The sequence below is a fragment of the Belliella buryatensis genome (assembly GCF_900188245.1).
GTDB lineage: Bacteria > Bacteroidota > Bacteroidia > Cytophagales > Cyclobacteriaceae > Belliella > Belliella buryatensis.
Window position 1 is genome coordinate 1 of the sequence record NZ_FZOK01000013.1, and the last position, 115,343, is coordinate 115,343.

Sequence of the window (115,343 nt, forward strand, 5' to 3'; positions counted from 1 at the left end):
CATCGTGGTATTGTAAGTTATCCCAAACTTCTTAGAAATTGAAATACTAACTATATTTGAATAATAAAAGTGTCAACCATTTTCAGGACGAGACAGGGACAGGCATTGACACATCCGCCTTTGCGGACTTTGGAGAAAAGTAACAACCCCGAGGCATCGGGGCAAGAATTTTGAATTCCCGATAGAAAGATCGGGACAGGCTCTATCCACAAGGCCACCGCTGGCCTCCCCTAAAAGTGAGGTAAACCCGGTTCCCCAACATTCCCTCCCGCATTAAACGCGTTATCTTAACTTTGAGGATTATTGGTCGGTCCTAGGATTCTGTGAAGGTCGGCATTGAGCCAAACTACACGGTCACCTCCGTCAGTGGTATTGTGACGATGGTCTGATTGACGGCTTTCTCGGAGGATTTCGAAGTTGGTTTCTTCTTCTTCGGCAGCATTCATTTCCATGGTAGCCATCAGCATGGTAGATTGAGCATCTCTGACTACTTGACGGATATTGCCAAGATGATCTTTGTCCTGCTATATTTCCTGCAAATTGCGGCGTGGTATAGTCAAAATCATAACTGTTTGTAGTGTAAGATGTGCCTCCATTGAATGGGTTGATTTGTTTGGTCTGGATGACCCTACTTTTATCATTGTAGAAATTGACTGTGGTGATGTATTTTTAAAAACTCATCTATTTCAAAATCAGGGATATGGAAAGTGAAAAACAATAATATAATAGTAAAAAAAGAGGCTTGTTTATAACGGGTATATTTTTTTATTTTATTATAAGCAAAATTTGCATAATTAAATTTTATAATTTAGCCTATTCACTACAATAATATAACGATTATTATTTTTTTTTGAATTGTAAACTATTTTTCCAATATTTGAAGGCTAAAAAAATAAATCAACTATTGTATGAGAAAAGTATTACTAATCATTTTGTCGCTTTTCGCTTTTTCCTTCCATGGGGAGGTCTGGGCGCAGCAGCGACAAGTAACAGGTACAGTAATCTCGGCAGAAGATAACCTTCCCTTGCCGGGAGTGAATATTCGTATCAAAGGCACCACTAGAGGTGCGATTACGGATATTGATGGAAGGTATTCCATTCAGGCTTCTGAGAACGAGACATTGGTCTATTCATTTGTAGGTTTTCTATCCCAAGAAGCAGCTGTAGGAAATAGGTCTTCTATAGATATTACGCTACAATTGGACTCCAAGACTTTGAGTGAAGTAGTTGTAGTAGGCTATGGTAGTGTAGAGAAAAAGGAATTGACTGGTTCTGTTGGGCAGTTAAACGCTGCTATCATCAAGGACGTGCCAGCACTCGGTGTTGATCAAGCTTTGCAAGGTCGTATTGCAGGTGTACAGATTACCCAAAATGCTGGTACTCCAGGTGCTGGTATTTCCGTGAGAGTGAGAGGCTCATCTTCTATTTCTGCTTCCAATCAGCCTTTATTTGTAATAGATGGCGTACCAATGACTACAGGTGATCCTTCTCAATTAGGTTTTGGTGGACAGTCTTCTAATGCATTGGCAGATTTGAATCCAAATGACATCGAGTCAATGGAAGTGTTAAAAGATGCTGCAGCTGCGGCTATTTATGGTTCCAGAGCTGCTAATGGTGTCGTGTTGATTACAACTAAAAGAGGAGCTGATCAAAAAACACAGGTGAATTTGAATGTTTACGGTGGTACGCAACAATTATGGAATGAGCCAAGATTCTTGGATAGAGATGGTTACTTAGACTTGTTCAAAGATGCCTTTGCAGAAGACTTCTTTGGTGTTCCTTCTTCTGAAATTTCTGATGAAGAGATCCTAGATTTCTATTATGGAGGCTTGCCTTATGGTGATGATGTCAACACGAATTGGGTAAGAGAGGTGACGCGGTCTGCTCCTATCCAAAATTATGAATTGAGCATCAGCGGAGGTAACGAAAAGACTAAATACTACATATCAGGAAATTATTTTGATCAGCAGGGTACAGTAATCAACTCTAGTTACTCGAGAATGTCGACTAGATTCAATCTAGATCACAAGATCAATGATAGATTTGAAATTTCATTCAATTCTGGTATCAGTAGAGCGGTTCAAAACAGGATCGTTTCTGACAACACTTTGAATGGACCTTTTGCAAACTCACTTGCGGCTTCACCATTGTGGCCGGTATTTGAAGAAGATGGTTCATATACAAGACCACAATTCTTCTATTCAAACCCAGTAGCTGAGGGGACAGAAAATGATGATGAAAACCAATCCATCAGAATTTTCACCAACGCTTTGGCAAAATATAAAGTTACCGAAGGTTTGAACTTCAATGTTAGAGTAGGAGCTGATGTTTTGAACTTCTCTGAAAGAAGGTATACACCTGACAACTATCCTGGATCTTCTTCTACAGCAGAGAGAGGTTCGGGTTCTTTCTCTACCAATAACCCTATCAAATGGGTTGCTGAAGCATTTATTGACTATTCAAAAGTATTTGAAGGTGGTCATAGCTTAAATCTTGTAGCAGGTCACAATAGAGAAGAAAACTTGATTTCATCTTCTTTTGTAAGAGGTATCCAATTCCCAGGTGATAGATTCAGATACATCGGAGCAGCCGCTTTGGTAAATGAAGGGTCTAACAACTTCGTTGGATGGGGCTTAGAGTCTTACTTTGGTAGAGTGAATTACAGTTTCAAAGAGAGATATTTGTTTAGCTCGTCATTTAGAGCAGATGCGTCTTCAAGATTTGGCCCAAATAATAGATGGGGTTACTTCCCGTCAGTTTCAGCTGGTTGGAGAATCAATGAAGAAGCTTTCATGAGCGATTTAGATATATTTTCTGATTTAAAAGTGCGAGGGTCATTTGGTCTTACGGGTAATCAGGAGATTGGTAATTTCTCTTGGAGAGGTTTAGTGGGCGCTGGAAATTATTTGGGTTCTCCATCCATCGTTCCAGTTCAATTAGGTAATCCTGATTTGAAATGGGAAAATACAGCTCAAACTGATATTGGACTTGACATGGGCTTGTTCAATGGTCGTCTCACATTAGTTGTGGATTATTATTACAAGAAGACTACTGACTTACTTTTTGCTAGACCAATTCCTACACAAAATGGATATGGTTCTTATCAATCAAATATTGGATCAGTTGAAAATAAGGGTTGGGAATTTACAGTGTCTACTGTAAACATTGACAGACCTAATGGACTTAATTGGAGAACTGACTTGAACTTGACCTTCAATAGAAACAAAATCCTTGAATTGTATGAAGGAGAAGATGTATTCTATGGTTTTGGTGGAAACTCTCTGGTATTGAGAGAAGGATTCCCAATAGGAACTTTCTATGGTCTAATTGCAGACGGTGTATTTGCAACTCAAGCAGATGTACCTGATTCTAGACAAGCTTTTGGAATTAGAGCTGGTGATATGAACTATAGAGATATCAATGGAGATGGAATTATCACAGATGATGATTTCACTGTAATTGGTAATGCTCAGCCAAAGTTCTTTGGTGGTTTTACCAACACCTTTAGCTACAAAGGTTTCGACGCTCAGATCTTCATGCAATTCTCTTATGGAAATGAAATCTGGAATGCAGCTGGTTCTTTCCAGGAAGGGATGTTTGCTAACTTCTTCGATGACAACAATAGAGCTACAGTAGAAAATAGATGGAGATCAGAAGACAATCCAGGTAATGGCCTAGTGCCAAGAGCTGCTTGGGATGTATCTGCTAATAGAAATAACCAATCAAACACCACTAGATTTATCGAAGATGGATCTTACTTAAGAGTGAAGAACTTGGTTATTGGATATAGATTGCCACAGCAAACACTCGAAAGGTTGAAATTGAGAAGTGTAAGATTCTACGCGCAAGCACAGAACTTATTGACATTCACAAACTATTCTGGTTTTGATCCTGAGGTGAACTTTGCAGGAACTTCTAATACCACAATTGGTGTAGATTTCTACACTTTCCCGCAGCCTAGAACTTATACATTTGGTGTTAACATAGGATTTTAATCAATATGAAAAGATTTAATATATATAACTACTTGGTTGTCCTGCTGCTGTTAGTCGGTGTGTCTTGTGATACACTAGAACAGGAGCCTGTAAACCAAATTGATGTTGATGGTGCAATCACCACCAATAGAAATGCGCAATTGGCTTTAGCAGGTATTTACAATGCCATGCAAAGTGGAAACTACTATGGTTTAAGATACTTGTATTATCAGGATGTATACACAGATAATCTTGCACATGCAGGTACATTCACCACCGATCAAGAAGTAAGTAATAGGAGAATTAACCCTTCAAACTTACAAATGAGAAGTACTTGGCAAACCATGTATGGTGCGATAAGAAATGCAAATTTTGTAATCTTCTCTGCACCGAATATTGAAAATATCACTGATGCACAAAGGTTAGCAATTATCGCTGAAGCAAGATTCTTAAGAGCTTTTGTTTACTTTGATATGCTTAGAGTATTCGGTGGTGTTCCTATCGTTGAGGATTTCATAGCAGATACAGAAAGCTTGAATTTTGCTCCAAGAGCTTCTTCTCAAGAAATGTATCAGTTTATTATTGATGATTTGACATTTGCAGAGCAGAATATAGGTAATACACCTAGTGCTCCATTTAGAGCAAGAAGATTCGCAGCTACAGCTTTGCTAGCAAGAGTATATTTACAGCAAGGCAACAATGCTTTGGCAGCTCAGAAGGCTTCTGAGGTTATCAATTCTGGTGTATACACGCTACAGTCTTCCTACGCAGATATCTTCAGAATCAAAGGAAATAATGAAATGATCCTTGAATTGAACTTCACCAATGTATCAGGAGATCAAAATACTTTAGCTATTTCTTCGGATCCGGCTACTGGTGGACAGAAGTTTTATCTAAGACCTGATTTCTTCAGCCTTTTCCAAGCTTCAGGTAATAATGGAGATGTGAGATTTGCAGCTTCTGTATTATCAGCTAGCAACAGATTGAGAGTTGTAAAATACTTCAGATCGGCTACCAATGATGACAATGTTCCTTTGATCAGACTTGCAGAGATGTTTATGATCAGAGCGGAAGCAAATGCTAGAGCTGCTGGTACTGGCTTGTTGACCAACACGCAGATCATAGACGATATTAATGTCATCAGAAATAGAGCAGGTCTATCCAGTCTATTACTTACTGATTTATTGACAAATGAAGCAGCTTTGACTGAGATTCTTCAGCAGAGAAGACTTGAGTTTGCTTTTGAAGGTCATAGATACACTGATATGCAAAGATTTGGCATCATAGGGAATCTTTTCCCTGCCAATGAACAATTTAGAGTGATTTGGCCAATACCACTTCAAGAGATTGAGGTGAATGATAACCTTATCCAAAATGATGGATACTAATCTTTGATTTTACACTTTAAAAAGGCGCCAATCGGCGCCTTTTTTATTTTTCATTCACACAAAGAGCTGTATCTCGCTAATCATTATAGTTACTCCTTTTCCTAATTTTAATTTGTTTTATCCTACCAATCCATAGAAAATTTTACTTAGCGGCATACTGTTTATTTGATTCTAGAGAAAATTCTGAATCATTTTTTGAATAGCTATTGATAAGATAATCAAATATATTTGTGTAAACGAATATACGGTTTTCAATAGCAAACATAACTAGGTACCTTTGTGTTGTTAGCAAAAACTCAATCATGGATAAATATTCCTATATCGCCAATGCACATGTAGCTTACATCGATGAGCTATATGCTGAATACAAAAATAATCCTGAATCCGTTGACCCAAGTTGGAAGACATTTTTTGATGGTTTTGAATTTGCCATCACTCAATATGGAGAAGATGAAAACGGTGGAGCGCAAGTTACCAATATCTTGAGCAGCCAGCCTGCAGCCAATGGCTCACTCGCTACACGCGGTACCATCATGGACATGGAGCAACTGCCTAAGGAAATCAAAGTAAGGGCCTTGATTCATGCACATAGATCAAGAGCGCACTTAAGATCTAAGACCAACCCTGTCAGAGAAAGAAGAGACAGGAAGGCACTGATCGACCTAGAAGATTTTGGGTTGGATCAAAATGACCTCAACACAGAGTTCCAAGCAGGAAATGAAATTGGCATTGGAGCTGCTAAGCTTTCAAAAATAGTTGAAGCGTTGAAGACCATCTACGAAGGCCCGATGGGTTTTGAGTATCTCTACATCAGAGACCCTGAGATGTTGGATTGGTTGAAAACCAAAATTGAAAAAGAAGCGCTGGCATTCAATCCTCCGACAGAGGAGAAAAAGAGGATCCTCTCCAAGTTAAATGAAGCAGTAGTTTTTGAAAACTTCCTACATACCAAATATCTTGGTCAGAAGCGTTTTTCATTGGAAGGTGGAGAGAGTACCATCCCTTTTCTAGATGCAGTAATCAACAAAGGAGCTGAACTAGGTGTAGAAGAAGTGATGATCGGCATGGCGCACAGGGGTAGACTCAATGTGCTTGCCAATATCATGGGGAAGACATATGAGCAGATTTTTTCTGAATTTGAAGGTACAGCTAAGCCAGATCTAACCATGGGTGATGGTGATGTGAAGTACCATATGGGTTATTCCAGTGATATTACCACCAAAGATGAAAAGAAAGTAAACTTAAAACTTGCTCCAAATCCTTCTCACTTAGAAGCGGTAAACCCGGTAGTGGAGGGTTTTATCAGAGCAAAGATCGATGCTCAGCACAAAGGAGATTCTAACAAAGCACTTCCTATCTTGATTCATGGAGATGCAGCCGTAGCGGGACAGGGCATCGTGTACGAAGTGACACAAATGGCAGGCTTGAAAGGCTACAATACCGGAGGAACCATCCACTTTGTGATCAATAATCAAGTAGGTTTTACTACCGATTTCGATGATGCGAGAACATCCATCTATTGTACAGATGTCGCGAAGATCATCGATGCACCTGTGATTCACGTGAATGGAGACAATGCTGAGGCAGTCGTATTTGCAGCTAAGCTTGCGGCAGAATTCCGTCAGAAGTTCAAGAAAGATATTTTTGTGGATATGGTATGCTACAGACGTCATGGTCACAATGAGTCTGACGAACCAAAGTTCACACAACCAGAATTATACAACATCATCTCTAAGCACCCTAATCCTAGAGAAATCTATGTCAAGAGATTGACAGAAAGAGGAGATTTGGATGCGAAGATTGCCAAGCAAATGGATGCTGAGTTCAGGCAATTGCTTCAGGATAGATTGAATATGGTCAAAGAAAAACCTTTGCCATATCAGTTCACCAAATTTGAGCAAGAATGGCAATCGATGAGAAGGTCTAAACCTGAGGATTTTGATCAATCTCCTGAAACGGCGATCACGCAAGACCAAATTGATAAAGTAGCGGAAGCTATTACCCAAGTTCCTAAGGGTTTCAAACCTATCAAACAAATTGATATACAGTTGAAGCAGAGAAAGGATATGTTCTTTAATGCCAAGTCATTGAATTGGGCCTCTGCGGAGCTTTTGGCATATGGATCATTGCTTTTGGAAGGAAAGACTGTTAGGCTTACAGGTCAAGATGTACAGAGAGGAACTTTCTCACATAGGCATGCAGTGGTGCATGATTCCACTACTAATAAGCCTTACAATTTCCTCAAGGAAATGAAGGATAGCAAAGGACTTTTCTCCATCTACAATTCACTTCTATCAGAATATGCTGTTTTAGGATTTGAATATGGTTATGCCATGGCCAATCCACAATCTCTGACAATATGGGAGGCACAGTTTGGTGATTTTGCCAATGGAGCACAGACCATGATTGATCAATTCATCTCTTCTGGAGAGTCTAAGTGGCAGAAAATGAATGGGCTAGTAATGCTTCTCCCTCATGGCTATGAAGGTCAAGGGCCAGAGCACTCCAATGCAAGACCAGAGCGATTCTTGCAACTTTCTGCTGAGTACAATATGGTGGTTGCGAACATCACCGAGCCATCTAACTTTTTCCACTTGCTTAGAAGACAAGTAGCTTGGGAATTTAGAAAGCCTTGTGTAGTGATGTCTCCAAAGTCTTTGCTTCGTCATCCAAAGGTAGTGTCTCCAATAGAAGAGTTTACTTCTGGTAGATTCAAGGAGATTATCTTAGACGAGACGGTAAAGGCCAAAGATGTAAAGCGAGTTGTCTTGTGTTCGGGGAAGATTTTCTATGACCTAGAAGAAGCTAGAGAAAAAGAAAAAGTAAAAAATGTAGCTATCATCAGAGTAGAGCAGCTGCATCCACTTCCTAAGAAGCAAATCATAGATGCTTTGAAAGCTTACAAAGGAGCAGAAGTAGTATGGGTGCAAGAAGAGCCTGAGAACATGGGTTATTGGAACTACATTTTAAGAATGATGTGGAAAGATCTTCCTATGGATGTGATTGCTCGTAAGATGAGTGCATCCCCAGCTACTGGTTACAACAAGGTACACGTAGAGGAACAAAATAATATTGTAAAAAAAGCATTAAAACTTTCATAAAACCCCTAGTTCCAGTTGATCTGGGATTTAGGTTTAATTTAAATTTATTCATGTTAAATTAACCTTAAGCAAATCATTCGCTTGGGGGTAAAAAAAGCAAAACAATGAGCCTAGAAATTAAAGTCCCTGCTGTCGGGGAATCTATCACGGAAGTGACTATTGGACAGTGGTTCAAAAAAGACGGTGACTATGTAGAAATGGACGAAGTCATCTGTGAACTTGAATCTGATAAAGCAACTTTTGAATTAACTGCTGAGGCAGCGGGTGTATTAAAAACCAAAGCGGGAGAGGGTGATACCCTAGAAATCGGCGCTGTGATCTGTGAGATCAATACCGATGGTCAAGCAGGTGCTACAATCGAAAAATCAGAGAAACCTTCTGAGAAATCTTCAGGATCGACAGGAGGAAAGACTGGAGAGGTAAAAGATATGATCGTCCCTACGGTAGGTGAGTCCATCACTGAGGTGACATTGGCCACTTGGCTCAAAGCTGATGGTGACTATGTAGAATTGGACGAGATCATCGCAGAAGTGGACTCTGATAAGGCAACTTTTGAATTGCCAGCCGAAGCCAATGGTATCTTGAGACATGTTGCTCAAGAAGGTGATACTTTGGAAATCGGTGGCTTGATCTGCAAGATCGAAGTGACCGAAGGTGGTGCACCAGCTGAGGAAGCGTCCGCTACTGAATCTTCATCTTCTGCTCCAAGCAGTGCTTCTACTTCTGACAAAGAAACTTATGCTACAGGCCATGCTTCACCGGCTGCTGCGAAGATTTTGGCAGAAAAAGGCATAGACGCCAAAGACATCAAAGGAACTGGTAAAGATGGCAGAATCACCAAAGAAGATGCTGAAAACGCTCAGAAAAAAGCTCCAGAAGCGCCTAAAACAGATTCTAAGCCTGCTGCAAGCAAGTCTGAGGCTAGTGTTGCTCCAGCACCTAAAGTATCAGGATCTAGAGATAGCAGAAGAGAGAAAATGACCTCCCTGAGAAAAACTGTTTCTAGAAGATTGGTTGCTGTGAAAAACGAAACAGCCATGTTGACCACGTTCAATGAAGTGAACATGGGGCCGATCATGGAGATGAGAAAGAAATTCAAAGATCAGTTCAAGGAGAAACATGGGGTGAACCTTGGCTTTATGTCTTTCTTCACCAAGGCTGTATGTGTAGCCCTACAAGAATGGCCTGCAGTGAATGCCCAAATCGATGGCAATGAAATCGTCTATAATGATTTCTGTGATATCTCAATTGCTGTATCTGCACCTAAAGGACTTGTGGTACCTGTAATCAGAAATGCAGAATCCATGTCTTTTGAAGAGATTGAAAAAGAAGTAGTAAGATTGGCTACCAAGGCCAGAGATAATAAATTGTCCATTGAGGAAATGACAGGAGGAACCTTCACATTGACCAATGGAGGTATCTTTGGTTCTATGATGTCTACACCGATCATCAATGCGCCACAATCCGCCATCTTGGGTATGCACAATATCGTAGAGAGACCGATGGCAGTCAACGGAGAAGTCAAAATCCTCCCAATGATGTATCTGGCACTTTCTTATGACCACAGAATCATCGACGGTAGAGAATCCGTAAGCTTCCTGGTAAGAGTGAAGCAGCTTCTCGAAGACCCGACGAGGTTGTTGTTTGGAGTCTAATGTCCTTAGTACAAAGTACATTAAACAGCAAGATTTTGAGTATTTAGAAAATGAATTAGAACATCTTCAGAATATGATAACCAAGCTGAAGATGAGTTTGAATCTTCAATAACCAACTAGGTGCTTTGTACATTGTACATGGTACTTGGTACAAAGAAAAAATCATGTACGACGTAATCGTAATCGGCTCCGGACCTGGAGGATATGTTGCGGCCATCAGAGCGGCACAACTGGGAATGAAAACAGCCATCGTTGAGAAATATTCAACATTGGGGGGTACTTGCCTCAATGTAGGTTGTATTCCTTCCAAAGCATTGCTGGACTCTTCTGAGCACTATCACAATGCGGCACATACTTTTAAAACCCACGGTATCAACCTCAGCAGCTTGAAGGTAGACTTGAAGCAGATGATCGGTAGAAAAGACGATGTGGTCAAGCAGAATGTCGATGGTATCCAATACCTAATGAAAAAGAATAAAATCGATGTACATCATGGTTTGGGATCATTTGTGGATAAAAACACCGTGAAAGTGACCAAGGAAGATGGCTCTTCTGAAAATATCGAAGGCAAAAATATCATCATCGCTACAGGATCTAAGCCATCTACACTTCCTTTTATCAAGTTGGACAAGAAAAGAGTCATCACTTCTACCGAAGCTTTGAACTTGAAAGAAATCCCTAAACACATGATCGTCATCGGCGGTGGTGTGATCGGAATGGAGTTAGGTTCTGTCTACGGAAGGATGGGTGCAAAAGTATCCGTTGTAGAATACATGGATTCTCTAATCCCAACGATGGACAAGACCATGGGCAAGGAATTACAGAAGTCTTTGAAGAAACTTGGCTTTGAATTCTACTTGAAACACAAAGTTGTGGAGGTGGAGAACAAAGGCAAAGAAGTCATCGTCAAAGCTGAGAATGCCAAAGGTGAGACCATAGAATTGAAAGGAGACTATGTGCTCGTATCTATCGGTAGAAGACCTTATACAGACGGGCTCAATGCAGAAGCTGCGGGAGTGAAAATCACTGATCGAGGTCAAGTGGAAGTTGATGAACATTTGAGAACCAATGTTCCGAATATCTATGCAATCGGTGATGTGGTCAAGGGTGTCATGCTTGCACACAAGGCTGAGGAAGAAGGTACTTTTGTAGCAGAAGTAATTGCAGGCCAAAAGCCACATATCAATTACCTATTGATTCCTGGAGTAGTGTATACTTGGCCAGAAGTGGCTGCTGTTGGCTATACCGAGGAGCAGTTGAAAGAAAAGGGTATCAAATACAAAGCAGGGAAGTTCCCATTCATGGCATCTGGTCGAGCTCGGGCTTCTATGGATACCGATGGCTTGGTCAAAGTACTTGCTGATGCAGAGACTGACGAAATCCTAGGCGTACACATGATCGGTCCAAGAACAGCTGATATGATTGCTGAGGCCGTTGTTGCCATGGAGTTCAGAGCGTCAGCAGAGGATATCGCAAGAATGTCGCATGCACATCCAACTTACACTGAAGCTTTCAAAGAAGCTTGTTTGGCAGCTACTGATAATAGAGCTCTGCATATTTAATGTATAAATCTAGCAAAGGCAGCAAAGGTGCAGAGGATGCTGGAGAAAAAATATACTTCTTCAACATGTTCTAAAAACTTTGCCGATATAGAGAATGAAATTAAAAAACCCTTCGAAATTGAAGGGTTTTTGTTTTCTTTCAGAGTAGAAGAGTTTATTGAAAAGACCATATTAGCCTTTAATTCCTTTTTTTCTAGATTTATTCACTTTCCAAAAATCTTCTAAATTCAGCATAATCATTTTTTAAAGCGGTGGTTTTTTTCTCGCCTTTCATAAATTGCTCAAGTCTTTCTGGAAGTTCAAGTTTAAGGTTTAAAACTTCTTCTACCACATTTTTAAATTTCCCTGGATGGGCAGTTTCCAAAAATACACCTACGTATTCATCTGGGTGCTGTTTTTTGAAGTTTCTTAATCCTAGGTACCCTATTGCACCATGAGGGTCTAAGATATAGCCGCTTTGTTGATAGGTTTGGATCATTGCTTTTGCGGTGTCCGCATCATCAAAGTAGAAGCCTTTTACTTTTTCTCTGAAAAGCCTCTCGTCATTGTCATAAAGGGCTAGTAACCTGTAGAAGTTACTCGGATTACCCACATCCATACTGTTGCTGATAGTAGGGATAGATGACCTGGACTGAAATTGATCGCCATGAAGAAAATCAGGAACAACCCTGTTTACATTGGTGGAGGCAATGAAGGTATCAATGGGAAGCCCCATCCTTTCGGCTAGGATGCCTGCACCTAAGTTACCAAAGTTACCACTTGGTACAGATATCGCGAGTTTTTTGCTGGTCTTTGGCAATCTAGAATAAGCATAGAAATAATACAGGCATTGGGGAATCCACCTGGCTACATTGATCGAGTTTGCGGATGTTAGAAGTAGTTTTTCATTGATTTCCTTATCCAAGAAGGCTTCTTTGACCATGCGTTGACAATCATCGAAAACCCCATCAACTTCCAAGGCTGTAATATTTTCTCCTAATGTGGTGAATTGTTTTTCTTGTAATTCGCTGACTTTTCCTTTGGGATAGAGAATGATGACTTCCACTCCTGGAGTTTTATAAAAACCGTTGGCCACTGCCGAACCAGTGTCCCCAGAGGTAGCGACCAATACTTTCACCTTCTGAGGTGTTCCTTCCATCAATAAAGACATCAGTTTGGAGCAAAATCTAGCTCCAAAATCTTTGAATGCCAAAGTAGGTCCATGAAAAAGCTCTAGGCTGTAAGTACCTTCTTCAATCTCAACTAAAGGAGCATCAAAAATCAAGGTATGGTCAACCAAAGCTTTGATTTGTGATGGGGCTAATTGGTCTTCAAACAAAGTCCCAATAACTTCATACCCAATTTCCTTGAAACTCAAGTCAGACAGTTTTTGAATAAATTCTGTGGATAACTTGGGGATTTTAATAGGCATATACAGCCCTTGATCAGGCGCTAAACCTTTGATGACAGCCTCTTTCAGGTTTACTTGATGATTGGGATTATTGGTGCTATAAAAATTCATGTCTGTTGTTTGATTAGATGACATAAGCGCCTTTGTCATTGATTTCGGAAATATAAATATCTACATCAAGGCCCACTTTTTGGTAAACTGTTTGCCCTACTTTTTCTACTTCTTCCGCAATTTTTCTTGATGGAGAAAGTACAAATATAGTAGGTCCAGAACCCGAAATACCTGAACCCAAAGCGCCAATCGATTGGATTGCATCCCTGAGTTCATAGAATCCTGGAATTAATAAAGCTCGGGTTGGCTCAGCGATGACATCTTTCAATGATCTACTGATCAAGCCAAAATCAGCTTGATAAAGCCCTGATATCAGACCTGCAATATTCCCTGATTGGATGGTAGCGTCTTTCAGAGAAATCTGTTTCCGGAGTACAGCCCTTGAGTCAGCTGTATTCAATTCTAGGTGTGGATGCAGCAATGTACAGCATAGGCCTTTTGGTACTGGAAGCTTGATCACATCAAGCGGATGATAGTCTCTGATCAAGACAAACCCTCCCAAGAGGGAAGGTGCCACATTATCTGCATGGGCAGCACCACAAGCGATTCTTTCTGCCTCTATAGCGAAGTTGACCAAGCTTTTTTTATCAAAAGGATAACCTAATAAGGCATTTGCAGCCACCAATGCTGCTGCTGCACTTGCGGCGGAAGAGCCCATCCCTGAACCCAGCGGAAGTCCTTTGTAGAGGGATATTTCCATTCCGCCCTTATAGTCCAGTTTTTGGAGCATGGCTTGTATGGCGACAGTACAAGTGTTCTTTTCTGATTCGTAAGGTAGCTTGCCACCATCTCCAGCGATTTGAATCACTTCCAATCCAGGTGTCTCTCTCAGGCTCACTTCCACCTGATCTCCCAGCTCGTCAATAGCAAAACCCAAAATATCAAAGCCACAAGAAACATTGGCAACAGTAGCAGGGGCAAAGGCTCTTATCGATTTTTTCATTTGTTCAACATTGTTTTTTAGTGGTCAAAAAGAACCTCTTAATTAGATTCTTTTCTTTTTCTACACTGAGCTCGAATTTATGACCTGGTATAGTTTCCGATTCGGATTACATCTGCAAATACACCAGCAGCTGTGACATCTGCACCCGCTCCTGGTCCTCTGATGATCATTGGGAAATCATGGTAGCGCTCTGTTGTAAATAGAATCATGTTGTCACTGCCTTTAAGCGTGGAAAATGGATGTGTAGCATCAAGTGATTGTAAGCCAACCTTGGCTTTACCATTTTCTAGTGTAGCCATGAAGCGTAATTTTTGTCCCTTTTCTTTGGCTTGTTCAAGGAGTCTTGCAAATTCTTCATCATGCCCTTTAAGCTTGTCGAAAAACTCTTCAACCGAAGCGGCAAGCACACAGTCTTCAGGCACCATACTCTGTATGCTGATATCTTCAAAATGCAAATCTTGCTCTGCTTCTCTACCAAGAATCAGGATCTTTCTGGCTACATCCATTCCACTGAGATCATCTCTTGGGTCAGGCTCTGTGTAGCCTAAGTCTTTAGCTTTTCTTACTACATTTGAAAAAGGTGCCCCGTTTTCCAATTCGCTGAATATATAATTCATCGAGCCACTTAATACTGCTTCAATTTTCAAGACTTTATCACCGCTGAGCATCAAATCTTGAAGGGTATTGATCACTGGAAGACCAGCTGCCACATTAGTTTCGTATAGGAACTTCACACTTCGTTTACCTGCTAATCTTTTGAGGTTTTTATACTTTTCCAAGGAGCTTGAATTTGCCTTTTTGTTTGGAGTGACGATGCCTACTTTCGCTTCTAGGATTCTTTCATAAAAATCAGCGACATCCTGACTTGCCGTACAATCCACAAATACCGAGTTGGAGAAGTTCATGGACTCCATTTGAGCAATAAACTGATCTAAGTCCATAACTTTTGCGTCAGAGGCTTCTTCTGGTAAAGGGCAATTTTTCAAGTCAAATCCATCTTCATGAAAGCCCATGTACCTAGAATTGGCAATGCCGTGAATTTGTATGTCTAATAGATTTTCTTTTTGAAGTTTTTGCTGTTGGTTGGCAATCATCTTGATCAAAGCCTGACCGATCAATCCCACCCCGACAAGGAACACGTGAAGCACTTTATTATCGGAGAGGAAAAATGCTTCATGGAGGGCATTCAGTGCTTTTTGTAAGTCAGCTTTAGAGACTACTGCTGAAATATTTAGCTCTGAGCTACCTTGAGCAATGGCATAGACATTGACATTATTTTGCCCTAGCGCTTGGAACATTCTCCCGCTGGCTCCTGGGTTTTGCTTCATGTTTTCTCCTACTACGGCTACTACTGCCAATTCAGAAATCACATGAACCACATCTATTTCTCCATTTCTAATTTCATGGAAAAACTCCTTTTCTATAGCTTCTTTTGCCACACTTACCTCTGAAGCCTTGATTGCTAAACATGTGATTTGCTCAGATGATGCTTGTGATATTAGGATCACATTGACATTGGCACTTGACAATGATCCAAAGATTCTTCTATTGACATCTATCACATCTAAGATTCCCGCACCTTGGATATTCAATAGTGCAATGTCTGACATTGAGGAAATACCTTTAATTAGTTTTCCAGCTGGTGCATCACCATTGATTAGGGTGCCAGGGTTAGAGGGTTCGAAAGTATTTTTGATGTAGATTGGGATCCCTTTTTTCATGGCAGGTTGCATGGTGGAAGGGAAGATCACTTTGGCTCCAAAATGAGACAACTCCATGGCTTCATGATAGCTCAGTTGTGGAATGGTGAAGGCTGTATAAACCAATCTAGGATCTGAAGTCAAAACACCAGAGACGTCTGTCCAGATTTCTAAACTATCAGCATGAAGTGCTGATGCAATGATTGCTGCAGTATAATCAGAGCCACTTCTTCCCAGCGTGGTAGTTTCTTTTTTAGCTGTGGCCGCTACAAAGCCAGTAATGATTTGTATACCATCATGTTGGTGAAAATAATCTTGGATGAGGTCATTGGTTGTGGGGAAATCCACTTTAGCATTTCCAAACCTATCGTTGGTTCGGATGATCTCTCGAGCATCGAGGTAATGGGAATCGAGTCTTTCAACTTTAAGGGCTTCTGCCAATATGAATGTGGAAAGTCTCTCTCCAAAGCTAGCTACATAGTCCAGAGTTCTTGGAGTGCATTCTTTGATCAAATAGATGCCATGAAAGAGGTCTTCCAGTTCATTGAATCTGACTTTGACATAGGTTAGTACTGGTGATTGGAGATGGATGGGGATCAATTGTCTCACTAACTCAATATGTCGATCTTCTAATTTTTTGACTGCTTCGATAAATGACTTATCTCCATGCTTTGCATTGGAGGCGCTGCGTAATAAAATCTCAGTTACGCCACCAAAAGCAGAGAAAACAACTGCGATTTGATCCTTCTTTTTGCTTTCTTTGATGATTTCAAAGACTTTTTTAATGTTTTCTTGATTGGCTATTGAGGAGCCTCCAAATTTTAAGATTTTCATAAAAATCGGGTTTATAAGACTGGATTTGATATGATGATGATAGGTGCCATTGCTGGACCGATAATAGATAGGTCAATATGTAAGAATACTACGGGATTACCCCGTGATGGTGGTAGCAAAAATCGTCGTCATGCCAGAAAAAGAAAGCATAGCCATGCCCTTTTTAGGGAATAAATGGTAGCCGATATGTGTGATAGCGAATTGCATGATGCTTTAAATACAATACAATTGTAATTACAATTATTCAAAAGTCAAAATAAATTTTTGCTGAATATTTAATTTACATACGTTTTATTTGATTAAATGGAAATTAATTAATTGTTTTTTTGAATAAAACACAAGGGGTATTCAAATCAAAATTTGGAATTTTTAATTTATACCTTGAATTAATTTCAAATAGGGGTAGATTCAATAGAGAAATTTGATTTTGAAATTATTTTAAGTTTTAAATTTTAAAAAGCTTTGTAAAAATATTAAAAATATAGCGTATTATAATTTTTATCAGAATTATATGTTATATTCCTACTTGTTTTAACCATTTTAATTCTAACATTATGAAAAAATTAAGTAATCTATTGCTCTTGATCGTGTTTTTGAGCTTTTCATCTTGTAGCTCTATCAGTAATCTCAATCCATTGAGCTTGCTTACAGGGAATAATTGGGTCTTATCATCACTCCTTGGTGGTGGTTTGGATGCAAGTAAGTTTACATCAGGACTTCCTTTTCTAAACTTTATGGATGGAGGTAAGCTGGCTGGTTTTACAGGTTGTAATAATTTCTCAGGAAGTTTTCAGATTGATGGAACATCTTTAAATTTAGATCCCGGAGCGATGACAAAGAAAGCTTGTGAAGGTGGAGGAGAAGATCAATTTATTTCTTTACTCATTCAGGCGAAAAATTTCAAAGTAGCCAAGGATAAGCTCACTTTGCTCGATGGAGCTAAAGAACTCATGAGTTTCATTCCTCAAGCGAAATGATCATCCGTAATGAAATTAAATTGTGAGATTGTCATAAATAATTGTTGTTGGTTTTGGGTGTTTAGTTGGCAATGCATCAATTGGTTTAAAACATGATATTTTGATCAGCTGTCAGTTTGGGTGTGTATAATTCTATCCTATTAGAAAAAGTATTTTTATATCGTTTAATTGGGAATCGTTAATTATGAGTATCCGCAATGTTCCATGTTGGGTAAGAAGAGACATATCAATTTGCGGAAACTCGTCAACTTTGGACAGCCCACGGTCAACCAAACTTGAAATCTTACATCCAACAATCTATTTTTTGGCAAGGTGCAAGAAAGCGGATTCACATCATCAATAAATAGAAAAAGGAGCTAAAAGCTCCTTTTTCTATATACATCCTTCTTTGTTTCGGGTGTCTATGACATAGGTGATTTTCCAGCCTTCTGGGGTTTTGATGAGTGAAAATGAATTAACACCACAGTGGCTGAAATTATCATTGACATAGAATTCATATGGTGTCCAAGCTGAGGCCATGGCACCATCTATTTTGATTTGGTAGTCGAGGATGCGTTCATCTAAAACTGTATTAGCGGGTGTGGTTGCTATCCTATTGATGAAATCCTTCACGCTATTACTTCCTAGTGTAGCGCCATTTTCCGTAGCTATGGTCGTGTGCATCATTGCATCTGGATGAAAAACCTTTTGTACCAAGCTTTGGTCTTTATTTTTCATCCCTTCAAAAAGCGTGGCGATGACTTTTTTAACTTCTTCCTCGTTAGTTTGTGCTTGGACAGATACTATTGTAAATAGTGTAATGCACAAGGTGATTAATAGGCTTTTTTTCAGTTTCATTTTCTTTTGATATCTCCTCCAGTGTTGGTTTTCACATCGACCATTCTCGGATCTCCTTTGTAGGTGACAATAGCTGCCGTTGCTGCGGAGCCTTTGATGGACTCTACTACGGTAAACTCTGCTTTTGCAGCAGTATTTGCAGTCACTTCTGCAGCATCGACAGTAAGTTTTCTACCATCTATATCTGCTTTCGTAAAGATCTTCAGGTCTAGGTTTTCAGCTTTCCCGTTGACAGCGATTTTGGCATTTGTGGATGCTTCAATGAATAGGTTTGTTGCATTCACATCTGCTTCAATATAAGCATTTGATGTTGCAAAAAGATAAACATTATCACTGGATAATTGGTCTGCCGCGAAAATCTTAGCATTGCTACTCGCTTGGATTTCATCTATGTCCACGTAAGTGATGGTCACTTTTACAGAACTAGAGCGGAAGTTTCCTCTTCCAAGTTTTAGCTCAAGGGAATTATCTGACACGTTGGTTTCTACTTTATCCAAATCAACGCCAGAGGCGACGATAGAGATGGAATTTTTATCTCCTTTGACTAATTCTGCTTCGATGGCATTTCCAACTTTGATGCTGGAGAAACTCCTGAGATCTCGGGTTTCTTTTTGAGTTTGAGCAATGCTTTGCTGGGTCAAGACTAAGAATAAAATTGCGAGTAAGCTGGTTAGATTTTTCATTTTGTTTTGATTTAGACTCCTCCGTATAGTTTGAAGGTCATATTTCGCAGATCTGGGTTGTTGATCGCATAGTGCATGGCTTCAGCTATTTCATCAGGGTGAACCCACTGTGAAAAGTCTGCTTCAGGCATTCCCTCTCTGTTTTGAGGAGTGTCAATGATGCTCGGTACAAAAATATGAGATCTTATTTTTGTACCTTTTGATTCTTCAGCCACATAGTCTGCTAGATTGACCACCATATTTTTACTCAAAGCGTATGCCACAACATTTTTGCCATCTTCTGGCTGTAAAGCTGGCCTAGCTCCTACGAATAAAAAACTGCCTTGATTGGCTTTTTTCATCATTGGGAGGAAATATTTCACCATATTGAATGCTGAGAAAAAATTAAGTTTCATCATTTTTTGAATGTCCTCCGTAGAAGTGGCTTCAATATCACCTCCTGCATATCCCCCTACTAATAGGATAATAGAATCTACTTCACCATATTGGAGCTGATATTCTTTCGCAAATGCCTGTGCAGAAGATTCGTCTGTTACGTCTACTTCGTATAAGTCATCAGCATCTTCTATTTCATCACCTGAGTTAGGTTCTACAGTGGCGATGATTTTGTAGCCCTCCCTTTTGAATTTTTCTACAACTGATTTTCCTAAGTTTCCTGCTGCACCGGTTACGATTATATTTCTGTCCATATAGTTATTTTATTTTTCTTCTTTAAAATTAAGGCTTAATTTGACCAAAGCCTTACAATTAGCAAAAAATCAATTTAAGAGTATGAAGCAAAACGGTGAAAATTATTTCGATTTGGTCTTTGAAGTTGTGAAATTAATACCTCCAGGTAGGGTGACTTCTTATGGTGCAATTGCAAATTATCTTGGAATGAAAAGTGGAGCTAGGATGGTAGGCTATGCTATGAATGCTTCACATGGTCATTCAGATGTGCCGGCGCATAGGGTTGTTAATCGAAATGGGGTTTTGACAGGTAAACATCACTTTGGGGCAGCAGATCTCATGCAAAAATTACTTGAAAAAGAAGGTTTGATCATTAAGAAAGACCAGATTATGGATTTTGAGAAATATTTTTGGGATCCAAGTGATCACCTATTATAGGTAATTTAGGCCTGTTTTTATCCGTTTTACAGACTAAATAAAGTTTTTTTCAACAAAAATTAACAAATTTTAAGAAATGTGTATGCTTTTTGTAATCTCTGTATTCAAATGAAAAAGAGTATGGAAACAGAACTAAAAAGTCACATCGCAGAGAACCTTAGAAAGCACAGAGTTTTGAGAGGATATACTCAAGAGTATATTGCTGAGTATTTGGGTAAAAGAGATTATACAGCGTATTCCAGATATGAACAAGGAAGGTCTAACCTTAAAATGGAAGATGCTATCAAGTTGGCAAATCTGTATGAGGTTGATGTCCAAGAATTGATTTCTGTGACGCCTTCTGTATCGGCTTATTCCGATAATGGGAAGAAAAGCAATGGAATGATTTCTATATTGGTAGACTTAGATGGTTCTAGCAATACATTGGAGTCCAATATTCATCGGTTGAAGAGAATCAATGATTTATTGGCAAGGCAGGAGCTCTGATCAGCGTCTTCTGAGTAAGTAGAGCCCGATAAACATCAGCAATCCATTTAAAATTAAGGCCTCAAAGCCAAACTTATATCCGCCTAAAAGTTTTTCAGAATTCTTACTGATCAGGTAAGTTAGAATCGGTGCAGCAATAGCCAGATATGGTACAAATTGATCCTTGACTTTAAATTTGGTGAACAAGCCAAAGGCATAAAGTCCTAGTAGAGGTCCATAGGTATAACCAGCTATGATAAAAACAGCATTGATGACACTTTGGTCATTGATCCATCTGAACATCAGAATTACTACAAACATTAAGGCGGTAAAAGCCAAGTGAACTATTTTCCGAACTCTGGTTTGTCTGTCTTTTGGAATATTTTTTTCTATTTCTAGAAAGTCATAACAGAAGGAAGTAGTCAAGGCTGTTAATGTTGAATCGGCACTTGAGTAGGCAGCTGCAGTGATTCCCAAAACGAAGATTACTCCAGCTATCGCTGCAAACTCTGTAGTTGCTAAAAGTGGGTAAAGATCATCTGTTCTGCTCGGTATGGATATCCCCTTTGTCTCAGCATATAGGTATAGTAGGATACCTAAGGACAGAAAAAGGAGATTCACTATCACCAAAATGATGGTAAACCAAAACATGTTTTTTTGGGCATCACCTATGTTCTTACATGTTAGGTTTTTTTGCATCATGTCTTGATCCAAGCCAGTCATGACGATAGTGATAAATGCTCCTGAGATAAATTGCTTGAAGAAATTTTGGCCAGATCTCCAATCCCAGTTGAAAATCTCTGATCGCTGATCGGAAACTACTGAACCTACATAGTCTGATATTCTCACCAAGCCCAAATCTTTACCAATCAAATAAATGCTACTAACTACTGCTAAAAGCATGAAAAATGTCTGTAGCGTATCTGTCCACACTACAGTCTTGATACCTCCTCGGTGGGTGTAAAGCCAAATCAATCCAACAGTAATCAATACAGAAACCCAAAAGGGGATACCCCACTGGTCAAATAGAATAAGCTGTAATACACCTGCTACAAGGAACACTCTGATGGAGGAGCCTAAAGTACGTGAAAGGATAAAGAAAAAAGCTCCAGTTTTGTAAGACCAAAAGCCAAACCGGTCATTCAAGTAGCTATAAATTGAAACTAAGTTCAATCTGTAATAAAGTGGCAATAGAACTTTGGCGATGACAAAATAGCCCAAGGTATAGCCCATTACAACTTGGAAATAATTGAAGTTGGTGTTGCCTACTTCGCCAGGTACGGATATGAAAGTAACACCTGAAAGCGATGCTCCGATCATCCCGAAAGCGACCAAGAACCAAGGGGATTGCCTATCTCCAGTGAAAAATGTGTCTTGAGAAATTTTACGAGAGGTTAGCCAAGATATCAAAAACAACAGCGCAAAGTATGATGTTATGACGATAAGAACTAAATTTGAATCCATAGAAGGTTTGGCAATTGGCATGCTAAATTGTTCATAATAATTAAATTTGCAAAATGAATCGAGAAACACAAGCGCTACCAGAATTAGACGAGGTTGAAGTTTTACTGGAAGAGTTGATAGATAAGGAAGAGCACGATCTTGTTGTTTTCAATGATGATGTGAATACTTTTGATCATGTGTCAAAAATCTTAATTAAAGTCTGTAAACATACACAAGAGCAAGCGGAACAATGTACACTGATCATTCATTACAGAGGGAAGTGTGCTGTAAAAAAAGGGAGTGCAGAAAAGCTCAAGCCGATGTGTCAGGCTATCCTAGACGCAGGTATTCAAGCTGCTATCGTTTAAATCAATCGAAAAGTGAATTTCCCCTCTAAATTGATAGAAGATGCGGTCAATGAGATCAGCAGATTGCCTGGAATTGGTAAGAAGACGGCTCTAAGACTAGCACTTCATCTACTTAAGCAAAAAGAAAATGTAACTGAAGCTCTGTCTCAAACTCTTTTAAAGATGAGAACAGAGATTAAGTATTGTAATGTCTGCCACAATATTTCTGATTCAGAGGTTTGTAGTATTTGTACAAGTGCAAGAAGGGATCGGCGTACCATCTGTGTAGTTGAAGAAATCCCCGATGTATTGGCTATAGAAAATACTTCTCAGTATACAGGTCTCTATCATGTGCTGGGTGGGGTCATTTCACCTATCCAAGGAATTGGACCTGATGAGTTAAGAATAGAATCTCTTTTCAGCAGGATTTCAAATGCTACCGAAAATGATAAAGTCGAAGAAGTTATTTTGGCTTTGCCAGCGACGATGGAGGGTGATACTACTTGTTTTTATATTACCCGAAAATTGAAAGAATACGGGGTCAAAGTAAGCACCATAGCTAGAGGAATCCCGATTGGAGGTGAATTGGAATATACAGATGAAGTTACGCTTGGAAGAAGTATTCTAACACGTGTAAATTATTCTGCTGATTAACAAAAAAGGTTTGTCTTAAAAGAAACCCTTTCTATATTTGCAATCCGATTTGGGGGATTACCCCGATAGTTATCGGGATGGCTAGAGGGTCCCGACAGGCATCGGGAAGGCCACCTGACTATTAAAGTTATTAATTAAAGAAAAGGGGGATTAGCTCAGTTGGCTAGAGCGCTACACTGGCAGTGTAGAGGCCACCGGTTCGAATCCGGTATTCTCCACTAAAAATTAAACCTAACTATTGATTATCAATTAGTTAGGTTTTTTTGTTATAACATTTGTAATAACATCCCTAACTTCTTTTTTCAAACAAACACGAGTCCTTTCCCCCTCCCACCCAACGGGACTCATTCCTTTTTTTGGGGTATACTCTCCTCTTTTCAAGGACATAGTTGAATTTGACCCTTCTAACTCCTGTATAAACCTAACCCGATTTTATTTAGAAGTGGGGATTTCTGAAAAAAAATTCAGAAAAAAATTGTCTAAAAACAACCAAACTAATATTTTTTTTAAAAAGAGGAATTCAAATCCACAATTCAATCATTTATTCGTTTATATTCTTTTATCTCACAGATTACATCATTCACAGAAATCAGATGGGAGAAACTTTATGTCTTTTTAAGGTTTCTAAACAAAAAACTTCCTAAAATAGAAGGAGAACAACTATCAATCACTGATGCGATTGACTTGGGTTCATTAAGAATTCAGTATATCGGAAGGGATAAATTATCATTGGAAGATAAAGTAGGTGAATTAGAACCATTATATCATCCAGGTTCAAAATCTCAAACAGAAGAAGAAAAAGAACTATTATCACAAATTATCAAAAAGATAAATGAGGTCTATGGAACAGAACTTAAAGAAGAAGACAAGTTCATAGAATCAAAATTAAAAAATGGATAATGAGTAAATTGTAAATTTTTATTGTAGTAAAATAAGTCCAATTTAACCCTCCAACTGCAAGGTTTACTGCAATCTATCCCTATTCCAAATTAAACCTCGTCTTCGTAGTTGGTTGTATGTAACCCGTTTTTCGAACCACTTATAAGTTGAAGATAGGTATTTGCTTTTAGATAGTTAATAGGACTTTGGTTATTAAATGATTAGCTCATGGTTGAAAAAATCCTCAATTGAATAGTTTTTCCCTTTGACCTCCCCCTTTACTTTTTTGAATCTGCCTTTATACTTATGAAAAAGGAGGTTCACATGTCAAATCAATTATTGAATAAGTACGCGGAGATTATAAGTTCTCTCAAAGCATCCAATGGGATAAAGGTTGTATCAGTCGAAGAGATAAATGACAACGAGGTTTTTCTAAGGCTGAAGGATTCGTTTGAATCCTATTTTTCTAAAATCAGTGAGAACCGATTTCCATTGCTTATCCTAATGGATAAAATCTTCACTGCCGTAGAGATGAAAGGTGGTTACAAACTAAAGGTTCATAACTACCTCTTTTTCGAGCTACCCGATGGATCCCACTTTAGATTTTCCCCTTATGGACCTGATGGACTTGAAATAAGTCGTATTTGGGTAAATCCTCAGCATCTCAATGGAGGGCTTGGTTCTGCGATGATGGATATGTTCTTTCAGTTTGTGATGGATTCGATTGGGTACATCCCTCCACTATTCTTGGAATGTACTGGGTCTGTTGGATTAGGGGATAATGCCCAAGTAACCACCATCTCCAAGCAAACCAACTTCTTCCGAAAGTTTGGGTTTAGGGTAAAGGATGGAAAGAATTATCCCTCTTATGTATCTATGTCAAGACCAAAAGAAGAAAAACAATTCTTTGGAATCTTTGACTCGGAGGAACTGAATCAGGAGTAAGCCCTCCACTTAATTCAACATCAACTTTTTTATTTTAGTCACTGTATTGATAGACACTCCAGAAATGGAAGCCACTTCTCTCATACGGTATCCTTTTTTCAATAACCCCATCGCCTTTTTGTTTTTTACTTTGGATAAAAAGGTGATGGGGTCTTCTTTTGTTCCTTCCTTTCTACCCAAATATTTTTTTTGAAGTTTGGCGATAGCGATTCCTTCAAGTTGTCTCTCTTTAATCAACTTTCGCTCCATTTCAGCGACAACACCCAAGATGGAGATGATCATTTTTGAAATTGGGTTTTCTTCCCCTTTATCATCTAAAGTGTAAAGGCCTTGGCTTACAAAGTGGATTGGGACTTTTCGTTCAGTACAGTAATGTATGAAATTGATGATATCTCGGAGGTCTCTACCGCATCTATCAATCTGCCATACGGCTAGGGAGGAGACCACTTGGGCATCAATCAATTTTTTTAACTCGATTCCACCAGGTCGTTCAAACATGGGGATGGAACCAGAACATTTGTCTTCTATGACTCTGTCATAAGAAGATTCGTTCACTCGTTGTCGGTCGGTCTTTTGGTCGACGGTAGAAGTTCGTACGTAAAGGATAGAAATGCTCACAATATTAAAGTGGGTAGGTGATGAGGCTAAAATATGCCTATATTCTGTCTAATGCTGCATTTTTCACCAAAAAACTTTACCTAAAAGTGTAGCAAAAAAAGGTCTACCTTAATTATGAACTTCAAATCTCAAAATCCTTAGTTATCAAGGATTTTGGATGAGTCATTTCAGCGGAGAATCTGTATTCTGGGTTTTATAGGAAAATTACCTTAACTTGAGTTTCAGAAAACAAATGACCAAGTCAACCGACTAAATGCACTTGATTGAACTAAAAACCAATCTTGATTGAAATTTCAGCAAAAGAATAAATGACGTTAGACCAATACGTAGATAATATCAATAAACGATTTAGGCTCGGTAATGCCACGGAACATACTTTTCGTGGGGATTTACAGCAACTAATTGAAAGTTTAGTTCCGACAATAAGGGCGACCAATGAGCCTAAAAGACAAAGTTGTGGGGCACCCGACTACATTCTGACCAAAAAAGAAATTCCAGTTGGTTTTATTGAAGCTAAGGACATTGGCGACAAAGACCTTGAAGGAGCAAAGAAAACGGGCAACAAAGAACAGTTCGACCGTTACAAGGCTTCGCTGAACAATTTAATTTTTACCGACTATTTAGACTTCCATTTATACATTGACGGAATTTTTATTACAAAAATTGCAATTGCTGAAATACAAAACGGAACTATCGTTCCGTTGCCTAACAACTTTGCGACTTTTATAAATCTCATCAAAGACTTTGCTTCCCACGTTGGACAGACAATAAAAAGTTCAAAAAAACTGGCAGAAATGATGGCGGGCAAAGCCCGCCTTCTTTCTGATGTTATTGAAAAGGCGTTGACAAGTGACGAAACTCATAATGAGAATAGCACACTTAAAGACCAGATGAACGCTTTTAAACAAATCCTTATTCACGACATTACTCCCAAAGGATTTGCAGACGTTTATGCACAAACCATTGCTTACGGAATGTTTGCAGCTCGTTTACACGATGCAACTTTGCCAACATTTAGCCGTCAAGAAGCCGCTGAACTCATTCCAAAATCAAATCCGTTTTTACGCAAACTGTTTGGCTACATTGCTGGTCCCGACATTGACGACCGTATTAAATGGATAGTAGATAGTTTGGTAGATATATTTTTGGCTTGCAATGTTGAAGAGATTTTAAAAAACTACGGAAAGTCAACAAAAATGGAAGACCCAATCATCCATTTTTATGAAACATTTTTGAGTGAGTACGACCCAAAATTACGAAAGGCTCGTGGCGTTTGGTACACTCCTGCTCCAGTTGTAAATTTTATTGTTCGAGCAGTTGACGACATTTTAAAAACCGAATTTGATTTACCGCAAGGACTTGCCGACAGTAGCAAAACAAAAATAAAAGTAGATTTACAAGGCAAAAAGACAGAACAGGAAGTTCACAAAGTGCAAATACTTGACCCAGCAACAGGAACAGGAACCTTCCTTGCCGAAACTATAAAACACATTCATAAAAAGTTTGAAGGACAACAAGGCATTTGGAGCAATTACGTAGAAACGCATTTATTGCCTCGTCTTAATGGCTTTGAGTTGCTAATGGCAAGTTATGCAATGGCACACCTTAAATTAGATTTGCTTTTAACTGAAACAGGCTTCAAACCAACAACCAACCAAAGGTTTAGAGTATATCTTACTAATAGTTTAGAAGAAAGCCACCCCGATACAGGAACTCTGTTTGCAAATTGGTTAAGCACAGAAGCCAATGAAGCCAATCACATCAAAAGAGATACGCCAGTAATGTGTGTTATTGGAAATCCACCATACAGTGGAATATCTTCAAACAATGGCGAATGGATAAGCAAACTGATTGAGGATTACAAATATGTTGATGGTGTTCATTTTAATGAACGCAAACATTGGTTAAATGATGATTATGTAAAGTTCTTACGATACGGTCAACATTTCATTGAGAAAAATGGTAGTGGAGTTTTAGCATTCATAAACCCTCACGGCTTTCTAGGGAATCCTACTTTTAAAGGTATGCGATGGCACTTGCTAAAAACTTTCGATAAAATTTATACCATAGATTTACACGGTAACAGTAATATTAAAGAAATATCACCTGATGGAAGTCCTGATATAAATGTATTTGACATTCAGCAAGGAGTTTCAATTAACATTTTTATAAAGACAGGAAAAAAGAAAAACAATCATTTAGGGGAAGTATTTCATTTTGATTTATACGGAAAAAGAGAAGTTAAATATGACTTTCTGATAGATAATTCGTTGAAAACAGTAAACTTCAATAAATTAAAACCTGAAGCACCATATTTCTTTTTTAAAAATTCGAATAACGATTTGTTTGAAGTTTATAATAAGAGCTTTTACATAACCAATTTATTTACTAATAATTCTGTTGGTTGCGTTACTGCCAATGATGGTTTAAATATTTCATTTACAAAACAAGAACAGACATCTAAAATTGAAGATTTACTTGAAATGCACGAAGGAGATTGGCGTATAAAGTATAATCGTAAAAAAGACTCAAGAGATTGGACGTATCAAACTGCAAAAAAAGATGCAACAGATAACAATCAAGTGAATAATTATACTCGTGTTTCATATCGCCCATTCGATACTAGATGGACTCTTTATACAGGTAATTCAAGGGGATTATATTCTAGCCCTCAACCTAAGGTAATGAAGCAGTTTATCCAACGTGAAAATTTAGGTTTAGTAACAGCAAGGAGCAATAAATCTGAAACTTGTGACCATTTCTACATTTCAAAATTTTTGATGGAAACCAAATGTGGTGAAAGAACTACCCAATCAGCCATTTTCCCACTTTACATTTATCCCGAAACCAGCGGTCAACAAACAATCGGGCAATCAACAGAAAGAACTCCAAACCTAAACGCAGAAATTGTAAAGGAAATAGCGGAGAAATTAGATTTAACTTTCACCAACGAAAAAGAAAAAACAGATGGAACATTTGCACCAATAGACATTTTAGATTACATCTATGCAGTTTTACATTCGCCCTCATACAGAGAGAAATACAAGGAATTTTTAAAAATTGATTTCCCTAGAGTGCCTTATCCAAAAGACAAAGACATATTTTGGCAATTGGTAAAACTGGGCGGACAAATCAGAGAAATACATTTATTGGAAAGTCAAACAGTTGATAAATACATAACGCAATATCTAATAGACGGAAACAATGTAGTTGTAAAACCAAATTACGAAAACGGAAAAGTGTACATCAACGACACACAGTATTTCGACAATGTTCCGCAAATCGCTTGGGAGTTTTACATTGGTGGTTATCAACCAGCACAAAAATGGCTCAAAGACAGAAAGGAAAGAAAACTCGAGTATGAAGATATCCTACACTATCAGAAAATCATTGTTGCGCTTTCAGAAACGGATAGATTGATGAAGGAGATAAATAATATAGAGATTGAATGAAAGAAATGAATCCATCTGTTTTTGTCCTTAGGGCTGATTTTGGTCGGTATACAGACACTTTTGAAAAAGAGGGTTACATCGGTATAGGTTGGTTTACAGAAGACCCCATTGGATGGGATTTAATTAATAAGGATTTTTTGAAGGTTAAATACAGGGAATTATTCCCTAATGACCCAAATATGAGGATAAATCAGAATGTGGGTCAAATCCATCGATTCGTAAATGAATTAAAGGTTGGGGACTTGGTGATTTCACCATTCATGGATGCTAGTTTATTGGTAGGGAGAATAGAGAGTGAATTGTTTTTCAAATCTGATTCTACTTCACCTTATCCATGGCGCAAAAAAGTTAAATGGTTTAAGGAAAGAATTGACAGACACACCCTATCTGTTCCTTTACAAAACACGCTTAGGTCATCTTTAACCTGTTTTAGAGTCAATGCATCACATGAGATTTTGGTGCTTCTTGGCTTATCAAATGGGCAAAAAATGAATGTGGCAGATAAATTACTATTGCCAGAATCTAACTTTGAATTGATTCGAAAGAAATTCCTTGAACTGGAAGCAACTGAATTTGAATATTTGGTTTCTTATTTATTGAGAACACTCGGGTTTGATCCAACGCAAGAAATAGGGAAAGTTGGAGACGGAGGTATTGATTTTGAAGGGATTTTGGATGTCTCAGGTATTGCTTCAATCAATTTACAGGTTCAAGTGAAGCGCTATGATAAAGGTGTTATTGGAGAGAAAGAGATAAGGGGATTCAGAGGAGCGTTGAAGAAGGATTTTCAGGGTTGCTTCATTACGCTATCTACATTCAATAAAAAAGCTATTGAAAGTGCAGGAGATAAGGAAAGAGAGCAAATTCAATTAATTGATGGATATAGATTCACTGAAATATTCATTGAACAGTATGAGAAAATTATTGATGCTATGTATAATGATGATATGGATGATTTAGCAGGAAAATTAAAATTCAAGAAATCTTTATTGCCAATTTGATTTCAATTATCATTTACAGAAGTATTAACAAGAGCACGCACTGTAAATTTCTATTTGAAAAATAATCACGTAAAAAAAAATAGTTTTTTCTTTCAAATAAGCATAGAAATCCCCTTGTAAAAATTTTCATTTCAATTTATGGAAGGGTTTTATCCTTCGTGGATTAGATAGGAATTTCAAAGGACCAGTTCGTTTGCACCCATATCCTCCTTATAACCGACCCCTTTTCAACTCTATCGGGGACACCTCAACCGATATTTTTAGATATTATTTCAATCCCTCAGTTTACTACCCGACTTCTGACCCGTTCTGTTTCGCATTCATTAGAAACCTGCTTGGGTGATAAGTGCTTTACCCTATGATGGACACTTGAGTTAGTGTTATTCTAAACTATAAATACCTGTTTGTAAAGCTTTTGTCATACCTTTTGCTGTTTATTTATCTATTTATAAGAAAAGACTTATGAAAAGGGAATTAAAAGACAAAAAGATTGTAATCAGGGTTACAGAAACCCAGTTTAAGAAATTGGCAGAGGGTATTCTTGAAGAAGATAAATCAATATCGCAGTTTATTCGAGAAGCAATTCGAGAAAAATTAAAGTGAATTACAAAAATTTCATTTGAATTAAGTTTTCAAAAAGATTAAAATTTGAAGCAATAATATCGCTATTTGGTCTTAGCAATGGTAAATGCAGAGTTGACAGTATTAATCGTTTTTATTACATTTGAAAAGTTCTCAATTACAAGAAAAACTTATTTTACTATGAAATTAATAAATCTAAAGACAAGGAAAAGATTATCTTTTCCAAAAAGTGTTATTGTAATTTTATTGGTTTTGATTACAGTTTTTGCTTGTGAGGTTGAGGAGCCTATCCCTACCTACACCTTGATTACTGCTGTTTCTCCAATTGAAGGTGGAAAAATTATGGTTTCTCCGCAGGCTGCAAATTATCAAGAAGGTGTACAAGTAACACTTACTCCTGAGCCAAATGAGAATTGGGTATTTAATCAATGGGAAGGGGATGGTGCGGGTAGTACTACCCCGCTTCAGATCACGATGACTTCGAATAAGTCTATTACTGGTGTATTTGTAAAACGAGACTATCCATTAAATATAGTGATTGAAGGGGAGGGAACTGTTGAAGAAAAAATCATCACTAATCCGTCGGGTAGAGAATACCCTCATGGAACCACTGTGGAACTTACACCTAAACCAAAAGAAGGATGGGAATTTGAAAGTTGGGGAGGAGACTTGGTTGGTAATGAATCTCCAAAAAATATCATGGTGGACAAGGCGAAGAACGTGACGGTGAAGTTTAAAGAATTTAGTTCCTACAAAATAAATAGACTTAGGTTTGGCCAAGAATATTCGTCTTCATTTAAAAATTTAGACTGTACTTTTTTTAATCCATGTGCCAATTTTCATTATAGCGCAGGTGAGGCTGAGTATTTTATGTTACCGGGAACAACACCGACTGCAGGACCGCCTACACCCTCAATTACATTAAAAAAGGTAAATGGCAAATGGGAATTACACAAGATCCATCACGATGCTCTTATGAATCAACCCAGAAATTTTAAACTTCTTAATTCTAGTGAATTTGTAATTGGGGATTCCAATGAGCATGGAAGTGGCCCATGGAGGGGGAATATGTGGTATGGGAAAATAAAAAGTGATGGGGATGTTAATTGGAAAAAAATTAATTCTGAAGCCGATAAAGCTTTTTATCACGGGGTCACTGGAGGAGATTTGAATAATGATGGGCTTTGGGATTTTGGAGGTGTACCATCCGATCCAGAATACAAAATATTTATTCAGGAGCAAGACGGCTCTTTTAAGAAAAATAATGACCTATGGAAATTAGATTTAATTGTTGGTCCCCCATTTACAATAAATTTTGAAAATGTTTTTGGAGATTCTCGTGATGAAATTATCACTGCTGATTATGGGGGAGGTTATTTAAGCGATAGTAATCCATATATAAACCATATTGGGGTATATAAAATTAATGAATTGACAGGGAGATATGAATTGCATTTCAGATCATCGGAACCCAATATATTACCCTTTGGTTTGGGTGCAACAAGTATACTTGTCGCTGATTTCAATAAAGATAATATAATGGATATTGCAGTAGCCAGAGAGGACACTATGATAGATAAAGTTAATTCAATTGAAGTTTGGTTAGGGAAAGGTGATGGAACCTTTTATTCTTCTTTTTCAAAAATGTGGAAAACAAGTGAACTACAATTTAGAGAGTTCGATGTATTAGATGCAGACCAAGATGGATATCCAGATATTTTATTAAGGGCCAATGGAGGCAAAAATTACTGGACAGGTGAAATAAATCCTGCTGGAGACCCGTGGCCAGACGGTATTAATCTTAACAATAGTATTTTGATAAATAAAGGTGATGGCACATTTTCGGCATATTCGAAAAGACAATTTACATACAAACTAAGTGAAGGATATGGTTCTGTACCTATGAAAATAAATCCTTTTTTGCGCGATGGGAAATTATGTTTTCTTGGAACCCAGCCACATTTAAATGATTATCAAAAAGACGGATTTTATGATGTTGATATTATTGAGATTTGTTTAGATCTAAGATAAGTAATTGCCTTGGTAAATGAATTTAAACAAATACTTAATATTAAACTATTAGAAGAAAATGGTTAGATTATTAGGGTCAATTGATTTAGTAAGAGTGATATTTGGTCTAAGCATGGATTGGTGCGTGCTTGAAAGTGTTAATCGTTTCTCTTACATTTATAAAGTTCTCAATTACAGGAAAAAACGCATTTTATGATGGAATCACTAACCCATAAGTCACCCAAAAGAAAGTTTTTTAAAGAAAGCATTTTCACTGTTCTAGTGGCTTTAGTTACAGTTTTTGCTTGTGAGGTTGAGGAGCCTATCCCTACCTACACCTTGATTACTGCTGTTTCTCCAATTGAAGGTGGAAAAATTATGGTTTCTCCGCAGGCTGCAAATTATCAAGAAGGTGTACAAGTAACACTTACTCCTGAGCCAAATGAGAATTGGGTATTTAATCAATGGGAAGGGGATGGTGCGGGTAGTACTACCCCGCTTCAGATCACGATGACTTCGAATAAGTCTATTACTGGTGTATTTGTAAAACGAGACTATCCATTAAATATAGTGATTGAAGGGGAGGGAACTGTTGAAGAAAAAATCATCACTAATCCGTCGGGTAGAGAATACCCTCATGGAACCACTGTGGAACTTACACCTAAACCAAAAGAAGGATGGGAATTTGAAAGTTGGGGAGGAGACTTGGTTGGTAATGAATCTCCAAAAAATATCATGGTGGACAAGGAGAAGAACGTGACGGTGAAGTTTAAAGAGGCAGTAATATCGTACACAGAACAAGCTATAGTCATAACCTCTTCAAAATTTTCCACTGGAGAAGTTCAACAAACTATGAGAACCGTTAGTAGTGCATTTATTTATAATGATAATGATGGTAATATTTTTTCATTCCATCCAGGAACTCCTTCATTAAATCAAATAGCGGGCCCTCTTTCAACAGAAACTGTTCCGCCTGTTAGTTCTCAAATATTAAAAAAAGTTAATGGGCAGTGGGAACATTTCAAAGAGGATGATAAGGCGCTGTTTTGGGGAGCAAGGAACTTCAAAATTATTGGGGATAAAGTAGTCATCGGAGACGGGAATGAACTAGGCTCCAATTCGCAAGAATGGAAAGGAAATATTTTATATGGGAAAATTCTTTCTGATGGAAATATAGATTGGAAGACCGTAAATAAACCAGATGAAATGGGATATTTTCATGGTATTACGATGGGTGACATTAATAAAGATGGATTAATGGATTTTGCAGGTACTCCCGGTATAAACAATATGCGCCTTAATGTTTTTGTTCAAGAATCGGAAGGAGTTTTTAGAAAAAGAGATGAATTAATAAATATTAACAGGTTCAATGCACCTCCATTTACTATTGAATTTGCTGATCTTTTTGGTGATGAAAGAGATGAAATTATTATTGCGGATTATGGGGGTGGAACATCTCCTCCTGATTCTGATGATCATGAAATATCAGTTTATTCATTTGATTCCTCAACTCAAAAATATGAATTGAAATTTAAAGACAATTACCCAAATGCATATTCAGTTGGGCTTGGTGCAACTTCAATTAAGGTATTTGATGCAAATAATGATGGGATAAAAGATATTTCGGTAGCCAGAGAAGATTTAGAAGCTCATGGTTTTGAAATTTGGTTAGGTAAGCCGGATGGAACTTTTCAGTTCTCTTTTTCATCTCCAACTTGGACATCAAATGAAATGCAGTTCAGGGAGTTTCAAATACTTGATGCAAACAATGATGGCCTGAATGATATTATCTTGATTCCATTTCATTTTGGTTCACTTTTCAGAAATAATGCTCCTTGTGGTCCAGATACTTGTGAAGGGGTAAAATTAAACCACCTTATTTGGTTGAATAATGGTGATGGAACATTTGAAGCATATAATAAATCTGAATTAGTGGTACCTAACGTTTATGTACATTATTTACTACCATATAAAGTTGGTAATTACCTACATTTTGTAGGAACAGAAGCCTTGGGGTTCTGGCCAAATTATTCATCAAACTACAATCTTTTAGATATTAAACTTAAACTAGATTAAACTGTAAGATTTTTGAAAAATAATAATTGGAGGTCATTATGGCTTCCTTTTTTATTTCTATAAAATTGTTGATTCTACTATTATTTTTTTACCTCCATTTCTGGCTAATTTAAAAATTCAAATCCTCGTGCAGTCGAAGTTCAGGAAACAACGGTTTTTCAATCACTCGGAAAATTCGCTGCTCCACAGGGGAAATTCCATCAGTAGGAACTGGATTGGTGGAGTAAACAAACTCTACATTATCAATAGAATAGAAATAGAGGTAACTGGTAAGGTGATCGTGTAGTTCGTAGTACAAATCTATACCAGCAGGATTTGAAGAGTTCTGGGTGAAGATATGGATGATGACTTTAGCAGGGATTTTTCTCAAATCTATACATGTCCACCCAATATGGTAATGGATAAGTAAGTCCACAGTAGAGAAGATGGGATGGAAATGGAGCATCTTCTTCTCAAAGGATTTGAATAGTCGAATTAAGGTTGCCTCATCCATCAGATTGATCGTTGTTTGGCTAAGGTATAGCGGGAAGTTCAATAAGCATGAAGTAATCGGTCAGACTAACTCGTTGCTTTTTCAAAGAAGGCATCCCCAAAGAATTGGGAATGGGTCTTGAGTTGTACGATTTCTTCAATTTTGGATTTGAAGGTCTCGGCTTTACCAAATTCCAGTTCCACATCTATCCCTAATAGTTTTTTGATTCGGTGCTTGGTCTCTTGGTAGGGATAGGTTCCCTCATAAAGGATAATCATCTCCATAGTATCCAAATTAGACATGTAGAAATAGATGCCTGTGAAACCCTTGAAAAAGGTTCTGTTACTCACCCCTCCCAACGAATGAAGACCATTCTTGAGCATTCTAAAAAAGTGAGAAGGATTGCCTCCAAATAGTTTCTGAATTCGTGAGTTGGGGATTTTCAAATAGATGGCATCGGATTGACTATTGTTAACCAAGTAATTTTCAATCCGCTGCGTATGTGGGAGTGGTAATTTATGATATTTCATTTGCGTTTGATTTAGGGGGTAATCCCCTTGCCTCCTTCTTTGGAAAAAATCCTCAATTGAATAGTTTTTACTTTTTCAAAGCCTAGCAAAAAAGGGAGGTAAAGGGAGATTTAAGAAACTGTTTTATCTATTCTATATCTTCAATAGGTAATCCATAAAACCAAAGGAAGATTTCATTTTGAAGTTCTGCTTTTTGGAGTACTGGATTGAATCGATAGGTTTTATCATATAATCCATGATTAGGAGTGAATACTTGCCCCAATAGAATGGGATTGTACAGGAGAAGTGCCACCTGTTCAAACTCTTTTATGGAAAAGTCTACCTCAACTTTCTTTTCTTCAAAGTAGGAGATGGGAGAAAAACTACCGAGAGGGACTCTGAATTCTTGAAATAGATCCACCCACCTTAAATAAGTCCCGTTCTCAATTTTCCCTTTGGTTCCCGTAATGTGCTTGACTCTTCCATGTAGATTCGACTGCAACCATTTTTCTATTTCCAATATGTCAGGTCCAATCAGGTAGATGTGGAGATTCATTTTTAAGAGGAGTGTTTTTTTCTTGGTTTTCTCAAAGAGCACTTTCAGGTAAATGGAAGTTTCGTCAAGAAGTTCGGGTTGGGTAATGTCTCGGAGTAATTCTGTGAGGATTGACTTAATTCCATTTAGGCAGAATAGGTGGGCTTGTTCAGGGATTAAATCGACCGAAACATTGACCTTAATAAAGGGCAGGGGTAATTTGGTGGAAATGGCTAGTTTTTGAGCAAAGTAGAGGTTTTGTAGGTCAGCTGTAAGCAGGGCACTTTCTTTAAGTGGGAAATGGTAAGTTTCTTCGAAATCATCGATGAATTGTTCTATTACATATTTGAGCTCATCCATAGTAAGTTGGTTTCTCTATAAATAGTACAGAGGAATAGAGAAGGCCTGTTTTTGATGAAATTTTAGCCAAAATTTTTTTTTCAGATTACCCACCACTTTTTTTTTGGGGGGGTCATGTTTTATAGACTGGACTATTCCCCCAAAACTCAAATACACCCCCCCCGGAAGGTCGGGGGATACCCCATAAAGAGAATATGGGAGGTAGGGGGAGGTAGGGGTCAGTACCCTTAGTTTGGATACATTTTTTAGGCAAATCCTCTTCATTTAGGCCAAAAATGGGACGTGGAAAAGTTGTTGAAAATTACTTTTTTAAGGCCTAGGCACACCAAGAATTTAGCTTTAGATTTGATTTATCAAAGGGTAATAAATGCCTTTTGAGGCTTAGGAAAGCAGAAACTAGCCGAATTGACACCGAATTTGAGGAGCAACTCCTCCAAGTTTGATGGGTAGGGAAAAATGATTATTCCCGTTCCAACTTCAACTTTTTCATAGGTCAATTCCGAGGCTACCCCCAAAAATTTTCCAACAAAAAAAGATTACTAAGGTCATCGGGGAATTCCCATGTCCAAGGGGAAGGAATTACAAAATCAATTTATAACCAATTAAACAAAAACAAAAAATGAACAGACAACAAAGAAGGCAATTAAAAAGACAAGTAAAACAAAAGGGTAAGAGGTGTTTTGTGGATATTAATCCCTGTTTTTCCAGCATGGAAGAGAAACTCAGTGCTTTTGATTTTCAGATTGAGCCATTTTTTTTATCTAAGATTTCTAATGAAAGTTTCGAAAAACTGAAACTTACTCCAGGTCTAATCTTTGATAATAGCGTAGTAAGGGCAGTTTTAACGTCTGAGAAAACAGGATTAGAAATCACCACTCTAATGGTTTACCCAGATTATTTGTCTCAAGGCTATGGTAAATTGATGTTAGATTTTCTATTGCTCAATTTCCGTATGGCTAAGGTAAACTATGTGTCGTTGTATCCTCTAAAAAAGGACCCGAATGACAAAATATCTTTGGCGAAGTCTCAGAAGACATTAGAGAATTTCTACTCAAAGAGAGGATTTGAATGGAACAAACAAAAAACGGCAATGGTCCTGAATTGGGAGAAATTTGAAGTCTATGCGGAGAATAACCAAATCATTGAAAACCTAGATTTTGAAAGAATACTTAATCCAATGGGGGGAATGGGTCTAATGGCCGCATAATCAAAAATGGAAGTATCCTTCAATTTGAAATCAATAAAAAAACAGATAAAACTAAATATTATGGGAGTAGATATATATGGCAGAAAGCCAGAGATTGTAATGAAAAGACCTAAGAAAATTGATTATCGATCTTCAACTGAAGATGAGAAAGATGAGTATTATGATAAATTAGAGAAGTGGGAAGCAGAAAATCTTGGTGCGTACTTTCAAATGGATTGTGATGGTTGGAGGGCAATTCAAATTTTATGTGATGTAGTAAACCGGGATTACAATCTCAAAATTGATAGGAGTTATTGGGATTATAACGATGGTAAAGGACTTAGTACACAAACAGAATGTGACCTTTTAGCAGATGCATTGGAATTGATGTTGAATGATAATTATCCAAAGGAGTTCATGGAGGATGATTCAAATGAAATTCAGGTAGCGATGGGAAGATGGAATGTAACCAATAATCGTAAAATTACTTCAGAGGAAGAGGCTGAGTTGAATGAGCTTTATGGGTATGGTACAATCCTCTGGGCTCCAGTCGTGACACCGAATGGAGGAAGGGTTGAATCACCATATAGTTGTACACTAGAAAGTTTCAAGGAGTGGATTATCTTTCTAAGAGAGTGTGGTGGGTTTAATATTTGGTGAGTCGTTAAACTTTATTTTGGCCAGTTAAAAGGCTGAAATGGTATCGTACTTGGAGAAGGAAAAATTAAAACAACCACTTTAATGTGGCAAAATCGAAAAAATATGAAACAAATATCAGAGGAAGATTTCTTCCAATTTATTGATTGTGTAAGTATTCTAAGAAAGGCTGCTAAATATCGAGATACAGAAGATATGTATAACATAATTGAAGATGGATCTCTTGCAAGCGAGTCCTACTTAGAAACTGGTGATTATACCGAAGAAGAGATGGAAGAAATGGAGAGCCATGTCGATCAGTATTATTCTAAATGGGTAAGTCTATTAAGAAGAAATTTACAATAGCATAATCAAAAATGGAAGATTGGCCGGGGAGAAATTTACTCCTCGGTCTTTTTAATTGTCCTTGAAAGGCTTAGGGATATTTTGGATTAGAAAATTAGATAAATGAATAAAAAGTCTAATTTTGGTTCATGGAAAAAATCTCAGATATTTTAATGAATTGCATTACTATGGGTCTTCCACTGTATGACATTAATGGACTAGAGGGTTTCACTGATTCTGAAGAGTACAAGGAAATGGAAAAAATCGCTGATGAAATATTTCAACTTCTTTATCCAAATAAAAAAAGATACAGAGAGGAAGGTATTGTAAATGCAGTTCCAATGGAAGCAGTACAAAAAGCAGAGAGGCTCATCCAATACGTAAATCTTCTAAGGCATCCAATCCACATCAATGAGTTTAAGAATAAGAATGGGAGTATTTTTTATCAGGCCAGGGCGTCAATCAAAGATTTGAATGGAAAGAAAGTTTGGCTAAATGGGTATATCGGACCTTCCCACAAATTTTATAAGGGTATTGATGATCCTTTTGCAATTGAAATTGGTAGAGCCGCAGTGCTGAAAAAATTGCGAAAATTTTACATCGATTGATTAAGAAAAAAAATTGAAAAAATATACGCTCTAAAAGTTGCAGTATATTAAATTCTTTTTTATGTTTGCATTCGATATGGAGATACGCTCCATAGTTGAGAGAGAATGACGGATTTTTTGTCGTTCAAACTCCTGCTCCCACAAGGCTTCATTTGTGGCAGTCAAGGCAGCTGACTCTAAACCCTTCGCCCCGTTAAACCAGGGGACGAATAACTCTGGTAAACCCTTAAAAAAAGTTTACCAAATGAAAAAAGTAAGTATCGGTCTTTTAAGACCAAATCCAATTTCCTTCTCCTTGTATGGAGATCTCAACCAGGACGAGAATTTTTTATCCCTAAAGACTAGTATTCAACTAGAGGGCGTTCTTGAGCCACTTGTGGTTACCAAAGACTATTACATCATTTCCGGAGTACGTAGATTTTATGCGGCCAAACAATTGGGACTACAGGAAATCGATGTAATATTCTCTCTCATTTCTCAAGATCAGGTTGATGAGTACGTGGTAATTAGCCACCAACAACAACGCGTTAAATCTTCAGTTCAGATTTTCCGTGAGATTGAAATCATTAGAAAGAAGTATGACCTCAAGCAGGGGAGAAACCAAAAAAACCCTTTGGTAATTCAAGGAAATAAAGAGAGAGATGAGTTAATCAAATTGAGGTCTACCGGCACGTTTAACCGTCTTAAGGATTCCAAAAAGATGTTGTCTGACCTTTACAAGGGTGATGAAGCACAAGTATGGAAGGAACTCTACAAAATGGATAATCAGAGAAAAAGTGTTCTCTCCATTCAAAAGGAAGTAAGAAAGCGTCTCACCCAATCGAAGTTGACAAAAGACACTACAATTGTCAAAGAGTTGGTTACAGAAAACCTCTATAAGATTTTCCAAGCGAATGCGATGAAGCTATTCTTTTTGGAGGATGGTCTTGTTGACTTGGTATTTACCTCACCTCCTTATTATTGTCTAAGAGATTACGAAACTGGAGAAATCCAATTGGGTAATGAAAAGACGGTGGAAGAATTCATCGAAAATTTAGTAAAAGTTCTTATAGAGTGCGCAAGAGTGATGAAAAATAGCGCTTCCATGTTCATCAATATCATGGATTCCTATAAGGATGGTGTTCTATTGAATGTTCCGGGGAAGTTGAAGCAAGCCCTCATGGATAAGGGATTGATGTTGGTGAGTGAGATTGTTTGGGTAAAAGAAAACCCTTTGTATATCAAAGGTAAACGTCCACAACCATGTTATGAAGTGATCTACCACTTTGTAAAAACTCTTGACTACAAATACTATACGGATTGGATGTCAGATGTTGAATTTGAAGGACAAGTTACCTACGGTGACTTTGGAAAAAGCCGTCAATTGAAGAATTTCTTTGATTATAGAAATCAGGTAGCAAATACGAATGTGGCAAATAATGTAAAGTTGGCCAATCTCATGAAAAAAATGGGGTATGATATGGACCATTCTGCCACGATGCCATTCGAAATTCCCAATATTGGAATTTTGTCTACCACCCAAGTTGGAGATACCGTATTAGATCCATTCAATGGATTAGGTACTACTGGACTTGCTGCAATTTCTCAGGATCGCTATTACATTGGCGTCGACAATAATCCAAGATACATAGAGCAATCTAAGGTTCGCCTCAATTTATTTGAGGAGGGTCACACCAAACTACAAACTGAAAGTCAAACTATTAATCAAGCGGCATAATCACATCACTATGGAAAATCGATATATGAATGCTAAGGAAGCGAGTACCTATTTGGGACTTCCCATCATGGAACTTTACAGAATGAGTAGTTCATCTGAAATACCTTCTTACAAGTTTGGGGGTAAACTACTCTACAGAAAAGACCAGTTGACTCAACTTCTTTCTCAAAAAGAAGAGGACGAATTATTTAACAATCAGGATTTGAACAAAGCGGCTTAAAACAACAATACGATGGAAAATACCTATATGAAAGTCCAGGAGGCAAGTGAGTTCTTGAGAACCTCAACTAGCTCCATTTACAAAATGACGATGAACAGCACCATTCCCCATTATAAGATTGGGAGAGGTCTCCGATTCAAGAAGGAAGAGTTGATTCAATTTGTTGAAAATGGTGATGCAGGGAAGGGTACACGAATAGTACCCTCTGACTTGGAAATACTTAGAGTTCCTTCCTTATACTAAGGTAAGGTATACCAACTACAGGACCAAGATGGTCCTGTAGTTTTATTAAAGTAAATCATTTAAGGTGTCGGATACTTTTTGTGTATTTACTTTAGAGGTTTGAATGGTGTTTATTGAATTGATATAAACCTCCGTCTGTTTAATGTTAGTATGACCTAACATATCTTTAAGGTCGTAGATGTCTGTTCCTAAACTTTTAGATATAGAGGTGATGGAATGTCTTGATAAATGGTTGGTGAGTTTTTTATTTATATTCACTTCTTTACCAATAACTTTTAATGATTTGTTTATTAGTGAAACACTTGAACTCACTTTATCACTTAATTTTGTAATATCACTTACATTCTCATAACCACGAAGGAAAGGAAATATGTATCTGTTTTTGTTCCTCTCCTCTTTAGAGTATTCAATAATTGAATTGAGGAGAGACTTATTAAAAACCTCCCTTTTTTCATACATTAAATCAAATGGGAAATCGTCCTTTATTTTGGAATTAACAAACTTATGGTATTCAACACTATATCTCCCCCCTCTAATATGTATGTTCTCATCTTTCAAAAAATAATCTACATCACCCATATATTCATCCTTATGATTTTCTAATTCAAGGACATATTCCAAATAATTGGAAAAATTTATTTCAACAAACTCATCGTTTTTAACACTATTTGGTATTTGATTATCTCCATCCCAACTATACCATTCTCGTTTATCCCAATCGTAGGGTTTTGGGAAATTATCCATATACCAAAATAATCTCCAAATGTTTTTATCAGTTAATGGGATTGTAAGAATTCTTTTTGTTTTACCCATTCGTACTACTATAACATCACCTTGAATATTACCCCACCTTAATCTTAAGCAATCTCCAATCCTCAAACCATTACTCCAAAAATTAAACATAAATGTGTTTAACGAATTAAATAATAACGGACGAAGGAAGTTATGTGAAGGAAGTAAATTATCTAAAACATAAATGTCATCAGTAGTTAAAGGTTCTACTTTTGTAGGGATTTTTTTGGGAGACACCTTTTTAACGAAATCTAAACTACCTAAAAATACCCCTTCTTGTTTTTTTTCATTCAAAAAGGAGGTTAAAAACTTCAAATAACCAACAATTGTATTATTAGATGGGAGATTGGTAAGAGGGTCTCGTGATTTTATATTAAGTTGAAGATAATTTCTAAATCCTATATAAAACTCTTTATCAATATCATAATAATATAATTCTAAATTACCCCAATATTTTTTTAAGTGATAGTATAAGGTTCTATGTTTCTTTTTGGAGTAATATTGATTTTGGTAATTTGTTTCAATTTTAACCTCCAAATCATCAAACACATTTAATTTACCTGTAATGACTTTAACATTTGACTCATTATGGAGGTCTAAATCTTTGAGTTTTTTTTCAATAATGTAATTATACTCCGTATGGTTAGGGTGGGATTGAGATACTCTATTAGTTGATTTCAACCAATATTTCTTTTCAATAGAAAAATCAAGATTGATAAATGAACTTACCCTATTTTTTGTTATCCTTATTTTTACGGGATGAAGATTTCTTTTATCCTTCCTTGAATATAAAACAACTTTTATTGTTATACTTTTGCTCATTTTGAAATATTGAATGATAAAGATAATGATATAAAACAAATAATATAATAACATTTGTAATAACATTTGTAATAACATTATTACCAAAAAAGAGAAAAAATATATTTTATTTATTTTTAAAACTCTAATTAACAGGTAGTTATGCTAAATAAAAAACAAATACATAGAACGGTATTCTCCACTCAAAAGCTTGCAATCGCTGCAAGCTTTTATTTTTATGGTACGAGCCATTGGCCTTGCCATTGATCCTCAATTTTAGAAAACTGAATACGAATATGATGTAATCCATTGAGCTGAAGTGCCTCTATGTTATTTGGTTTGATTTTGATGACGCAGAAGTTCTCAGGATTGGTCAGATCTTCTGGCCAACTTTGGGCTTCCTCTGGTGCTTGGATGATGGTTCCTGGCGCAAGTTTTGAGTTGTAAGCTTTCTTTGCATCTCCTTGTACAATCTTCCAAAGCTCCTTTGACAATTCGTTTTGGTAGTGGAGTTCGGCCTCACCTTTGATTCTTACTTGTACGCGTTTCTGTGGGTGATAGCATAGGAGTGAGACTTGAGGATTGTGCTTGATTTGCTTGACTTTTTCGCTTCTAAGATCTGTGTAGATGAATAAATTTAAGTTTTGATCTACTTTGCGAAGGACCACATATCTTTGATTAATATCATTTTGAATGCTAGTGCCTAATACAACAAATCTAAAAGCATGCTTAGCATCTAAAGCTCCTCTTTTGATTTCGTGCTTGACACTCAATAGCACATCTTCTTGTTTTGTATAAATGTCAAATAGCATTATTGTTCTATTGAAATAGCTTCAAAATAAATCAAATCCCCTTCTTCAAACTCAAAGCGAAGTTCGATTGGATTGCAACAGACTTCGCAGTCTTCTATATATTGCTGCTTACTAATGGAAGTGTCCAAAAGCATTGATATTTCTGCATTGCAGTAAGGACAGAAGAAAAAGTGTTCTACCATGAAATCTTAACTTGTGTTGGGTCTAAAGGTTTGGAGATCATGTATTAATGCTATCTAAGCCATGTTTACTTCCACAAAATGATTCAGTTTTATGTAAATTCCGTCAGTTAGTTGACGGAATTAATGTAAATTCCGTCAGTTGATTGACGGAATTAATGTAAATTCTGTCAATTTATTCTTTTTCTCGAGTTTTTAATTTTATTTTTGTAGGAATAAGTATTCAAATATGAAATACATAAGAGCGATAGCGTCCCTTTTTTTAAAGCGATTACTGCCAAATAAGGTTGTCTTATTAATTGGCCCCAGAAGGGTTGGGAAAACCATTTTCATCAAAAGCTTTATGGAAGGTATTCCAAAGGAAAAATATTTGGTTCTCAATGGAGATGATGTCTTGGATGCATCTTTGCTGAAAGAGCGATCTGTTGCCAATTATAAGCGACTGCTTGATGGAAAGGAATATTTGATCATAGATGAGGCTCAGCATATTCCTGATATTGGTATGATTCTAAAGCTTATAGTCGATAGTATTGAAGGGATCAAAGTCGTTGCTTCTGGTTCATCAGCTTTTGATCTTTATCATCAAGTTGGAGAGCCATTAGTGGGAAGAAAGAGTACGCTTCATCTTTATCCTTTAGCCCAGATGGAGTTCAAAGAAGTGGAGGATTTCCGAATGACTGTGGCCAGCAGAGAAGAAAGGTTGATTTTTGGAGGATATCCAGAATTGGTTCAGTACACTGACTGGAGAGACAAAGCATCGTATCTCAATGAAGTGATGAATGACTATTTATTGAAAGATATCTTGATTTATGATGGTTTGAGAAACTCGGATAAGCTATTTTCTCTCTTGAAGCTACTCGCATTTCAGGTTGGGAAAGAAGTGTCGCTGGAGGAGCTTGGTAGACAGCTAGCCATGTCAAAAAACACGGTTGAAAAGTATTTGGAGTTGCTTTCTAAGGTATTCGTCATTTATAAAATTGGAGGTTACAGCAAAAATCTTCGAAAGGAAGTATCCAAAAGTAGCCGCTGGTACTTCTATGACAATGGCATACGCAATGCAATTATCCAAAATTTCAATAGGTTGGATATGAGGACTGATGTGGGAGAATTATGGGAAAATTACCTAGCATCTGAAAGGCTCAAATATCAAAGTTATCATCAGTTGAATTGTAAAAATTACTTCTGGAGAACCTATGATCAACAGGAATTGGATTGGGTGGAAGAAGATGCTGGTAAGCTTCTAGGTTATGAATTTAAGTATAAGCTACACAAAAAAATCAAGCCGCCAGCTGCTTGGGCAAAGGCCTATCCTGAAGCACAATTTGTAGTAATTCATCAGGATAATTATCTGGATTGGATAGTTTAAAAACAACAAAGGGAAAATCTTTTGATTTTCCCTTTGTTGTTTTATTAAAGCCCCTGTATGTTCTAAGTGCTTAGCTTTCGATTTACTAATCGAAAGCTCTATTTTAATTGCTAAGGCTTTTGACTGATGTCGGCTGACAAATTATTAAGTTGTATATACAGAGTTGAATAATACATAGTCAGTCGTCAAATCTGAGCCCCAGCCTATGCCTGTCTCTTTTCCAGTATTCACTTCCAAGATGATTCTGATCTGAGATTCTCTAAGTAGTTTTTTAATATAATTTTTATCAATTTTCAAAGGTTGTCCTTTTTCCAAGACCTGCACCAGGTGTTCAGAATCTCCAATAAATAGATTTACCTTCTTATAATTGAAATTCACTCCAGAATTACCACAAGCAGCAATGATTCTACCCCAGTTTGGATCCCTACCAAACATGGCCGTTTTGACTAAGGTTGAGTCTGAAATAGCTCTCACAAGCTTTCTTGCAATTTCTTCTGTTCTAGCTTTAGTTACTTTATATTCAATGAATTTGGAAGCTCCTTCTCCATCAGATACGATCAATTTGGCTAGGTGTGTCATTAGCTCCATCAGTTTTTCTCTGAAAATAATGTAACCTGGATCTGTTTCATCCTCAATGATCTTGTTTTCGGCCATACCATTGGCCATGATAGCGACCATGTCATTGGTAGAAGTGTCCCCATCGACGGTGATCATATTGAATGTTCTGTCTACGCAGTAGCGAAGTGCCTTGTCTAGTAATTTCTTATCAATATTTAAGTCAGTTACAATGAAATTCAGCATGGTAGCCATATTGGGATGAATCATTCCTGAGCCCTTTGCAACTCCCCCCATGTTGATTGTTTTTCCATCATGCTCAAATTCCACGAAACCTTCTTTAGCAAAAGTGTCAGTCGTCAAAATCGCATTGGCTACAAATGATCCCGCTTTTGGGTCGTCACTGAGCTTGTGTATATTATCTCTAATTCCTGATAAGACATCATCGGTAGGGAAAGGTTCTCCAATCAGCCCTGTAGATGCAATGATAACATCATCCTCTGGAATATTGAGAAGTTCAGCAGTAACTTTCATCATTGCTTCTGCTCCTTTTCTTCCTTGTTCCCCAGTACAAGCATTTGCATTACCTGCATTGCAGACAATAACTTGTGCTTGGAGATTTTTGATGTTTTTCTCAGAAATTTCTACGGGTTCAGCCCTTACCTTATTTTGGGTAAAAACGGCAGCTGCAGCGGCTGGAACTTCTGAATAAATGATAGCCAAATCTCTACGCATGGACTTCACACCCGTATGGGCTCCCCAGCATTTGATTCCTTTGACGTTTGTAATATTCTTGATCATAACTTTTTCTTAAGGTCTGAGTGGGATTTGGTTGAGCCCTGTTGTTTCTTCTAAGCCAAGCATCAGGTTCATGTTATGTACAGCTTGGCTTGCGGCACCTTTGAGTAAGTTGTCAATTGCTGCTATCGCGATAACTCGTTCTGTTCTTTTATCCCAAAAAGGGAAAATATCACAATAATGACTTCCTCTAACATCTTTGATGCTAGGAGGGGAGGTTTTGATTCTGACAAATGGTTTGTCTTGGTAAAAACCTTCATAGAGTTTAGTGAGCTCTTCCTGTGTGGTCAGTTTTTTTGTTTTTGCATAAGAAGTTGCTAGTATTCCTCTATCTACTGGCAAAAGGTGGGGTGTGAATTGGACTTGGACTTCTCCATCACTCAAACAAGAAAACTGCTCCTCAATCTCTATGGTGTGGCGATGTGTTCCAACTCCATATGCTTTGAAGTTTTCATTGACGTTAGAAAAATGAGTTGTCTCGCTAGCTTTTACACCCGCTCCAGTCAATCCAGATTTGGCATCTATGACCACAGAGTGATTTTGGATCATATTTTCAGCAAATAGGGGTGCTAAACTCAATATTGATGCTGTTGGATAGCATCCGGGATTGGCGACCAGATTACTTTTTTTGATTTGCTCGGCAAAAAGTTCTGGTTGTCCGTAGGTGGCATTTTCAAACCCCTCGGTGAATACATGTTCTTTATTGTACCAATTCTGATACACCTCTGGGCTAGAAAGTCTAAAATCACCAGATAAGTCTATGATTTTACAGCCCTTATGATGCCATTTTTTCACAAAATCCATGGAAACCCCGTGCGGTAATGCTAAAAAGAGCACATCCAATTCTGCTTCATCGATGATAGAAGCGCGGTCAAGTTTTTGATCAATAATTCCTGAAAACTGGGGATGCAGCGCTGAAAATGCTTTTCCTGCATGAGATTCAGATGTGATATGGCTGATTTCCACATTTGGATGTTGGCTAAGTAGCCTTGCTAATTCAGACCCCGTGAAACCAGACGCACCTATGATTGCTACTTTATATATCTGCTTAGTCATTTCTATTTTCTTTGTTGATTAAAATCTGTTCAAAGGTTTTCAAGAACCTCTTCAAGTCACTTTTTGGGACATTCATGGCAGGCACTAGACGAAGTACATTTACGGCAGTTGCATTTGCAATAATACCTTCCTCAAGTAAGGCCTGCATGACAGGAAGTGCAGGACTATCGAGTTCCACTCCAAGCATCAGGCCTAAGCCCCTCACCTCTTTGATGGCAGGGTGTTTTTGTTGGAGCTTGATCAGTTCAGCTTTCAGCCAATCTCCTTTTTCTTTGGCTACTTTGACAAGTTTTTCATCAATGATGACTTTAAGCGTAGCTATGGATGCAGCTGTTGCTAAAGGATTCCCACCGAATGTTGTCCCGTGATCACCAAACTGTATAGCTCCTGCTATCTTTTCATTACAGAGGAGTGCACCTATAGGCATGCCGTTTCCTAGCCCTTTGGCTGAAGTCAGGATGTCTGGGGTGATTTCATAATGGTCTTTGGCAAACCAATGCCCTGTTCTACCAATACCCGACTGAATTTCATCAAAAATTAGCACTATATCTTCTTGATTACAGAGTTCTGCCAAACCCTTTATGTATTCAGGGCGGGCAGGCCTTATCCCTCCTTCTCCTTGGATAGGTTCTAGTATGATGGCCGCTACATCTTCAGAAAGTTCTTTTTTGATTGCTTCCAAATCATTGAATGGTACTTGGACAAAGCCTGATGGCATAGGTCCAAAGCCTTCTTGGTATTTGGGTTGCCCTGTAGCGATAGTGGCAAGAGTTCTCCCATGAAAAGAGTTCTCCATTGAGATGATTTTCCCACCGCGCCCTTTGCTGTGGGCATATCTCCTGGCGATTTTAATTGCTCCTTCTACCGATTCAGCTCCGCTGTTGGTGAAGAATACCCTATTCATTCCAGATATTTTCACTAGAAGTTCTGAAAGTGCGACCTGCATGGGGCTGACAAAGAAATTGCTGATGTGCATCAGTTCTGATGCTTGATCTTGGATGGCTTTTACCACTTTAGGATGACAATGTCCCACATTGGTGACAGCTATTCCTGCTAGCAGATCTATATATTCATTTCCTTCTATGTCCCAAAGCTGACTTCCTTTACCTTTCACAAGTGTAATAGGAATTCTTTTAAAAGTAGGGAGATAATATTGTTGATCGATTAAATGTAAATCTATGTTTTCCATGATTAATGCGTAATGGTTGTGCCTAGTACTTGATTTTTTTCAAAGAAAGCTAACAGCTGTTCTGGTTCGGTTCCATTCAGAATGAGAGCGTTTTTGACACCCTTTTTAAGTGCGTTTTCACAAGATTGGACTTTTGGGATCATGCCACCTTGAATGATGCTCCCATATAAGGAGGGGAGTTGCTCTAAAGCAATCTCAGAAAGAATCGACTTGGGGTCAGGATAATTTTCATACAGTCCATCCACATCAGTCAGAGAAATATAATAATCTGCCTTTATGGCTGCGGCAATTTCTCCGGCAAAGTCATCGGCATTGATATTGTATGATATTCCTTCTGCGTCAGAACCTACACAAGCGATTACAGGCATAAAGCCATCTCTGACCAGGGATTTAATAAGAGTTGGGTTAACTGTTTCAATCTCACCAACTCGCCCAAGATCTAGATGGTCTAGTTCACCGTTTGGGTGTGTGATTTGTAGTTTTTTAGCTGATACATTCACCAAGTTGGCGTCAAATCCAGAAAGTCCTACTGCTTGAAGATGGTGTCTAGAAAAAAGTGAAACTAGATCTGCATTTACCTCACCAATTAATGTTCTTTGGACGACCTCCATGGCTTCAGGGCTTGTTTTCCTTTGTCCTTCGACAAATTCGGAGTGGATACCAGCCTGATTCAAGGCCTGATTGATAAAAGGGCCCCCTCCATGGACTAGTACGATTTGATGGCCTGCTTTTCTGAGGTGGTGGAGGGCAGTAGCAATTTGACTTTTTATTTTTTGATTGACCATGGCGTTCCCACCATACTTGATGAGAAGCTTCGAAGAATGCATGTTTTTTGTGTTTTATTGAAGAGATTATTTTTAAGGAAATGGTTTTTAGAATTTCAGAATTTTATTTTAAAAAACCATTTTAAAACATATTTCAACCATTTTTAACAAATACCATTCCACGGAAGGGGAATAATATTTTAATTTCACCCCTAGAGTAAAATCTCTTAGATAGATCAAAAAACAACTTAGAATAAGTAAATTCTTAGAGGTTGTTTGAAGTGTAATTGTTAAATTGTCAGAGTAATTTTTAAAAAAAGAATCAAAATTATGTCAACATTAGATTTAGGAATCGGTAGTCAAATCCGTCATCCCAAATTCGGGAAAGGGGTAGTGGTAGAGACTGATGCTTCGTATTACAAGATTTATTTCAACTTTACTGCCGAGGTCAAGACCATAGCCAGAGATTATTCAAACTTTGAGTTGGTGGAGAAAAAAGAGGCCGAGTACCAACCGATCACTATCATGGATATTGAAAAAGCAGTGGATAATGTCATCAAAAAAAATCAACCAAAGCCAGAATCTCCAAAGGTAGAAATAGCTCAGAAATGGATCAAAGGAATGGTCACTTTCAGCCCCTATAATCCTGAATTAAGTAATAAGGAGGTGCCCATTGAAACCTTCTTTCATAAAATCGTGATGGTAAGGGAGCGCTTGAGGGTTTTGGAACAAAATATCAATAATCACTCAAAGTTGGATGATGAAGACAGGATTCATCTTCAACAGTACATTACGAGGGCATATGGTTCTTTGACAACTTTCAATGTTCTTTTTGCAGATAAGGCTGATCACTTCAAAGGAGCTGGAGGAAAAGAGGATTGATTATAGCTTTGCCATCCAATAGATTGCAGTCAATTGGTTGGCTTTATTTTTCGACCTGTTGACCAATCACTCGTGCTCTCCCACTCTTGACACCAAAGAATGTAAACAAAATAGAACATATCAACATCAGGTAAATTAAGTGGTTCCAGTTACCAAATAGGTCAAAAGCAATACCGAAAAGTAGTGGTCCAAGAGCTGCCAGATAATAGCCGGTAGATTGGGACATGCCTGAGAGAGATGCAGTGACTTTTTCAGTCCCAGTTCTAAGACCTATTAATGTATATGCCAGTGAAATACTTGAGCCCAAGCCAAAACCCACAAAGGTCAGCCCAATATAATTTATCCATAGAAATTGAGAAAATAAAGAGCTAAAACCCAAAATATATAGACCCCCTAGCGCTAGAACTATTCCAACTTGGTCTTTGAATTTCACTGCAATAATAGGAGCAAGGAAGGTGCCTACTAAGCCAATTATTTGCATCAAGGAGATCAAAACGCCTGCTTCTACAGCACTTAGTCCCCTGTCGATCATCATATCTGGTAGCCAAGCTACTAAGGTGAAGAAAAGCAAGGACTGGATTCCCATAAACATGCTTACTTGCCAAGCCAGCCTGGACTTCCACACATTCACCTTTGGCTCTTTGTCATTTTTATTGACTTGTGGTTTTGGGAAATTGACCTGAGGGAACCATAAGATAATCCCAACTAGAATCAAAATAGCCCAAGCGAGCAATGAGCCTCTCCAGCCTAAGTTCAAGTCTATCGCTAGTGGGGCACTGATGCCTGAGGCGATAGCGGCTGTCAGCGTCATGCCCGTAGTGTAAGAGGCCGTGACTATCCCGATTTTATGAGGGAGTCTATTTTTGATCAATGGGATCAATAAGACATTACATATCACGATTCCAATTCCTGTCAAACCTGTTCCAATAAACAACCAATCAGGTCCTCCAAGAATCCTAATTATAGAACCTGCCAATAGAATGAAAAGGGCAAGGAGAATCGCTTTCGCATTACCTAACCATTTTCCAATAGCTGCGGAGAACAGCGAAAAGGTAGCAAATGTCAGTAAAGGCAGTGTGGTAAGAAAACCAGCCCAGCCATTGGAAAGATTCAAATCTTCCCTGATCATAGGAATCAATGGTCCGACAGCAGTAATAGAAGGTCGAAGGTTGAAAGCCACTAACATGATCCCCAAAAATAAAAACCAAGGTCGTGAATAAAGTGGCTGTGAAGGTTGTTTCGTTGACATGATTGGTATTTGATGTGCAATTTGGAGAAAAATAAAGGTTTGTGCTAAATGAATTTCATTTTACACAAACCTTTGTCCTTTTTCTAAAAGGGTATACTCTTCGATGGAAGTTATTCTCAAAAAGCCTACATACTAAGGTTACTTAACTGTTGCTTTCCACTAAATCCTTTACACATTCCACCCAAGTATCACCAGAGTTTAAACTTGGAACCAAGTCCCATTTTTCTCCTCCAAGTTCTTCAAACTCTTCTTTGTACTCTTCGCCTACTTCTACGGTTGTTTCAAGACAATCCGCTACAAACGCAGGAGAGAACACTAATACCTTCTTGATGCCTTTTTCGGCTAATTCTTTGATGATATCTTCTGTGTAGGGTTTGATCCAAGGGTCTTTTCCAAGTCTAGATTGGAAGCATGTTAGTACTTTTTCTTCAGGGAGACCCAGCTTTTCTGCTACTAGTCTAGTAGTGTGGAAGCATTGGCCTCTATAGCAAAATTGGTTTTTCTTGGTGTAGTTGCCACAGCATTTGTCAGAAAGTTGGCAATAGCCATCCACAGACCCTTTTCTGATCTGACGCTCGGGTAGGCCATGGTACGAGAAAAGATACATGTCATATTCATCTTTGGCCATCATCTCTCTACCTAATTCCGCCCAAGCTTCCAAGAATAATGGATGCTCAACAAAATTATTGACAAAAGTGATGTTTGGGATGATTTGCCAAGTCCTGGCGATCTCCATGACCCTATCTACCACTGAACCGTTAGTAGCAGAAGCATACTGAGGGAATAATGGGATGACAATGATCTTTTTGACATTGGCTTTGTTTAATTTTTTCAAGCCCTCTTCAATGCTTGGAGACTGGTAGCGCATGGCAATCTCTACGATATATTTTTCAGCATCTAGCTTGGGGATCAATTTTTCACGTAGATCCTCGGTGTGAAATAGTAATGGAGAACCTCTATCCGTCCAGAGTTTGCGGTATTCTTTTGCAGATTTTGGAGCTCTAAATGGTGCAATTATCAGATTTACCAGCATCCATCTTGGGATAAAAGGGAAATCAATCACCCTCCCATCCATTAAAAATTCCCTTAAATATTTTCTGACATCTCCAGTAGCAGTACTGTCTGGAGTTCCCAAGTTGACTAATAAGACGCCTATTTTTGCTTTGTTCTTACTCATATTGGATGTATATACGGTATTATTCTGTTTTCAGAACCAAAAATACACCCTTTGGTTAGAAATATACCATTGAAAAAGTCAATCAGCATTAGATGGGCTTGAATTAGGGGAGGATTTTTTGCCACGAAGGCACGGAAGCTCAAAGAGGAAATTTAGAAAATTGACCATTTTTGAACTCTGCTGTTTTAGATATTAGTCAGAGATTGGTTCAATTGTTTTGCCACGAAGACACGAAGGCACTAAGCTTAACATTGCGTCTTAGTGCCTCCGTGGCCAATATTATTATTTATTAACGGATTTCCCCACATCAGAAAGCATCTTAGCATCAAAGTCTCCGTGTAGTTCTAATATGATAAAATCACTGTTCTTGTCATTAATCATCATGACGATATCGCTGATTTTGGAATTTCCTTTTGTATAGATCATGACGTTGTTACTTTTCTCAGACACATCCATCATCAGGTCAAACTTTTCTTTTTCCAAACTTTTTTGAAGCCCTTGGAAATCACTTTTTGAGGAAGCTTGATTTGGTAGCTTGTAGAACTTCATACGCTCTAGAGACTTGGTCAAAAGTGAAGATTGATCCTCACTGAGGTTGATATTGAATCCTTTGGCAAAATTCATAAAGTTGCCCCCAAGGTCTAAATGAAAGAAGTCAGGATTACTTTTGTGTTTTTGATACAGAGCTTCTACTGATTTGCTTTGCGCGAAGCTATTCTGCACCAATAACATCAATAAGGTTGCGGTTAATAATAAGTACTTTTTCATTTGTTTTAATTTTTTATCTTCAAATTATATTTTTAATCCTTTTTTAGGTACATAGATCTTTCCTCACTTTCCTCAATAAGCTCCTTGTCTCTTGCTTCTTGCTTCTCGTCTTTCATCCGCCGCGGCGGACAAGTCGTCTTTTTTTCATCCTTCATACTTTCACCTTCATCCTTCACTTCCCTCCCTTATAATTTTCCATCCCGGGAATATTCGTTTTATCGGCAAGAATATTTAGGTCTTGATAGGTGAAGTTTCCCAGCATACTGAGCAGTGTGAAATTGTCCTTGGAGCCAGTGATCATTAAAAGCTCACGGACACGCCCTCCTTCTTCTCTGACCATGAATTTTACACTCGAATCTTTGTCTTGCACATCCATTAGTTCTTCGTACATGTTTTTGGTCAAGGTAGACATGGCTTCATTGTAGAGTGGCTTTCCATTGACTTTGTCAGCTGTAAGAATTCTGATGCCTCTGATTTTAGCTATTAGCTCACCTAAGTCTGCAGCTTCTTTGTCAGACTTCACTTCATTGGATTTGAGAAATCCACCTGCCATCTGCATCATCTTGGGGCTGATGTATACTCTAGAGAAGCGGTCGTCATCCATGTACTTGGAGAAAAACTTGACAATCGCATCGTCTTGTGCCTTTACTCCTGAGACGATCAAGAATAAAAGCAGCATCAATACACTTCTTTTCATCATATTCATTTTTCTTCTTTTGTCTCGAATAATTGTTGTGGGGTATTCAAGTGTTTGAATTCTTGCATCACATACATCCTGTTAGTTCCTTTTTCAAGATTTGAATTGATCAAAGCAAAGGCCTGCATGACTTCTTGGTACGCCTTCTTTTCTGCACGTTGGTGTAGGTATTGATTCAATACTATTCCCGAAGCAAGGAAAAGCATGATGCCGGCTGCAATACGCATCCAATTTGTAATCAAAGGATTTTTTCTCTGAATAGTAAAAGGTGCTTCTTCAAGTGCTACGATTTCTTCGATACCTTGAAAAAAAGCTTTTTCTGATTCAAACCCTTCTGCTTCCATGAGGAGCTGTCTCAGTATTTTCTCCTCCTCCAGCGATGTCTTCCCTTCCCAATACTTATCTAATAGAATTTCTATATCTGCTTTCATTTTGATTGCTTAAGTAATCTCTCAATGATTTTCTGGCACGATGAAGATTGACTTTGACTTGATCCAGATTTACTTCAAGGTATTCTGCGATTTCTTCGTAAGTCAATCCTTCCACTTCCCGTAGTTGAAATACTTCTCTTTGTTTGTCGGGGAGTTTCTCAAGAAATTTAAATACAAGCTTTAATTTTTCTGAAGTCTCATCATCTTGAGGTATAGTTTCCTCTTCAATCTCTTGGTCTCCTAGAGGTTCTAGCTTTTTGTTTGCTCGAAAATGCTGCAGTGTTTCATTTTTCAAACTTCTTACCATCCAGCCAGTAGGATTATCCATTTTTTGAAGTTCATTTTTTCTTATCCAAGCCTTTTCAAAAACCTGCTGTAAGACATCACTAGCCACCTCTTTGTCTTTGACCCAGAGGTAGGCCATGCGATAAAGCTTGCTTTTCAGTGGCCAGATATGTGCTTCAAAAAATGACTTCATTCGAGTAGGTGATGCATGAGTTTTTGAAAAGTTACAGCAATTTGAAAAAAAATCTCAAATTAGATTCAATTTAAATTATGAAGAAAAATAGTATGCATGCCTACTATTTATTATTTTGCAAGGGTTAAAAAGCAAATAATGATAAACCCAAATTACAAAGTAAACACGAATGAAAAGGGCAAAAAAAAGTCCCGATATTATCGGGACTTGTGGTGATGAGTGGATTCGAACCACCGACTCACGGATTTTCAGTCCGATGCTCTACCAACTGAGCTACATCACCGTGGTGTTGTTTAAAGTGATGCAAAGGTAGATATTTGTTCTATTCTTGCAAATGATTCGAATAAAAAAATTGCAGTAAATTCAACCAAAAAACACTAATTAAATCAATATGAGCATTTTACCTCAGATAGCTTTTCTCTTGATTTTTGCTCTTGCAGGCTTCTTTTTGTACAAAAGAGTCAGTTTCCTCAAAAGGAATATTATGCTGGGCAAAGGCGAGACTAGAAATGATCAACCAGAAGAGCGATGGAAAACCATGCTTTTGGTAGCATTGGGTCAAAAGAAAATGTTTAAACGCATCATTCCAGCATTTTTGCATTTGTTAATTTATGTGGCATTTGTCATCATCAACTTAGAGGTGTTAGAATTTATCATTGATGGAATCACAGGAAGTCATAGAATATTCGCACCTTTCTTAGGTAGCTTTTATGGTGTGGCGATGAATATTTTCGAGTTCTTAGCTATTGCGGTGCTTGTATCCTGTGTTGCATTTCTGATTAGGAGAAATGTGATGAAGGTGGAGCGATTCAATAAGCCAGAGATGAAAGGTTGGCCAGCGATGGATGCGAATTTGATTCTTGTAATTGAGATTATATTGATGTTTGCCATTCTGACCATGAATGCTACAGACCAAATCTTGGCTACTAGGGGAGTAGAGGGTTATACTTTACTTAACGGACTTTTCTTCAGCGATATGATTCAGCCATTGTTCTTGAGCATGAGTGATTCGGCATTGGTAGTTGTTGAGCGATCTGCTTGGTGGTTTCATATTGTAGGTATTTTGGCTTTTGCCATTTATGTGACTTACTCTAAGCATCTGCATATTTTCTTAGCATTCCCTAATACTTGGTATACTAATCTTAAGCCAAAGGGTGAGATCCAAAATATGCCAGAAGTAACTAAGGAAGTCAATATGATGCTTGGTATGCCAGTAGAGGGAGGAGATGAAGCTCCAGCAGAAATAGGTCGTTTTGGTGCAAAAGACGTGAATGACTTGAGCTGGGTAAATATTATGAATGCCTACAGCTGTACAGAATGTGGAAGATGTACCTCAGAATGTCCTGCAAACTTAACAGGCAAAAAACTTTCTCCTAGAAAAATAATGATGGATGTGAGAGATCGTGCCGAGGAAGTAGGAAAGAGCATTGATCTTGGTGGCCCAGGCTTAGAGGACGGAAAGTCTCTCCTAGGTGATTATATCACGAAAGAAGAAATCAACGCTTGTACTTCCTGTAATGCTTGCGTAGAAGCTTGTCCTGTTAATATCGACCCGCTTTCTATCATTATCCAAATGAGAAGATATGTGGCCATGGAGGAATCAGGTACACCAGCACAATGGAATGCCATGTTCCAAAATATGGAAACTTCTTTCTCTCCTTGGAAATTTGCCCCAACAGATAGATTCAACTGGGCAGATCAGCTGAAAAATGAAGAAGTGAAATAAATAGACACAAGACACAAGATGTAAGACACAAGAAAATCAATCCTTTTTTCAGTCTCACATCTCCAGTCTCATATCTCAAATCTAAAAATATGTCAACATATAAAGTTCCAACCATGGCCGAAATGGCCGCTTCCGGCGAAAGCCCAGAAATACTTTTTTGGGTGGGTTGTGCCGGTTCTTTTGATGATCGATACAAAGCCGTAACACAGGCTTTTGTAAAAATATTGAACAAAGTAGGTGTGAGTTTCGCCGTACTGGGACCAGAGGAAGCTTGCACAGGTGATCCAGCAAGAAGGGCGGGTAATGAGTTTTTGTTCCAAATGCAAGCTGTGGCCAATATTCAGGTGATGAATGGCTACAATGTCAAGAAGGTAGTCACAGCCTGTCCACATTGCTTCAACACCATCAAGAATGAATACCCAGCGCTAGGTGGTGATTATGAAGTGATTCATCATTCTCAATTTCTACAGCAACTGATCAATGAGGGTAAAGTAGCGCTCAAGGGCGGCGGAGAGTTCAAAGGAAAGAAAATCACCTTCCATGATTCCTGTTACCTTGGTCGTGCAAATGATGTGTATGAAGCTCCGAGAGAAGTGATCAAGGCTTTAGATGTGGAACTGGTAGAAATGAAGCGTTGTAGAACCAAAGGCCTTTGCTGTGGAGCAGGTGGTGCACAGATGTTCAAAGAACCTGAAGAAGGGAAGAGGGACATCAATATAGAGCGAACTGAAGAGGCGCTTTCCACAGGAGCTTCTGCTATAGCTGTGGGTTGTCCATTTTGCTTGACCATGATGACGGACGGTGTCAAAAACAAAGACCGAGAGCATGATGTCAAAGTCTATGACTTGGCAGAGATGATTGCTAAGGATATGGGGATATAAGTGGGTTGGTATTGTCAAATCTTTCCGATGACCTCTGTCATTTAGTCCATTATCGATACAGGAGGGAATGATATTTATGGATATTTGGATACTTGTTGATATTGGCTGAGGATGTGAACGATGATTCTTTACGGCAGATTTAATTGGTAAATTAGATTAAAAGGAGCGTATTATTTTTGAATGTATAAGACCTGCCAGGTTTCCAAAACCTGGCAGGTTTTTTAATTAGCAATTGTTTTAAAAAAATAGGATTCAAAACCCCCAATTGCCCTGACATTGTTACAAGATTTGCTCAAATTTGCCTTTACTTTGTTACAAAATTTTAAATAATTACCCTGACTTTGTTACAAGAAATCGGAAAAAATGCCTTGACTTTATGACAATGATGGTAATTATGCTGATCAATTTCTTGATTAGAGTTTGAAATTACATACCCAATATCAAATTTCTCCGTTAAGAAAAAGAACTAAAACAAGGTGAAAGTCCTTATTTTGAAGAATAATAAAATAGTCTAAATATGTATTTGGAATTTGAAAGCATGCCTGCTCACGCACGCATCTGGGTTTATCAAGCTGATAGGAAATTTAAGCAAGAGGAATTGGTTTGGGTCAAGGATAGACTTGCTACTTTTTGTGAACAGTGGAATGCCCATGGTGCGCTGATGCCTACATCTTTTACCATCAAATTTGATCAGGTGATCATCCTCTCTGTAGATGAAAGTCAGCTTGGAGCTAGCGGTTGCTCTATCGATAGCTCAATAAGAACGCTGAGGGAAATTGAAGAAAAGTTTGGTGTGAATCTTCTGGACCAAGGGAAAGTTGGATTCTTGGAATCTGAGGACAATCTTACGATTAATTCCGTCTTTGGCATCAAAAGTAATATTCGGTCAGGAGCCTTGCAGTCGGAAACAATTGTTCTCAATCCACTTGTAAAGGAAAAAGCAGATTTGGGGAATAAATGGTTAATTCCTGCTAAAGAAAGCTGGCTAAACAAATACTTTGAAAATTAATTATTATTATTATCCTAAATTTATCGAAAACGAAATATTTATCCGATTGACATTGTAATGAAGCGAAGCCTCCTCTTATTCTTTTTAGTCGCACTCTTGGGCAGTTCTTGTACGAGTTTGTTGAAAAAAGGCCAAAAGCAATTCTCGTCAGGGGAATACCAATATGCTATTGGTACTTTTTCGAGAGTTTTGGAAAAGGATCCTGACAATAAAGAAGCGAATTTTTATGTGGCAGAAAGTTATAGGCTCTCGAATCGAGTTGAGCGCTCCTCAGCATATTATGAAAAGCTAGTAGAGGAAGACCCATCATTTGAGAATTATTACAGACTTGGCCAGAGTTACAAAGCCCAAAACAAAAATGAAGAGGCTCAAGAAGCATTTGAGAAAGCAAAAGACCTTACGCTGGATGACAATTTTCTAAGATTAGTTAATCATGAGCTTTCTATATTGGCAAAAGTAGGAGAGATTAAAAATTATTGGCCATACTTAGAGCTTCAGAATTATACCTTATTGAATACACCTGGTCCAGATTATGCCCCCATTCTTAGTGAAGGCTATATATATTTCACTAGTGCAAGACAGGCTTCTGGAATCTACCCAGCTACAGGTGTACCTTATACCAAGATGTTCAGAGCAAAAGCAGAAGGTACTAGAATAGACGTACAAAATATCCAAGCGCTACCTGAGTTTAGAAATGAAGAAGGACTCAATCAAGGTGCTATAGCTATAAGCCCTGATGGAAATACGATTATCTATGCTAGGGGAAATTCTACTTCAAACAAAGACTTGCCTGATGTACATCTGTTCGCCTCCTATTTTAGAGGTGGAGGATTTACACAGCCGATTTGGATGCCTGTGAATGAAGATGAGTTTTGGTGGAATAGTACGCCTGCTTTCAGTCCTGATGGTAATACGCTCTACTTCTCTTCCAATAGGCCAGGAGGTCAAGGGGGTACTGATCTTTATAAAGCTACCAAGTTAGCTAATGGGGACTTTGGTAATGCAGTCAATCTCGGGCCTCAAATCAATACCCCTGGGAATGAAATGTTTCCGAGAGTGATGCCTGATGGTAAAATTTTCTTTGCGTCTGATGGTCATCCAGGTTTTGGTAAGTTGGATCTATTTGTAGCAGAGCCAAAAGAAGGAGGGGGGTATGAAATCAAAAATTTAGGGGAGAATGTGAATTCCCCAGCAGATGATTTTGGTATTTTCTTTACAAGATATCCTCAAGAAGGATTTATTACCTCCAACAGAGAAGGGGGAGCGGGAGATGATGATATTTACTTTTTTGAAGACAAAACACCTAAGCCTAAAATCGTTAATTTGTTCTTGAACGTCACTACAAAAGAGAAAAAAGATGATGGTTCCGAGGCTATTCTGCCTCAAACCCGTGTTGCGCTTTACGATGCCGCCAACAAAATGGCAGGTGGAGATTTCACCAATCAAAATGGTCGTGTAAGACTGACGCTAGCTCCTGATGAAACTTTCTCTTTGATAGCATCTAAGTCAGGCTATTTTACCAAGAGTATTACATATGATACTAGAGGTAAGACTCCGAGACAAGAAGAATTGATACAAGATGTCACCAACATTACTTTGGACACTACAATTGTCTTAGATGCTTTAGTTTTGGAAAAATCCATCGTACTAGAGAACATCTATTATGATCTGGATAAAGCCGATATTAGGCCAGATGCTGCAATTGAATTGGATAAGTTGGTACAGATACTGAAAGATAATCCAAGTATTCGAATTGAGTTGAGCTCACATACAGATGCTAGAGCTACAGATGCTTACAATGATGCGCTATCTCAGAGAAGGGCTGAATCGGCTGTTCAATATATTGTGTCCAAGGGTATAGATGCTGACAGATTGGTGGCTAGGGGTTATGGTAAGCGACAATTGATTATTCAAAATGCTCAAACCGAAGAAGAGCATCAAGTCAATAGAAGAACTGAATTCAAAGTGATAGAAATCAAATAAATGGCAATAGGTATGGGTTGATGCTTATGCTTAGAATTAATATTGGTAACAGCTGATTCTTTAAGGGTCAGCTGTTTTTTTGAAATACGAGGACGCCCATTTCTCGCTGATGATTGACCAAAACAGTTTTTGCAGGCTCGAGGTAGCTTAAGTTGTATTTTTCTATCATTTTTTGCAGGTATGCTTCAGTCAATAAGAAACGCTCGCTTCCATCTGGTAGTAAATATTTACAGTTTCCTATTTGCTGAGATTCTTCTATTATTCCACCAAAAGCAGTCGTCATTCTTAGAAAGAAAATACCACCTGTTTTTAAAACATTCATCATACTATCCAGCATTTTGAAAAAGGCTTTTTCACTTTCTGCAAAATGTAGGACTGCTGAACTGATGACTACATCAAATGCCCCTGAGTGGAAAGGCATGTTTTCAATAGTTGATGTTTGAAATCTGTAAACATCAAATTTTGGATTGATGGTCTGAGCGTAAATCCTAGCCATTTGGATGGCAATAGGATTGGCATCTACGCCAAAAATTTGATAGTCTTGATGGAGAAAAAAGATGCAATTTCTTCCCTCGCCACAGCCAGCATCTAGGATTTTCATATCCTTTTTAAATCTCCCCTTTAAAATCTGATCTAAAAGATAAATGTCAATATTACCTAGAAGCTTGTTGAGTTCATTTATCTCCATCTTCAAGTTTTTTTAGTGCTTCTTCAGTTTTCTTACGCCCTATTTCAACCAATTCTGCTGCCCGATGAAATTCCAGTGTTCCTGCTTGTGTCCTAGCGATTTCTATCAAAACATCTACTTGGTGCTTTTCTAAGACAATGGAGGAAAGCTTATCCTGTAAAAGATCAAAGCTGTAATTCAATAGTTCCACAGAGCTCATTCCTTTGTGTTTCTCTTCTTTTTCAGCCGCTTCAAAATATTTTGAAAACTTCGATTTATAATCTTTCATCCACTTTGGAATCTTAATTAAACTCTCAGATTCTCTTTTGTCACTATTTTCAGATTCTACTTTTACAAATGCTTCTTTGGGTCCATTTAGATCCACAGCTATGATGATATCCCCTTGATGCTTTTTAGAGAGTAGACTTATTGGAATTGGATTCAAAATTCCACCATCGATATATTCTCGATCTTTGATACGAGCAGGGGTAAGGACAGTCGGGATTGAAACAGATGCTCTGATAGCATCGAATAGCATTCCCTTCTCAAAGATTTTTTCTTTTCCATACGGAATTTCCACAGCAGTGCAGTTGAAAGGAATCTTCAACTCCTCAATTTGACAATCTTTAACTAGTTTTTTGAGCTCGTTAAACACCTTGTCTCCTTTGATAAAACCCTTGCTGGAAAGTGTAAAGTCCATCAATGAAAAAACATCTATTTTATCTAAATTACAGATCCAGTCTTTGAATTTGGGTAGGTTTCCTGTGGCGTGAATCCCTCCTACCAATGCTCCTGCAGAGCAACCTGAGATGGAAATAATTTCATAGCCCGCTGCTTCCAAAGCTTCTATCACACCAATGTGTGCCATTCCCCTTGCGCCTCCGCTAGACAAGACCAATGAAACAGTTTTCTTACCCATGATTTAAAAGAATTTTGAAAGAATTTGTTATTTCAACAAATTTGAGAAAACAAATAGAAATAATGGAACAATTTAAGCCTTTTCACCTAGCATTTCCAATTAGAGATATTGAAGAGACTAGGAAGTTTTACGGAGATTTGTTGGGTTGTGATATTGGAAGAAGTACTGAGAAGTGGATTGATTTCAATTTCTTTGGGCATCAATTATCGGCTCACGTGAAGCCAGAGGAGTTAGCCAAAGCTCAGGCCAATGAGGTAGATGGGAAAAATGTTCCAGTAAGGCATTTTGGAGCAATTTTACCTTGGGATGAGTGGCATCATTTAGCTGACAAGTTGAAGGCTTTTGGAATTGAATTTATCATTGAACCTTATATAAGATTTCAAGGAGAGGTTGGAGAGCAGGCTACGATGTTTTTCCTTGATCCAGCGGGCAATGCTTTGGAGTTTAAGTCATTTCAAGATTCCACTCAGATTTTTGCAAAATAGTTAAGGGTTATTTCATTAGATAGGAAATTAGTACATGAAAATCAGCAGTTTGTTTCAGCTGATTTTCATGTATTTTCTAAAAAGTCAAACCACTGATGGCATCAAAATGCCACCTATATCTTATTGATTTTTATTAGGGTTCAATAAAATTAGTTTTGTGCTTGGTAACTTTGTCCTCCCGATTGGGGTTATACCAAAGTCATGACGAAAAGAGTGCTACTATATTATAAAACTTACGAGCATCCCACAAGTGATGAGTGGGTTGTCTTCATCCATGGAGCTGGAGGTTCTTCATCGATTTGGTTCAAGCAAATCAGAGAGTTCAAGGAAGATTTCAATCTTCTTTTGATAGACTTGAGAGGGCATGGGAAGTCTGCTAGGTCGTTTAAGAATCTGTGGAACGAACGCTATACTTTTCCGAGTGTCACAAAAGACATTATTGAAGTTTTGGATCATTTGAAGCTTCCCCCTGCCCATATTATGGGTGTGTCTTTGGGGACAATTTTGGCAAGACAACTTGCGGAAATGGAACCTCATCGTGTCAAAACTATGATCATGGCTGGGGCAGTAACTAAGTTGAATTTTACTTCTCAGATTCTAGTCACCCTTGGAAATACATTTAAAAGTGTGATTCCTTATATGTGGCTTTACAGCTTATTTGCATTTGTCATCATGCCAAGGGGTCATCATGCAGAGTCTAGGAATCTATTTATCAGGGAAGCGAAAAGACTCTGTCAAAAAGAGTTTATCAGATGGTTTAAACTCACCAAAGACATCAATCCGCTTTTAAGATATTTCAAGCAAAGAGACCTTTCTATCCCTACACTTTATATTATGGGGGAGGAGGATGTGATGTTTTTGGAATCAGTCAAGAATATAGTAAAAGAGCATAAGCAATCATTTCTCAAAGTAATAGAAGCCTGCGGACACGTCGTGAACGTGGAGCAACCAGAAATTTTCAATCAATTATCCTTAGAGTGGCTGAAAGGCCAAGAATATTCACTTCAAAATTCTGTGGATCACCCATAATGAAAAAGCAAACCAAAACTATTTTAGTCGTAGCAATCCTAGTTGTGGTTGCTGGAATTTTTATTTATCCAAGGTTAGATCTCTTTGTTACCAAGGAAGCTTCCAAAGCTCCTGGTACACAAGGCCCGCAAGGTCCAGGTAAAGCAATTCCTGTCAATGTGGTAGAAGTAAGACCTGAAAGATTAGAAAACAACCTAAACATAACAGGCACTATTATCCCTAACGAAACCGTTAACTTGAGATCGGAGATTTCTGGATTGGTTGAGAGAATATCTTTCAAAGAGGGTGAATTTGTGAAAAGAGGAACTCCGCTTCTGTATTTGAATGATGACGAACTCAAAGCGCAGTATGATAGGTTGGATTATACCAAAAAGCTCTATGAAAGTCAGGAGAATAGACAAAAGCAACTCTTAGAGCGAGAGGCAATCAGTCAAGAAGAATATGACATCTCTTTAAATCAATTTAATACCAATTTGGCTGACTTAAGATTGGTAGAGGCTCAATTGAACAAAACAGTTATTAGAGCACCTTTTGACGGGGTTTTGGGTTTAAGACAGATTTCTGAAGGCTCAGTGATTGGTACTTCAGACGTGATCGCTAGTATAGTGAATATAGATCCTATTAAAATAGAGTTTTCCATCCCAGAGCGATATGCAAATCAAGTCAAATTGGGGTCAAAGATCATTTTCTCAAATGATGGAAGTAGTAAAGAGCGAGAGGGAACTGTGTATGCCTATGAGCCGACAATTGATGCTGCCACAAGAACGCTGAGATTAAGAGCCGAAAGTCAAAATAAGGATAGGGCATTCTTACCAGGGATGTTTGTCCGAATTAGATACACTTTAGGGATAGAGGAAAATGCACTAATGGTGCCAGCAGAATCGGTCATACCGGAACTAAGTGGATATAAAGTATATATTGCCAACTTAGAAAATAAAGCAGAGGAGAGAATTGTAAGTATTGGCACAAGAACTGAAAGTAGAGTTCAAATATTGGATGGACTAAAAGAAGGTGACTTGGTGTTGTCTACTGGGATTTTACAAGTAAGAACAGGCTCTCCACTTGAAGTGACTAAAACCAACTAATTATGGCGAGTTTATCTACCATAAGTATCAGAAGGCCAGTTTTGGCAATTGTCATGTCCCTGACGATTTTATTATTTGGGATCATCGGAATTAGCTTTTTGGGAGTAAGGGAGTTTCCGAGTGTGGATCCTCCTGTGATCAATGTAAGAACCACCTATGTTGGTGCCAATGCAGATGTCATCGAAGCTCAGATCACAGAACCACTGGAGGAAGCTATCAACGGAATAGCAGGTATCAAATCTTTGACTTCCACATCCAATGATGGTACGAGTAATATTACCGTAGAATTTGATGTAGGTGGTGATTTGGAAGCTGCAGCCAATGACGTGAGAGACAAGGTTTCTGGAGCGCAAAGAAATTTACCACCCGATGCAGATCCACCTGTTGTTTCTAAAGCTGACGCAGATTCTCAGCCGATTGTGTTTTTGAATGTTCAGAGCAATAAGCGAAACCTCCTAGAACTCTCTGATCTGGCTAATAATATTTTCAAAGAACGACTTCAAACTATACCTGGGGTGAGTACTGTTCAGATTTGGGGGGAGAAGCAGTATGCTATTAGGCTGAGAATGGATCCGTTGAGAATGGCTTCTTATGGTGTCACTCCTGTGGATGTGTTAAGTAAAGTGCAAAGTGAAAATGTAGAACTTCCATCGGGTAGAATAGAAGGTTCAGCGATAGAACTATCTGTAAGAACAAAAAGTAGACTAAGCACTCCTCAGGAATTCAATGAATTGATCATCAAAGAAGACCAAAATAACATCGTACAGTTTCAAGATATAGGGAAAGCAGAACTTGCTGCGCTCAATGAAAGGACTGTTTTGAAGCGTGATGGTATTCCTATGGTTGGCGTGGTCCTAGTTCCGTTGCCTGGATCTAATAATATAGAGATTGTCGATGAATTTTATAGAAGATTAGAATTTATCAAAAAAGATCTTCCTGAAGATGTTTTGTTAGGTATTGGATTCGACTCTACTCGATTCATTAGGTCTTCTATCTCAGAAGTACAGCAGACGATCATCACAGCATTTATTCTAGTAGTTTTGATTATTTTCCTCTTTTTGAGGGATTGGCGGACTACATTTATTCCAGTATTGACAATTCCTATATCCTTGATTGGAGTTTTCTTCCTGATGTATGTCATGGACTTCTCAATCAATGTATTGACACTACTGGGAATAGTGCTTTCTATTGGCTTAGTGGTCGATGATGCGATTGTAGTTTTGGAAAATATTTATACTCGGATAGAAAAAGGAGAAAATCCAGATACCGCCGCTGAAAAAGGTGCAGAGGAGATTTTCTTTGCTGTGATTGCGACTACAGTTGCCTTGGCTGCTGTGTTTTTACCAGTGATTTTCTTGACAGGTACTACAGGAAGGTTGTTTAGGGAGTTTGGTGTGGTTGTAGCTGGGGCTGTGATTATTTCCTCCTTTGTAGCTTTGACTATGACACCAATGTTGAGTTCTAGACTTTTGAAAAAAAGAGAAAAACAAAATTGGTTTTACAGTATTTCTGAACCTGTTTTTGTCTGGTTAAATGAAAAATATAATTTTTTGTTGGAAGCATTTATGAAAGTCCGTTGGATTGCATTTTTGATTGTAATTTTGACGGGGTTTGGAATCTATTCATTGTTCAATATAATCCCGACGGAATTAGCTCCTATTGAAGATAGAGGAGAAATGAGAGTCAATCTAAGTGGGCCAGAGGGTGCTACTTTTGACTATATGGATAGAGTTTTGGATGAAATGACAAAAGAGTTTCAGGAAGCTATTCCAGATTCTGAAAGAGCAGGATTGATTTCTGTTACTTCGCCTGGTTTTGGTACTGCAAGTACAAATTCAGGATTTTTAAGATTTATACTCACTGATGCTTCTGAAAGAGAAAGAACACAACAAGAAATCTATGAAGAGGTTAATCAGAGACTTCAGAAATTCACCTCAGTAAGGGCTTTTGTTACTCAGCCACCATCGATAGGGGATAGAAGAGCAGGTCTACCAGTTCAATATGTTCTTCAGGCACCTACTTTAGAAAAACTGAAAGAGGTCATACCGACTTTCATGGATAGAGTCGGTGAAAGCGAGGTTTTCAGCTTCTCAGATATCAATTTGAAATTTACTAAGCCAGAAATTGAAGTAGAAATCGATAGAGATAAGGCTAGAAATATTGGTGTATCTGTCCAAGAGATAGCCCGAACACTTCAACTTTCCTATTCAGGTCAGCGCTTTGCATATTTTATAATGAATGGGAAGCAATATCAAGTAGTAGGCGAAATGCAGATTCAGGATAGAAATGAACCGATCAACTTGAGGACGCTCTATGTAAGGGCTGAAAATGGGACCTTGGTTCAAATGGACAACCTTGTCAGGATTAGAGAGAGAAGTACTCCTCCTCAACTTTATCGCTTCAATAGATTTGTAAGTGCTACTGTTTCCGCTAACCTAGCACCAGGGTATACCATTGGTGCTGGACTAGACGAAATGGATAGAATAGCTGATGAAGTCTTGGACGAATCTTTCAGTACAGATGTGGCAGGTTTATCAAAGGAGTATAGAGAAAGTTCAAACAGTTTGATTTTCGCATTCATATTTGCATTGGTATTGATTTACCTAGTGCTTTCTGCGCAATTTGAAAGCTTCTTGGATCCTTTGACGATCATGTTTACAGTACCTTTGGCTTTGTTTGGCGCCTTGGTATCCTTATGGTTGTTTGACTTCACATTGAACATATTCAGTCAGATTGGGATCATCATGCTTATAGGCTTGGTGACTAAGAATGGTATTCTTATCGTAGAGTTTGCCAATCAACGTAAAGCACAAGGATTGTCCATCGATGAGTCGATCATAGGTGCTGCTAGTGCTCGATTTAGGCCAATTTTGATGACGAGTTTATCCACAATTTTGGGTATTCTTCCGATAGCCCTAGCCTTAGGAGCAGGTTCTGAGGGGAGGGTTCCTATGGGGGTTGCGGTGATTGGAGGATTGGCTTTTTCTACAATCTTAACACTCTTTGTGATCCCAGCAATTTATACATATCTCACTTCCAAAAAAGGCAGATTAGCTAGAGTATAATGAAGAAAAGACTATTTATTCTCCTGTTTCTTATTCAAGGAGCTATTATTTCTTATGCGCAAGATGCTGAGCAGCTCAATCTTGAAAAAGCGATCATGATTGGTTTGGAGAAGAACTTTGATGTAAAAATCGCAGTCAATAATGTGTTGTTAGCCAATTATGATAAGCAGATTGGTTTCGGGACTTTATTCCTGCCTCAAGTTAGCGCTGTTTACACCAGGAATTACAGTGTAGAAGATGTTGAACAGCAATTTGTCAATGCGCCAGAACCTAATGAAATCTTAGGTGCCGAATCAGATACCGAAAATTTTACTACTACGGCAATTTATGGCTTCAATCCTGAAGCTATTGTCACTATGCGTAGGTTAGGGAAGTTAGCAGAGATAAGTGAACTAGATGCTAAGGTATCAGTTGAAAACACTGTTGCAGCGATTTCTTCAGCGTATTATAGGTTAGTTTTGGAGCTACAAAGACAGCAGGTTTTAGAAAAAACACTTGAATTTTCAAAAAATAGGCTCGATATAGCTGAAGCAAGGTATGAATTGGGTGGTGCCGGAAGAAGAGATTACCTGACTGCTCAGGTTGATTACAACTCCGATTTATCGCTCAAAGTCAATCAAGAACAGGTGATTCAGGTAGCTCGTATCAATCTCAATGAATTACTTGGGATTCTGCCACAGCAAGAATTTTATGTAAAAGATACTATCACGATTACAGATGAGTTGAGATTGGACGATTTAGTAGAAAATGCATACTTAAACAACAAGCAGTTTCTGGTAGCGCAAAGACAGGAGAATGTAGCGTTTTTGCAATTGAGAGAGTTACAGTTGCAGCGTCTTCCATCTATAAATTTAAGTGGAGGGTATTCTAACAATACCTTTAATTCTGACGCAGGCTTTTTGCTCAAAAACCAACGCGAAGGTTTCAATTATGGAGGGAACATTTCTTTCAATTTGTTCAATGGATTTGCGCTTAATAAAAGAATTCAAAGTGCCAGAGTTCAAAAATATAATACTGACCTAGCTCTTCAGCAGTTTGAGGTTCAGATGACCTCCGATATCTATCGCGCTTACAATGCTTATCAAATTAGTAGGAGACTTTTAGAAATTGAACGTAAGAATTATGAAGTGGCCGTTGAAAATGCAGACATTGCATTGGAGAGGTTTAGGTTGGGTATAGCAAATTATCTTGAGTTTAGAGATGCACAGGTCAACTTATTGACTGCCGAGGATCGACTGATCACGTCTTTATATAATATCAAAGAGAGTGAAATTGAGCTTCTTCGATTGTCTGGTAAGATATATTTTCAGAATAGTGATGATAGCTTAGATTTACTCGACTAGGACATTTTACCATATATTATGAAAGCCTCTTCTTGATTTGAGAAGGGGCTTTGGTGTTTTATTTCATCATTTCGTTATTTTTTGAAATATAATATTGGTATATTATTTGCTAATTGTGGTGCTTGGTGCCCAGTAAGTTTGCACTAATCACCAATGAATGCTTGTTCATGAAAAGAATTTTCCAGACAATCATCTTACTAAATATCCTTTTGGTTTTTGGAGTGCAATGCACTTTTTTTCAAAAGGAAAAGGAAATCCCTTTTTGGGAAAATCCTGTAACTTTAGATTTAGATGACATTGTCAAAAGAGGTTATATCAGGGCAATAGTAGATAATTCATCCACCAGCTATTACATTTATAGGGGTAGGAGAATGGGCTACGAGTTTGAACTCCTTAGAAACCTTGCGAGTCACTTAGGTGTTCGCCTACACCTTATAGTCAAGTCTGACATAGAAGATGCATTTATCTTACTCAACAAGGGGCAAGCTGATATCATAGCTATGAACTTGGAGCAGTCTGAGAATAGGAGCCTATACGCTAATTTCACTTTGCCATTAGGAGAGATGAGTACAGTTTTGGTTCAGCGGAAAACAGGCCCTAAAGTAACCCACATTCAAGAACTTCATGGTAAAACGATACATGTTCCCAGAGGTGCTATCTATAAATCCCAGCTTTGTGCCCTTCATCAAGATAGTACACTCTATTTCAATGTTGTCGAAATGAGAGAAGGTCGTGAGGAGTTGATTGCCAAAGTACTCAGTAAGGAGATTGACTACACTGTAGCAGACAAGGATCTCGCCATGGTCAATAATACCTATTATGACGACTTAGATATCAGCGTTGAAATCAGTGAAAAATCTCCTGTAGGATGGGCAATTAGAACCAACGCACCTCAATTGGAAGTTGCCATCAATGATTGGGTAACCAAAAGAACCAAATCAGGATATTTGGCGACCCTTTATTCCAAATACTTTCTCAATTCCAAAAATAGTTATTACAGAACCAATAGTGCTTTCTCTTCTTTGGGGGGTAATCTCATATCTGAATATGACGAGATCATTAAAAAAGCAGCTGAGACTTTGGGATGGGACTGGAGATTATTGGCTTCTTTGGTTTACAAAGAATCAGCTTTTGATCCAGAAGCCACTTCTTATGCTGGAGCAAGTGGGCTTTTACAGTTGATGCCAGTGACTTTGGAACGTTTTGGAGTAGAAAACGCCAATGATCCTTACCAAAGTTTGATGGGGGGAGTAAACTTTCTCAGATATCTAGATAAATTCTGGAGAGAGCGAATCCCTGAGTCAAATGAAAGAATTAAATTCATCTTGGCCTCTTACAATATCGGACATGGCCATGTTGAAGATGCTTGGAGATTGACTTTAAAATATGGAAAGAACCCACAATACTGGGAAAATGTATCTCATTTTTTAAAGCTGAAAACTGATCCAGAATACTACAGAGATCCAGTCGTGAAGAGTGGCTATGCTAAAGGGCACATTGCTGTCAATTATGTAGATGACATATTGATATTGTATAATTCTTATAGAGTATTAGTAGAGCCTTAAAATAGGAAGCGGCTAACTTATTGAAGATAGCCGCTCTTTATTTTATTTATTGGAAGGTAATTAGACCTTCTCCAATGCCTGCTCAATATCCCAAATGATATCTTTGAAATGCTCCACCCCAATTGATAAGCGGACTAATTTCTCGGAGATGCCTAAAAGCGCACGATCTTCTGCGGAAACATCACTGTGAGTCATGGTAGCTGGGTGCTCAGCTAGTGATTCTGTACTTCCAAGTGATACTGCAAGTTTCATTAATTTAAGGCTGTTAAGAAACTTGAAAGCTTCTTTTTCTCCTCCTTTGATGTCAAAGGAAATCATGGCTCCAGCAGAAGTCAATTGTTTTTTGAATATAGCATGCTGCCTACTACCTTCCTCCAAGTTCCCCAAGTAATAGACTTTTTCTACTTTAGGGTGAGCCTCTAAATATTTGGCTACTTCCACGGTATTGCTAGCCTGCTGAGTCATTCTAACTTTAAGTGTTTCAAGACTTCTCATTAGCAACCAACCCGTCCATGGCCCTGCCATATTTCCTAAGAATGTTCTCAAAGTCCTCACTCTGACCATATGCTTAGACTTACCCAACACAGCTCCAGCTATCAAATCAGAATGTCCACCAATATATTTGGTTGCAGAATAGACCACTAAGTCAGCCCCATGTTTTAGAGGGTGCTGCCATAAGGGTCCCATATATGTATTGTCTACACATACTACGACTTCTTTCTCGGCTTCGCTTAATTTGTCCGCTACTGCTCTGCAAACCTCAAGATCGAAAAGTGCATTGGTAGGGTTGGCAGGAGTCTCTACATAGACCATTTTGACTTTCTCCTCTTGACCTTTTACTAAGCTAAGAATTTCATCTTTTTCTTGAGTACTTGTAAAGCCAATGCCTTTGATGCCATATTGAGGTAAGACTTTGTTGACAAAGTGGTCGGTGCCACCGTAGACCGGCTTGCTGTAGAGCATGATATCTCCTGGCCTTAGAAATTCCAACATCACCGTGGAGATAGCCGACATCCCACTTTCGAATACAGCACATTCATCTGCACCATCCCAAAGACACAATCTTTCTTCCAAGATCTGTAAATCTGGATTGTTGAGCCTGCTGTATATTAAGCCTAGTTCTTCATTTGGTTCTTTTTCTCTTTGGCCATAGGCTACTTCAAAAAATGCTTTTCCTTCTTCTGCTGATTTGAATACAAAAGTAGAGGTTTGAAAAATTGGACATTTGATTGCGCCTTCTGATAACTCTGGCTTATATCCATGAGTCATCATCAAACTCTCTGGATGAAATTCTCTATTCGTCATATTGATGTGGGTTTATGAATACAAAACAGCAAAAATCCTCAAGTAAAATCAAGAAAGATTTCAAAATAATATTTTGATTGATACTGATAAAAATTGTAATAATTCTGAATTTAAGTATGATTATTATTTTTAAATCAAAAAACAGAATAATATTTCGCAAAGGAATTTGATTGACTATGCAGAGGTCTAAAAAATATGGGGCATGAATTTCATGCCCCATTTATGTTAATGAATGATTACCTTATTATAATATTCTTTTTCCCTTGTTCTGATGATCAAAGTATGAACTCCACGTGGTAAGTTTTTGATTTGATACTCGAAAATACCTTGAGAAGGACGAACATCATTCAGTACTTGTCCTTGGCTATTGATGATTTGAATAGACCTGATATCGGACAGACCTGATGTTTTCAAATTGATATCTCCTCTGGATGGATTAGGGAATACATTGATAAATTTGTCTACGATTCTTTCTTCCTCTATGCTAGTGATCAGATTTACATTCACTTTGATTGTGCTTGCAGCTCCAGTATTACAGCTATTCATTGGGGTAACTGCAAGGTCAAAATCCCCCTCTCTTTCCCATCTTACAGTGACACGATTCGTTCCTTGACCAGCAATGACTCTACCACCATTTCCACTTACTGTCCAGATATAGTTGGTGTTAGCTACATGAATGATTTCGTACTCCTCTTCTAATAATCCCACAAACTTAGGCCCTTCTATTTCTGAAGGTTTTTCTGGTGGGCTTTGTACCACAATTGGTTTAGTGAATGTTGTACCATTACCACAAGGATTTCTTGGTGTTACTGTCAAATTTCTCTCACCTAGCCCAGTCCATTCTACATTTACCTGGGCGGTGCCTTGACCTTCACGGATAAGTCCACCTGTGGCCACCCATACGAATTCAGTTCCTGGTACGTCAGTCACTTCATAAGGCACTACATTGCCAAGGCAAACTACCCCATCTCCAAATATTTCAGGAATGGCCTGAGGCTCTACAGATACGAGAACTTCTAGTCCTCTTGTTCCTCCATTTCCACATTCGTTTTGACCACGGACAAGTACTGCATTTCTACCAGGTGTATCCCACCTCACCACGATTCTATTGCTACCTTGTCCTTCGAGGATGGTTCCCCCGTCCACTCTCCACTCAAATACTTCCCCAGGCTCGCCAGAGCTCTGTACATTATAGATTTGCTGACTGATACAAATGTTACTTTCTCCGAATATCACGGTTGGTGTCTCAGGAACTGCACAGCTGTACTGGAAAAGCGTACCTTGATTACCCACGGCATACCCTATACTCAGTGAACCAAAACTCAAGTCCGTGAAGTTTTGAAATGTTCCAGTAGGCATTTGAATCCATGTTTCGCCACCATCCATTGTCCTTAGGATCAGTCCTTTTGCACCTGAGATAAATCCTACTGACTCGTCAAGAAAATCCACACCTGTAAAATCCCCATTGAATGCCGTAGTAATCCTAGTCCAAGTAAGTCCTTTATCGGTGGTTTTAATAATTGTGCCAGCATTACCTACAGCGACTGCTGTACTGTCATCCAATATGGTTACATCTATCAAGTTGGAGCTGGGGGGACTTGTTATTTGGTTCCATACTTGGCCGCCCTCAGTTCTACTGATGAATCCATTGTCACCAACGACAATCCCGAAGGCATTGTCAAAAAACAAGATTTCATTCAAGTTGGTAGTAGTATTACTAGCTTGAACTGTGACCCAATTGATACCACCATTCTCGGTTTTGGTAATGAATCCTCCATCACCCACCACATAGCCAATATTATTGTTGAAAAAATAAATCCCTTTCAAATCTGCAGTAGTGTTTAAATTGAGTGAAGTCCAGTTACCACCTGAGTTACTTGTTCGTAGGGCAGTTCCATCATTACCAATAATGTAACCGAAGGCATTGGTGGTGAAGAAGAGGTTATTGAAATCTATGGAAAGCGGTCTAGATCGATCGACTAAACTATTACCACCATTGCTTGTGGAAAATACCCTTCCATCAGGCCCGGTGATGTATCCTAGATTTTCGGTTCTGAATTGTGTTGCGAGATAATCCACATTATTACCTGATAATCTCAAAGTCCATGAGCCACCAGAATTGATAGAAGAGATCACAAATCCACTTGTACCTACTGCGAAAACTACATTAGACGTGGCTCGAAAGCTAGCATCTAAGTAATCTTGGGTATTGTTGACGTTGATTCCATCAAAGGTAGTACCTGCATTGGTAGTCCTTAGTAAGGTGGCTGTTTGGCCAGTGATGACTCCAAGATTAACATTACTTTTATTGAAAGTAACGGCTAATAGGTTTCGTTCTGTCCCTGAATTGACCTGATTCCAATTAGAGCCAGCATCAGTTGTTTTGAGGATTACCCCCCTATTGCCAACAGCGTACCCAACCATACCAGAAGTGAAATATACATCATTGAGTGGGTTAGTATTTTGTGTATTGAGTTGTGTCCAGTTATTTCCTTGATTGACCGTACGAAGAATCCTCCCATTAGCCATAGACACATAGCCCGTATCTAGATTAGGAAAATAGATTGCAGACAGATTGACATTGGTTCCTATGTCTTGTCTTGCCCATGATTCTCCGCTGTTGGTTGATCTATAAAAAAAACCATTATCACCAATTGCAAAGACTCTGGTTTGGGTGAGAAACTGAACCTTTCTCAAAGTAACGTCCGTATTGATTTTGATTCTTTGCCAAGTTTCACCAGAGTTAGTTGTTCTGAAAACTGTTCCATTTTCTCCTACCATAAGCCCAATGTTTTGATTGAAAAAATCTACACCGTGCATTTTGGTATCATCAGGAGTTTGCTGTTCAGTCCAGCTGAGTCCCCCATCTATTGTTTTTAGGATGATTCTGTCACCAGCCATAAACCCAACTTCATCATTGACCCAAGAGATGCCAGTGAATTCATTGCCCCAGCCCCCTACTCTCCTCCAAGTTTGGGCGTTGAGTTGGATTTCTGCCAAAAAAACAATTAAAATCAAAAGTAAAAGCTTCTTCATATCACGTGGATTAAGGAGTATTATACTACAAAATTAAGATTATTGCTAACAAATTAAAGTTATTTTATTCTGATTACATGGAGCTTAGCTTGCTTATTTTCATACCTTTAGACAAACAGCATTAAAGGTTTTAAGAAACGGTTTTTTCGTTCTATTTTTATAAAAAGAAAATCACACTATGAAAAAAATATTTTATCTTCTTTTATTTTCGACCACAGTTTGGGCTTGTAATTCTAATGAAAGAATCAGCAAAGAGGTCTTTGATGATGTCAATAGAAGTATGGAGGTCAAAAAACTAAGTGAGTCTCAAATTATTGAAGAAGCAATGAATTGGGGTGAGGAGATCAGTTCTGAAGCGCAAACACAATTGATAGGAGCTTTACAAAATGCAATAGCGGAAAATGGGGTGCAAGAAGCTATCCGCTTTTGTCATGTAGAAGCACTTCCAATTTTATCAGAAGTAAGCGAAAAATATAACGTCGCCATTCGTAGAGCCTCAAGTGATTACAGAAATCCAGAAGACCAAGTTAGAGATTACGAGGAGGTGATATTAGACGCTTATGCTTACAACGCCGAGAATGGAATCAAAAATGAACCCAATATACAGAAACTGGATAATGGTGACGTTTTACTTTTTACCAAAGCAATTCAAATCCCTAACAGTCTATGTCTAAATTGCCATGGAGAGCCAGGTAAGGATATCACAGATGAAACATTGAAAGTTATCAATGAATTATATCCAGAAGACAAAGCTAAGGGGCATAAAATAGGTGACCTTAGGGGAATGTGGAGCATCAGGCTTCCAAGAGCAGAAGTGATCAAAAGACTTTAAGATGAATGCGCAAAAAATAATTTCTCTTTTTCTAACACTTACCATGCTTTGGGGGTGTAATTTTAATAAGGTATCTAATTCCATAGAGATTCCAGCTGGCTGGGAGTTGTTTAATGTCCCAAGTAATGCTTCGCTAAGAGGACTTTCTCCGCTGACCTCAGAGATCATTTGGGCTAGTGGGAGTAAGGGAACTTGGCTGCTCACCACTGATGGAGGAAATTCGTGGAGTTCAGGAGTGATTGATGGCTTAGATACTGTTGACTTCAGAGATATAGAAGGACTGAGTGCAAGTACAGCGATAGCTATTTCTGCAGGACAGCCCGCTGTAATTTATAAGACCATAGATTCAGGTAAAACATGGGTAAAAAAATATGAAGGGCCGACCGAAGCATTTCTGGATGGGATAGCATTCTTTAAGGATCAAAAAGGCTATGTAATAGGAGATCCTGTAGGAGGAAAATGGATGGTATTAGAAACTTTGGATCAAGGAGAAGTATGGAAATGGCTTGATTCCAGTCCGAAGGCAGAAGTAGGAGAAGGTTCTTTTGCAGCAAGTGGTTCCACCATTTTAGTAGATAGAGACTATGTTTTATTTTCCAGTGGCGGATTGAAAAGCCGAATATTTTATTCTTCTGACGATGGCCATCAATGGGAAATCTATGATACGCCGATTTTACAGGGCGAACCATCCCAAGGCATTTTCTCTCTTTCCAAATTAGACAACCAAAATTTGATTGCGGTTGGGGGTGATTATATAAAGCCAGACCTAGCAGATAGAAACGTCATACTTTCTGATCAAATAAATGGTAGTTGGAAAATGAAGAGCGACCGTTTGCCTAGTGGCTATAGGTCTGGAGTGGCTTATTTCCCGCGATATCATTGGGTTATAGCGGTTGGTCCTAATGGCTCTGATTATTCAAAAGATGGAGGATTGACATGGGATAGGTTTTCTGATGAAGGGTTTCATGCGGTATTTATGGATAAAGCCCAAGGCTCTGTTTGGGCATCAGGAGCCAATGGAAAGATCGCACGATTGGTCTATTGAGTTTATAAACCACAAAAACTGGGGGTTAATTGGTAATTTACTGTAAACATTTTGAGTTTTCATTGCTAAATAATCCGTTCTTCTATTATCTTTAGAATTTCAAAATCTAGGCTAATCATCTATGCTTTTTTACCGAGGAAGGGCCTAAATTTTACCAAATCATTAATTTAAAGCCATAAAAGTTATGTTTGATATCATACCATCTATTTATCTCATCAATGGAAAATGTGTTCGTCTCAAAAGAGGTGATTTTTCTACAGAAGAGGTGATTTCCAATAATCCTCTAGAAATAGCTCAGGCCTTTGAAGATCATGGGATTCGTTGGTTGCACTTGGTAGATTTGGATGGTGCTCGTAGAGGAGAGCCTAAAAACTATCATATTTTAGAAGCTATCGCTGGTTATACCAATCTAAAGGTGGACTTCACGGGTGGTGTTTCTACTGATGGAGATGTGATCAAATCATTCGAGCATGGTGCAGCAGCGATCACGGCAGCCTCTGTTTCTGTAACGTATCCGGAGCGTTTTGCTCAATGGATCATGTCTTATGGTAGAGAGAAAATATTTTTGGCAGCTGATACCAATCCAGCAGATCATAAAATAAAAACAAGAGGCTGGACCAAGAAAACTGAAGTTGATTTGTTTGACCACATAGAGGAGTTTTATAGTAAGGGGCTGAAATACCTTAAATGTTCTGACGTGACCAGAGATGGAGTCATGGAAGGCCCTAATTTTGAGCTATACAAAGAAATTGTCGAAAAATTCCCCACAATCCACCTCGCTGCCAATGGAGGTGTACGCAATATCGATGATTTCAAGCAATTGAAAGATATTGGTGTGACTGCGGTTGTATTTGGCAGGGCTTACTACGAAGGTAAGATTTCACTTCAAGACTTAGATAAATTTATGGCTGAGCACGGCAATTAAGTATTATCCCATCTAAAGTTAAGGCCTGCTGACAATCTGCAGGCCTTTGTTATTTTCTCCTTTTTATCTCAAGATCATAAAGATAGTTTCCCAACTCTTCATAAAAAGGGAATCCAATTTCTTCGTATTCGTATTGATTGTCGTTTAAAGTCTGATTCTCGTTGACATAAATGATTGCAGAGACAAAAAATTCCACCCCATTTTTCTTGTCTGTAAAATAGCTTCCATCCAAAAGATGTCCATAAGCTTGCCCTGTTTTATTGAAGATTTTGAAATTGGAGGGGATAGGGTCTTGGCTTGTTCCGAATTTGTAGAATTTGGAGAAGCTGTCATAGTATTCAGTTATTTCATATTTGGGATAATCACTTTCTTTAGGAAGCATAGACATGTAGGCTAGAATGAATTCTCTGTCAGTTTCAGATATATGAAACCTTTGCTCTTCTTTGAAAAGCTCAGGAAAGACGATTCTCTGAATGACTCCATGAAAATCACTGATAGAAAAGCGATTCTTATAGGTAAAGTCCATTGCTTCCATAATCAATTCACCATTGGAGTAATAGGCTCCGCCTAGGTGGGGAGCGTCTTGATTATAATAAACGTTCTCCGTAAACCTAGCTGGCAAATCCAACAATACTTTCCCTGCTATATCATGAAAATGAATTGGGTTAAAGTGCCGATTTTCCTCAGGACTCATGGCAATGCTAAGCCGATGGTTGATGATGGTATTTGACAGCCCTTTGGACAGCAACTTAGTATTGATGTAGTCTTGCCCAAGTAATTCGTAAAGGCGATTGTAAGCATCATTATCGCTCACGAGAAGAATCTTTTTGATATAATGGGCTATGTTTGGAAGGAAGTTATGGGCTGTACTGTCATACTTTACTGCTGATTGTAAGATTCTGATTGAGTCCGTCAGCATAATGGATTCAGCGGTCAACCCATCTATATTTTGTTCCCTTAGCCACTCCAAGGCTAATATTGCTACTGGAAGCTTGATTGTGCTGGCGGGGTAGAAATATTTCTGATCATCTAATCCAAGGTCATAATTTGTCAATTGAATCTTATTTTCTTCATCTCTGTCTATTTGGGTGTAAAGGATCTGGACTTGATATTTTTCTCTGTTGGCCAACACTTTTCTCAAAGTCTTATACTCTTTTCCAATTTGTTGGAAAGGTATGGGCTCCTTTTGCCCACAAGAAAATATAAACAGCAGTAAAATGATAGTAGCATTTTTCATAGCTAAATGTTTAAGGCATTTAATTTAATGAAATAGGATGAATTTTAATAAGCTTGATCATGGAACTTTTAATCCTGCTGCTATTTTCGGGAGGCTTGTTTATTTCCTTAACTTTGTAGCATCATTGAACAAAACCAAGCATTATGCAAGAATATCTGGAATCATTTGGCATTTCTCAAGAAGTTTTCAATTATGTTATTATGCCTCTCTTGATTTTTATGGCAAGAGTTTCTGATGTGTCTATCAATACCCTCAGAATTATGTTCATGCTCAATGGGAAAAAGAAAGTTGCTCCAGTACTTGGGTTCTTTGAAGCGATGATTTGGTTGTTAGCCATAGGGCAGATCTTTCAGAATATTAATAATCCCATGTCATATTTCGCCTATGCGGGAGGGTTTGCCATGGGGACTTACGTTGGGATGACGATTGAAGAAAAATTAGCCTTAGGTAGAGTATTGGTAAGGGTAATCACTCCTGAAGCCATGCCTGAGTTGATTGATTATATGAAAGATAGGAACTTTAGATTTACCAATGTGGGAGCAGAAGGGCGCTACGGAAAGGTCAATTTACTTTTTACAGTGATGAAAAGAGACGCTCTTACGGAGTTTATCCAACGTGTCAAGGGGTTAAATGAAAATGCCTTTTATACCATAGAAAGTGTCAAAAGGGTCAGTGAAGATGATCATCTAAATGTGATGGAAGACAGGCCAAAATTTACAACCAAACTTTGGAGCAGAATTAGGAAATAGGATAATTTCCAAGGGTGGTTTGAATCCTTTAGCCAAAGAGAGTAACTTACAAGTCAAAACTTAATAACCTGCATAAATATCGTTTATGAGAAAAATCTATACCCTTGTTCTTGCAATGCTCATTGTAGGGACTGCATTAGCGCAAAAAAGTCCCGATGAATTTTTGGGATACAAAGCTGGAGAGAGGTTTACCCCGCATCATAGGGTAGTAGACTACTTCGAACACCTAGCGAGCACCCTTCCCAATGTAAAGTTGGTTTATTATGGAGAGTCAGTAGAGAAAAGGCCTTTGTTTGTGGCTATAGCTACTTCGCCTGAAAACATGCAGAATCTTGACCAAATCCGCATGGATAATTTGAGGAGAACAGGCATGGTCGAAGGTAACCCAAGTACTAAAGTAGCTATCAATTGGATGCAATATAACGTCCACGGGAATGAAGCGGTGGCGACAGAAGCTGCAATGATGACTTTCTGGGAAGTGGTCAACCCAAATAATGCTCAAGGTAAGGAATGGTTGCAGAGTCAGGTTTTGATTGTAGATCCTTGTGCCAATCCAGATGGGAAAGATCGCTATACTGTATGGTATAATCAGAAGGTCAACTCAAGGCTTCAGCCAGACCCACAATCTACAGAGCATTTTGAACCATGGCCTGGAGGTCGTCCAAATCATTACTTAATGGACCTCAATAGAGATTGGGCGTGGCAGACACAAGCAGAGACAAAGCAAAGAATTGAACTTTATCATCAGTGGATGCCCCACTTGTTTGTTGATTATCATGAACAAGGCATCAACGACCCATTTTATTTTGCTCCAGCAGCGAAGCCAATTCACGAGCAAGTTTCTCCGTTTCAGCACGAATTTCAGGATATATATGGTAGAAATACTGCTGCTAAATTTGATGCTAATAATTGGCAATACTTCACCAAAGAAAGATTTGATTTGCTGTATCCATCTTATGGAGATACTTACCCTATGTATAATGGCGCTATTGGGATGACTATAGAAAAAGGAGGTTCTGGAAGAGCTGGTCTTGGAATGCTCAATGCACTTGGAGATACAGTGACATTAGAGGAGAGAATCATTCATCAGCATGCAGCTGGTATTTCCGCCGTAGAAGTGACTGCTCAGCATGCAGAAAGACTTGCAGATGAATTTGCTAAGTTTTTCAAGGATAATAGCACCAGTCCTAAAGCAAAATATAAAAGCTTTGTTATCAAAGCGGATCAGAATCCAGCCAGAGTGGAGGCCCTTTTGGCTTTGTTAGACAAGAATAAAATCAGCTATGGATTTGCAGGGAATAGGTCAGGCTTGAGAGGTTTGGATTATTTTACAGGAAAGTCAACATCTTTCTCTACCACAGATAAGGATATCATTGTGAATGCTTATCAGCCTAAATCTGTCTTGACTCAAGTTTTATTTGAACCAGAAGCAGTGCTCCAAGATAGTATTACTTATGATATCACTAGTTGGGCTTTACCTTTCGCCTATGGTGTACAAGCTTATGCTTTGGAAACAAAGTTAGATGCAGCAAAAGCTTATGTAAAGCCATCTTTTGAAAAGAATACTGTAAATGGTAAGCCGCTAACTTACCTAGCGCCTTGGAACGCCACAAAACATGCGAAATATTTGGCGGCTTTATTGAATGAAGGTATTAGAGTAAGAGTAGCAGATGCAGCATTTGAGATCAATGGAGAGTCATACCCTGCTGGAACTATGCTTATCATGCGCAATGGCAACCAATATGTAGCGGATTACGATCAGAAAGTGGTGAATCTAGCCAATATATTTGAAATCAAACTTGCTACTTCCTCTTCATCTTATGTAGACAAGGGCAAAGACTTTGGTTCTTCTGACGTGGCTATTATAAAAGCACCTAGAATTGCAATGATAGGTGGTTCAGGTACTTCTTCTCTCAACTTTGGTGAGGTTTGGTATTTCTTCGAGCAGGAGCTTGATTACCCTATTTCTATCTTGGAAGCTGATATGCTTGGTAGATTTGATTTAGGTAAATATGATGTATTGATCTTGCCATCTGGAAATTATCTCAATGGTGCTAATTTCAACAAAGTAATGGATTGGGTTAGAGCAGGAGGCAAAGCCATTGCGATTGAGGCGGCTGTAGGTATGTTTGCCGACAAGGAAGGATTTAGCCTAAGTAGGTTTGATACTGATGAGGAGAAAAAAGCACAGCAAAAAACCGAAACGGAGCTGGTTAAGGTAGAACGATTGGAGCCTTATCAAGACCGCTCAAGAATGGGGATATCGACCACAGCTGCTGGAGCAATCTTTGAAGTTAAGTTAGACACTACTTACTCGCTCAATTTTGGAATGGGAGATAAATACTATACCTTAAAAAATAATGGGCGAAGATATGCATACCTCAATAGAGGGGTTAATGCAGGGATCATACCTTCTTTGGATGCATACAGATTTGGATTTATTGGCAACAAACTTAAGCCTCAGATGAAAGAATCTATGGTTTATGGAGTTGAAAATCAAGGAAGAGGTCAGATAGTCTATTTAGTAGATAACCCGATGTTTAGAAGTTTTTGGGAGTCAGGTAAATTGATCATGGCTAATTCTATCTTTTTGGTAGGTCAATAAATAGTCAATTTCTCTAGGAGACAGGCTTATTTCACTAGAAATAAGCCTGTTCTTTTTTGTTGGATTTTCATTTCAAGGTTACTTTTTTTGAGTTTTTAATATAAAAAGCACCCCTTTGGGGCACAGTTATTGATATTTTGTCAAAAAAGTTCACATTCTTAAAAATTAATTAATTAAATTAATCACATAATACCTATTGCCTCATGAACAAAACCACATTCCTTTCCCTGATTACCAGTCTATTTTTTGTTGTAGCTAGCTACGCTCAAGATGTCTCCGAAGAAACAGGCTCATTAAATAGTGGGACGATCTCTAGTCAGTTTGATTATTTAAACAGAGTTTCAAACAATTATCAAGAATATAAGGTGGTAAAAAAAGCCAATTTGGATAAAATAAAATCCAATGTGCTTGATTCACTTAGTGTCTTTGAAAAGGAACTGGCAACTGTGCAACAAACTGTGGTCAATCAGCAAACCAAAATCGGTGAATTGGAAGCGCAAATGGAAAGTATTCAAAGAGATTTGCAAACTGCGGAGCAGGCACGAGATAGCTTTTTCTTCTTAGGAATACCGATTCACAAGAGCTCCTACAATGCCATCATGTGGACGATCGTTGCGGGACTATTGGCAGCATTCTTATTTTTTTTATATAAGTTTAGCAGGAGTCACAAAGTGATTTCTATTGCAAGGCAGAATTTAGCAGAAACAGTGGAAGAGTTTGAGCAACATCGAAAAAACACGCTCGATAGAGAAAGAAAGTTGAAAAGAGAATTGGTGGATGCGCTAAATGGTAAGACATCTTAATTAAGATTTATGATTATCCTAAATGACAACAGTATACATATTTAACACGAATTTTCTTCTGGCTAATGGCTAACCGTAATCTTCGCCATGGCTAAGAGTTATTAGTCAATTAGTTGTCAGTGAGTCAATTGCTTTAAAATACACGATTTCATTTAACTACTGGTGTGAATTCGGATATACATATAAAGATTTGAAAAATAAAAAGCCTCACGTTTTTCGTGAGGCTTTTTTAACTTATAGATATACTATGTGAGAAGTATCAAAATCAATAAGATGATGATGATAGCTCCTACAGATAAGTAGACTCCATTACCCATGGCCTTGGCTTCTGCTCTCATCTCTTTCAACTCGCTTTTCACTTCTCTTCTCTCTGCCTTAGTCATATCGGCAAAGTCCAAAGCCTTGATCTCTTCAACTCTATTGTTGATTTCTTCAAGTCTCAACTGCTCTTCAGCCGTCAATTCCGACTTTTCTTTTTTTACATCCTTAGCCATTGCAGCAGGTGCAAATGCTGTAAACAAAAACATTACTGATAAAAAGTACGCGATCTTTTTCATGTCATTGAATTTTAGTGAATAAATAAATTTAAAACAGGAGTGCTTTCACTCCGATCAATATAATAAACCAAGAATCAGACCAGAGTTTGTTTCGAGCATTGGTAATTTAGTGTTTTTATTCTTCATTTGTTAGAAGTCAGCTCGATTCCTTTACATTATTATTTGTAATTTAGCCTTTCATATAGTAGCCAATTCGCTGCACGCTTAATAGATATTCTCATTCAAAAAATCACACCTCATGTCCTCTAAAGGAGATAAAAAACTTTTTTTGTTAGATGCAATGGCTTTGATTTACAGAGCTCATTTTGCCTTTAGCAAAAACCCAAGAATCAATTCCAAAGGCCTGAATACTGGTATTATGCTAGGGTTTACCAATACACTTTTGGAGGTATTGGAAAAAGAAAAGCCCACTCATATTGCCGTGGCTTTTGACACCAAAGCGCCTACGTTTAGACATGTGCAATTTGAGGCTTACAAAGCCAATAGACAAGAGCAGCCAGAAGATATTGAGATAGGGATTCCTTGGGTGAAGAAAATCGTGGAGGCGTTTGATATTCCTATTTTAGAATTGGATGGTTTTGAAGCGGATGATATCATCGGTACGATTGCCAAGAAAGCTGAACGCACCAGTTTTCAGGTATTTATGATGACTCCTGATAAAGACTATGGGCAATTGGTTGAGGATCATATTTTCCTTTATAAGCCTGCTTTTATGGGAAATGGTGTAGATATAATGGGTCCCAAGGAAGTATGTGCCAAATGGGATATTGAGCATGTGGATCAAGTCAGAGATATTTTAGGGTTGATGGGGGATGCAGTCGATAATATTCCCGGGATCCCTGGGATAGGAGAGAAGACAGCCGTTAAACTTCTAAAAGAATATGGGACCATAGAAGAGTTGCTCAAAAACACGGACAAGCTCAAAGGTAAGCAAAAAGAAAATGTGGAAAACTTTGGCCAACAAGGGTTGCTTTCGAAGGAATTAGCAACAATCAGTTTAGAAGTACCAGTTGATTTTGACGAGCCAGCTTTGAAATACAATGGCCCAAAAGAAGATCAATTAAAAGCGCTTTTTGCTGAACTTGAGTTCAGAGCCTTGACCCAAAGGGTGTTTGGAGAAGCTATTAAAAAGCCGAAAATCAATGTTTCCGATCAATTGGGTCTATTTACAGGACCAGCAGATCAGGCTGAGGAAAATATAGAAGTGGTAGAGGAAGAAAATCCACTTCCAGTAGTTCAGTTGCATGACAACATACTGACTACTGCCCATGATTATCATAAGGTCGATGGAGATGAGGGGATTCTAGAATTAATCAGTTATTTGGAAAAGCAAGAAGAATTCTGTTTTGATACTGAGACTACAGCATTGAATCCCAATGAAGCTGAGTTAGTTGGCTTATCATTCGCGTATGTGCCTGGAGAAGCATTTTATATTCCTTTTCCAGCTGATCAAGAAGCTGCAAAAAATAAATTAGATCTATTCAAAGGGATATTTGGGAATGAGCAGATTACCAAAATTGGCCAAAATGTGAAATATGATCTCTTAGTACTGCGGAATTATGGAATAAGAGTGAAAGGGAAGCTTTATGATACTATGCTGGCACACTATCTGATTGAGCCAGAAGGGAAGCATTCTATGGATTGGCTTGCACAGCAGTATTTGAATTATAAGCCTGTTTCTATTGAAGCTTTGATTGGTAAAAAAGGGAAGAATCAGGGTAATATGCGTGATGTCGATGTCGATGAAGTGACCGCTTATGCCGCAGAAGATGCTGATATCACCCTTAAACTAAAGCAAACATTTGATCCCATCATCAAGGGAAATGGCTTGGAGAAGCTTTTGCATGAAGTTGAGAATCCTTTGATCAGGGTATTGACAGCAATGGAGTTTGAGGGTGTTAAAATAGATACCGAGAGTTTAGCTGAAATGTCTCAAGTCTTGGATGAAGAAAGTAAGACTATAGAAAAGCGGGTCTACCAACTAGCAGGAGAAGAGTTCAATTTAGCTTCACCAAAGCAGCTAGGCGAAATTCTTTTCGTGAAGCTAGCATTAGATCCTAAAGCCAAGAAGACTAAAACTGGTCAGTATGCTACAGGGGAGGAAATTTTGAGTAAGATGGCTGGAGAGCATGAGATCGCTGCTGCGATATTGGAATACCGTCAAGTAGTTAAGCTGAAGTCTACTTATGTAGATGCACTCCCTACCATGATCAATCCTAAAACTGGAAGGGTTCATACTACCTACAATCAATTTGTAGCAGCTACAGGGAGACTATCTTCTATCAATCCCAACCTCCAGAATATTCCTATCAGGACAGAAAGAGGTAGAGAAATCAGAAAAGCTTTTGTGCCTAGGAATGATGATTATGTAATCCTTGCAGCGGATTATTCTCAGATCGAATTGAGAATCATGGCAGCTTTTGCCAAAGACGATTCTATGATGGAGGCATTCAAAAACGGCAGAGATATCCATGCCACTACAGCGGCTAAAATTTTTCAAGTTCCCTTAGAAGAAGTGACTTCAGATATGCGTAGAAAAGCAAAGACTGCCAATTTTGGGATAATTTATGGCATCTCAGTTTTTGGGCTTTCGCAGCGCTTGAGTATCCCAAGGTCTGAGGCCAAGGAAATCATTGACTCTTATTTCAAGGAGTTTCCAGCTGTAAAATCATATATGGATGGTGCCATTGAAAAGGCTAGAAAACAAGAATATGTTGAGACAATATTAGGCAGAAGAAGATACCTCCGTGACATCAATAGTCGTAACATGACTATGCGTGGATTTGCTGAGCGCAACGCCATCAATGCCCCGATTCAAGGCTCTGCTGCAGACATGATTAAAGTAGCCATGATTCAAGTGTATGATTGGATGGTAAAAGAACAACTCAAGTCCAAGATGATTTTGCAAGTTCATGATGAATTGGTTTTTGATGCCCATAAAGATGAAGTAGAGCTTCTTAAGAAGGAGATACCTAATATTATGATCAATGCTGTAAAGATAGCTGTGCCACTTGAAGTTGAAGTTGGGATAGGCAAGGATTGGTTAGAAGCACATTAAGTGTGTTGGAGAATTAAGACGGCAAATTTCATGTCATGATATCAAAGGGCTCGGTAATTTCATATAAAAGTGTATGCTTCTGACTAAATAGAATGATGTTGGGCTTCAGAAATAGTAATCAAATCAAATGGCAAAAACAAAAACCACCTTTTTCTGTCAAAATTGCGGTGCTCAGAGCCCCAAATGGCTAGGAAAATGCTCCTCTTGTGGTGAGTGGAATACTTTTGTAGAAGAAATCGTCCAAAAAGAAGATTCTGGAAGAGGAACTTGGAAACAGGCTACCACAAAGGAAAAGCGAGCCTCAGCTCCGAGACGACTGAAAGAGATTAATTTTGAAGAGCAACCAAGGTTGGTTACGCACGACATGGAGTTAGATCGTGTTTTGGGAGGAGGGATAGTGCCAGGATCTTTGGTACTGATAGGCGGAGAGCCTGGGATCGGTAAGTCCACGCTGATGCTTCAGATCGCCTTGATGCTCAATCAGACCAAGGTACTCTATGTCTCTGGTGAAGAAAGCGAATCACAGATCAAGATGCGGGCAGGACGGATGCCCCTTGATTCTGACAACTGTTTTGTGCTCTCGGAGACCAATACCCAAGCTATTTTTCAACAAATCGAGCAACTCAATCCAGATATTTTGGTCATTGATTCTATTCAAACCTTGCATAGCAAGCATGTGGAATCTGCGGCTGGATCGGTAAGTCAGGTGAGAGAATGCACGGCTGAGCTGATGAAGTTTGCTAAAGAGACTGGAACGCCAGTTTTTCTAGTAGGACATATTACCAAGGACGGAGCCATAGCAGGCCCTAAGGTGCTTGAGCATATGGTAGACACAGTTTTACAGTTTGAAGGTGATCGGCATCTTTCTTATCGTATTCTTAGAACATCTAAGAATAGATTTGGCTCTACGCACGAACTTGGGATCTACGAGATGAGAACTGAGGGTTTGAGACCAGTTGCGAATCCTTCCGAAATTCTTTTGACCCAAAGGGAAGAGTTGCTCAATGGAGTTGCTATCGGAGCGATGATGGAAGGGAATCGTCCACTTCTGATCGAAATCCAATCTCTGGTAAGCCCCGCGACCTATGGCACTCCCCAACGAAGCAGTACTGGACATGATGCTAAGCGACTTAATATGCTTTTGGCAGTACTAGAAAAACGTGGAGGTATGCGTCTTGGGCAGCAAGATGTATTTTTAAATGTAGCTGGCGGGCTTAGAGTGGATGATCCAGCATTGGATTTGGCAGTTTGTGCATCTTTGATTTCATCTTATGAAGATACTCCCGTACCTGCGGATTTGTGTTTTGCGGGTGAGGTAGGTCTTGGAGGTGAAGTGAGAGCTGTTCATCGAATAGAAAATAGGATCGCTGAAGCTGAGAAGCTCGGCTTCAAGCGGATCATGGTTTCCAAATATGCAGTAAAAGGTCTCGACGTAAATAAATACAAAATTAAAGTGATTCAAGTGAGTAAGCTGGAAGAAATGTACCAAGGCTTATTCACTTGATTTGTTGGTTTTATTTAATCTTTTGTGAGTTAAGTAACTTTAGATGATTATTTTTTTTTTGCGCACATAGAGACTTTGCCAGTACTGGCAGAAAAAACCGATTTAGTTTAGCTTTGATATTCATTCTATATTAGATTCGACACGGACAAGTTACTATTTGATATTTCCCAATATCAACTGATGAATCCAATGAATTGGACTTTCTAGCAAAGAAGCGTACAATCAGATTATTTTTATGATTATTAGAATGATATCAGTATGCATATATGACACAAATATTCTTGCGAATAATCGTTATCTACACCACGGCCACAAGGGATATTAGTCGATTAGTTATCAGAGCATCAACTGCTTTAAACTCCACCTTTTCCTATAGCTACTGGTAAGAGTACGAATATACTTTTGTATTAAATTAGCTTCCAAATTACAATCCTATGTATCTAGCTTTACTTTTGGATGACATAGGATACTAGAAAGCCTCCCCAATAAATAGGTAAAAACCGGATCCTTCAGCAGTAAGTGCATAGTCAAGTCTGGTGTAAATATCTTTTTTAGGAAAGAGTAAAAATCTCAAACCACCACCAGCAGACCAGACGATGTTTTTTAGGTTAAGATTAGAAAAATCAGGGAATACAGTTGCTGCTCCTCCAAAGATTGCTGCTCCTATTCGCTCAGTAAAACCTAATGGTAGTGGAAGAAAGCGCATCTCTACCTGTGAAGCTATTTGATTTTTGTCACGAAATCTACCGGTGTAGTATCCTCGCATCATAGATTCGCCCCCCATCAGAGCCAATTGATTGAAGGGAACATCTCCAGAATTGAATTGCCCGAGGAGTTGTGCGGCGAATACATTATTTTTCCCTACTGGTCTAAATATTCTAGTATCTGAAATGACGGCATTGAACCCAAAAGTACTCAATGCAGGAGAATACCTGAGATAAGCCAATTCTGTAAACAATCCCTCTCTTACATTGAGTACATTATGCCTATTATCATAGACAATACCAGCCCCGATTCCGAAGTTAGTTGATCCATTATTGCCTCTTGGTAGGTCAAAAGTTGAGGCTTCAGGTGCCGGCTTGAAATCTACCGAAGCAAGTCTCTGAAAATCCATTTCTATTCCTATAAATAGATTCTTCTGGACTCTTTTCAGCACTCTTTCTTTGATCATGATCTGATTAGCATCCACGAGAGCTAGGTAATTAGGGTCTGTATTCATACCTATACCATAATATTTCAAAGGGAAGCTCTGAACCCTGATTCTACCTAAGAAAAACCAATCATTTTGATCCGAATAGATTGCATGATCAAACCAAAGACCATATTGATTTTCAAGAGTGAAGAAAGTGAAACCATTGATTTCGCTTAACCTGTTTGCTGTGTCGCGTTTGGCGTAATATACATAAAGAGAAGAAAGCCCAATTTCCCAGCTAGTTTCTGGAGCATAAGCAAGTGTGGGATAAACCAAAAATTGTGGTTTGCTTATTTCGGATGTGTCATTAAATACATTATTGAAATATTTCTTCACCAGCGATTGAGCGTTGGTTTCTCCTAGATGGAAGAAAGTGCATAAGAAGAAAATAGCGAAGAGAATATTTTTCATCAAACCTAAAAACAAGATAAGGGGATTTGTATCCCCTCGTATAACTATCAAAAATAGTAATTTCTTTATTTAAATCTGATAATTTTTCCATGAGCCTTTGAAGTCATCTCTTGAGGGATGGAGGCTGTGATTTCATTGTAGAGTAACTCCACTAGTTTTTGTTTGAGAAAACTTCTTGTGAGGACAATACTTACCTCTCGAATCGGTTCCTCTCCTTCAAAAGTTCTCAGTCTTGTTTTTTCTTTTTCATTCATAGAGAAAGTAGCCAATTCAGGTAGTAAAGTGACTCCTTGATATTCATTGACCATGTTTTTCAAACCTTCTAAAGATCCACTTTCGTAGTGGAAATTCATTTTCTGAAACTTGGCTTGATTACAGAGATTGAGAACTTGGTCTCTGAAGCAATGCCCTTGTTGAAGCATCCACAGATCCGTAGATTCCAAATCCTCCACCGATATTTTGTCTTTTCTTAATAAGGGATGCCCATCGGACAAATAAGCGAAGAACTTCTCGTAGAACATTGGCTTTTCTAAAAGCCCACTTTCATTAAGAGGCGTAACCACAATGCCAAGATCTATTTCGTCATTTTTGAGTTTTTTGATCACGTCTTCAGTGACCATCTCTTCCACTTGAAGTTGGACCTTTGGAAATTTATCAATGAAATTTTTGATGAATCTGTGCAGCAGATAAGGTGCTAAGGTAGGGATAATCCCAAGCTTGATCACACCGCTAATATCGCCCTTGAGTTGAGCGACAAGTTCGAAAATACCTTTGCTGTGGGAGACGACTTTTTTTGCCTGGTCAATAATTTGAGAACCAGTTTCTGTGGGGATGACAGGCATTTTGGATCGATCAAAAATGATGACATTGAGTTCTTTTTCGAGTTTACTGATCTGTGCACTCAGCGTGGGCTGTGTTACAAAACAAGATTCTGCAGCTTGGCCAAAATGTCTGAACTTATCTACAGCTAAGATGTATTCCAATTGTTGGATTGTCATAGTTTTTTCCCTGTCTACTACCTGATAAATCTACTCAAAACCTCCCATCATAGGAGAAGCACAAATATAAAAATCTTTTTCTCTTTATTTAGATTTGATTTAAATAATGATTAATTTTGCATCCATAAATCAAGAAATCTATGTTAAAGAATATTCTAAAATCGACAATTTTAGGTCTTGCAGCAATTTCATTATACGCCTGTGGAGGTGCTTCAGATCAAGAGGAAGTAGTCAATGTATATACCCACAGGCACTACGAGGCCGATCAGCAATTATTTGATCAGTTTACAGAAAAAACAGGAATCAAAGTAAATGTAGTCAGTGCAAGTGCTGATGAATTGATTCAAAAGTTAGAACTTGAAGGTGCTAACTCCCCTGCAGATATCTTGATTACAGTGGATGCAGGTAGATTGCATAGAGCTGTTGAGAAGGACCTTGTCCAAGCAGTAGAGTCTGAAATTTTGAATAACAATATTCCTTCAAAATTTCGAGAGCCTAGTAATAAATGGTTTGGTTTGACTTTCAGAGCTAGAATATTGGCATATAGCAAAGAGCGAGTTGATCCGAGTGAATTGTCAACTTATGAAGCTTTGACAGAAGAAAATTGGAAAGGGAGAGTGCTGACTCGTTCGTCAGAGAACATATACAACCAATCACTTTTGGCTTCTATCATTGCGAATAATGGTGAGGAAGCCGCTGAAGAATGGGCGAGTAAATTGTTGGCCAATATGGCAAGAACACCCAAAGGAAGCGATAGAGATCAGGTGAAAGCCGTGGCATCAGGAGAAGGAGATGTGGCCATCGTAAATACCTACTACATTGGAATCATGCTCAATGATGCTAATGAAGAGGAAAGAAAGGCTGCTGAGAAAATCGCTATATTCTTCCCAAATCAAGACGATAGAGGAACACATATTAATGTTTCTGGGGCAGCTGTTACTAAGTATGCGCCAAACAAAGACAATGCAATTAAATTGATAGAATTCTTGTCAGAAGTAGAGGCTCAGAATTTCCTTGCAAGTATCAATTTTGAATATCCAGTAAACCCTAAAGCTGAATACTCTGATTTATTGAAAGAATGGGGAGCATTTAAAGCAGATGAAATCAATTTGTCTGAGTTAGGAAAAAGGAACAAAGATGCAGTGATTATCTTTGACCGTGTTGGATGGAAATAAGCCAAAGTTTTGGATATAATTAGGAAGAAGTACTATTGGTGGAATAAGTGGACTGGCTATGCGCTAATCATCCTATTATTTGTCGCAACTCCACTCGTCACTATCTTATTTAAGTTATTTGCTAGCCCAGGAGGTAGTTGGTCACATATTGCCAATAATCTCCTATACGGCTATTTTCAAAATACGCTGCTACTCCTGTTAGGGGTAGCGGCTTTGACGTTTTTGTTAGGAGTGAGTACTGCTTGGTTGGTTTCCAATTATGAGTTTCCGGGGAGGAAGTATTTCGAGTGGCTATTGATTTTGCCATTGGGGTTTCCAGGCTATATCATGGCTTACACTTATGTGGGGATTTTAGACTATACAGGTCCTATACAGACCTTTTTCAGAAATACTTTTGAAGTCAGCTTCAAGGGTAGCTTGATTGATATTATGAATTTGCCTGGCGCAATTTTCATCCTATCAATTACTCTATTTCCTTACGTATTTTTAATTGCAAGGTCTTCATTTCTCCAACAATCAAAAACAATGCAGGAGGCATCATTTCTTCTGGGAGCGAATAGGACAAAGACATTTTTCAAAATTGCCCTTCCAATGGCAAGGCCAGCAATCGTAGCGGGTATCGCATTGGCAAGTATGGAAGTGCTCAACGATTATGGGACAGTCAAGTATTTTGGTGTCAATACATTTACTACAGGTATTTTCAGAGCTTGGTTTTCTATGGGGGATGCTACCACAGCCATTTACCTTGCAGCTATTTTAATGGTTTTTGTTTTCGTGATTCTTTATTTAGAATCATTTCAAAGGGGGAATAGGCAATATTCATCGGTTAATGGACTCAATAAGCCTACTGCAAGAAATGAGGTGTCGATCAAAAAGAAATTTCTTTACACTAGTATTTGTACAATCATTTTTTTGATTAGTTTTCTAATTCCATTCTTACAATTATTGAAGTGGGCTTGGTTGACTTATGAAAAAGTTGTCAATCAAGAATTTTTCTTATTGATTTATCGCAGCTTCGGGTTGGCAGCGATTGCAGGGATCATGGTGGTTGTTCTTTCTGTTGTGTTACTCTATGCGCTTCGTTTGAGCCCATTCAAATGGGTCAAAAGCATTACTAAAGTAGCAACCCTAGGTTATGCCATTCCAGGAGCAGTGATTGCAGTTGGTGTTATGATACCACTATTGGCATTTGATAAATGGGTTTATGACACTTTGTTATCCGCTAGGGTGGCAGGCTTGTTTCTTTCGGGAACTTTATTTGCCCTTATCTTTGCTTATATAGTCAGGTTTATGGCTGTGGGGTATAATCCTGTCGAAGCAGGCTTCCAGAAAATCGGTATACATGTGAATGAAGCTAGTAGATTGTTGGGAATTAGAAGTACCAAAACATTGTGGAAGATTGATCTGCCACTAATCAAAACGACCTTGTTTTCAGGGATTTTGTTGGTCTTCGTAGATGTTCTTAAAGAGCTTCCTTTGACTTTGATTTTGAGACCTTTCAACTATCAGACTTTGGCAACCAAGGCATTTGATATGGCTACCAATGAAATGATTGCAGAGTCGGCAAATGCTGCTGTTATCATCATCTTGACGGGAATTATTCCGATAATTTTCCTCAATCAGATGATCAAGAAAAGAGAACTATAAGTATTTAGATATATCAAGATGAGCATATTATCACTCCGTCGGATCAATAAAAAGTATGGACAAGCAAAGGTTTTTGCTGTCAATGAAGTTTCCTTCGATGTGGAAGAGGGGGAAATATTGGCCTTGGTCGGGGAAAGTGGCTCTGGTAAGACAACATTACTGAGATTGATCGCTGGATTAGAGCATCCTGATGGAGGTACAATCTCCTTGGCAGGTCAAGTTATTGTGCGAGGCAAAGAGTCTGTCCCTGCGCATGATCGCAAAGTGGGGATGGTTTTTCAGGATTATGCTTTATTTCCACACTTGACCATTTTAGAAAATGTCACTTTTGGAATTTCTAAATCAAAAGGTAACCCTGTGCAAATCGCAAAGGATACGCTCAAGTTGGTTGGATTGACAGAGGATTTCAATAAGTATCCGCACCAGCTTTCAGGTGGACAGCAGCAACGCGTTGCTTTGGCAAGAGCCATTGCGCCAAACCCTAGGATTCTTCTGATGGATGAACCATTCAGTAATCTGGATGCCATGCTTAAAGATCAAGTTAGAGAAGAAATTCGTCAGATTATCAAAAAGACAGGAATTACCGCGATTTTTGTTACCCATGACACTAAGGACGCTTTGTCCACAGCTGATAGAATCGCCATTCTCCATAAAGGTTACTTACAACAGATAGATATTCCTAAGAATCTCTACGAAACTCCTGTCAATCCTTATGTGGCAAATTTTTTTGGCAAAAGGAATGAATTGCTTGCAACTCCAAGCGAAGATGGGTTCTACACTTCTTTTGGTTTCATTGCTGATTTGGAGGCTAGAAAGTATAAGACAAAGGTGAAGTTAATGTTCCGCCCAGAGCATGGTGAAGTGGTACAGAGAGAGGGACAGCAGTTGAGTGGTAAAATTGTCAAAGTATCTTACTTTGGGAGCCATCAATTGGTCAAGATTTCTGATGATGAGGGTTTTAGAGTGACTATCAGAACCAATCCGGGCAGGATTTTTGAAAATGTAGAAAGAACCTTCTTTTATCTTTGGAAATACGATATAGAGGAAGCTTTTTGATTAAATTTCAGTAGATTGAGGTGATTGAATTTTGGGGCAAGTTGGTTAAACTTGCTTTCTGAAAAAAATTGTTTTAGATTTAATTGTTATCAATCTAAAAGCAAATGTTATGTCTCAAGTTCTAGCTACCCTTCGCTTGGAAGACCAATTGTGCTTCCCTTTGTATGCAGCCTCTAGAATGATTATACAGGCTTACCGTGATCCATTGGAGTCATTGGGGCTGACTTACCCACAGTATTTGGTGATGATGACACTTTGGGAAAGAGACGGACAAGCAGTCAATGAAATCGGGAAAAAACTGTTTTTAGACTCTGGGACTTTGACCCCTTTGCTCAAAAGGTTGGAAGCAAATAGCCTGATCAAAAGGGTTAGAAGTGAAGCCGATGAAAGGAGAGTGGAAATTGAATTGACCTTTCAAGGAAAATCCCTAAAGAGCAAAGCAGAGGGGATTCCAGGAAAGATTCTAGAAACTTTGAACAGCTGGGAGTCTCAGGAGTTAGATAGCTTGAAAGTCGAACTAGATAAATTAATAGCAACTTTAAACCAAACCTAAACGAAATGGAAAAAATAACAATTGATTACACCGCGACAGCTGTAAATACTGGCGGTAGAAAAGGACATGTAAAAACAGATGATGGCCAATTGGATTTTGATGTGGCGATGCCTAAGGAAATTGGCGGGCCAGGAGGAAAGACCAACCCTGAGCAATTATTCGCTGCAGGCTATGCCGCATGCTTTGGCGGCGCGCTAGGAGCAGTTGCCAAAGGAATAAAGCTAGATGATGCAGAAATCACCGTAAAGGCTCATTTGGGTAAAACAGATAATGGCGGCTTTGGATTGGCAGTGGATATTCATTGTAAAATCCCTGGAGCAGGCTCTTTGGAGGCGGCTCAAAAGTTAGTAGATGAAGCTCACCAGGTTTGTCCTTACTCCAAAGCCACTAGAGGAAATATAGAAGTGAACGTGAAGGCTGTTGAATAAATCATTGTATTGAATTAACTTCATAAAATGAATCCCCATTTTGTCCTGTGATGAGATGGGGATTTTTTTTAATTATATTAATTTTTCTGATTTATTGACATTTGAACTATTCCGAATTCATCTTCCACATTGATATCCATCCAAATTTTAGAATCTTTAACTAAGGCAAACTCAGGCATTTTTTTTAGGTTTTCGATTTCTTGAACATCTAATACTTGGAAGTTTTCAGACAAAATGGTGAAGTAAACTTGATAAGAATCAACTTTCTCTTTTCCAAGTTCATCAAAACTTGATTTTCCAATTTGAGAAAATCGATAGAAATTTTTCCTTTGATCATCCCAATAGAGTTGACCAAAGGTGATTTCCTTTTCTAGCTTCATGACTTCGTCCTGATATCCTTGAAAGGAGCCTTGTTCAGTTTTATACTTCGCTGTTTTCCTGTCTGCTGTCAATATTGGGTCATAAGTATACATAATCAAGGTGTCAGCCTTTGTATCGTATTTTGCAATTGAGTTCATATACCTACTTGTCAAATATACATCATCATCAATCAATTGCATTTTTGATCGCGTATCATGAATAGCGCCTGACCGGTCAACGATAAATGAAATCCTGAAATTCTTGTTATAGTCAAATCCAGGGATAAGAAGTTTTTCCAATGTATCATTCTCGAGATCAACTTTTCCTAAAAAAGTATCGCCAGATGCGTTGGAATTAATTTGTAGATAAAGCGTATTATTCTTATCAGAAATGATTGCCAAAGGGTCTATTTGTTCTCTTTTATCTAGGTTTTCAAATTCTAGTAGCAAAGGGCGAATATTAAAGTCTCTGTCTCCATTCTTATTGAATACTCCTAGTTGTTGATAGCTTAACAAGACTAAGTCCTCGTTTGATTTAGATTTGATATCTATGATATAGGATCCAATACCGTTTGGCCCTTCTTGGTCAAATTCAATAACTTCTTCTAATTTGAAGGTGTTGGTATTTATTTTCTCAATTCTTGGAGTATTTCCTCCAAGCTTGAAGAAATAGTTTTTGTCATTATCGAATGTTGCGCCCATAAAGCCTACACCCATAAAAATCAAATCTTCTCCTGGGTCTACCATCAAAGTGTCAAATGAAAAGGTATATCTGCTATCCAATAGTATATTAGACTTTTTTTGATCAGAGCAGGAATAAAATAATATAACTACCAAAAACGCACAGTATAGATTTTTCATATTTCCAAAATTTAGTATAAGCTAAAAATAGGAATCACTTTTAGAAAATCAGAAAGAAACGCTGTTAAAGAAACTTAAAATGAAATCACAAATTCTATTGACTCTTCTCCACCTCTGACCTGATAATTACGTATTGAAATAGATCTCCCACTTTTCCATCTTTGATATAGGCATCTTTTAAAATGGCTTCTGGTACATAGCCTGCATTTTCCAATACTTTCATGCTCGCTGTATTATAATCAAATACTTGCGAATAGATGCGCTTGATTTCTGGAAACTTGTCCAAAAGGTATTCTGTGTAGAGCATCAAGGCTTCGGTTGCGATTCCTTTGCCCCAATAGGGTTCTGCTATCCAAAAACCTATTTCCATATTAGTACGCAGTTCTTCCTTGCCGATTTCTCCTCCTATAGATCCCACCAAATGATCATCTTGCTCTATGGCGAAATTTTGAGGAGGGGTGAATTTGATGTTATGTTCTATCCAGTGCCTCGCGTCGTGAATGGTGTAAGGCTGAGGAAAAGCATCCCTGAGATTTGCGGCAATTTTAGGATTGTTGGCAATGGGGTAAAGCTGATGGAAATGACCTTCATGCCAGCGAACTAGTGAAATGTTGTTTTTGCCGCAGATCTTCATATTTTGATAGGATTATTTGTAAAAGATAAGTTCCTTTTATGAAGATGACAAATCTTGTTCTGAAGGACACTTAAATAAGTTGAATCAACCGAACATTTTCAGATTTATCTCTATAATTTTAATCCTTCTAAAATCCTTCCTTCGAGACGGAAATGCCCTTCATCCTTATCCTACTCATCCATCCCAGAAGCCTTCATTTTCTCTACATTTTCGGCAAACCTTAGCGCAGATATAAACTCTTCAATATTGCCTTCCATCACATCTGGGAGGTTGTAGACAGTCTTGTTGATCCTATGGTCTGTTACACGGCTTTGAGGGTAATTGTAGGTTCTGATCTTATCTGAGCGATCTCCACTTCCTACCATGGATTTACGTTGGGCGCCTACGGCATCATTGTGCTTGGCAAGTTCGATTTCATAAAGTCTAGAGCGAAGAACCTTGAGCGCTTTTTCGAAGTTTTTGATCTGAGACTTTTCATCTTGACAAGTGACTACCAACCCTGAAGGAAGGTGAGTCAATCTGACAGCAGAGTAGGTAGTATTCACCGACTGTCCTCCAGGGCCAGAAGAGCAATATGTGTCTTTTCTGATTTCATTCATATTGATATTCACCTCTACCTCGTCCATCTCTGGCAGTACAGCAACTGAAGCAGCAGAAGTATGTACCCTTCCTTGTGTCTCAGTACTAGGGACACGCTGTACCCTGTGTACACCTGATTCATACTTCATCATGCCATACACGTCAGCTCCAGTGATGGTGCTGATAATCTCTTTGTAACCACCAGAAGAGCCAAAGGTCAAATCCAAAACTGTCAATTTCCAGCCCTGCTTATCACAAAATCTCTGATACATACGAAATAGGTCTCCAGCAAAAATAGCCGCTTCGTCTCCGCCTGTACCTCCTCTGATCTCGAGAATACAATCTTTGGAGTCATTAGGATCTTTTGGAATTAACTGCTGCTTGAGATCCTCTTCGAGCTGAATCTGACGATCTTTGAGTTCATCTAATTCGGCCTTGGCCATATCTCTGAAGTCCTGATCTTTTTCCTTCTCGAGGATTTCTTTTGAGCTTTTGATATTATCCAACACCAATGTGTATTCATCTAGCAAGTCTACCACTTTTTCCAAATCCTTATATTCTTTGGTCAATTTGGTGTATTTGCTCATGTCAGACATGGCATCTGGCTGAATGATCAGCTGGCCGACTTCTATAAATCTATCTTTAAGCGCTTGTAATTTTTCAAGCATAGTTTCTTAACTTTTTGGAAGGGCAAAGATAACTTCTCTCCCTTTAGGATGAAAATAATTCTAATTACTTAAGGGTTGATAGCTTCAGGGCGACGAATCAAGGCTAAATCCCATCAAAAGATTCTCTCAAATATTTTGCTGTATGGTTATTCTGAAGGTCTTTCATGTCTTCAGGTGTGCCTTGAAAGGTTAGATTCCCTCCTTTTTCCCCTCCTTCTGGCCCTAGGTCTATCACCCAGTCTGCAGATTTGATGACCTCAGTATTATGTTCTATGATGATTACTGAGTGGCCTTGCTCAATCAAGGCATTGATAGAATGTAGGAGTTTCTTGATGTCGTGAAAATGAAGTCCAGTGGTAGGTTCATCAAATATAAAAAGAATATGATCACCAGATTTATTCCCTCCTTTGCCAAGAAAAGAGGCGAGCTTTACCCGCTGCGCTTCACCTCCAGAGAGGGTGTTAGATGACTGTCCCATACCGATATAACCAAGTCCTACTTCTTGAAGGGGATGTAGCTTGTTGATGATTTGATTCTTCCCCGCAAAAAATTCCATCGCTTCATCAATAGTCATATCCAAGATATCTGAGATGTCCTTGTCCTTATACTTGGCATCAAGGATTTCAGCTTTGAATCGCTTCCCTTTGCAGGCTTCACAAGTCAAATGGATGTCTGCCATGAACTGCATTTCTACGGTGACAGTACCTTCTCCTTGACAAGCTTCACACCTACCTCCATCAACATTGAAAGAAAAGAATGCAGGCTTATAGCCCCGTTGCTTTGATGTGGGTAATTCGGAAAATAGTGTTCTGATGGCATCATAAGCTTTGACATAAGTGACCGGATTGGATCTTGATGACTTACCAATTGGGTTTTGATCTACGAATTCTATTTGGGAGATTTTTTTATAGTCTCCTTCTACTTTGTCAAACTTTCCTGATTCATCGATGACAGTGCCTAATATCTTACCCAAAGCTGGATACAATACCTTCTTGACCAAAGTTGATTTACCAGAACCACTTACTCCTGTGACTACGGTGAGGGTATTTAGAGGGAACTGTACAGTAAGGTTTTTCAGATTATTTTCTTTGGCTCCCTTTACCGTAATACTGTCTTTCCATTTTCTATTCCGCTCCTTGATATTGATTTTTTCTTCTCCACGAAGATATTGGGCTGTGTGGGTATGGGAGGAAGCTAAGAGTGCTTGGAGGTCACCTTGGAACATCAGCTGACCTCCATTGACACCAGCATCAGGGCCAATATCGATGATTTCGTCTGCAGCCTTCATGATTTTCTCTTCGTGTTCTACGACAATTACAGTATTGCCTAGATCTCGGAGGGTTTTGAGTACCTCGATTAGCCTGTCTGTATCTCTTGGATGAAGTCCTATGCTTGGTTCGTCCAAGATATACATGGATCCTACCAAAGCTGAGCCTAAAGAAGTCGCTAACTTGATTCTTTGGAATTCGCCTCCAGAAAGACTCGAAGTAAGCCTATTCAAAGTCAGGTAGCCAAGACCTACTTTGTCAATATATTCTAATCTGTTCAGGATTTCTTTGAGTAGTCTATTGGCTACTTTTTGTTCAGATGCTGAAAGCTGTAGGTTTTGGAAAAAATCCAAGGCCTTGTCAATTGGCATCAAAACTATGTCTGTGATGGAATGTGCTGCTATTTTGACATAAGAGGCATCTTTTCTCAATCTTGTACCCCTACAATCGGGACAGGTGGTTCTTCCCCTGAATCGAGAAAGCATCACTCGGTATTGGATTTTGTGTGTTTTGCTTTCTAAGTCTTTGAAGAATGCATTGAGACCTTTGAAGTGGGAGTTGCCCGTCCAGAGTAGTTCTTGCTCAGCTTCTGTCAGGTCTTCGTATGCCCTATGAATGGGAAAGTCAAAATAAATCCCTTTTTTAAGCAAAGGTTCTAGCCACTTGCTCGTAGTCTCCCCTCTCCAAGGCGCAATAGCCCCTTCAAATACCGAGAGGGTTTTGTCAGGGATGACCAAGTCAGCGTCGATCCCTAACACTGAGCCAAAACCTTCACAAGTTTTGCATGCTCCGTAGGGATTATTGAATGAAAAGAAGTTCACAGAAGGCAACTCAAAGCTGATGTCATCTAGCTCAAACTTGTCTGAGAAGGTCTTTTTGGTTTTTTCGGGGATCAAAATGGTACATTCTCCATGACCTTCGTAGAAAGCTGTCTGTACTGAGTCAGCAATTCTGAATTGGTTGTCTTCATCTTCCTTTTGGACTGTAGCCCGGTCTATAAGAATTTCGTAATGACCTTTGGGAAGCTGTTTTTCTACTACCAAGTCTTCCACGAAGTGTGCTTCACCGTCTATCAGTATGCGAGTGAAGCCTTTTTGAAGTAGTAATTCTAATTCCTTGGCTTTGGATCTATCATTGAGGATTTGAAGTGGGCAGGAAATCATGACCCGATCCCCTTCCTCAAATGAATGAATATAGTCTACAACGTCTGTAACTGTGTGGTGCTTAACTTCTTCGCCACTGACAGGAGAATAGGTCCTTCCGATTCTACTGAAGAGTAGCTTGAGGTAGTCATAGATCTCCGTGGTAGTTCCTACGGTCGAGCGGGGGTTTTTTGTGCTAACTTTTTGCTGAATCGCAATAGCAGGGGAAACACCCTTGATGTACTCTACATCGGGTTTTCCCATCCTTCCAAGAAACTGTCTGGCATAAGAACTCAAACTCTCCACGTACATTCGCTGTCCCTCAGCAAAAAGTGTATCGAAAGCTAAAGAGGACTTTCCTGAACCTGATAGGCCTGTAACTACTACAAGTCTATTTCTAGGAATCGCTACACTGAGGCTTTTGAGGTTATTTACCTTAGCATTTTTGATGATAATGTATTCCTTGGGATCAAGGTCGTCTACTGATGTATGTCGTACAGTGGTGCTTAAATTCATAACGCGCAAAGTTACCCAAACAACAGCTGAAAAGATAATTTGTTGGAAATTTTAGCCTTCAACTAACCATAAAACATAGGCATACGCAAAATACCTAAGAATCCTCAAAAGACTGTAAAGCGTATACTTCATTCTCGACATTCCTCCTGCCCCAGCCATCAATGCAATAGCAGAAAACGGTAGTGGACTGATTGATGCAACAATAACTAAATATGCTCCGAACTTTTGCAATAATAAGAGGTATTTTTGAACATACTTGTTTTTGACTTTCTCCAGATTGAGTTTTTCTTTCAATAGTGAACCTAGAGAAAAATTAAAATATCCAGCTGCATAAGAAATAGTCGCTAGCATACCAATGCTCAAAAAATAGGGCCCAATATGACCAGTCTCTAATGACCATAGCATAAATACTTCTGGTGGGATGATGCCGAAAAGTATTTCTGAACCAATATATATCAACAATACAAGCGGTGTATTATTGTAGATAGGTCCAAACCTAGAAAGACGCTCTGATTCATCCATGCTTTCCCTGAGCAAATAAAAAAGCAAGATCAGGATAGCGAGGAGAATAAAACCCCGGAACATATTTCGAATTAAGAATTTTGATTTTTCAGTTTTGATGAAATTAGGAGCCATAGAAATGCTTCGGATTTCCTGTGTTGAATTGAAATCTAAAATAGAGGACTTTTCGATCTATTTTGATTTCTTTTGTGTTCAATATTGTCAATCAAAATGAATTATGAAAATAGAGAAGCATAAAGTTGTAGCTGTCAGCTACGAGCTCCATGTGGATGATGGGGAGAATGGAAAAACCTTTTTTGAAAAAGTAGAAAGAGATAAGCCTTTTTATTTTTTATTTGGAGCGGGCAATACGCTTCCAGCATTGGAAGATGCGCTTCAGAGTAAGGTTGTCGGTGACACTTTCGAGGTTTTTATTGATTTTGAAAATGCTTATGGTGACTATGACGAAAGTAAGACGGCCATTATTCCCAAGGCAAACTTCAAGGAAAACGGGAAGAAGAACCCTCAAATGTTGAAAGTAGGGAAGGTCATACCCATGCAAGACGATCAAGGCAATCAATTGAGAGGGGAGATCACCAAGATAGACTATAAGGGAGTTCATATGGATTTCAATTCGCCCTTAGCGGGCTTAGATTTATATTTTCAGGGTGAAGTAATTTCAATCCGAGATGCAGAGCAAGAAGAGATAGATCATGGTCATGTGCATGGTCCAGGAGGACACCATCATTAAGAATCAAAAAAAGGAGGTTAAGCTACTGCTTAACCTCCTTTTTTCTTCCATTTCCCTTGGGTTTTCATCTGATTTCTATTACGCTTGGCTTTTGAGTTTTTGTTGCCTCGTTTTTCTTTTGCTTTGTTAGGGTTAGCTGTTGGTCGGGCTTTTTTCTCGTGAAAACCACCCTTGAAGTCTGGGTTGTCTTTTCGTTTTTGATTGTCTATTTCTCTTTCATAGCCTTGTTTTTCTATGAAAGGTGTAGGTGCAACACTGACTTCTGTTGGTATTTGACTTTCGGGAACTGATATCCTGATGATTTCTTCAATTTTCTCAAAATGCCAAACCTCGGCTGGGTTGATAAAGGTAAAGGCCTTACCTTCATTTTCAGCTCTGCCTGTTCTGCCTATTCTGTGTACATAATCTTCATAGATCAGGGGAACATCAAAATTGATCACGTGGCTAACCATGGAAATATCTAATCCACGAGCCGCCACATCAGTAGCTACCAAAATCCTTACACTTCCTGCTTTGAAGTCTTCCATGGAGTTGATTCTCGTGTTTTGACCTTTGTTGGCATGGATCACACGTATTTCTCCTAGTTGCTTTCGTTGCAAATAACTAAAAACTGACTCTGCGTTTTTTCTTGATTTGGTAAAAATGATCACCCGATTTACAGACTCGTCCTGCAGTAGGTATTCAAGCAGATTGATTTTAGTCTTGATGTTTGGTACGTAATACTTGGTCTGTTGTATAGTTTCTGCGGTGGTAGCTTGAGCAGTGACTTCTATTCGCTCTGGAAACTCGAGGAATTCAGCAGAAAGGTTCTCCACTCTTGATCCGAAGGTAGCTGAAAAGAGTAGGTTCTGTCGTTTGCTCGGGATTACTTCTAGGATTCCCCTAATTTGAGGCATAAAGCCCATGTCTAGCATCTTGTCTGCTTCATCCATGACCATCGTTTTGAGGTCTCTGACGTAGATTTCCCCTTTTTTGTAGAGATCTAGGAATCTTCCCGGGGTAGAGATGATAATATCTACACCTGCTTGGAGTTTTTCAATCTGAGTTTTAGGGCCAATGCCACCATATAGACATACATATCTCAAATCAGTGTATTTCCCAAATTGAATCACAGCTTCTTCTATCTGCATGCAAAGTTCTCTAGTAGGAGCTAAAATCAATGCTCTAGGATGTTGACCTTGTGCATACTTGATTTTGAATAGTACAGGAAGGACATAGGCGGCTGTCTTTCCAGTACCTGTCTGTGCGATACCCAACACATCATGTCCAGCCAATGCCAATGGAATGGCTTTTTCTTGAATAGGTGTGGGCTTGGTATAGCCCGCCTCCTTGACAGCTTCCATTAGCTGTTTATTCAATTTAAAATTCTCAAAAGATAGAAGGCTATCAGACATGTTTGTTTAATTTTACAGGATAAGGGAAAAAGAAAAAGAAAAACTCAAAATTGATTTTTCTAGTTAATTACGACTATATGCTTTTTCCATTTAGGATAAATTGAATCAAAAACCTTTCATCAAATCTTAACAACCCATGAAAAGTATTTTAATAACAGGTGCAAATATAGTAAATGAAGGTAAGATTACCCCGATGGATATTTTGATCCAGGATGGGGTGTTCTATAATATAGGAAAAGATTTGTCTGAGTTTGAGGCTGACATCCATATTGATGCTAGTGGAAAATACATTTTCCCTGGGCTAATCGATGATCAGGTACATTTCAGAGAGCCGGGGCTGACTCATAAGGCTGATATCTATACAGAGAGTAAGTCTGCGGTAGCGGGTGGAATTACTTCTTACATGGAGATGCCTAATACCGTGCCTCAGGCGACGACCATTGAACTTCTTGAAGATAAATACAAAATAGCTGCCGAAAAATCCCTTGCGAACTATTCTTTTTTCTTTGGTGCTACCAATGATAACATTGAAGAGATCCTAAGAGTAGATCCTCAAAATGTCTGTGGAATCAAGGTTTTTCAAGGTTCTTCTACTGGCAACATGCTGGTAGATAATCAAGAAAGCCTCAGGAGAATATTTGCAGAATGCAAGCTCCTGATCGCAACGCACAGTGAAAATGACAATATCATCAAGGAAAACTTGGAGAAGTACAAGGATGAATTTGGAGATGATATTCCACCTAGCTACCATCCAAAAATCAGGTCAGAAGAAGCCTGCTATGACGCCTCCAAGAGGGTAGTAGATCTTGCTAGACAATATGGTACCAAGCTCCATGTGTTGCACATTAGTACAGGTAGAGAAGTGGAATTGTTTGATGATAGACTTCCGCTAGAAGAAAAACGCATCACTGCCGAGGCATGTATCCATCACCTGTGGTTCTCAGATGAAGACTATGAAGAGAAAGGAAATTTCATCAAATGGAATCCTGCTGTCAAAACTGCTGTGGACAGAGATAAAATCCTAGAAGGTGTTCTCAAAGGAAATATTGATGTGATCGCTACTGACCATGCACCACATACCCTGGAGGAAAAAGGAGAGAAATACCTCAAAGCTCCTTCAGGAGGGCCCCTTGCACAGCATAGTTTGGTTGCCATGTTGGACTTGTATCATGCTGGAAAAATCAGATTGGATCAGATTGCGCAAAAAATGTGTCACAATGTTGCCATCTTATTTGAGATTGAAAAAAGGGGGTATATCAGACCAGGCTATCATGCTGACTTGGTGATCGTAGATCTAGATAATCCATGGACTGTGTCGCGAGACAATGTACTTTCCAAATGTGGTTGGTCTCCATTTGAAGGACATACTTTCAAATCAAAAGTAACCCATACGATCGTTTCTGGACATTTGGCGTACGAGAATGGTACATTCCACGAAGAGAAAAAAGGAGCGCGCTTGAAATTTTCCAGAAAAATAATTGACTAGGGTATTGTTTACCAAAAAACCGGATATTACCTTTGCAGTCCAATCAGGCATCAGGCTTGATTCGAAGCGTTAAAATGGTGGTTGTAGCTCAGCTGGTTAGAGCGCTGGTTTGTGGATCCAGAGGTCGCCGGTTCGAACCCGGTCTTCCACCCAAAGCCCCTCTTTTTAGAGGGGTTTTTTCATTTTTAACAAATAAAATTGAACTATTGTGGCATAAATTTTGTCTCAAAAAATATAAAATTTTAAAAATCAAAAGAAATACGGCAATGTTTACATTATTCAAAGCTTCGCCAAAATTCCCAAAAATACAGCCTGTGAACTTAAAGTTCATTCAGTGCTATTTTGAAAAGTTTGAGGAGTCTCTCCGCAACTTTGAAGAATTACAAAAAGAAAGTATGGGCTCTTAAGTCGAGATATTATTAAAGGTTATGGAAACATAACCTTTATTTTTTGCTAGAATATTTTTCTTTCGGGATGGAAAAACTATTTTTATGGAAATCTCCAAACTTTTGACCAAATGAGTTATATCCATTTTGATAAAACACAGTTAATCAACCTGAATTATTCCCTAGATCGCGAAATCATCAGAACTAATCGTGGAGGGTCTTATACAAGTACTACAATTATAGGATGTAATACCAGAAAATACCATGGTTTATTGGTTTCTCCACAGCCCCAAATTGACAGCCAATTACATGTTTTGTTGTCTACTGTTCATGAAACTGTAATTCAGAGAGGAGCCAGCTTCAATTTAGGGATCAATAAGTATCCTGGTAATTATTCGCCAAGAGGGCATAAGTATTTGGAAGATTTTGACTCAGAGCCCATTCCAAAGCTGACTTACCGAGTTGGAGGAGTATTGCTTCAGAAGGAATTGATTCTTGATACTAATAGAGATAGGGTGATGATTAGGTACACCTTACTAGATGCGCATTCCCCAACCAAAATTAGAATTAGCCCTTTTTTGGCTTTCAGAGGATATCATGAATTATCCAAGGCCAATGATCGTATAGATCAAAGTTTTAAAAAAGCCCCGAATGGAGCCGTTTTTCAACTATATCCGGAGTACAGCCCTTTGTATTTGCAACTCTCCAAAAAGAATGACTTTCAGAGTATTCCCAACTGGTATCATAATATAGAGTACATCCAAGAGCGAGAAAGAGGCTATGCTTATCAAGAAGATCTATTTGTGCCTGGATATTTTGAGTTTGACATAGAAAAGGGAGAGTCCGTGATTTTCTCAGCTGGCCTTACGGAAGCAGATCCGGCTACCCGACAGCGTGCATTTGAAAAGGAATTAGCAAGGAGGATTCCTAGAAATAATTTCGAAAATTGTCTGCTAAACTCAGCTGGTCAATTTATTCAGAAAAGAGATGGGAAAACCCACGTGATTGCAGGATACCCTTGGTTTGGTTGGTGGGGCAGGGATACTTTTATAGCCAGTCCAGGGTTGACTTTGACCCATGGAAATAAGGATATATTTCTAGAGATCATGGATACCATGGTTGCTGACTTGAGCGGGCCACTTTTTCCGAATGTGGGAAGTGGCGTCATGCGCAATATGAACTCCATGGATGCGCCACTATGGTTCTTCTGGTCACTTCAGCAGTATATCGCTTTCACTGGAGATGAGAAGACAGTCAAGAAAAAATATTTAGAAAAGCTCAAGGGGATCATTGAGGGATTCAAAAATAGTACAGATTTCAACATTCATATGCAAGAATCAGGTTTGATCTATGGAGGTCAAGAAGGGATTGCATTGACGTGGATGGATGCGGTAAATTCAGATGGTCCTGTGACGCCAAGAATAGGTTGCCCAGTTGAAATCAATGCCTTGTGGTATAATGCGCTTTGTTTTTATCATGAGCTTTCTGGTGATCAAGAGATTGCTACTCTAGCAGAGCAGGTAAAATCAAGTTTTGTGTCTACTTACTGGGACGAGAAGAAAGGGTACTTGGCAGATGTGGTAGATGGAAATCACAAAGATTGGTCTATTAGGCCAAATATGCTTTTTGCGGTTTCGTTACCACATTCTCCTTTGGAAGAAAGTCAAATGGATCGAGTATTAGAGGTCATCAAATCCAAGCTTTTGACTCCTAGAGGGCTTAGAACATTATCCCCCGATGACCCTGGCTATAAGGGTTACTATTTTGGAGATCAATATGTCCGTGATAGAGCATATCACAACGGTACCGTTTGGGCATGGCTCTTGGGGCATTTTGCAGAAGGTTATTTGAAGCTACATGGAAAATCAGGAAAGCACTTTATTGAGAAAATCATTCAATCATTTGATGGAGTGATGACTCAATATGGTATAGGTACAGTGGCTGAAATATATGATGGAGACCCACCACATCGCCCTAAAGGAGCTATTTCACAGGCCTGGAGTGTGGGTGAGTTGTTGCGAATGATGCATTTAGTGAAAAAAGTTTAAGCAGATTTTTATGAAGGTTTTAATGTTTGGGTGGGAGTTCCCACCACATATTTCTGGAGGATTGGGTACAGCTTGCTATGGCTTGGTCAAAGGTTTGGTTCATCATAAGCAAGACATCATCTTTGTCGTTCCCAAATTGTGGGGTGATGAAGAACCTCTTGCTGATTTTGTCAATGCCAGTGATGTGACGGTAGATTACAGAGAGAAGAAATTCAGAGAAATTTGGAAGAATCTTACCTATTTAGAGGTGAGTAGTTTTTTGGTGCCATACCTCAGTCCAGAAGAGTTTAAGAAATATTCGGACTACGCGCTACATGATCGCACTGATGTAGATGAAAGTATTTTTAGCAATAAGTTTGAGTTTAGCGGTAAGTATGGTAAGGATCTCCTTCAGGAGGTTTCTCGTTATGCATTGGTCGCCGCGCAGATAGCTAAGTCAAAGGATCATGATGTCATTCATGCGCATGATTGGTTAGCTTATCCTGCTGGTATCGCAGCTAAGCAAATGAGTGGTAAGCCTCTAGTGGCACATATTCACGCAACAGAATTTGACCGGTCTGGAGAGTCTGTGAATAAGCCGGTTTTTGATATAGAATATGCAGGTCTTCATGCTGCTGATCATGTGGTGGCTGTAAGTCACCTTACTAGAAATATTGTCATTAATAAGTATGGTGTTCATCCTGACAAAGTAAGCGTACTTCATAACGCTGTGCTAGATGCCAGTATCATAGAAAGTAAGGTGAAGAAGAAAGTGCCAGAGAAAATCGTCACTTTCCTAGGTCGGATTACCTTCCAAAAAGGCCCTGAATATTTTGTAGAGGCCGCCAAAAAAGTACTCGAAAGAGATCCTAACGTGCGATTTGTGATGGCAGGCAGCGGAGACTTACTCAATGCCATGATCAAAAGGGTGGCTGAATTGAGGATTGGGACGAAGTTTCATTTTACGGGCTTCCTGAAGGGGCAGGATGTGGATGATATGTATGCCATGTCTGATGTGTATGTCATGCCTTCGGTATCGGAGCCTTTTGGAATTGCGCCCTTAGAAGCAGTGAGGCATAATACACCCGTAATTATATCCAAGCAATCGGGTGTAGCGGAGGTGTTACAAAATGCAATCAAAATTGATTTTTGGGATGTGGATGCTATGGCTGATGCCATTTTTGCCCTTTTACATTATCAGAGTATTTCCAAGATGTTCAAAGAACTTGGAAGCGAGGAGTTGAAAAACCTCAAGTGGGAGCATGTAGCTGCCAAATTAGTAACCGTGTATGAAAAAATAACAGAAGAATAGCCATGAGAACCATTTGTTTTTACTTTCAAGTTCATCAGCCATTGAGGATTAAGCCTTATAGGTTTTTTGATATAGGAGACGATCATTACTATTGGGATGATTATAGTAATAAAAGTATCATGAGGAAGGTCGCACAAAAATGCTACCTACCTATGAATGCTTTACTGTTGGATTTGATCAATCATTACAATGGGGCTTTCAAAGTAAGCTTTTCAATCTCTGGTGTCTGTTTGGATCAATTCGAGCTATATGCGCCAGATGTATTGGAGAGTTTCCAAAAACTAGTGGCCACGGGTCATGTGGAGTTGCTCAGTGAAACAGACGCCCATGCCTTGTGCTCATTGAAAAGTAATGATGAATTTGCTCGCATGGTGAAGAATCACAAAGAAAAAATCAAGAAGCATTTCAATGGATATGAGCCGAAGGTTTTCAGAAATACTGAGTTGATCTATTCTGATAGCATTGGTGCGATGGTCTATGAAATGGGTTACAGAGGAATATTGACGGAAGGTGCCAAACATATCTTGGGATGGAAAAGTCCCAATTATGTCTATCAAAATGCCATCAAGCCGGAGCTCAAGGTATTGCTAAAAAATTTCCAACTCAGTGACGATATTGCTTTTAGATTTAGCAATAAAACTTGGCCAGATTATCCATTGACTACCGATAAGTTTGTCAACTGGATCAATATGATTCCAAAAGAAGAAGAAACGCTCAACTTATTTATGGATTATGAAACTTTTGGAGAGCATCAATGGGCTGATTCAGGGATTTTTGATTTTATGAAAGCCCTTCCAGAGGCAGTGTTTCAAGGAAGTGACTTTGGATTTTCTACTCCTTCAGAAGTATTGGAGCGTGCAAAAAATATTGCTCCTATTCATGTGCCCACTCCGATTTCATGGGCAGATGAAGAGCGGGATTTGACCGCTTGGCTTGGTAATGATTTGCAGGATGAAGCTTTTGAGAAATTGTATCAACTTGAGCATTTGGTCAAGCTAATCGAAGATGAAGAGATTCAGCGGGACTGGACTTACCTACAGACCTCTGATCATTTCTATTACATGTGTACCAAGTTTTTCTCCGATGGAGATATTCACGCGTATTTCAGCCCTTATGATTCGCCCTATGATGCCTTCATCAATTACATGAATGCCTTGAGTGATTTCATTCTCAGAGTGGAGCAGCATCTCAAAAAGCAGATTACATAAACCCAAACTACCATTCCCCATGAGCAGAAATATCTTTATTGTATCATTATTAGCTTTTATGCTTGGTTTTTCTTGTCAGGTGAAAGTAGAGGAAAAAGGCAAGGATCCTGTGGAAACTATCATCACGAGATTCGATCGGCCTGATGCCAGTATACTCAAAGGAGTATATATTCCAGAAGACAAGGAATATTTTTACACTTCTGGCTTGGTAGCTGATGTTGTAGATGTGGACGCAGAGCCGGGAACTTACAAGCGATATGGAGATACATATCAGCAAAGCAAAAGCACCCTAGAAAAAATCAAGGCGACGCTTGCAGAAGCGGATTTTACCATGGAGGATGTATTTTTCTTAAGAGTTTATCTAGCACCTGATCAGGAGGGGAATATAGATTGGCAGGCTTGGTTCAAGGCTTATGGAGAATATTTCAACAATGATGCAAATCCAAATAAGGTAGCCAGAAGTACCATAGCTGTCTTCGCCTTAGCCAATCCAGATTTGCTTATTGAAATAGAAGCTGTTGCGGCGAAGTAGAATCATTATTGCTATCAAAAACTTTTCCCCAAACTGATTCCTCCCCATAGAGGATGGAATTTTGGACTATCTTCTGAACTCAGAAAAAGATTGAATCCAGGAGTGTAACCAACTCTGAAGAAGAAACCTCCTTCTGGTTTTTGATACCTGTAGCCTATTCTCAGGGGCAGGATTGCTTCTAGAGATTTGTCTTGTTGAAAATTATTGGCTGCATCTGGATTGAATACTAATGCACGAGAAGCATAAAAAGTAAGACCGGTGCCAATTTCCAAATGATGATTTGATTTTCCCCAGAAAGTGGAAATTTCAAGTGGTAACATAGGTGACCAAAAGGGAGAAATGTTTGAAGACTGACTCCCTCCACTTTGTTTGAATACTGAAAACCCAGCACTTCCCGAGATTTTTAATTTATCCTTCTGAAGTAGGATTCTATTGTAATTCACTGAATAATAAATTGAATTTCCCCCTAGCTCAACAAATATCGAGTTTTTGGCAGTGAAAATTTCAGCCTCTTCTTGGGCAATCGCATCGAAATGTGAACAAAAAAAAGTGAGCATAGAAACTAAGAACAATATATGGAAGCGTGATCTCATAGCCTTGTCTATAATTAAAAATCAGACAAATAGATGCTCAATTCAAATTAATTTCATTTTACAACTAAAAACTCAATAAAGCAATTTATTTTAGATAATTCTAAAAATATTTACATCATGAATATGAAATTATTTAGTCCAGAAAGAATTTCAATCTAAACTCGGCAAACTCAACTTATACTTGACTGCAATCAGTCTAATCGTAATGACCACTGACATGGAGATCAACAAGTTGTAGTCTCTTTCTAAGCCAAAATAGTTTAAAATCAAATATAAAATTGCTCCAGCCAAACAAGCGGATGCATAAATTTCCTTCCGGAATAAAATCGGGATTTCGTTGGTGAGTGTATCACGCAGCACGCCACCCATGACGGCTGAAAACATCCCCATGATAGCGGCGATTTCCACACTGACACCAAGGTTCAATGCTTTTTCCACACCCAATACAGTGAAAAATCCTATTCCTAGTGTGTCAAATAGAAACATGGTTTTGCGAAGTTTCAAAAGGAATCTTTGAAATAGAAAAGCTGATAGGATACCTGCGAAGATGGAATAGAGGAAATAGACGTCTCCAATCCAGACTAAAGGATAGCTTCCTAATAGCATATCTCTCAAACTTCCCCCTCCTATAGCTGTAATGAATCCTGTAAAACCTGCACCAAATAGGTCATGCTCCCGATCTTTGACAGCCAATGCACCAGAAATTGCAAAGACAAATGTGCCTGCTAGCTCAAGGGGGTATTGTAAGTCCAATGGATTAATAATTAGGTTTTATAATGTAGCTAAGGTAAGTAAAATGATTGCTAAAAGTACGAGCTGCATGATTTATATAAAAAATCAAATACTTCTGTAGCACTTTTGGTATGACTTTCGTCAGGAGAATATCAAACACGCACGGTTATGAAAAATTGGATTATAATTTTGATGTTATGTGGGGCAGCTATCTTGGTTGCGTTTCAGTGTGAGGATTTAAGTCCATTGGAATCCTCTAATTTCATAGATCCTTCAAAAATCAACAAAGACGCAGCATGTTACATGATTTACGCACCTGTTTGCGGGTGTGACAACAAGACCTATGGCAATGACTGTATCGCAATCAACGCTGGCGTTACATCCTATACCAAGGGTGCCTGTAAGTGAGTTTTATCTTTTACTGAACATCCTCGTACCACTTTTCTTCAAAAGTTGAGTTGACTTCAACATCTGCTGTAAGTACCTTGTAAACCATCCAGATCACTAGTGCCGGAGAGATGGAAAAGGCGAAGAGAATAATAGCTGTGTTGAGGTTGGCAAGTATAGCCGTCACGTAAACCAAGAGCAAGGCAGTGACTAGATAGATGGGGAAGAGGTAATTTTTCATCTTTTTCAAATTAATCCGACACTATTGTAAACTAGCCTAGGGACTATCTTGTTATAAGCCCAAGATGAAAGGATTCAGATTTACACAATACATACCCCCACAAGATCCAGAAAAAAACAATTTCGAAAACCTTTTAAATATCTTCTTGCAATTGGTCACCATGACAGGAGGAGATGTCGCAGAGGCTTTGAGTTGGTTGACCAATTTGGATAAGCAATACAACCTCACTACACCACAATATGGAATTGGAGACTTCATTGAAGACCTGAAATCCAAGGGCTATTTGACTGAAGAAAATCAAAAAGGGGAATTCAAAATCACTGGCAAAGCGGAGCAATCAATCAGAAAATCAGCTTTAGAAGAAATTTTTGGGAAATTAAAGAAATCCAAAGGCGGACAGCATAAAACTACCCACTCGGGAGCAGGCGATGAAAAAGGGACTGATAGAAGACCTTATTCTTTTGGTGACAATCTTGATCAGATTGCTTTGACGGATTCATTGAGAAATGCTCAAGTCAATCATGGTTTTTCTGGAGATTACCTGCTGACTGAAGATGATTTGGAAGTTGTCGAAAATGAAGTCAGAACGCAGACTTCTACTGTTTTGATGATCGACATTTCCCATTCTATGATTCTCTATGGAGAAGACAGAATCACGCCTGCGAAAAAAGTGGCCATGGCCCTTGCTGAATTAATCAAAACAAGATACCCTAAAGACACACTAGATATCATTGTGTTTGGGAATGATGCCTGGCAAATAGAAATCAAGGATTTGCCTTATTTGCAAGTTGGTCCATATCATACCAATACCGTCGCAGGATTAGAATTAGCCATGGATTTGCTTCGCAGGAGAAAGAATCCCAATAAGCAAATATTCATGATCACAGATGGTAAACCCACCTGTCTAAAAGTTGGGATCAAATATTATAAAAATAGCTTTGGGATCGACAGCAAGATATTGAGTGAAACGCTCAAGTTGGCTGCGCAATGCAGAAAGCTAAAAATCCCCGTGACAACATTTATGATTGCTTCAGATCCTTATCTGAAGGAGTTTGTCAAAGAATTCACCAAAGTTAACAATGGAAATGCCTATTACAGTAGCTTGAAAGGGCTCGGAGATTTGATTTTTGAAGATTATAAGCGTAACAGAACTAAAAGATTTTAAAAAATGGAGTACAATAAATTGACTGCTAAAGAATTACTGAAAATAAAAACCTTGGGAGAATTGAAAGCCGCCGGCTACGAACCCAAGTCTATCAAAGAAGAACTCAGACAAAACTTGATCTCAAAAATCCAGAAGGGCGAAAATGTCTTTGAGGGGATTTGGGGATACG

100 protein-coding genes and 3 tRNA genes (1 of these 103 running past the window's edge) are annotated in these 115,343 nt (G+C 38.6%); 60 read left to right on the forward strand and 43 right to left on the reverse strand.

Annotated elements, in window-relative coordinates:
- Window positions 1-287: 287 nt before the first annotated feature.
- Window positions 288-461 carry a hypothetical protein gene (locus CHB66_RS17015; protein ID WP_170932494.1) on the reverse strand — a complete coding sequence of 58 codons (174 nt, stop codon included), beginning with the start codon at window positions 459-461 and terminating at the stop codon, window positions 288-290.
- A gap of 447 nt (window positions 462-908) precedes the next feature.
- On the opposite strand from CHB66_RS17015, the gene CHB66_RS13265 reads away from it, so the two are divergent.
- The 5 genes from CHB66_RS13265 to lpdA all read left to right on the forward strand — a co-directional run bounded on the left by CHB66_RS13265 (window position 909) and on the right by lpdA (window position 11,680).
- Window positions 909-3,995, forward strand: a complete 3,087-nt coding sequence (locus CHB66_RS13265; protein WP_089241748.1) for a SusC/RagA family TonB-linked outer membrane protein — start codon at window positions 909-911, stop codon at window positions 3,993-3,995.
- 5 nt (window positions 3,996-4,000) lie between these two features.
- Window positions 4,001-5,362: a RagB/SusD family nutrient uptake outer membrane protein gene (locus tag CHB66_RS13270; RefSeq protein ID WP_089241750.1), complete on the forward strand. Its 1,362-nt coding sequence runs from the start codon at window positions 4,001-4,003 to the stop codon at window positions 5,360-5,362.
- Window positions 5,363-5,664: 302 nt separating this feature from the next.
- On the forward strand, window positions 5,665-8,463 hold the full coding sequence (locus CHB66_RS13275) for a 2-oxoglutarate dehydrogenase E1 component (RefSeq protein ID WP_089241752.1): 2,799 nt from the start codon (window positions 5,665-5,667) through the stop codon (window positions 8,461-8,463).
- Window positions 8,464-8,567: 104 nt separating this feature from the next.
- Window positions 8,568-10,118, forward strand: a complete 1,551-nt coding sequence (odhB, locus tag CHB66_RS13280; protein WP_089241754.1) for a 2-oxoglutarate dehydrogenase complex dihydrolipoyllysine-residue succinyltransferase — start codon at window positions 8,568-8,570, stop codon at window positions 10,116-10,118.
- 164 nt (window positions 10,119-10,282) lie between these two features.
- On the forward strand, window positions 10,283-11,680 hold the full coding sequence (gene lpdA / locus CHB66_RS13285; RefSeq protein WP_089241972.1) for a dihydrolipoyl dehydrogenase: 1,398 nt from the start codon (window positions 10,283-10,285) through the stop codon (window positions 11,678-11,680).
- Between the two features lie 199 nt (window positions 11,681-11,879).
- Here the strand turns inward: lpdA and thrC are convergent, their stop codons facing one another.
- The 3 genes from thrC to thrA form a co-directional block, all read right to left on the reverse strand.
- Entirely contained in the window at window positions 11,880-13,181 is a 1,302-nt protein-coding gene (gene thrC / locus CHB66_RS13295; RefSeq protein WP_089241974.1) for a threonine synthase, read from the reverse strand.
- Window positions 13,182-13,194: 13 nt separating this feature from the next.
- On the reverse strand, window positions 13,195-14,124 hold the full coding sequence (locus CHB66_RS13300) for a homoserine kinase (RefSeq protein ID WP_089241758.1): 930 nt from the start codon (window positions 14,122-14,124) through the stop codon (window positions 13,195-13,197).
- Between the two features lie 77 nt (window positions 14,125-14,201).
- On the reverse strand, window positions 14,202-16,658 hold the full coding sequence (gene thrA / locus CHB66_RS13305; RefSeq protein ID WP_089241760.1) for a bifunctional aspartate kinase/homoserine dehydrogenase I: 2,457 nt from the start codon (window positions 16,656-16,658) through the stop codon (window positions 14,202-14,204).
- A gap of 554 nt (window positions 16,659-17,212) precedes the next feature.
- Here thrA and CHB66_RS13310 point away from each other — a divergent pair.
- Entirely contained in the window at window positions 17,213-17,635 is a 423-nt protein-coding gene (locus tag CHB66_RS13310; RefSeq protein ID WP_089241762.1) for an META domain-containing protein, read from the forward strand.
- 372 nt (window positions 17,636-18,007) lie between these two features.
- Here CHB66_RS13310 and CHB66_RS13315 read toward each other — a convergent pair whose 3' ends face one another.
- From CHB66_RS13315 to CHB66_RS13325, 3 genes are read right to left on the reverse strand one after another with little or no spacing between them, the layout of a single operon-like run.
- The gene (locus tag CHB66_RS13315; protein WP_089241764.1) at window positions 18,008-18,472 is read right to left on the reverse strand and encodes a nuclear transport factor 2 family protein; all 465 of its coding nucleotides are present in this window, start codon (window positions 18,470-18,472) and stop codon (window positions 18,008-18,010) included.
- Window positions 18,469-19,155 carry a head GIN domain-containing protein gene (locus CHB66_RS13320; RefSeq protein ID WP_089241766.1) on the reverse strand — a complete coding sequence of 229 codons (687 nt, stop codon included), beginning with the start codon at window positions 19,153-19,155 and terminating at the stop codon, window positions 18,469-18,471. The genes CHB66_RS13315 and CHB66_RS13320 overlap by 4 nt, the downstream gene beginning before the upstream one ends.
- Window positions 19,156-19,166: 11 nt before the next feature.
- On the reverse strand, window positions 19,167-19,844 hold the full coding sequence (locus CHB66_RS13325; RefSeq protein WP_089241768.1) for an SDR family NAD(P)-dependent oxidoreductase: 678 nt from the start codon (window positions 19,842-19,844) through the stop codon (window positions 19,167-19,169).
- An 82-nt stretch (window positions 19,845-19,926) separates the two neighbouring features.
- Here CHB66_RS13325 and CHB66_RS13330 point away from each other — a divergent pair, with 82 nt between their 5' ends.
- Together CHB66_RS13330 and CHB66_RS13335 are read left to right on the forward strand one after the other, a co-directional pair.
- Complete coding sequence (locus tag CHB66_RS13330; protein ID WP_089241976.1) at window positions 19,927-20,262, forward strand: MGMT family protein; 336 nt, start codon at window positions 19,927-19,929, stop codon at window positions 20,260-20,262.
- 120 nt (window positions 20,263-20,382) lie between these two features.
- Window positions 20,383-20,748 carry a helix-turn-helix domain-containing protein gene (locus CHB66_RS13335; protein WP_076502570.1) on the forward strand — a complete coding sequence of 122 codons (366 nt, stop codon included), beginning with the start codon at window positions 20,383-20,385 and terminating at the stop codon, window positions 20,746-20,748.
- Here the strand turns inward: CHB66_RS13335 and CHB66_RS13340 are convergent, their stop codons facing one another.
- Entirely contained in the window at window positions 20,749-22,191 is a 1,443-nt protein-coding gene (locus tag CHB66_RS13340) for a sodium:solute symporter (RefSeq protein ID WP_089241978.1), read from the reverse strand. It abuts the gene before it with no gap.
- A gap of 53 nt (window positions 22,192-22,244) precedes the next feature.
- On the opposite strand from CHB66_RS13340, the gene CHB66_RS13345 reads away from it, so the two are divergent.
- The 5 genes from CHB66_RS13345 (at window position 22,245) to CHB66_RS13365 (ending at window position 24,995) form a co-directional block, all read left to right on the forward strand.
- On the forward strand, window positions 22,245-22,538 hold the full coding sequence (locus CHB66_RS13345) for an ATP-dependent Clp protease adaptor ClpS (protein ID WP_089241770.1): 294 nt from the start codon (window positions 22,245-22,247) through the stop codon (window positions 22,536-22,538).
- A 12-nt stretch (window positions 22,539-22,550) separates the two neighbouring features.
- A complete protein-coding gene (recR, locus tag CHB66_RS13350; protein ID WP_089241772.1) occupies window positions 22,551-23,171 on the forward strand; it encodes a recombination mediator RecR in 621 nt (206 codons plus the stop codon).
- A 144-nt stretch (window positions 23,172-23,315) separates the two neighbouring features.
- A tRNA-Ala gene (locus CHB66_RS13355) sits at window positions 23,316-23,389 on the forward strand.
- Between the two features lie 511 nt (window positions 23,390-23,900).
- Window positions 23,901-24,071: a hypothetical protein gene (locus tag CHB66_RS13360; protein WP_212668463.1), complete on the forward strand. Its 171-nt coding sequence runs from the start codon at window positions 23,901-23,903 to the stop codon at window positions 24,069-24,071.
- Between the two features lie 303 nt (window positions 24,072-24,374).
- Window positions 24,375-24,995, forward strand: a complete 621-nt coding sequence (locus CHB66_RS13365; RefSeq protein ID WP_089241776.1) for a GNAT family N-acetyltransferase — start codon at window positions 24,375-24,377, stop codon at window positions 24,993-24,995.
- A 9-nt stretch (window positions 24,996-25,004) separates the two neighbouring features.
- Here the strand turns inward: CHB66_RS13365 and CHB66_RS13370 are convergent, their stop codons facing one another.
- Window positions 25,005-25,613, reverse strand: coding sequence for a recombinase family protein (locus tag CHB66_RS13370; protein WP_170932495.1), 609 nt, complete (start codon window positions 25,611-25,613; stop codon window positions 25,005-25,007).
- Window positions 25,614-25,921: 308 nt separating this feature from the next.
- Between CHB66_RS13370 and CHB66_RS13375 the strand changes: the two genes are divergently transcribed.
- The 5 genes from CHB66_RS13375 to CHB66_RS13390 all read left to right on the forward strand — a co-directional run bounded on the left by CHB66_RS13375 (window position 25,922) and on the right by CHB66_RS13390 (window position 34,734).
- Window positions 25,922-29,065 (forward strand): type ISP restriction/modification enzyme, encoded by a 3,144-nt coding sequence (locus CHB66_RS13375; protein ID WP_089241780.1) that lies wholly within the window; start codon window positions 25,922-25,924, stop codon window positions 29,063-29,065.
- Window positions 29,062-30,066, forward strand: coding sequence for a restriction endonuclease (locus CHB66_RS13380; protein WP_089241782.1), 1,005 nt, complete (start codon window positions 29,062-29,064; stop codon window positions 30,064-30,066). The genes CHB66_RS13375 and CHB66_RS13380 overlap by 4 nt, the downstream gene beginning before the upstream one ends.
- A gap of 462 nt (window positions 30,067-30,528) precedes the next feature.
- Window positions 30,529-30,669: a ribbon-helix-helix protein, CopG family gene (locus CHB66_RS16820; protein WP_141107404.1), complete on the forward strand. Its 141-nt coding sequence runs from the start codon at window positions 30,529-30,531 to the stop codon at window positions 30,667-30,669.
- A 78-nt stretch (window positions 30,670-30,747) separates the two neighbouring features.
- Complete coding sequence (locus CHB66_RS13385; protein WP_089241784.1) at window positions 30,748-32,679, forward strand: VCBS repeat-containing protein; 1,932 nt, start codon at window positions 30,748-30,750, stop codon at window positions 32,677-32,679.
- Window positions 32,680-32,871: 192 nt separating this feature from the next.
- Window positions 32,872-34,734 carry a VCBS repeat-containing protein gene (locus tag CHB66_RS13390; RefSeq protein ID WP_089241786.1) on the forward strand — a complete coding sequence of 621 codons (1,863 nt, stop codon included), beginning with the start codon at window positions 32,872-32,874 and terminating at the stop codon, window positions 34,732-34,734.
- A gap of 109 nt (window positions 34,735-34,843) precedes the next feature.
- Here CHB66_RS13390 and CHB66_RS13395 read toward each other — a convergent pair whose 3' ends face one another.
- The 3 genes from CHB66_RS13395 to CHB66_RS13405 form a co-directional block, all read right to left on the reverse strand.
- A complete protein-coding gene (locus tag CHB66_RS13395; protein ID WP_089241788.1) occupies window positions 34,844-35,227 on the reverse strand; it encodes a hypothetical protein in 384 nt (127 codons plus the stop codon).
- A 65-nt stretch (window positions 35,228-35,292) separates the two neighbouring features.
- Window positions 35,293-35,736 carry a hypothetical protein gene (locus CHB66_RS13400; RefSeq protein WP_089241790.1) on the reverse strand — a complete coding sequence of 148 codons (444 nt, stop codon included), beginning with the start codon at window positions 35,734-35,736 and terminating at the stop codon, window positions 35,293-35,295.
- Between the two features lie 127 nt (window positions 35,737-35,863).
- Window positions 35,864-36,610 (reverse strand): hypothetical protein, encoded by a 747-nt coding sequence (locus CHB66_RS13405; RefSeq protein ID WP_089241792.1) that lies wholly within the window; start codon window positions 36,608-36,610, stop codon window positions 35,864-35,866.
- A 619-nt stretch (window positions 36,611-37,229) separates the two neighbouring features.
- On the opposite strand from CHB66_RS13405, the gene CHB66_RS13415 reads away from it, so the two are divergent.
- The 7 genes from CHB66_RS13415 (at window position 37,230) to CHB66_RS13445 (ending at window position 41,565) form a co-directional block, all read left to right on the forward strand.
- Window positions 37,230-37,817 (forward strand): N-acetyltransferase, encoded by a 588-nt coding sequence (locus tag CHB66_RS13415; protein ID WP_089241796.1) that lies wholly within the window; start codon window positions 37,230-37,232, stop codon window positions 37,815-37,817.
- Window positions 37,818-37,877: 60 nt separating this feature from the next.
- On the forward strand, window positions 37,878-38,456 hold the full coding sequence (locus CHB66_RS13420; RefSeq protein ID WP_089241798.1) for a hypothetical protein: 579 nt from the start codon (window positions 37,878-37,880) through the stop codon (window positions 38,454-38,456).
- A gap of 102 nt (window positions 38,457-38,558) precedes the next feature.
- On the forward strand, window positions 38,559-38,798 hold the full coding sequence (locus CHB66_RS13425) for a hypothetical protein (protein ID WP_141107405.1): 240 nt from the start codon (window positions 38,559-38,561) through the stop codon (window positions 38,796-38,798).
- A gap of 128 nt (window positions 38,799-38,926) precedes the next feature.
- On the forward strand, window positions 38,927-39,385 hold the full coding sequence (locus CHB66_RS13430; RefSeq protein ID WP_089241802.1) for a hypothetical protein: 459 nt from the start codon (window positions 38,927-38,929) through the stop codon (window positions 39,383-39,385).
- 244 nt (window positions 39,386-39,629) lie between these two features.
- Complete coding sequence (locus CHB66_RS13435) at window positions 39,630-41,102, forward strand: DNA modification methylase (protein WP_141107406.1); 1,473 nt, start codon at window positions 39,630-39,632, stop codon at window positions 41,100-41,102.
- A 10-nt stretch (window positions 41,103-41,112) separates the two neighbouring features.
- Window positions 41,113-41,322, forward strand: a complete 210-nt coding sequence (locus CHB66_RS13440) for a helix-turn-helix domain-containing protein (RefSeq protein WP_089241806.1) — start codon at window positions 41,113-41,115, stop codon at window positions 41,320-41,322.
- Between the two features lie 12 nt (window positions 41,323-41,334).
- Window positions 41,335-41,565, forward strand: a complete 231-nt coding sequence (locus CHB66_RS13445) for a helix-turn-helix domain-containing protein (RefSeq protein ID WP_089241808.1) — start codon at window positions 41,335-41,337, stop codon at window positions 41,563-41,565.
- 45 nt (window positions 41,566-41,610) lie between these two features.
- On the opposite strand, the gene CHB66_RS13450 is transcribed toward CHB66_RS13445, so the two are convergent.
- The 3 genes from CHB66_RS13450 to CHB66_RS13460 all read right to left on the reverse strand — a co-directional run bounded on the left by CHB66_RS13450 (window position 41,611) and on the right by CHB66_RS13460 (window position 44,152).
- Entirely contained in the window at window positions 41,611-43,179 is a 1,569-nt protein-coding gene (locus CHB66_RS13450) for a tyrosine-type recombinase/integrase (RefSeq protein WP_170932497.1), read from the reverse strand.
- Between the two features lie 215 nt (window positions 43,180-43,394).
- The gene (locus CHB66_RS13455; protein WP_089241812.1) at window positions 43,395-43,970 is read right to left on the reverse strand and encodes a pyridoxamine 5'-phosphate oxidase family protein; all 576 of its coding nucleotides are present in this window, start codon (window positions 43,968-43,970) and stop codon (window positions 43,395-43,397) included.
- A complete protein-coding gene (locus CHB66_RS13460) occupies window positions 43,970-44,152 on the reverse strand; it encodes a CPXCG motif-containing cysteine-rich protein (RefSeq protein WP_089241814.1) in 183 nt (60 codons plus the stop codon). Before CHB66_RS13460 ends, CHB66_RS13455 begins: the two co-directional genes overlap by 1 nt.
- 226 nt (window positions 44,153-44,378) lie before the next feature.
- Here CHB66_RS13460 and CHB66_RS13465 point away from each other — a divergent pair, with 226 nt between their 5' ends.
- Window positions 44,379-45,515, forward strand: a complete 1,137-nt coding sequence (locus CHB66_RS13465) for an ATP-binding protein (RefSeq protein ID WP_089241816.1) — start codon at window positions 44,379-44,381, stop codon at window positions 45,513-45,515.
- 144 nt (window positions 45,516-45,659) lie between these two features.
- Here the strand turns inward: CHB66_RS13465 and argJ are convergent, their stop codons facing one another.
- Genes argJ through argB form a run of 4 tightly spaced genes read right to left on the reverse strand, consistent with a single transcriptional unit; the run spans window position 45,660 to window position 49,940 of the window.
- Window positions 45,660-46,871 carry a bifunctional glutamate N-acetyltransferase/amino-acid acetyltransferase ArgJ gene (argJ, locus tag CHB66_RS13470; RefSeq protein WP_089241818.1) on the reverse strand — a complete coding sequence of 404 codons (1,212 nt, stop codon included), beginning with the start codon at window positions 46,869-46,871 and terminating at the stop codon, window positions 45,660-45,662.
- Window positions 46,872-46,880: 9 nt separating this feature from the next.
- Window positions 46,881-47,924 (reverse strand): N-acetyl-gamma-glutamyl-phosphate reductase, encoded by a 1,044-nt coding sequence (gene argC, locus CHB66_RS13475; protein ID WP_089241820.1) that lies wholly within the window; start codon window positions 47,922-47,924, stop codon window positions 46,881-46,883.
- The gene (locus CHB66_RS13480) at window positions 47,917-49,113 is read right to left on the reverse strand and encodes an aspartate aminotransferase family protein (protein WP_089241822.1); all 1,197 of its coding nucleotides are present in this window, start codon (window positions 49,111-49,113) and stop codon (window positions 47,917-47,919) included. Before CHB66_RS13480 ends, argC begins: the two co-directional genes overlap by 8 nt.
- Before the next feature lie 2 nt (window positions 49,114-49,115).
- Window positions 49,116-49,940: an acetylglutamate kinase gene (gene argB, locus CHB66_RS13485; RefSeq protein ID WP_089241824.1), complete on the reverse strand. Its 825-nt coding sequence runs from the start codon at window positions 49,938-49,940 to the stop codon at window positions 49,116-49,118.
- Window positions 49,941-50,207: 267 nt separating this feature from the next.
- Between argB and CHB66_RS13490 the strand changes: the two genes are divergently transcribed.
- Window positions 50,208-50,759: a hypothetical protein gene (locus CHB66_RS13490; protein WP_089241826.1), complete on the forward strand. Its 552-nt coding sequence runs from the start codon at window positions 50,208-50,210 to the stop codon at window positions 50,757-50,759.
- A gap of 43 nt (window positions 50,760-50,802) precedes the next feature.
- On the opposite strand, the gene CHB66_RS13495 is transcribed toward CHB66_RS13490, so the two are convergent.
- The 7 genes from CHB66_RS13495 to CHB66_RS13525 form a co-directional block, all read right to left on the reverse strand.
- Window positions 50,803-52,008, reverse strand: a complete 1,206-nt coding sequence (locus tag CHB66_RS13495; RefSeq protein WP_089241828.1) for a CynX/NimT family MFS transporter — start codon at window positions 52,006-52,008, stop codon at window positions 50,803-50,805.
- A gap of 142 nt (window positions 52,009-52,150) precedes the next feature.
- Window positions 52,151-53,185: a ferrochelatase gene (gene hemH, locus CHB66_RS13500; RefSeq protein ID WP_089241830.1), complete on the reverse strand. Its 1,035-nt coding sequence runs from the start codon at window positions 53,183-53,185 to the stop codon at window positions 52,151-52,153.
- A gap of 282 nt (window positions 53,186-53,467) precedes the next feature.
- Window positions 53,468-53,953: a DUF4252 domain-containing protein gene (locus CHB66_RS13505; RefSeq protein ID WP_089241832.1), complete on the reverse strand. Its 486-nt coding sequence runs from the start codon at window positions 53,951-53,953 to the stop codon at window positions 53,468-53,470.
- 172 nt (window positions 53,954-54,125) lie between these two features.
- Window positions 54,126-54,650: a DUF4252 domain-containing protein gene (locus CHB66_RS13510; RefSeq protein WP_089241979.1), complete on the reverse strand. Its 525-nt coding sequence runs from the start codon at window positions 54,648-54,650 to the stop codon at window positions 54,126-54,128.
- A gap of 5 nt (window positions 54,651-54,655) precedes the next feature.
- Window positions 54,656-55,081, reverse strand: coding sequence for a hypothetical protein (locus CHB66_RS13515; RefSeq protein WP_089241834.1), 426 nt, complete (start codon window positions 55,079-55,081; stop codon window positions 54,656-54,658).
- A complete protein-coding gene (locus CHB66_RS13520; RefSeq protein WP_089241836.1) occupies window positions 55,050-55,559 on the reverse strand; it encodes an RNA polymerase sigma factor in 510 nt (169 codons plus the stop codon). Before CHB66_RS13520 ends, CHB66_RS13515 begins: the two co-directional genes overlap by 32 nt.
- Window positions 55,560-55,769: 210 nt before the next feature.
- Window positions 55,770-55,842: transfer RNA gene (locus tag CHB66_RS13525), tRNA-Phe, on the reverse strand.
- 108 nt (window positions 55,843-55,950) lie between these two features.
- Between CHB66_RS13525 and CHB66_RS13530 the strand changes: the two genes are divergently transcribed.
- The 4 genes from CHB66_RS13530 to CHB66_RS13545 all read left to right on the forward strand — a co-directional run bounded on the left by CHB66_RS13530 (window position 55,951) and on the right by CHB66_RS13545 (window position 61,158).
- Window positions 55,951-57,285: a 4Fe-4S dicluster domain-containing protein gene (locus CHB66_RS13530; protein WP_089241838.1), complete on the forward strand. Its 1,335-nt coding sequence runs from the start codon at window positions 55,951-55,953 to the stop codon at window positions 57,283-57,285.
- A gap of 89 nt (window positions 57,286-57,374) precedes the next feature.
- Window positions 57,375-58,166 (forward strand): (Fe-S)-binding protein, encoded by a 792-nt coding sequence (locus CHB66_RS13535; protein WP_089241840.1) that lies wholly within the window; start codon window positions 57,375-57,377, stop codon window positions 58,164-58,166.
- Between the two features lie 517 nt (window positions 58,167-58,683).
- Window positions 58,684-59,175: a hypothetical protein gene (locus tag CHB66_RS13540; protein WP_089241842.1), complete on the forward strand. Its 492-nt coding sequence runs from the start codon at window positions 58,684-58,686 to the stop codon at window positions 59,173-59,175.
- Window positions 59,176-59,232: 57 nt separating this feature from the next.
- Window positions 59,233-61,158 (forward strand): OmpA family protein, encoded by a 1,926-nt coding sequence (locus tag CHB66_RS13545; RefSeq protein ID WP_089241844.1) that lies wholly within the window; start codon window positions 59,233-59,235, stop codon window positions 61,156-61,158.
- 67 nt (window positions 61,159-61,225) lie between these two features.
- Here the strand turns inward: CHB66_RS13545 and CHB66_RS13550 are convergent, their stop codons facing one another.
- Both CHB66_RS13550 and CHB66_RS13555 read right to left on the reverse strand, forming a co-directional pair.
- On the reverse strand, window positions 61,226-61,846 hold the full coding sequence (locus tag CHB66_RS13550) for a class I SAM-dependent methyltransferase (protein ID WP_089241846.1): 621 nt from the start codon (window positions 61,844-61,846) through the stop codon (window positions 61,226-61,228).
- Complete coding sequence (locus CHB66_RS13555; protein ID WP_089241848.1) at window positions 61,833-62,744, reverse strand: patatin-like phospholipase family protein; 912 nt, start codon at window positions 62,742-62,744, stop codon at window positions 61,833-61,835. The genes CHB66_RS13550 and CHB66_RS13555 overlap by 14 nt, the downstream gene beginning before the upstream one ends.
- Before the next feature lie 62 nt (window positions 62,745-62,806).
- On the opposite strand from CHB66_RS13555, the gene CHB66_RS13560 reads away from it, so the two are divergent.
- From CHB66_RS13560 to CHB66_RS13585, 6 genes are all read left to right on the forward strand, one after another.
- Entirely contained in the window at window positions 62,807-63,229 is a 423-nt protein-coding gene (locus tag CHB66_RS13560; protein ID WP_089241850.1) for a VOC family protein, read from the forward strand.
- A 201-nt stretch (window positions 63,230-63,430) separates the two neighbouring features.
- The gene (locus CHB66_RS13565) at window positions 63,431-64,258 is read left to right on the forward strand and encodes an alpha/beta fold hydrolase (protein ID WP_089241852.1); all 828 of its coding nucleotides are present in this window, start codon (window positions 63,431-63,433) and stop codon (window positions 64,256-64,258) included.
- Window positions 64,258-65,343, forward strand: a complete 1,086-nt coding sequence (locus CHB66_RS13570; RefSeq protein ID WP_089241854.1) for an efflux RND transporter periplasmic adaptor subunit — start codon at window positions 64,258-64,260, stop codon at window positions 65,341-65,343. Before CHB66_RS13565 ends, CHB66_RS13570 begins: the two co-directional genes overlap by 1 nt.
- Before the next feature lie 2 nt (window positions 65,344-65,345).
- Window positions 65,346-68,408 (forward strand): efflux RND transporter permease subunit, encoded by a 3,063-nt coding sequence (locus CHB66_RS13575; protein WP_089241856.1) that lies wholly within the window; start codon window positions 65,346-65,348, stop codon window positions 68,406-68,408.
- Window positions 68,408-69,751 (forward strand): TolC family protein, encoded by a 1,344-nt coding sequence (locus CHB66_RS13580; RefSeq protein ID WP_089241858.1) that lies wholly within the window; start codon window positions 68,408-68,410, stop codon window positions 69,749-69,751. The genes CHB66_RS13575 and CHB66_RS13580 overlap by 1 nt, the downstream gene beginning before the upstream one ends.
- A 167-nt stretch (window positions 69,752-69,918) precedes the next feature.
- The gene (locus CHB66_RS13585; RefSeq protein ID WP_089241860.1) at window positions 69,919-71,316 is read left to right on the forward strand and encodes an MltF family protein; all 1,398 of its coding nucleotides are present in this window, start codon (window positions 69,919-69,921) and stop codon (window positions 71,314-71,316) included.
- 60 nt (window positions 71,317-71,376) lie between these two features.
- Here CHB66_RS13585 and CHB66_RS13590 read toward each other — a convergent pair whose 3' ends face one another.
- Both CHB66_RS13590 and CHB66_RS13600 read right to left on the reverse strand, forming a co-directional pair.
- The gene (locus tag CHB66_RS13590) at window positions 71,377-72,621 is read right to left on the reverse strand and encodes a cystathionine gamma-synthase family protein (protein WP_089241862.1); all 1,245 of its coding nucleotides are present in this window, start codon (window positions 72,619-72,621) and stop codon (window positions 71,377-71,379) included.
- Window positions 72,622-72,846: 225 nt separating this feature from the next.
- A complete protein-coding gene (locus CHB66_RS13600; protein WP_089241866.1) occupies window positions 72,847-75,657 on the reverse strand; it encodes a YCF48-related protein in 2,811 nt (936 codons plus the stop codon).
- A gap of 178 nt (window positions 75,658-75,835) precedes the next feature.
- On the opposite strand from CHB66_RS13600, the gene CHB66_RS13605 reads away from it, so the two are divergent.
- The 3 genes from CHB66_RS13605 (at window position 75,836) to CHB66_RS13615 (ending at window position 78,459) form a co-directional block, all read left to right on the forward strand.
- Window positions 75,836-76,489 (forward strand): Tll0287-like domain-containing protein, encoded by a 654-nt coding sequence (locus CHB66_RS13605; RefSeq protein WP_089241868.1) that lies wholly within the window; start codon window positions 75,836-75,838, stop codon window positions 76,487-76,489.
- 1 nt (window position 76,490) lies between these two features.
- Window positions 76,491-77,534 carry a YCF48-related protein gene (locus CHB66_RS13610; RefSeq protein WP_089241870.1) on the forward strand — a complete coding sequence of 348 codons (1,044 nt, stop codon included), beginning with the start codon at window positions 76,491-76,493 and terminating at the stop codon, window positions 77,532-77,534.
- Window positions 77,535-77,718: 184 nt separating this feature from the next.
- Window positions 77,719-78,459 carry a 1-(5-phosphoribosyl)-5-[(5-phosphoribosylamino)methylideneamino]imidazole-4-carboxamide isomerase gene (locus CHB66_RS13615; protein WP_089241872.1) on the forward strand — a complete coding sequence of 247 codons (741 nt, stop codon included), beginning with the start codon at window positions 77,719-77,721 and terminating at the stop codon, window positions 78,457-78,459.
- Window positions 78,460-78,508: 49 nt separating this feature from the next.
- Here CHB66_RS13615 and CHB66_RS13620 read toward each other — a convergent pair whose 3' ends face one another.
- Window positions 78,509-79,696, reverse strand: coding sequence for a serine hydrolase (locus tag CHB66_RS13620; protein WP_089241874.1), 1,188 nt, complete (start codon window positions 79,694-79,696; stop codon window positions 78,509-78,511).
- A gap of 143 nt (window positions 79,697-79,839) precedes the next feature.
- Here CHB66_RS13620 and CHB66_RS13625 point away from each other — a divergent pair, with 143 nt between their 5' ends.
- The 3 genes from CHB66_RS13625 to CHB66_RS13635 all read left to right on the forward strand — a co-directional run bounded on the left by CHB66_RS13625 (window position 79,840) and on the right by CHB66_RS13635 (window position 83,853).
- Window positions 79,840-80,445: a DUF2179 domain-containing protein gene (locus tag CHB66_RS13625; protein ID WP_089241876.1), complete on the forward strand. Its 606-nt coding sequence runs from the start codon at window positions 79,840-79,842 to the stop codon at window positions 80,443-80,445.
- A gap of 85 nt (window positions 80,446-80,530) precedes the next feature.
- A complete protein-coding gene (locus CHB66_RS13630) occupies window positions 80,531-83,050 on the forward strand; it encodes a M14 family zinc carboxypeptidase (RefSeq protein WP_089241878.1) in 2,520 nt (839 codons plus the stop codon).
- A 203-nt stretch (window positions 83,051-83,253) separates the two neighbouring features.
- Window positions 83,254-83,853, forward strand: a complete 600-nt coding sequence (locus CHB66_RS13635; protein WP_089241880.1) for a hypothetical protein — start codon at window positions 83,254-83,256, stop codon at window positions 83,851-83,853.
- A gap of 245 nt (window positions 83,854-84,098) precedes the next feature.
- Here the strand turns inward: CHB66_RS13635 and CHB66_RS13640 are convergent, their stop codons facing one another.
- The gene (locus tag CHB66_RS13640) at window positions 84,099-84,410 is read right to left on the reverse strand and encodes a hypothetical protein (protein ID WP_089241882.1); all 312 of its coding nucleotides are present in this window, start codon (window positions 84,408-84,410) and stop codon (window positions 84,099-84,101) included.
- A 238-nt stretch (window positions 84,411-84,648) separates the two neighbouring features.
- Between CHB66_RS13640 and polA the strand changes: the two genes are divergently transcribed.
- Complete coding sequence (gene polA, locus CHB66_RS13645; RefSeq protein ID WP_089241884.1) at window positions 84,649-87,468, forward strand: DNA polymerase I; 2,820 nt, start codon at window positions 84,649-84,651, stop codon at window positions 87,466-87,468.
- 127 nt (window positions 87,469-87,595) lie between these two features.
- A complete protein-coding gene (gene radA, locus CHB66_RS13650; protein WP_089241886.1) occupies window positions 87,596-88,972 on the forward strand; it encodes a DNA repair protein RadA in 1,377 nt (458 codons plus the stop codon).
- A 469-nt stretch (window positions 88,973-89,441) separates the two neighbouring features.
- Here radA and CHB66_RS13655 read toward each other — a convergent pair whose 3' ends face one another.
- The gene (locus CHB66_RS13655; RefSeq protein WP_141107407.1) at window positions 89,442-90,575 is read right to left on the reverse strand and encodes a BamA/TamA family outer membrane protein; all 1,134 of its coding nucleotides are present in this window, start codon (window positions 90,573-90,575) and stop codon (window positions 89,442-89,444) included.
- A 65-nt stretch (window positions 90,576-90,640) separates the two neighbouring features.
- Entirely contained in the window at window positions 90,641-91,573 is a 933-nt protein-coding gene (locus tag CHB66_RS13660) for a hydrogen peroxide-inducible genes activator (protein WP_089241888.1), read from the reverse strand.
- A 140-nt stretch (window positions 91,574-91,713) separates the two neighbouring features.
- Here CHB66_RS13660 and CHB66_RS13665 point away from each other — a divergent pair, with 140 nt between their 5' ends.
- From CHB66_RS13665 to CHB66_RS13685, 5 genes are all read left to right on the forward strand, one after another.
- Entirely contained in the window at window positions 91,714-92,748 is a 1,035-nt protein-coding gene (locus CHB66_RS13665) for a Fe(3+) ABC transporter substrate-binding protein (RefSeq protein WP_089241890.1), read from the forward strand.
- A gap of 9 nt (window positions 92,749-92,757) precedes the next feature.
- Window positions 92,758-94,395, forward strand: a complete 1,638-nt coding sequence (locus CHB66_RS13670) for an ABC transporter permease (protein WP_089241892.1) — start codon at window positions 92,758-92,760, stop codon at window positions 94,393-94,395.
- 18 nt (window positions 94,396-94,413) lie between these two features.
- Window positions 94,414-95,451, forward strand: a complete 1,038-nt coding sequence (locus CHB66_RS13675; protein WP_089241894.1) for an ABC transporter ATP-binding protein — start codon at window positions 94,414-94,416, stop codon at window positions 95,449-95,451.
- A 109-nt stretch (window positions 95,452-95,560) separates the two neighbouring features.
- The gene (locus CHB66_RS13680) at window positions 95,561-96,004 is read left to right on the forward strand and encodes a MarR family winged helix-turn-helix transcriptional regulator (protein WP_089241896.1); all 444 of its coding nucleotides are present in this window, start codon (window positions 95,561-95,563) and stop codon (window positions 96,002-96,004) included.
- A gap of 5 nt (window positions 96,005-96,009) precedes the next feature.
- Window positions 96,010-96,432 carry an organic hydroperoxide resistance protein gene (locus CHB66_RS13685; RefSeq protein ID WP_170932498.1) on the forward strand — a complete coding sequence of 141 codons (423 nt, stop codon included), beginning with the start codon at window positions 96,010-96,012 and terminating at the stop codon, window positions 96,430-96,432.
- A gap of 77 nt (window positions 96,433-96,509) precedes the next feature.
- On the opposite strand, the gene CHB66_RS13690 is transcribed toward CHB66_RS13685, so the two are convergent.
- The 5 genes from CHB66_RS13690 to CHB66_RS13710 form a co-directional block, all read right to left on the reverse strand.
- Window positions 96,510-97,652 carry a DUF4221 family protein gene (locus CHB66_RS13690; protein ID WP_089241898.1) on the reverse strand — a complete coding sequence of 381 codons (1,143 nt, stop codon included), beginning with the start codon at window positions 97,650-97,652 and terminating at the stop codon, window positions 96,510-96,512.
- A gap of 94 nt (window positions 97,653-97,746) precedes the next feature.
- Window positions 97,747-98,286: a GNAT family N-acetyltransferase gene (locus tag CHB66_RS13695; protein WP_089241900.1), complete on the reverse strand. Its 540-nt coding sequence runs from the start codon at window positions 98,284-98,286 to the stop codon at window positions 97,747-97,749.
- Between the two features lie 170 nt (window positions 98,287-98,456).
- Window positions 98,457-99,533: a peptide chain release factor 1 gene (gene prfA / locus CHB66_RS13700; protein WP_089241902.1), complete on the reverse strand. Its 1,077-nt coding sequence runs from the start codon at window positions 99,531-99,533 to the stop codon at window positions 98,457-98,459.
- A gap of 103 nt (window positions 99,534-99,636) precedes the next feature.
- Complete coding sequence (uvrA, locus tag CHB66_RS13705; RefSeq protein WP_089241904.1) at window positions 99,637-102,459, reverse strand: excinuclease ABC subunit UvrA; 2,823 nt, start codon at window positions 102,457-102,459, stop codon at window positions 99,637-99,639.
- 51 nt (window positions 102,460-102,510) lie between these two features.
- Window positions 102,511-103,044 carry a YqaA family protein gene (locus CHB66_RS13710; protein WP_245812735.1) on the reverse strand — a complete coding sequence of 178 codons (534 nt, stop codon included), beginning with the start codon at window positions 103,042-103,044 and terminating at the stop codon, window positions 102,511-102,513.
- A gap of 154 nt (window positions 103,045-103,198) precedes the next feature.
- Here CHB66_RS13710 and CHB66_RS13715 point away from each other — a divergent pair, with 154 nt between their 5' ends.
- Complete coding sequence (locus CHB66_RS13715; RefSeq protein ID WP_089241908.1) at window positions 103,199-103,711, forward strand: FKBP-type peptidyl-prolyl cis-trans isomerase; 513 nt, start codon at window positions 103,199-103,201, stop codon at window positions 103,709-103,711.
- Window positions 103,712-103,740: 29 nt separating this feature from the next.
- Here CHB66_RS13715 and CHB66_RS13720 read toward each other — a convergent pair whose 3' ends face one another.
- Complete coding sequence (locus CHB66_RS13720; RefSeq protein ID WP_089241910.1) at window positions 103,741-105,105, reverse strand: DEAD/DEAH box helicase; 1,365 nt, start codon at window positions 105,103-105,105, stop codon at window positions 103,741-103,743.
- A gap of 136 nt (window positions 105,106-105,241) precedes the next feature.
- Here CHB66_RS13720 and CHB66_RS13725 point away from each other — a divergent pair, with 136 nt between their 5' ends.
- From CHB66_RS13725 to CHB66_RS13750, 6 genes are all read left to right on the forward strand, one after another.
- Complete coding sequence (locus tag CHB66_RS13725; RefSeq protein WP_089241912.1) at window positions 105,242-106,591, forward strand: dihydroorotase; 1,350 nt, start codon at window positions 105,242-105,244, stop codon at window positions 106,589-106,591.
- A gap of 76 nt (window positions 106,592-106,667) precedes the next feature.
- A tRNA-His gene (locus CHB66_RS13730) sits at window positions 106,668-106,743 on the forward strand.
- Between the two features lie 365 nt (window positions 106,744-107,108).
- The gene (locus CHB66_RS13735) at window positions 107,109-109,025 is read left to right on the forward strand and encodes an amylo-alpha-1,6-glucosidase (protein WP_089241914.1); all 1,917 of its coding nucleotides are present in this window, start codon (window positions 107,109-107,111) and stop codon (window positions 109,023-109,025) included.
- 10 nt (window positions 109,026-109,035) lie between these two features.
- Complete coding sequence (locus CHB66_RS13740; RefSeq protein WP_076497600.1) at window positions 109,036-110,316, forward strand: glycosyltransferase family 4 protein; 1,281 nt, start codon at window positions 109,036-109,038, stop codon at window positions 110,314-110,316.
- Between the two features lie 2 nt (window positions 110,317-110,318).
- A complete protein-coding gene (locus CHB66_RS13745) occupies window positions 110,319-111,524 on the forward strand; it encodes a glycoside hydrolase family 57 protein (protein ID WP_089241916.1) in 1,206 nt (401 codons plus the stop codon).
- A gap of 19 nt (window positions 111,525-111,543) precedes the next feature.
- Window positions 111,544-112,056, forward strand: coding sequence for a RidA family protein (locus tag CHB66_RS13750; RefSeq protein WP_089241918.1), 513 nt, complete (start codon window positions 111,544-111,546; stop codon window positions 112,054-112,056).
- A gap of 14 nt (window positions 112,057-112,070) precedes the next feature.
- Here the strand turns inward: CHB66_RS13750 and CHB66_RS13755 are convergent, their stop codons facing one another.
- Both CHB66_RS13755 and CHB66_RS13760 read right to left on the reverse strand, forming a co-directional pair.
- The gene (locus CHB66_RS13755; RefSeq protein ID WP_212668464.1) at window positions 112,071-112,613 is read right to left on the reverse strand and encodes a hypothetical protein; all 543 of its coding nucleotides are present in this window, start codon (window positions 112,611-112,613) and stop codon (window positions 112,071-112,073) included.
- Between the two features lie 186 nt (window positions 112,614-112,799).
- Complete coding sequence (locus CHB66_RS13760; protein ID WP_089241920.1) at window positions 112,800-113,402, reverse strand: trimeric intracellular cation channel family protein; 603 nt, start codon at window positions 113,400-113,402, stop codon at window positions 112,800-112,802.
- Window positions 113,403-113,549: 147 nt separating this feature from the next.
- Between CHB66_RS13760 and CHB66_RS13765 the strand changes: the two genes are divergently transcribed.
- Complete coding sequence (locus CHB66_RS13765; RefSeq protein ID WP_089241922.1) at window positions 113,550-113,789, forward strand: Kazal-type serine protease inhibitor family protein; 240 nt, start codon at window positions 113,550-113,552, stop codon at window positions 113,787-113,789.
- A gap of 10 nt (window positions 113,790-113,799) precedes the next feature.
- Here the strand turns inward: CHB66_RS13765 and CHB66_RS13770 are convergent, their stop codons facing one another.
- Window positions 113,800-114,009 carry a hypothetical protein gene (locus CHB66_RS13770; RefSeq protein WP_089241924.1) on the reverse strand — a complete coding sequence of 70 codons (210 nt, stop codon included), beginning with the start codon at window positions 114,007-114,009 and terminating at the stop codon, window positions 113,800-113,802.
- Window positions 114,010-114,073: 64 nt separating this feature from the next.
- Here CHB66_RS13770 and CHB66_RS13775 point away from each other — a divergent pair, with 64 nt between their 5' ends.
- Together CHB66_RS13775 and CHB66_RS13780 are read left to right on the forward strand one after the other, a co-directional pair.
- The gene (locus CHB66_RS13775) at window positions 114,074-115,174 is read left to right on the forward strand and encodes a vWA domain-containing protein (RefSeq protein WP_089241926.1); all 1,101 of its coding nucleotides are present in this window, start codon (window positions 114,074-114,076) and stop codon (window positions 115,172-115,174) included.
- A gap of 3 nt (window positions 115,175-115,177) precedes the next feature.
- A protein-coding gene (locus CHB66_RS13780) for a P-loop NTPase family protein (RefSeq protein WP_089241928.1) crosses the window boundary here: on the forward strand, window positions 115,178-115,343 show its 5' end (the start). Its footprint extends 1,358 nt past the window's final position; only the first 166 of its 1,524 coding nucleotides appear in the window; it begins with the start codon at window positions 115,178-115,180; its stop codon lies beyond the right edge, outside the window.

Bases quoted from the DNA above. Each gene is read 5' to 3' on its own strand.
- CHB66_RS13310 (WP_089241762.1), top strand. From the start codon at position 17,213: ATGAAAAAATTAAGTAATCTATTGCTCTTGATCGTGTTTTTGAGCTTT.
- CHB66_RS13655 (WP_141107407.1), bottom strand. From the start codon at position 90,575: ATGAAAAATATTCTCTTCGCTATTTTCTTCTTATGCACTTTCTTCCAT.
- polA (WP_089241884.1), top strand. From the start codon at position 84,649: ATGTCCTCTAAAGGAGATAAAAAACTTTTTTTGTTAGATGCAATGGCT.
- CHB66_RS13540 (WP_089241842.1), top strand. From the start codon at position 58,684: ATGTATTTGGAATTTGAAAGCATGCCTGCTCACGCACGCATCTGGGTT.
- CHB66_RS13620 (WP_089241874.1), bottom strand. From the start codon at position 79,696: ATGAAAAATGCTACTATCATTTTACTGCTGTTTATATTTTCTTGTGGG.
- CHB66_RS13605 (WP_089241868.1), top strand. From the start codon at position 75,836: ATGAAAAAAATATTTTATCTTCTTTTATTTTCGACCACAGTTTGGGCT.
- CHB66_RS13275 (WP_089241752.1), top strand. From the start codon at position 5,665: ATGGATAAATATTCCTATATCGCCAATGCACATGTAGCTTACATCGAT.
- CHB66_RS13725 (WP_089241912.1), top strand. From the start codon at position 105,242: ATGAAAAGTATTTTAATAACAGGTGCAAATATAGTAAATGAAGGTAAG.
- CHB66_RS13435 (WP_141107406.1), top strand. From the start codon at position 39,630: ATGAAAAAAGTAAGTATCGGTCTTTTAAGACCAAATCCAATTTCCTTC.
- CHB66_RS13740 (WP_076497600.1), top strand. From the start codon at position 109,036: ATGAAGGTTTTAATGTTTGGGTGGGAGTTCCCACCACATATTTCTGGA.
- argC (WP_089241820.1), bottom strand. From the start codon at position 47,924: ATGACTAAGCAGATATATAAAGTAGCAATCATAGGTGCGTCTGGTTTC.
- CHB66_RS13765 (WP_089241922.1), top strand. From the start codon at position 113,550: ATGAAAAATTGGATTATAATTTTGATGTTATGTGGGGCAGCTATCTTG.
- argJ (WP_089241818.1), bottom strand. From the start codon at position 46,871: ATGATCAAGAATATTACAAACGTCAAAGGAATCAAATGCTGGGGAGCC.
- CHB66_RS13710 (WP_245812735.1), bottom strand. From the start codon at position 103,044: ATGTTCCGGGGTTTTATTCTCCTCGCTATCCTGATCTTGCTTTTTTAT.
- CHB66_RS13610 (WP_089241870.1), top strand. From the start codon at position 76,491: ATGAATGCGCAAAAAATAATTTCTCTTTTTCTAACACTTACCATGCTT.
- CHB66_RS13445 (WP_089241808.1), top strand. From the start codon at position 41,335: ATGGAAAATACCTATATGAAAGTCCAGGAGGCAAGTGAGTTCTTGAGA.
- CHB66_RS13415 (WP_089241796.1), top strand. From the start codon at position 37,230: ATGAACAGACAACAAAGAAGGCAATTAAAAAGACAAGTAAAACAAAAG.
- CHB66_RS13580 (WP_089241858.1), top strand. From the start codon at position 68,408: ATGAAGAAAAGACTATTTATTCTCCTGTTTCTTATTCAAGGAGCTATT.
- CHB66_RS13320 (WP_089241766.1), bottom strand. From the start codon at position 19,155: ATGAAAAATCTAACCAGCTTACTCGCAATTTTATTCTTAGTCTTGACC.
- CHB66_RS13590 (WP_089241862.1), bottom strand. From the start codon at position 72,621: ATGACGAATAGAGAATTTCATCCAGAGAGTTTGATGATGACTCATGGA.
- CHB66_RS13530 (WP_089241838.1), top strand. From the start codon at position 55,951: ATGAGCATTTTACCTCAGATAGCTTTTCTCTTGATTTTTGCTCTTGCA.
- CHB66_RS13570 (WP_089241854.1), top strand. From the start codon at position 64,258: ATGAAAAAGCAAACCAAAACTATTTTAGTCGTAGCAATCCTAGTTGTG.
- CHB66_RS13640 (WP_089241882.1), bottom strand. From the start codon at position 84,410: ATGAAAAAGATCGCGTACTTTTTATCAGTAATGTTTTTGTTTACAGCA.
- CHB66_RS13395 (WP_089241788.1), bottom strand. From the start codon at position 35,227: ATGGATGAGGCAACCTTAATTCGACTATTCAAATCCTTTGAGAAGAAG.
- CHB66_RS13265 (WP_089241748.1), top strand. From the start codon at position 909: ATGAGAAAAGTATTACTAATCATTTTGTCGCTTTTCGCTTTTTCCTTC.
- CHB66_RS13365 (WP_089241776.1), top strand. From the start codon at position 24,375: ATGTCAAATCAATTATTGAATAAGTACGCGGAGATTATAAGTTCTCTC.
- CHB66_RS13770 (WP_089241924.1), bottom strand. From the start codon at position 114,009: ATGAAAAATTACCTCTTCCCCATCTATCTAGTCACTGCCTTGCTCTTG.
- CHB66_RS13550 (WP_089241846.1), bottom strand. From the start codon at position 61,846: ATGGAGATAAATGAACTCAACAAGCTTCTAGGTAATATTGACATTTAT.
- CHB66_RS13615 (WP_089241872.1), top strand. From the start codon at position 77,719: ATGTTTGATATCATACCATCTATTTATCTCATCAATGGAAAATGTGTT.
- hemH (WP_089241830.1), bottom strand. From the start codon at position 53,185: ATGAGTAAGAACAAAGCAAAAATAGGCGTCTTATTAGTCAACTTGGGA.
- CHB66_RS13430 (WP_089241802.1), top strand. From the start codon at position 38,927: ATGGAAAAAATCTCAGATATTTTAATGAATTGCATTACTATGGGTCTT.
- CHB66_RS13345 (WP_089241770.1), top strand. From the start codon at position 22,245: ATGAATCGAGAAACACAAGCGCTACCAGAATTAGACGAGGTTGAAGTT.
- CHB66_RS13455 (WP_089241812.1), bottom strand. From the start codon at position 43,970: ATGCTATTTGACATTTATACAAAACAAGAAGATGTGCTATTGAGTGTC.
- CHB66_RS13505 (WP_089241832.1), bottom strand. From the start codon at position 53,953: ATGAAAAAGTACTTATTATTAACCGCAACCTTATTGATGTTATTGGTG.
- CHB66_RS13575 (WP_089241856.1), top strand. From the start codon at position 65,346: ATGGCGAGTTTATCTACCATAAGTATCAGAAGGCCAGTTTTGGCAATT.
- CHB66_RS13680 (WP_089241896.1), top strand. From the start codon at position 95,561: ATGTCTCAAGTTCTAGCTACCCTTCGCTTGGAAGACCAATTGTGCTTC.
- thrA (WP_089241760.1), bottom strand. From the start codon at position 16,658: ATGAAAATCTTAAAATTTGGAGGCTCCTCAATAGCCAATCAAGAAAAC.
- CHB66_RS16820 (WP_141107404.1), top strand. From the start codon at position 30,529: ATGAAAAGGGAATTAAAAGACAAAAAGATTGTAATCAGGGTTACAGAA.
- CHB66_RS13340 (WP_089241978.1), bottom strand. From the start codon at position 22,191: ATGGATTCAAATTTAGTTCTTATCGTCATAACATCATACTTTGCGCTG.
- CHB66_RS13535 (WP_089241840.1), top strand. From the start codon at position 57,375: ATGTCAACATATAAAGTTCCAACCATGGCCGAAATGGCCGCTTCCGGC.
- CHB66_RS13330 (WP_089241976.1), top strand. From the start codon at position 19,927: ATGAAGCAAAACGGTGAAAATTATTTCGATTTGGTCTTTGAAGTTGTG.
- CHB66_RS13390 (WP_089241786.1), top strand. From the start codon at position 32,872: ATGATGGAATCACTAACCCATAAGTCACCCAAAAGAAAGTTTTTTAAA.
- CHB66_RS13520 (WP_089241836.1), bottom strand. From the start codon at position 55,559: ATGAAGTCATTTTTTGAAGCACATATCTGGCCACTGAAAAGCAAGCTT.
- thrC (WP_089241974.1), bottom strand. From the start codon at position 13,181: ATGAATTTTTATAGCACCAATAATCCCAATCATCAAGTAAACCTGAAA.
- CHB66_RS13690 (WP_089241898.1), bottom strand. From the start codon at position 97,652: ATGAAAAATCTATACTGTGCGTTTTTGGTAGTTATATTATTTTATTCC.
- CHB66_RS13510 (WP_089241979.1), bottom strand. From the start codon at position 54,650: ATGAAAAGAAGTGTATTGATGCTGCTTTTATTCTTGATCGTCTCAGGA.
- CHB66_RS13675 (WP_089241894.1), top strand. From the start codon at position 94,414: ATGAGCATATTATCACTCCGTCGGATCAATAAAAAGTATGGACAAGCA.
- CHB66_RS13630 (WP_089241878.1), top strand. From the start codon at position 80,531: ATGAGAAAAATCTATACCCTTGTTCTTGCAATGCTCATTGTAGGGACT.
- CHB66_RS13715 (WP_089241908.1), top strand. From the start codon at position 103,199: ATGAAAATAGAGAAGCATAAAGTTGTAGCTGTCAGCTACGAGCTCCAT.
- CHB66_RS13515 (WP_089241834.1), bottom strand. From the start codon at position 55,081: ATGAAAGCAGATATAGAAATTCTATTAGATAAGTATTGGGAAGGGAAG.
- CHB66_RS13465 (WP_089241816.1), top strand. From the start codon at position 44,379: ATGAAATACATAAGAGCGATAGCGTCCCTTTTTTTAAAGCGATTACTG.
- CHB66_RS13560 (WP_089241850.1), top strand. From the start codon at position 62,807: ATGGAACAATTTAAGCCTTTTCACCTAGCATTTCCAATTAGAGATATT.
- CHB66_RS13555 (WP_089241848.1), bottom strand. From the start codon at position 62,744: ATGGGTAAGAAAACTGTTTCATTGGTCTTGTCTAGCGGAGGCGCAAGG.
- CHB66_RS13380 (WP_089241782.1), top strand. From the start codon at position 29,062: ATGAAAGAAATGAATCCATCTGTTTTTGTCCTTAGGGCTGATTTTGGT.
- CHB66_RS17015 (WP_170932494.1), bottom strand. From the start codon at position 461: ATGGCTACCATGGAAATGAATGCTGCCGAAGAAGAAGAAACCAACTTC.
- CHB66_RS13720 (WP_089241910.1), bottom strand. From the start codon at position 105,105: ATGTCTGATAGCCTTCTATCTTTTGAGAATTTTAAATTGAATAAACAG.
- CHB66_RS13745 (WP_089241916.1), top strand. From the start codon at position 110,319: ATGAGAACCATTTGTTTTTACTTTCAAGTTCATCAGCCATTGAGGATT.
- CHB66_RS13335 (WP_076502570.1), top strand. From the start codon at position 20,383: ATGGAAACAGAACTAAAAAGTCACATCGCAGAGAACCTTAGAAAGCAC.
- CHB66_RS13735 (WP_089241914.1), top strand. From the start codon at position 107,109: ATGAGTTATATCCATTTTGATAAAACACAGTTAATCAACCTGAATTAT.
- CHB66_RS13755 (WP_212668464.1), bottom strand. From the start codon at position 112,613: ATGCTCACTTTTTTTTGTTCACATTTCGATGCGATTGCCCAAGAAGAG.
- CHB66_RS13450 (WP_170932497.1), bottom strand. From the start codon at position 43,179: ATGAGCAAAAGTATAACAATAAAAGTTGTTTTATATTCAAGGAAGGAT.
- CHB66_RS13400 (WP_089241790.1), bottom strand. From the start codon at position 35,736: ATGAAATATCATAAATTACCACTCCCACATACGCAGCGGATTGAAAAT.
- CHB66_RS13425 (WP_141107405.1), top strand. From the start codon at position 38,559: ATGAAACAAATATCAGAGGAAGATTTCTTCCAATTTATTGATTGTGTA.
- CHB66_RS13685 (WP_170932498.1), top strand. From the start codon at position 96,010: ATGGAAAAAATAACAATTGATTACACCGCGACAGCTGTAAATACTGGC.
- CHB66_RS13565 (WP_089241852.1), top strand. From the start codon at position 63,431: ATGACGAAAAGAGTGCTACTATATTATAAAACTTACGAGCATCCCACA.
- argB (WP_089241824.1), bottom strand. From the start codon at position 49,940: ATGCATTCTTCGAAGCTTCTCATCAAGTATGGTGGGAACGCCATGGTC.
- uvrA (WP_089241904.1), bottom strand. From the start codon at position 102,459: ATGAATTTAAGCACCACTGTACGACATACATCAGTAGACGACCTTGAT.
- lpdA (WP_089241972.1), top strand. From the start codon at position 10,283: ATGTACGACGTAATCGTAATCGGCTCCGGACCTGGAGGATATGTTGCG.
- CHB66_RS13460 (WP_089241814.1), bottom strand. From the start codon at position 44,152: ATGGTAGAACACTTTTTCTTCTGTCCTTACTGCAATGCAGAAATATCA.
- CHB66_RS13325 (WP_089241768.1), bottom strand. From the start codon at position 19,844: ATGGACAGAAATATAATCGTAACCGGTGCAGCAGGAAACTTAGGAAAA.
- CHB66_RS13375 (WP_089241780.1), top strand. From the start codon at position 25,922: ATGACGTTAGACCAATACGTAGATAATATCAATAAACGATTTAGGCTC.
- CHB66_RS13585 (WP_089241860.1), top strand. From the start codon at position 69,919: ATGAAAAGAATTTTCCAGACAATCATCTTACTAAATATCCTTTTGGTT.
- CHB66_RS13405 (WP_089241792.1), bottom strand. From the start codon at position 36,610: ATGGATGAGCTCAAATATGTAATAGAACAATTCATCGATGATTTCGAA.
- CHB66_RS13665 (WP_089241890.1), top strand. From the start codon at position 91,714: ATGTTAAAGAATATTCTAAAATCGACAATTTTAGGTCTTGCAGCAATT.
- CHB66_RS13440 (WP_089241806.1), top strand. From the start codon at position 41,113: ATGGAAAATCGATATATGAATGCTAAGGAAGCGAGTACCTATTTGGGA.
- CHB66_RS13495 (WP_089241828.1), bottom strand. From the start codon at position 52,008: ATGTCAACGAAACAACCTTCACAGCCACTTTATTCACGACCTTGGTTT.
- odhB (WP_089241754.1), top strand. From the start codon at position 8,568: ATGAGCCTAGAAATTAAAGTCCCTGCTGTCGGGGAATCTATCACGGAA.
- prfA (WP_089241902.1), bottom strand. From the start codon at position 99,533: ATGCTTGAAAAATTACAAGCGCTTAAAGATAGATTTATAGAAGTCGGC.
- CHB66_RS13625 (WP_089241876.1), top strand. From the start codon at position 79,840: ATGCAAGAATATCTGGAATCATTTGGCATTTCTCAAGAAGTTTTCAAT.
- radA (WP_089241886.1), top strand. From the start codon at position 87,596: ATGGCAAAAACAAAAACCACCTTTTTCTGTCAAAATTGCGGTGCTCAG.
- CHB66_RS13775 (WP_089241926.1), top strand. From the start codon at position 114,074: ATGAAAGGATTCAGATTTACACAATACATACCCCCACAAGATCCAGAA.
- CHB66_RS13420 (WP_089241798.1), top strand. From the start codon at position 37,878: ATGGGAGTAGATATATATGGCAGAAAGCCAGAGATTGTAATGAAAAGA.
- CHB66_RS13270 (WP_089241750.1), top strand. From the start codon at position 4,001: ATGAAAAGATTTAATATATATAACTACTTGGTTGTCCTGCTGCTGTTA.
- CHB66_RS13660 (WP_089241888.1), bottom strand. From the start codon at position 91,573: ATGACAATCCAACAATTGGAATACATCTTAGCTGTAGATAAGTTCAGA.
- CHB66_RS13385 (WP_089241784.1), top strand. From the start codon at position 30,748: ATGGTAAATGCAGAGTTGACAGTATTAATCGTTTTTATTACATTTGAA.
- CHB66_RS13545 (WP_089241844.1), top strand. From the start codon at position 59,233: ATGAAGCGAAGCCTCCTCTTATTCTTTTTAGTCGCACTCTTGGGCAGT.
- CHB66_RS13315 (WP_089241764.1), bottom strand. From the start codon at position 18,472: ATGAAACTGAAAAAAAGCCTATTAATCACCTTGTGCATTACACTATTT.
- CHB66_RS13480 (WP_089241822.1), bottom strand. From the start codon at position 49,113: ATGGAAAACATAGATTTACATTTAATCGATCAACAATATTATCTCCCT.
- CHB66_RS13490 (WP_089241826.1), top strand. From the start codon at position 50,208: ATGTCAACATTAGATTTAGGAATCGGTAGTCAAATCCGTCATCCCAAA.
- CHB66_RS13695 (WP_089241900.1), bottom strand. From the start codon at position 98,286: ATGAAGATCTGCGGCAAAAACAACATTTCACTAGTTCGCTGGCATGAA.
- CHB66_RS13300 (WP_089241758.1), bottom strand. From the start codon at position 14,124: ATGAAAAAATCGATAAGAGCCTTTGCCCCTGCTACTGTTGCCAATGTT.
- CHB66_RS13750 (WP_089241918.1), top strand. From the start codon at position 111,544: ATGAGCAGAAATATCTTTATTGTATCATTATTAGCTTTTATGCTTGGT.
- CHB66_RS13635 (WP_089241880.1), top strand. From the start codon at position 83,254: ATGAACAAAACCACATTCCTTTCCCTGATTACCAGTCTATTTTTTGTT.
- CHB66_RS13600 (WP_089241866.1), bottom strand. From the start codon at position 75,657: ATGAAGAAGCTTTTACTTTTGATTTTAATTGTTTTTTTGGCAGAAATC.